Raw genomic sequence first — 111,461 nt, 5'->3', positions numbered from 1 at the left:
GGGCACTGACTGACGTCATCGGCCACATAGATCACCTTTGCCCCTTCACCGCTCAGCAATGGCGGGATGTGGGAGGTTTCGTCAAACGGCGCAAGGATCGGTTCCACAAAGACAAACAGCGTACCGCGTTCAGGGAACTCCGGATATTCCATCGCGCGGGGCACAAAGCGCAGATCAATCTGAAAGATGAAATGCAACGGCACGTCGACCTCTGGAAAGGGGCATTTATAAACGGGCCACTCAATATGTGCGGGCAGTGTCGGCTGACCACCAAACCAACAGCCCGGCATGCCCTCATCCGTCTGCTTTGTTGTGCGCAGCATCATCGTCGCCAGACTGCGCATCCGTGCGAGGTAGCCGTCGATTTCAACGTCGCTCAGTTTTTTGTCAGTCATATCTCTTTGTCCCGTAATAATTTTGCCGCCCCATTCCGTTTTGATCAGGGCGGCTATATGGCGAAAATCATACGCAGAAATATGGCGGCATTAAGTAAGGTGGCGCGGATTTACTCCGCAGCACCTTTGTCTTCCGCACCGCTCATCGCAGCCAGGATCGCAATCGCGCTGTCGCTGTCCCATTCCGCATCACCAATCAGACGGGCGACCTCTTTCCCCTCAGGGTTCAGGATGATCGTCAGGGGCAGGGAGAGGGCGCCGAAATCAGCGGCCAGCGCGCGGCTGGGGTCCAGAAGAATCGGCAGGTTTTCAATCTCGGCCTCTGTCCAGAAACGATCAATCGCAGCCTGGGGGTTGTGGGATGTGGCCACGGGGACGACTGCGAACTGATCGCCGCCCAGACGCGCCTGCAGACGATCCAGCGATGGCATTTCAACCCGACACGGCGTACACCACGTCGCCCAAAAGTTCAGCAGCACATATTTGCCCTGATAATCCGCCAGAGTATGTTCGCCCCCCTGCGGATCGGTGAACACTGTGGCAGACTCGCGCTTTGGTTCCGGATGCAGGATCAGCTTGCGCATAGAGCCTTCGCGCATTTCACGCAGCTCTTCACGGTCAGGCGGCTGATGCGTGACATCCTGTGCCATCGCTGACGTTGCAGAGGCGGCAAGCGCGGTATAAAGGACAAGTGACTTCAGGAAATTCATAGGGGCTCCTGCGAAATGCGGGCGCAGCCGCGGAAGAAAGGCAAGACAATGGCAGATAAATCTAACACCATGTGGGGCGGTCGCTTTGCTGCGGGGCCGGATGCGATTATGGAAGCCATCAATGCCTCTATTGGTTTTGATCAGCGGATGGCCCGTCAGGATATTGAAGGCTCCCGCGCCCATGCCGCCATGCTGGCTGCCACAGGCATCATCACAGATAGCGACGCGGAAGCGATCCGTGAAGGGCTGCTCACGGTTTTGTCAGAGATCGAAAGCGGCACGTTTGAATTTTCAACGGCTCTGGAAGACATCCATATGAATGTCGAAAGCCGCCTGAAAGACCTGATTGGTGAACCCGCAGGCCGTCTGCACACCGCACGAAGCCGGAATGACCAGGTTGCGACCGATTTCAAACTTTGGGTGCGTGATCAGATTGATGCGGCGATTGACGGGATCGAAGCCCTGATGAAAGCTTTCCTGAAACAGGCGGAAGAGGGCGCGTCATGGGTTATGCCTGGCTTCACCCACCTTCAGACCGCCCAGCCCGTGACCTGGGGCCATCATATGATGGCCTATGTGGAAATGCTGGGCCGCGATCTGTCCCGTTTCAAGGACGCCCGCGTGCGTATGAATGAAAGCCCCCTTGGTGGTGCGGCCCTGGCGGGCACGTCCTTCCCAATTGACCGTCACATGACGGCGGAAGCCCTGGGCTTTGACCGCCCGACGGCGAACTCTCTTGATTCCACTGCGGATCGTGATTTTGCGCTGGAATATCTGTCCGCCGCTTCCATCTGCGCCATGCATCTGTCGCGCTTTGCCGAAGAACTGGTGATCTGGTCCTCCGCGCAATTCCGCTTTGTTGTGCTGTCTGACCGTTTCTCTACCGGTTCCTCCATCATGCCGCAGAAGAAAAACCCGGATGCAGCGGAACTGATCCGCGCGAAGATCGGGCGTATTCTGGGGGCGACTGTATCCCTGTTTACCGTGATGAAGGGCCTGCCCCTGACCTATTCCAAGGACATGCAGGAAGATAAAGAACAGGTCTTTGACGCAGCAGACAGCCTGATGCTGTCACTGGCGGCGATGGAAGGCATGGTCTCTGACCTGACCGCGAACATCCCGGCGCTTGAGGCTTCCGCCGGTTCCGGTTTCTCAACCGCAACCGACCTTGCCGACTGGCTGGTGCGTGAACTCAACATGCCATTCCGCGACGCCCATCACGTGACCGGCACGCTTGTGGCGCTGGCGGAAAGCAAGGGCTGTGATCTGCCAGACCTGACACTGGAGGATATGCAGAATGTTGCCGCTGGCATCACCCAGGGCGTATTTGACGTGCTTGGCGTGCATAATTCAGTAAACTCGCGCCAGTCCTATGGTGGCACCGCACCCGATCAGGTGCGCGCCCGTATTTCGGACTGGAAAGAGAGATTGAAATGAAACGTATTGTAATAGCACTTCTTATGACCGCAGGCCTCACCGCCTGCGGCGCCGACGGCGAACCTATCCGCCCCACCGCAGGCGTCGGCGTATCCGTCGGCACCGGCGGGGTGAGTGTTGGCGGCTCCGTTGGCGCGCGCGTTGGCAATGTGACGGTTGGGGTTGGGTTGTAATTAGTTGATTGTTTCCATGAATTTCATAACGGAGACATAATGCAAAATTATTGTTTTAATACAGATAGTTTTCGCGATGCACGGGACAAGGTTGAAGAAAACCCCAATGAGATAGAAGGCTACAACCTCACGACCGCGCTGAAGGGTGCCCTGGAGGCTGAGCATTTTATCTGCGAGGAGGTATTTGCCGAAGACTTCGGCTGGGCTTTCTACGCTTTTCGCGATGAGCAGAAGTATTTCATCACGGCATCCGTTGATCCTGAAGATGATCAGGTGGACTTCGGGTTTTTCGCGAATATTAATGTCGATAAAACACGTAGTTTCTGGGATCGGCTTCGTGGACGCAATAAAATGTTGGATGATGATCCTGCGGGTCAGATTGTGCATCGTGCGCTGAAATCATTCGGAGATGTTCACAATCTGGAATATCACCCGGCGTCCTGACCATTCCTATTAATCGCAGAAGGCTTCCCTTTCCCCGCCCCCCAGGCTAACAGCGTTTTTAACCAACCCCGGGGAGGCGCGTGATGGATTATTTTCTCTATAAAGACGGCGAACTGTTTGCCGAGGATGTCTCTGTGCGTGAAATCACGCGCGCTGTCGGCACGCCGTGTTACATCTATTCCGCCCGCACGCTGGCCCGGCATTACCGTCTGTTTGACGAAGCGCTTGAGGGCACGGAACATCTGGTCTGTTACGCCGTCAAAGCCTGTTCCAACCTTGCGGTTCTGAAACTGTTGGGTGATCTGGGCGCTGGCATGGATGTGGTCTCTGGCGGGGAATATATGCGTGCGAAAGCGGCCGGGGTGCCGGGCGATCGTATCGTGTTTTCCGGCATCGGCAAAACCCGGGAAGAAATGGAACTGGTCCTGAAAGGCGGCATCCGTCAGTTCAACCTCGAATCTGAACCGGAAATGCGTCTGCTGAACCAGGTGGCGCTGGAACTGGGTGTTGTGGCCCCGGTCACTGTCCGCGTGAACCCGGATGTGGACGCAAAAACCCACGCGAAAATCGCGACTGGCAAGTCTGAAAACAAATTCGGCATCCCGATCAGCCGCGCGCGCGAAGTTTACGCTGAAATCGCCAAGCTCCCAGGCCTGAAAGTGGTCGGCATTGATGTGCATATCGGATCACAGCTGACCGACCTTGCGCCCTATAAAGCTGCCTATCAGAAGGTTGCTGAACTGACCGAAGAATTGCGCGCTCAGGGCCATGAGATCACCCGCCTTGATCTGGGTGGCGGCCTTGGCATTCCGTATGAACAAAACAACGACCGCCCGCCACTGCCCGTTGAATATGGTGCGATGGTGAAAGAAACCTTGGGGCATCTGGATTGCGAGATCGAGATCGAACCCGGTCGTCTGATCGCAGGCAATGCCGGTATTCTTGTGTCAGAAACCATCTATGTGAAGGAAGGTGAAGACCGCAAATTCCTGATCCTGGATGCGGCGATGAACGATCTTGTGCGCCCGGCCATGTACGAAGCCCACCATGACATTGTGCCGGTTATGGAACCTGCGCCCGGCGTGGAGCCGGATCGTTATGACATCGTCGGTCCGGTCTGTGAAAGCGGCGATACATTTGCCAAGGGCCGTGATCTGGCAACGATGGAACCTGGTGATCTGGTCGCCTTCCGGTCCGCCGGGGCATATGGCGCGGTGATGGCGTCTGAATATAACTCGCGCCCGCTGATCCCCGAAGTTCTGGTGCAGGGCGATCAATTTGCGGTCATTCGCGCACGTCCCACCTATGAAGAGATGCTGAATCGCGATAGCATCCCTGAGTGGCTGTAATTCCGGCAGGCTTTGATCATCGCCGGAGCATCTGAAAGGGCCCGGCGTGCGCGGCAATAAGCAGGACAGATCCTGGGAAAACTCCCGTCTGAAACGTCAGATTTTCCTGACGCGACTGGGTCTGTTGTGGGAACGTCTGGCGCAATGTTTCTGGCCGCTCTGGACCACGCTTGCCCTCGTGTTTGCTGGGGTTTTCTCGGGCCTTGCCTATGAGCTTCCCAATGCCTGGCTGCGCGCTGTTCTTGTGTTTTCCGGCCTGCTTGCCTTCGTCTTCCTGATCTGTGGATTGCGGCAGTTGCAACTGCCGACCCGGGCGGAAGCACTGGCGAAACTGGATGAAACCCTGCCCGGTGATCCGCTTGCAACGCTTACAGATACCCAGGGCATGGGCGGCGATGATGCTGCCTCACGCGCCATCTGGCGGGCGCATCAGGCGCGGATGGTTGATCAGGCGGCGAAAGCCCGCGTACCACGCCCCGACGCCGCGCTGACAAGGCGCGATCCATTTGCGTTTCGTCTGACAGCACTGCTGGCGGTTTGCATCGCGCTGTTTGCCGGATCCCTTTCCTGGCTTTCTGCCGTGCCGGATGTGATCCGGGGGCAGGATCAGGCGGCGCTGGACACGTCCGCACAATGGGAAGGCTGGATTGAGCCGCCCGCCTATACCGGCCTGCCAGTGCTTTATCTGAATGATCTGACCGGGCAGGATATTACTGCGCCTGTGGGCAGTGACATCAGTCTGCGGTTCTACGGCACGCCAGGGGCGCTGGGCCTGAACCAGACGGTTGCTGATCTTGCGGCAAAGGCCCCGGATGACGCCCCTGATATGGCCCCGGCCTTCACCCTGTCGCGTTCCGGCTTGCTGGAAATCACCGGCACGGAAGACGCCCGTTGGGTGATCGCCGCCATCCCGGATCAGCCGCCTGCCGTTGAAATCACCGGCGAGGTCACAACAGAAGCCTCTGGCATGATGACCCAGGGGTTTACCGCCACAGATGACTACGGCGTGACAGGCGGGCAGGTCACATTCACCCTGGATGAATCCCGCGTCACGCGTCGGTTTGGTCTGGCTATAGATCCTGACCCACGTGATCCCCTGATCTTTGATCTGCCCATTCCCTATTCCGGTGACCGGGCCGAGTTCACAGAAGAAATCATCGAAAACCTGTCTGAACATCCCTGGTCCGGCCTGGCAGTTCAGATGGTTCTGACCGTCACTGATGATCAGGGCCAGCAGGGTGCGTCAGAGCCCGCCTTTATACCGCTGCCAGGGCGACGTTTCTTTGATCCGCTGGCCCGTGCCGTGATTGAAATGCGCCGCGATATCCTCTGGTCCCGGGCAAATGCTGCACAATCTGCGCAGATGATCCGCGCGATCAGTCACCGTCCGGGGGATACTTTTCCCGGCGCGTCGTCTTACCTGATGCTGCGCACGGCCCTGCGCCGCCTTGAAGCTGCACCGCTGACGCCTGAAACCCAGCAAGAGATCGCAGATGCGCTGTGGCAGGTGGCTTTGATCGTGGAAGACGGGTCACTGTCTGATGCGCTGGAACGGATGCGCCGGGCGCAGGAACGTTTAACCCAGGCCATGCGCGACGGGGCGTCTGATGAGGAAATTCAGCAGCTGATGGATGAGCTGCGCGACGCCACACGCGATTACCTGCGTCAGCTGGCCCAGAATCCCGAAGACACCACGGATGAACCGAATTCAGGCGAAACGCAGCAACTGTCCGGCGCGGATATCCAGGAGATGATGGATCGCATCCAGGAACTGATGGAACAGGGCCGCATGGCCGAGGCCCAGGAACTGCTGAACGAACTGGCGCAGATGATGGAAAACATGCGGGTGACCCAGGGCAATGGCGAAGGCGATATCGAAAGCCCGGGTGAGCAGGCCATGGGTGAGCTGGGCGAAAGCATTGAAGAACAGCAGGGATTGTCCGATCAGGCGTTTCGCGATCTTCAGGAACAGTTCAACCCGAATGCACAATCCGGTCAGAGCGGCGAAAATGAAGGCCGCAGCGGATCTTCAGGGCGGGGGCAGCAGCACAGCGATCAGGACGGTGCGAATGAAGGCGAAGGCCGCACCGATGGCGGCGCGGGGCAGGGACAATCCCGTCGCGAACAAAATGGCCGGGCCGGGGACAACAGCGGGCAAAGCCTTGCGGATCGTCAGCAGGCCCTGCGTGATGAAATTGATCGTCAGCGCGGCAATCTGCCGGGGGCTGGCACGCCGGAAGGCGATGCGGCCCGTGACGCACTGGACCGCGCGGGTGAGGCCATGGATCGGGCTGAAGACAGGCTGCGCAGCGGTGATCTGGCCGGCGCGCTTGAAGATCAGGCCGAGGCCATGGAACAGATGCGCGAAAGCATGCGTCAGCTGGAACGTGGTCTGGCCGGGAACCAGGGCCAGGACGGTGAGGAAGGCGAAGATTCGCAACAGGGGCAGAATGCCTCGCGTGATCCGCTGGGGCGCGATCAGGGGCGTTCGGGGGCCAATGGGATAACCGGTGGCGGTGATCTGAATTCCGAACGCGGCACTATGGCGGAACGTGCGCTGGAACTGATGCAGGAACTGCGCGACCGGTCGTCAGATCAGAGCCTCCCGGAAGAAGAACGCGATTATCTTGACCGGCTCCTGCTGGATCGGTTCGGGACAGGCCGTTAAGTCAGGGAATAGAAAAGCCCGCGTTTATGACCCTTCGGTCAGGCTGCTCAGGCTTTCTGTTGCATTGCCCATCAGGGAATCAAGGCTTGTGCGCAGGCTATCCACCCAACCGACATAAGCGGAAATATAAGGTTCGCCCGTTGGCCAGAGCTCAATAATCTTCGGTGCGCTTGTGTAAATCACGGCGGCGAGGATGATCAGCAGCAGCATCATGGTAAAGCCGCGGCCAAACCCACTGGAAGACCTTACCGGAGCTTCCTCTTCCGGGGTGACCTCATCTTCATGGTCCGCATCCGCCTGTAGGGTGGAATTGATCATATCAATATCTGGCAGAAGATCCGCACCATGGGCAGCTTCTTCATGAAGGACGGCTTCTTCCTGAACGGGTGTCACTTCTGCGGCCGTTTCTTCAAAAGCTTCCGCCAGACCGGGAACCTCGCGTTCAGTCTCGCGGGCGATTTCTTCGTGCGCAGCTTCTTCACGCAGAATATCCAGAACAGATTCGTCCAGTTCGCGGCGTTGTGGTTCCACAGCCGGTGTCACGTCTTCAGGCGGCGCGACAGGCGGTTGAATTTCTGCGCGTGTGACCGGGCGTGCCACGCGCCGGGGTTGCGGTGCTGCGGCGGTTTCTTCATCCGAACGGGTCTGAAACCAGGTGTCGCCACAGGCTGAGCATTGCACTTCACGCCCGTTTTCCGGGATCACAGAAGCATCTACTTCATAATTCGCATCGCAGTTAGGACAGATCAGTCGCATATATCAGCGCCCTTGCAAGAGTGGCAGAATTCAGATGGCACGTCCGGAAATTCCGGGCAGCTTAAAGATTACTAGCAATTGAACCGGCTTTTTTAAAGCTATAGTAGTCCGAACAGATTGAAACATTCTTCGTCGTGAGGCAAAACTGTCACCAAACAGCGGCGGAAACAACTAGAAAAACATGCTATATTCGGGGGAAAGCCGTGATTGAGCTGCAAAATGCGGCGTATAACTATGGCGGCGGTGACATGCTGTCAGAGATATCGCTTAAACTCGCCCCAGGGTCGTTTCACTTTCTCACGGGGCCATCCGGTGCGGGAAAGTCGACTTTTCTTAAACTTTGCTACATGGAACTGACCGCAACGGCAGGTCAGGTGCAGATGTTTGGCAAAGACGTGCGTGGCATGAGCCGCGATGACATTGCACGCGCCCGCCGCCGTATTGGCGTTGTGCATCAGGATTGCCGTTTTCTGGATCACCTGTCTGTCCGTAAAAACGTGGCGCTGCCTCTGACGGTGTCCGGTCATGATCCGGCGCAAGAGGCTGACAATCTGCGTGAACTTCTGACCTGGGTCGGGCTGGATCACCGGGCCGATGCCCTGCCGCAGGAATTGTCCGGTGGCGAACGTCAGCGTGCGGCGCTTGCGCGTGCCATTATCATGTCACCGGATGTTATCCTTGCGGATGAACCCACAGGTAACGTCGATTCTGAGATGTCCCAGCGGTTGCTGCAATTGCTGATCGAGCTGAATAAAATGGGGAAAACCGTTGTGATTGCCACCCATGAACTGGCGCTGATCCGCATGGCGAAATCGCAGGTAAACACCCGTGTGTTGCGGATCGCGGATCGCCGTGTGCGTCTTGCAGGGGCGGATTTGTGATGCAGAGCTTGTCGATCATAACGCTTCTGAAAGGTCTGCTGCCTGATTCTGCAGACAATAGCGTGGCGGATGTCGTGCCCGCCACCGGTCACACGGCCTGGCTGACGTTGTTTGCCTCTGCCACGATGGCATTCCTTGCGGTCTTTGCCATGGCCCTCTCTATGGCGACCGGACGTGTTGCGGATCGCTGGTCCGATGAACTGGCGCGCACGGCCACCGTGCGTATCGCGGCCCCTGCCGGTCAGGTCGAAGCACAGACCGTTGCCGCCCTTGTGGTTCTGGACACAACGCCCGGTATTCTCGCCGCCCGTGCTTTGAGCGATGCGGAACAGAAAGATCTGCTTACGCCCTGGTTTGGTGACAGTGACCTTGGCCTTGAAAACCTGCCAATTCCACGCCTCATTGAAATCGTTGAAGATGATCCGGGCTATGACGCCGCCGGTCTGCGCCTGCGTCTGGCGGGTGAAGCCCCGGGTGCTGTGCTGGATGATCACAGCCGCTGGCGTCAGCCCCTTGTACGCGCGGCAAACCGTCTGCGCAGCCTGGGTCTCTTTGCGCTGATCCTGATCGGATCGACCATGGCGGCCATGGTGACCCTTGCCGCCGGATCTTCCTTGGCAGCGAACCGCCAGGTGATCCAGGTTTTGCGTCTTGTGGGGGCCGAAGATGGCTACATCGCCCGGGCGTTTGTGCGCCGTTTCACCCTGCGTGCGCTTGCAGGCGGGGCCATGGGCACGCTTGCCGGGCTGATCGCGATTATACTGATGCCGGATCCGGGCGAAGTTGCGCAGAATAACTTTCTGACAGGGCTTGGCTTTGTCGGTACCCAGTGGCTCTGGCCGCTGCTTATCCCCGTGCTTGCAGCAATCGTGGCCTTTCTGGCCACGCGTCTTGCGGCTTTCCGGGCCTTAAAGGAGCTAACATAATGTGGCACGCCATTCAGTGGATCCGTTCCCTTTTCTTCATCGTCCAGATGTATATCGCCCTGCCGATCGTTGGTTTTGGCATGGCGCCCTTCGTCTTCCTGAAGCCGGATCTCGCCTTTGGGGTCATCCGGTTCTATTGTAACTATGTGCGTTGGACCGCGTCCTGGATGGTCGGCATGAAAACGGAAATTCGTGGTGACGTGCCGGAAGGGCCTGTGGTTGTTGCGTCCAAACACCAGAGCTTCCTGGATATCTTGCTGCTGTCTTCTGCCTTGCCGCGTATCAAATTCATTTTCAAAGATGAGCTGCGATTTGTGCCGGTGATCTCGCTGTATGCGCGGTTTACCAATTCGATCCCCGTGAAACGTGGCAAACGGGGTGCTGCGATCAAAAAGATGGTGTCTGACGTGAAATCTGGCGAACAGGCAGGCGGTCAGCTGATCATTTTCCCGCAGGGCACGCGTGTCGCCCCTGGTGTGAAGCAACCGTATAAAGTTGGGACTTACGTGCTGTATGAACAGACGGGGCAGGCGGTTGTGCCTGTGGCGACCAATGTGGGTGTCTTCTGGAAACGCCACGGGATTATGCGTTATCCCGGGATCGCAGTTCTTGAATTCCTGGATCCGATTGAACAGGGCCAGGACCAGCACGGCTTTATGGCGAAGATGGAAGAGGCGGTGGAAACCCATTCCAACCGCCTGATGCGTGAGGCCGGCCTGGCGGAGATCGAAGAATGAACTTCGTTGAGGATCTGCCCGCACTTGAAGCGCTTTATGGCACGCCATCCGAGGCCGCCACACGCAAAGTCACCCCGGGCCTGACCCCGGCTTACAAAATCTGGATTGAACGCAGTCGCTTTTGTGTTTTGTCCACTGTTGGCACCAGTGGCACCGATGGATCACCCCGCGGTGACATTGATCCGGTGGTGAAAGTGGTCGATGCAAAGACCCTGCTGCTGCCCGACTGGCGCGGCAACAACCGTATAGATACCCTGCGCAATATCGTGGAAGACGGGCGGATTTCCCTGATGTTCATGGTGCCGGGTTCACGCGAAGTCATGCGGGTGAATGGCACAGCAAAAATCACAGCGGATGATGCCGCGTGCCAGCAGTTTGAACAACGCGGCCAGCATCCGCGCAGCGTGATCGTGATCGCGATTTCCGAGGTCTATCCCCAATGCGCAAAATCCATCATGCGATCCGAAATCTGGACATCCGGTGATCAGTCTGACGGCCTGCCCACCCTTGGCGCGATGCTGAAAGAAATTACCGAAGGCGGCATTGATGGCGAGGCCTTTGACGCGGCCTGGCCGGAACGTTCAAAGGCAACCCTATGGTAGAAGTTACAATCATCCGTCACGGTCAGGCGAACACCGGTGCGCGGGATGAGAAATCTTATGACAAACTGTCAGATCTTGGCCATCAACAGGCGCGCTGGCTGGGCGAGGTTCTGCGCGAACAGAAGCCGTTTGATCACCTGATCGCAGGCGGTATGCGCCGTCAGCAGGAAACAGCGCAGGGGCTGGCCCTGCCGGATCTGGATATGCAGATTGATCCCCGCCTGAATGAGCTGAATTACTTTGGCCTGGCCGAAAGCATGAAGCAGCGCAATGGCGTTGAGATCCCCGATGATCTGGCCAGCTTCGTGGCCCATGTGCCCCAGCTTCTGACACGCTGGCAGGCGGGGGATATGTGTGATCACCTTGAAACCTATGAAGATTTTCGCACACGTTGCCTGGATGCTGTTCGTGATGCCGCCCGGGGGCATAGCCGCCCGGTTCTGGTCAGCTCTACCGGTGTGATTGCCACCCTGACGGCAGAGGCCCTGGGGCTGGATATGATGATGAAAACCAAGGTCTTCCTGAAGGTGATGAACACGTCAGTACATCGTTTCATCTGGGAAAACGACAGCCTGCACCTTGCCCAATATGGCGCTGTTCCCCATCTGGACGTGCCCGGCCGCGAACACGCCCGCACCTACGGCTGATGCCGGAACAGTCAGCGGTGCTTACGGTGCGCTTTCATGTATATCGAAAAGCGCTGCACCCATTTCTTTGTGCAGCGCGACCAGCTGTTTCTGCATGCGACCTGATAGAATGGCACGTGCAGGCACCGGCGTATAATCCTTTTCTTTAAGCTCTGGAAATGTCTGCAGTATTTCTTCGCGGGCCTGCGGGTTAACCGCACGAAGGGCTTCGGTCCCGGTATAGAGGCTTTCGGTTGGGATGCCCTCAGCATAGACAATTTCATGGGCATCGCAGAGGAAGTGGAAATACTCCATGGATTCACAGGCGTCATCTATAAAAATGCCAGGCTATTCAGTCAGTTTAATCGCAGAGATCAGTGCCGCGTTGTGACTGATCAGTCTTGAGGTGGTTTCAGAGGATACAAGCAGCCGGTGCTGGCGGGATACAACCAGATCCCGTTGGGGTCAATTATGCCCCAAAGCGCCTGCGGTAATGCGGATGGGTCTGAGTTTGTGATTGCTTTCAAGACGCGTGCGACTGATCTTATTGGATCCGATCCAGCGCACGGGTTTCAGGCCGTTATCAGCGGTGATGATCAGATCACCTACCTGAATGTTCTGAATGGATTTGGCACCGTCAGATGTCAGAATACAGGTGTCGGCAGTAAAGCAAATGGGAACGGTATCATCCAGATAAATGTCGAGCAGAAGAACGTTGCCTGAACCACCATTGCCAACAATATTGAGCGTCGTAATCGGAATATTGAAGGAGATGACCAGCTGATCCAGCGGAGAAGACGACGACATGCCGCGTGCATTGCCATCGCTGTCAATTATACCGTCATTTGCGCCACTAATGTAATTTATTTGCCCATGGGGCAGCAAGCTTGAACTGACGATCAGGGCGTCGCCATTGTCGATCAGGGTCTGCAGATTCACATCCAGGCCGTTGATGGTCACATCCCCGGTTTCAGAAGAGTTGGACAGGCCGCCGATCTGAACGGCCACGCCTAATGCGCCCCACCATTGCCGTCCGTAGACGTATAAGTGGCATTGTTGGACAGTGCCGCAGTATTTGTCCCGGTTGATCCATGATTGGTAAATGCGTGATTTACATTTGAAGTCCATGCAATTGAACTTCCGGTGACATCTGTAAACGTGCCGCCACTACCATTTCCTACATCGGCTAACGCCATACTACTAACCCTCTACCCGTAACACAGTTTACCGCCAGCTTATACAAAGACCAGTGTTCCGTTACTCACAACGCGTTCGGCACATACTGACCTTACAAGACGGTTTCCTGCCGGTTTCAGGTACATGTGAACTTGCGAACAGTTTAAGCATTTAGGTGGCAATTGTCAGCGGTGCTATTGTAAGGGCGCAAGCGAACACACCTGACGCAGGGCCGGGGGGGTGTTCTGGTAATCGTCATGTGAAACAGGTCTCGATTTCACCTGTCTGGCGTGTGTTCTCACTCTCCGGTGTCTACCCCCCAGATTACGGAGGCGAGATCAGCGTCGCCGCTGAAAAGTCTGCCCAGTTCCCGGATGCCGATCTCTTCGCTTAGGGTTGGTGCCTGGGCGAGCAGAGATCGCCCAAGGCCCGCGCCGGATCCGTCTGGCAGAACGCCCATCCAGTCCAGCATCGTCGGGTAAATATCCAGCATGCTGCCGTATTTACCGATGTGCCGGGGTTCTGTGTCATCTGACAGGAAGATTGCCGTGTTCCGGCGTTCGAACCGGTCCAGACGTTCGGTGGCATTGTTCTGATGCGAAAGATGATCGCTCAGCAAGACAATGCGCAGATCCCGGCCCGGGGTTTCACTGCGGATGGTTTCAATGAATTCTTGTGTCAGCCCGGCTGTGCATCTGACGGTGGGTTCAATACGGGCAGAGGACAGCGGGGCCCCGGGTTCGACACAAGAGGGTGCCAGATAGCCCCCATTGCCTGAGCCATGCGGGCCAATGGTTTCAACAATCAGCACAAAGGGCGCGGTATCGGCGGCCAGTTCCTGAAATTGCAGCAGGGCCTGATCAAAGACGACTTCATCCGAGAAACCCCATTTGATGCGGTTGGCTTCGGCAATATCTGCAGGAAGGCGGGTTTCAAGACTCTTCAGCCCGATCAGCTCGTCGATGCCATGTCGACTGTAAAATTTGTCTATTCCGACAAAGGAAAGACTGGCCCCGACGATAAACCGGGAGGCATATCCGGCCCGGCCAAGGTGATCCGACAGACAGTCGATGCCGGAAAGATAATCATCGACATCTTCCAGACCTTTTCTGGCGCGAATACCCCTTGGCAACAGAGGGACCCCACATTGCGATGCGATCATGCCGGAAACGCTACTGCCTGTGCCATCGACCTGATCAACGTTTGTAAACACAAGGCCCTGGTCTTCATAGATACGGACAGGATCATAGATATCGTTGAAAACGGGTTCGCCAAAAGTGCGTTCGGTCCCTTCCAGATAGATGATTACAAGGTCCGGTTTCTGTTGTGTGAGTGCGATCTGCGGGGCTTCAAGTCTTTCTGCGAGGGAGGTGTCATGCGCGCCATATCCCCCCACCAGATATGCGATTTCTGAAGGGAGGGAGTTGGAATAAAGCAGAGGGATCGCAATAAGAAGGCCAACCACTTTGATCCGGTGCAGATAGCGATAGAGGAAACGATAACACCAGAAAATCACGCAGGAATATGTTACGGCGGTGAAAATCGTCGGCAGAAATTCGACAATCGGAATGCCTTCTACCCCTTGCGTCCAATGGGCAAAGAAGACGATCATATCCAGCCGCCCGAACAGCAGACCGATAGCAAGAACAGGCAGCAACAACAGCAGTGTTCCGCCCAACAGCAGCTGATCCCAGATCGGCGGAAGTGGACGGTTTTTATAGCCGCAAAGGCAGGCGGCTACAAAGAGAAGCAGCACGACCGCTGCATAGCGCCAGTCACTGATATTGCCTTCAAACAGCAGGCGGAGCACAAGAAATATAGCGATCAGAAAGGGGAGGAAAATGGCAATAAAACAGAGGGTTGGGAGTAATATTTTGCGCATATCCAAAAGCCGTTCTCTCAAAACATGAAGTGTACAAAGTCATAAGCGTTTCACGCCTGAGGGGCAATTTTTACTTGCGACAGAGCGCGGCGGAATACGGCTATCTTTACCCATTGGGAATGAAAACACCCGGCCACTGATCGGGTGTTTCGTTCAATTCCAGGCATCGTTTTTCCCGGGGAAATCAGGACCTGCACCTCGCCCAATACGGCGCCGTGCCGCACGTGGATATCCCCGACCGCGACCACGCCCGCACCTACGGCGGAAGGCCTGAAAACCCGATGCACAATGTATGCACATCTGATGCACAATCTATGCATATCGGGCGGGAGTTAGGGTGAGGTTTCGTTTGCGAAATTGATGCGCTTAGGGCGATGCTTGATCGGCCGATGTTGCGGATTGAGCCCCCTGGAACGTCTGCCCGGAATTTCATTGCGCCGTTCAGGTGACTGTCCGGACTGCCGGTCTAAGCGGGCATATCCGACCATCTGCTCAGGTGCCCGTGCATGCCTGCTATGGGCAGTTAGTGAACTTTGCAAAGTCGTTAGAAGGCTTCATAGTCTGACTCAGAATGGGATCTCGTCACTATCTAAACTATTCTTTTTCTCTGCCGCAAGTTTCGCAATTTTGTCGCATCTACTATAAAAGTCGTCCGGCAAATCCATAAGCTCATCTTGCATTTCCTTAGAAAGCATTACTTGCCTTGGGTTACCGTAAGAGGTTGTCTCTGACACTTCGGTGAGATTTCGTATCTCTAACCTAGAGATTACTGTTTCGTAATCTTTTGACAATGTATCGCCTAGATCATTTAACTCTTCCCATTTTCGAATTCTGCCTACCTCTTCGTTGGTTCTCCATCCAACCCCGAGTTTATATTGTGCAGTTTCAGCCGCATAATAAATTACCATAACCTCCCCATCTTTTAACTTGTCGTCAGCCAAGTCTTGAAAGTATCTTTCGACGGGAGTTTTCTTCACTTTTCGTGCCTGGTTATCAGGCTCAGTGCTTGCAGGGCTGACAGTGGGAGGTATCGCATCTTCTTTATGTGAGGTGCCCGCAGTGATGGTTTCGGTCGTTTTTTTTCTTGGGTTGTTGACGCTGGACACACTAAAAAGGCGAGCGATGTCCTGCATGAATTCTCGGCGCTTATTTCCTATAAGAACCTGATTATCGGTCACTTTAAAAGGCCCTCTCAAAGACTCTATGAACTGTGTCACTCGATCCTCGTCATTCAAAAAAAATCCAATTTCCCTCGGGTCTATGGCTCCATTTAGAAAATAGTCGCTCTTCAGGTCAAAACCAGGTGTAAAGATCATAGCATGTTGATTTTCGACGATCCATGCCGCTCCCATCTCGTTAAGGCAGGCGACGCTCGAATAGTACTGAGGCGATAAAAGGTAGATAACAAATGGCTTTTCGGTAATACGCTCCTTCAACCAATCAAATATGTTCTCACCAACAGGAATTCCGTATGAGGTATCACTCGTAAATATTATGCTATCGTGATCAATGCCTATGCCGGTCAACAGTTTGACGAGCGCGCCTCCATAATCGGCATTTTGGGAAGAGTGAGAGATCAATATTTTCATGTTCACAATGCTTTGTTTTTTTAACTGGAAACCATAGATGATTTGTCTGGGACTATTTTGGACGTTGATTGATCCAGCCCTAAAGCACAACCCTTGAGGTGCTTCGAACGGTCAATTTCTGGTAAGCATCCACACCATGTGAGTTTTTGATGGAACGGCACCTAGCCAATTATTTTTACATTATGCTTTAAATCTACAATGACCGCTTCGGGCTGGCGGCTGACATGGCGTCTGGAAAATAACTGACTTTGCAAAGGTCTGCTTTCAGCGCAGTCATGATCTGGGGCTATGCCTCAACTATTTTAATCGCCCGAGATTGCTTTAGGTCGAAAAGCGTCAAACAAAAACACCCGGCCAGTGACCGGGTGTTTTTGTTTCTTGAAATGATCTTTCGGATCAGGCGGCGAGGCCTTTGTTGCCGAGGTCCAGGTATTTCTGGCGGCGGGATTTGACGAGGGCGGCGGGCTTTTGCTTGCCAAGCGCTTTCAGCTGCTCTGCAATCGCGCGGCCGACAGATTCCATGGTGCCTTCGCGGTCACGTTGTGCGCCGCCGACGGGTTCGGGGATCACAACATCTGCGACGCCCAGTTTTTCCAGATCCTGGGCGGTCAGGCGCAGGGCTTCGGCCGCATCGCGCATTTTGCCGGCGTCTTTCCAGAGGATAGAGGCACAGCCTTCCGGCGAAATCACGGAATAGACGGAATGTTCCAGCATCAGGATCTTGTCGCCGGTGGCAAAGGCCACAGCACCGCCGGATCCGCCTTCGCCAATGATCACGGAAATCAGCGGCACTTTGATCTGCAGGCATTTTTCGGTGGAACGGGCGATGGCCTCAGACTGGCCGCGTTCTTCCGCGCCTTTGCCGGGATATGCGCCCTGCGTGTCCACAAGCGCGATCACCGGAATGCCGAATTTATCCGCCATTTCCATCAGACGGATCGCTTTGCGATAGCCTTCAGGACGGGCCATGCCAAAGTTGCGTTCAATGCGGGATTTGGTGTCATTGCCTTTTTCATGGCCAATGATCATCACGGGTTGGCCGTCAAAACGGGCAAGACCGCCAATAACCGCGTGGTCATCGGCAAAGTTCCGGTCACCGGCGAGCGGGGTGAATTCGGTAAACAGTGCATCCACATAATCAATGCAATGCGGGCGATCCGGGTGACGGGCCACCTGACATTTGCGCCATGCGGTCAGATCAGAATAAAGCGATTTCAGCATCTCTGACGCTTTCTGATCAAGCGCGGCTGCTTCAGATTCGACATCGACCTCATCTTCGCTGGCCCGCGCCATTGCGCGCAATTCGTTGGCTTTGGCTTCGATTTCAGCCAGAGGTTTTTCGAATTCAAGATAGTTGGCCATGGATGTTCCTGTATCAACTCTAGTGCTGTTCTGGCGCAGATGCGCGGTCTCAGACACCTATATGACGTGAGGGCAGGGAATTTGCAACGGGCTGGGCGGGATCTCGCGTTTGATGTGGTGCTATTCCGCCCGGATGGCGGAGGCAGCGAATTTTCAGAGACGGGCTTATGTCGGGGGGCTAGTGTGTCTTTCAATGATGGAGGTTTGAAATGCGGTATGTTCTGATGCTGGTCCTTATGTTGTTTCAGGCAGGGCAGGTTTTTGCCCTGAGCTGCGCTGAACCTGACATTGCTGACAGTTTCTTGCGATCAGGTTACCCGGAGCGCGATGTCAGATTTGTGCGCGGGCGAGCTGAGTTTCCGGCGCAGATCTGGCAACTTGCGCCTACTAATCCAGAGACAGGTCAAATCCCCTATCAATATGTCACTGGAACAATAGAGGGTTTTTCAGGTGATCGCCGGGGCTTCCGGGAACCGGTTGCTGTTTCCGTGACGCGCAGTATCGCCTGCGCTGATTTCCTGGGTGCTTTTGGAGAGTTGTGTAAACAGAACGAACCGTATTCGGGATATATGGATCAGGAAGATCTGATTTACTTTCTGTATCCTGACCCGGATGGGGAGACGTATCATTTGAGTTCCAATCCCTGCTCGCAGGATGTTTTTCCCGCAATAAGACGCAATGAACGTCGCCTGCGCCGCTGCATGCGCGGGGGGCAGTGTGAGCAGGACAATCGGTAGTTTTGTGGAAATGGGGAAAGGCTTTCCCCTTCTCCCCCTTTTTTCCGACGGGATGAGTGCCAAAATCTGTAGCAGAGCCACGTGAAGGATTTTGTTATGCGTATCGGGTTTATGTTTGCGGCGTTGTTTGCCGGTGTTGTCACGGTGTCAGCTGCGCCTTTGTTTGCGCTGTCCTGTATGCCGATGGATGTTGCGAGTAACTTTCGCGTGGCGGATGAGGCGGACGAATCTTATGTGATCGTGCGCGGGCGGGTGACGGTTGAAGAACAGCCCTGGGAACTCGGACGTGAGGACAGGGGCAGTCATCGGTTTGAATACAAATCCTATATCGCCCGCATTGACGGGCAGGTCGCCGGCCGGCGCGGGTTTAATGCGGCTTTTTCGGAAGCGATTGAGTTCCGTCAGGCCTGTCGTCTCTGGCCGGATCTGAATGTCTGTGAAGATACAGGCGCACGTGCCGCAGAGCAGGATGATGAAGATATGATCTATTTCCTGCGCAAAACAGAGCAGGGTTATGACTTCACCACTGGGGATTGTCCCGGAGGCGTCTATCCCGCAACGCGTTCCAATGTGCGCCAGGTGCGCCGCTGCATGGCGGGGCAGGATTGCCGGGCTGCCTGGGAAAACTGATAGCAAGCTCTGTTAGATAATGAGCAAGATTTGTCGCATGATGCTGTGGCAGATGTCAGGTGAAACTGAGGAGTTTTCGTATGAACCAGGTTGCACCACACGGCGCTTATGAAAAACGCATTCTGCGTGTGCTGGATTATATCCATGACAACCCGGCAGGCGATCTGTCACTGGATAAGCTGGCGGATGTTGCCGCCATGAGCCGCTTTCACTGGCACCGGGTGTTTCATGCGATGACCGGTGAAACCTGCCACGAAGCCGTTCTGCGCCTGCGTATGTATCGCGCGGCCTGCTGGCTGATCCAGAAAGACTGGCCCGTGGCGAAGATCGCCGTTGAGGTTGGCTATCAGAACAGCCAGAGCTTTTCGCGGGTGTTTCGCAAGACCTTTGGATCGACACCTCTTCAGTTTCGTAAAAGGGGCCTGCCGGTGGGGCGGCCCCGTCCTGAACTGAAAGGATCTGAGATCGTGCATATTGTGGAAATTGATAAGTCTGAGGACATGCGCCTTGCAGGGCTGGAACATCGCGGGCCCTATATGGAAATCGGCCATGCGTTTGAGAAAATCGGTGCGATTGCCGAAAGCCGGGGATTCTGGCCGAATGTGCGTGGGGTGCTGGGGGTCTATCACGATGATCCCGGTGCTGTGGCTGAGAAAGACCTGCGCGCGCATGCGGCCTTTATTCTGACGCCGGGTGCGGATGTGCCGGACGGAATGGAAGAAATGTTTATTCAGGGCGGCGAGATCGCACGCCTGCGGTTCAAGGGGCCTTATGCGGGTCTGGAAGGCGCTTATAAATACGTCTTTGGCGAATGGCTGCCTCAGTCAGGTCGCGAACCGGCGGATCAGGCCTGTTATGAGATTTACCTCAACTCACCCATGGAAGTTGCACCAGAAGATCTGCTGACAGATATCTGTGTGCCGTTAAAGTAAGATGGGCAAACGCCATGCATGAATTTCCGTCGCAAGATGTCGAAAATGCCTTCATGGCGTTTCCTGATCCGGTCCGTTCCGGGCTTGTGACGTTGCGCGGGGTAATTCTTGATGTGGCCGCAGGCTTGCCGCAGGTCGGTCAGGTGGAAGAATGCCTGAAAGGGGGGCGGCCCACTTATCAGGTGCCAGACAATATGGCCGCAACCATGTTGCAGCTTGGCATGGTGAAGCCGGGCCAGTTTGCCTTGTTTGGGCCTTCCCGTGTGGTCTCTGTCTTCCGCACGGAGCATGAGGATGATTTCCGCTTTGACGGGAGCCAGGCGATTGTGTTCGCCAGTGAAAATGAAATCAGGCCAGAAGCTTTGTCCGGCCTGATTGATCACGCATTAACCTATCATCTGAGAAAGCTGATCAGCTGTTGGCGATAAGTTCGGATTGGGCGACGATGACTTCGGCCTGTTTGATGGATGCGATATCCACCAGGCGGCCTTTGTAAACGGTTGCGCCTTCGCCGTTGGCTTTGGCGGTTTCCATCGCGGCCAGGATTTCGCGGGCTTCGGTCACGGCTTCCTCAGATGGGGTGAAAACCTCATTCGCCAGCGCGATCTGTTTCGGGTGGATCGCCCATTTGCCAACCATACCCAGCGTGGCAGAGCGTTTCGCCTGGGCGATATAGCCTTCGTCATCAGAGAAATCACCAAACGGGCCATCCACCGGCAGCACGCCATGTGTACGACAGGCCGCAACAATCGCTGCCTGGGCCCAGTGCCACGGATCGGACCAGTGCTTTTCGCCGCCCCGCAGCATATAGTAATTTTCCTGCGTGCCGCCGATGCCCGTGGTCTGCATGCCCATGCTGGCTGCGAAATCCGCAGCGCCCAGGCTCATGGCTTCCATACGCGGGGATGAGGCCGCGATTTCTTCCACATGGGCGATGCCCGCGGCGGATTCGATGATGACTTCAAAGCTGATGCGTTTGCTGCGGCCCTTGGCGGCTTCAATCGCGGTGACAAGCGCGTCGACGGCGTAAACATCTGCGGCACAGCCAACCTTTGGGATCATGATCTGATCCAGGCGATCCCCGGCCTGTTCCAGCAGGTCCACAACATCGCGGTACCACCAGGGGGTATCCAGGCCGTTGATGCGCACGGTCAGGGTTTTGTTGCCCCAATCTACAGTGTTGATCGCCTCAATCACATTTGCTCGCGCACTGTCCTTATCAGATGGCGCGACGCTGTCTTCGAGATCAAGGTTAATCACATCCGCCGCAGAGGCCGCCATTTTGGGGAACAGCTTGGTGTTGGAACCGGGTCCGAAAAGCTGACAACGGTTTGGGCGGGCCGGGGCTGCGGGTTGCAGGCGGAAGGACATAGTGTTTCTCCTGGTAACGATATTTCGCATTGCGTTGCGCTATCGGTAGAATATTGCGCGCGCAGCATCAAGAGGATTTTGCAGGTGCAGCATTCTGATTGAATTGCGCTACTGTGATCTTGACTGACCTGACCCCGCCGATTACTTTTTTCAAAAGAGGAGCGCCCTGCCAGTGATCAAGTAATTTCATCCGACTTTGAGCCAGACAGGCTTATTTGAAATTACAGCAGGAGCATCTGATGCAACCTATTATCTATGACGTGGCCGTTTCTCTGGACGGCTTTATCTCCGGCCCCGGCGGAGATGTTTCAAAATTTGTCCACGACGGGCCTGTGGCGGAAGACTATGCCGCGCGCCTTTGTGGCTATTCAGTCGCGCTGATGGGGCGTAAGACTTACGAGTTTGGCTATGACTTTGGACTGATACCCGGGCAGAACCCCTATCCAGGAATGGAAAGTTATGTGTTTTCGCAAAGCCTTCAGGTGCCGGATGCGTGCCAGATTTCAGTTGTTTCCGACGATTGGGATCTCAAAATCCGTGAGCTGAAGGCCAGTTCACCAGGGCCAGTTTACCTTTGTGGGGGTGGCGCATTTGCCGGGCGCCTTCTTAAAGCGGGCCTGATTGATCAACTGATCCTCAAGCGCGCGCCCTGTGTTTATGGGGGCGGCGTTTCCTTGTTCGGAGAGCAATCCGTGTCAGGTGCGTTCACAAGACGTGCGTTGGAACATTACGACAATGGGTATATCCTGGAGCGTTTTGACGTTTCCTAAGCTGGTGTTCCCCGCCGCCCTCCCGGTCGCAGTGTCGGGAGGGTGGTTCCGGCTTTTTGACTATATCGTCTCAAAACCGCCACGCCCCATGTCGGAAACAGAGGCGATCTGTCAGTTAGCCCCTGCGAGAACCGGATAAAACTTCACGATATCCGGGACATTCATGAAACGCGCACTGCTGGAAAACTGGGCCCTTTTTGCAGCCATGATGATGCTGATGGTGGCCAATGGGTTGCTGGCGACATTGCTGACGATCCGGGGCGCGGGGCTTGGGTTTAGTGATCTGACGATCTCTCTGATGCAGGGGGCGTATCCGCTGGGCGCGTTGATCGGCACCATTGTTGCCCCGCGTCTGATTGAGAAAGTTGGGCATATCCGGGCGTTTTCGGCGCTGGCATCATTAGTGTCTATTGCGGCGATTATTCACCTTCTGACCGGTGATCCCTTCAGCTGGTCTGCGATGCGTTTTTTGGGCGGTTTCTGCTACCCCGGGCTTTATGTGATCACGGAAAGCTGGCTGAACGCCAAATCCGACAATAAGATCCGGGGCCAGGTGCTGTCGGTTTATCTGGTGATCCAGCTGGCTGGTCCGGCGGTGGGCACGGCGATGGTTGGCTTGCCGGATCCGTCGGGGAACTTGTTGTTTGCGCTCGTGTCGATCCTGATTTCTCTGTCGATCGTGCCTTTGCTGCTCTCAAATATCCGCGCGCCGGAATATGAGGCACCAGAACGTATGCCGGTGCCAAAGCTGATGAAGGTCTCGCCCATGGCGGTGATCGGGATCGTCTTGATGAGTTTCGCAGTCGCGGCCTGGTATATCTCCCTGCCGCTATACGCCCTGCGCCAGGGGTTCACCAATGCCCAGGCCGGGGGCGCATTGGTGGTCGCGCTGATCGCGGGGGCTGTGTTGCAATACCCGATGGGCTGGCTGTCAGACCGGATGGACCGGCGCCTGGTGGTGATTGGATTGGCGCTGGCAGGGATCGCAGGCGCGGTCTGGCTGGCGGTGGATATGCGGCCGATCGTGGTGACCTGGGGGTTTGCCCTGGTGGCGGCGGCGACTTTGCCGGCCTATGGCATCCTGGTGGCGCATGCGAATGACCAGTTGAAATCGGCGCAGATTGTACCGGCCAGCGGCACCATGGTGTTTCTGCTGAACCTTGGCCTGCTGGGCGGCACACTGATCGGGCCGAACATGATTTCACTGCTGGACGGGCGTGGTTTGCAGGTGCTGCTGGCGGTGACCTGTGGGGCGGTTGTCCTGTGGGGCGTGACCCGCCGCATTCAGGAAGACGCGCCCGAAGACACGGTCGATATGCAGGCGATGGGTGTAATCGGCGCAGCCCATGGCGGCGTCATGCAGGCCGAGGCCTGGGCGGAAGCTGCGGAAGAAGCTGAGGAGCAGGCAGCAGATTAACCCGCGCCGGGGCTGCCCCCGGGCGGTTGTATTATCTACTATGTTTCAGGATCGTCATTGCCGTTTCTTAAAAAAGGCGGCGCCGCCATCCGGAACCCCACGATTCAGGGCTTTCGCCCCTGTGTGAGAAAGCTTTTTCACGGTCCCTGGAGTGTTTTAAGTTCCAATCAGGACGTTTCCGTTGGTGCAGGTCTGGTGGCCTGCTGATGTCATGACGGGGATAAAGATGCCTGCGAGAGATTGAGAATGGGTAAGCGCTGCGCGCGCTATATTCTGCGCAAGAACTTTCCCTATCAATTGTGCCGAGGCAGATTTTTGATAGTATCCGACAACATTGAAGCAAGTATTTTGGATAGACAATGGATAGCTGGCGCGAAATTATTCTTGCGAAACTGGGTCAGTATGCCGGGTTTGATCTGGATGTGCAGGATACTCAGCTCACTGTGACTTGCCGGAACTCTGATAGCTTTTCGGTCTCTTTCTTCGTGGTCGGCGGCTACTATCAAGTGGCTTTCGATGGATGGCATGAAGACTTTGATGATGTTGAGGATGCTCTGAACTGTTTTGCATTTGGCCTGTCAGAAGAGTGCCGTCTGAAGGTTGTGCTGCGTGGGACGACAGAATGTAACTGGACTGTGGAAAGCTGGAAAGGCGATGAATGGGAGGAAGATTCTGTTACTGGACTGATCTTCGCCCCGTTCTGGCGGCCTTCAACTGTCAGATATTATCAAAACAAACTTGAGAAGAAGCTATAACGAGCTGGGCGCTTTCAAAGTGCCACGCAAGAATGCGTCGTTATTGCTGTTAGATTCGTAAAATCCGAACCTGAGGTTCGATTTTGTGAAAGAATCTTCGGTGATTTTGCGGAAATCTTCGGAAATTCCACCGCTGATCCTGAAAAAGCAGCACATCTTGCGAAGAAATTCGCGTCAGGCGGGAGGATACTGCATCAGCTACACAACCGGGGAACCGGTCTCTTACACTCTTTGGGGGCTCTCATGATCAAAACGCCTTATCTCCTTTTCCTCGGTGACGCACCGGATCAGCTTGCTGCGAAAGTGGCCCAGGGCATCAAAGACTGGCGCCCGGATAATGCCGTTGGCCAGTTCCGTCTGGAAGGCTGCGGTGCCGATGTTGGCCTGACCGACATGACCCTGGAAGAAGCCAAAGCCGCTGGCGCGAAAACCCTGGTGATTGGCGTGGCCAACCGTGGTGGCGTGATTTCCAAAGCCTGGAAAAAGGTTCTGGTACAGGCGCTTGAAGAAGGTTTTGACCTGGCGTCCGGGTTGCACAACCTGCTGCGCGACGAAGAAGATCTGGTGGCGGTTGCCAAAGCCTGCGGTCAGGAACTGCATGACGTGCGCGTGCCAGAAGTCGACTACCCAATCGCAAATGGTGTGACCCGTAAAGGCAAGCGCTGCCTGGCCGTTGGCACCGATTGTTCTGTTGGTAAGATGTATACCGCCCTGGCTGTGGATAAGGAAATGAAGGCACGCGGGATGAATTCTTCCTTCCGTGCCACCGGCCAGACTGGCATTCTGATCACGGGGAATGGTGTGCCTCTGGATGCGGTGATTGCAGATTTCATGGCGGGTTCTGTGGAATATCTCACCCCTGACAATGACGATGATCACTGGGATCACATCGAGGGCCAGGGCTCCCTCTTCCACATCTCTTATTCCGGTGTGACCATGGCGCTGATCCACGGTGGTCAGCCGGATGCGCTGATCCTGTGTCACGAACCAACCCGCGATCACATGCGTGGTCTGCCGGGCCGTGATGTGCCAACGCTGGAAGCACTGCGTGAAATCGCCCTGCCTATGGCGAAAATGTCCAACCCGAACTGTCAGGTTGTCGGCATTTCCGTGAACACCCAGCATCTGTCTGAAGACGATGCAGTGGCTTATCTGGCGGAAGTCGAAAGCAAAATGGGCCTGCCTGCGGTGGATCCGTTCCGTCAGGGCGCGGCACGTCTGGTCGACGCTTTGAATGCACTGTAAGACAGTCGCATGAAACGTCTTGTCACTGCCGATACCTTCCGTCTTGCGGAAGTGTTCACAATCTCACGGGGCTCGCGCACAGAAGCGCGGGTTCTGACCTGTCATCTTGATGATGGCACTCACAAAGGCTGGGGCGAATGTGTGCCCTATGCGCGTTATGATGAAACGCTGGACTCTGTGACCGCTGAAATCACCGGTCTGCCGGACAGCTTTTCACGCCAGGACCTTTACGATCTTCTGCCTGCGGGTGCCGCCCGCAATGCGGTTGACTGTGCGCTGTGGGATCTGGAATGCAAACGTGCGGGCAAACGGGCCTGGGACCTTGCCGGTCTTGCGGCGCCAACGCCCGAGATCACAGCCTATACCCTGTCCCTGGCAGAGCCTGAGCAAATGCGGGCGTCAGCGGCGAAACATGCGCATCGTCCATTGCTTAAGATCAAGCTTGGCACGGAAGACGACATGAAACGGCTTGAGGCCGTGCGTGCTGGTGCGCCGAAATCCAACATCATTGTCGATGCGAATGAAGGCTGGTCTGCTGAGGTGTACTCAGAACTTGCCCCGCATCTTGTGCGCCTTGGTGTGCAACTGGTCGAACAGCCGATGCCTGCTGGTGCTGACGATATGCTTGGTGAAATCGCACGGCCTTTGCCGGTCTGTGCCGATGAAAGCTGTCATGACCGCAGCAGTCTGGCTGGGCTGAAGGGCAAATATGATGTGGTGAACATCAAGCTGGATAAAACCGGTGGCCTGACCGAAGCCCTTGCCTTGCGCGAAGCCGCGCTTGCGGATGGTTATAAGGTGATGGTCGGCTGTATGGTTGGATCAAGCCTTGCCATGGCCCCGGCGCAGATTGTTGCGCAGGGTGCGATGGTGACGGATCTTGACGGGCCGCTTCTTCTGGCGGAAGACCGGGATCACGCATTGAAATTTGACGAGGCCGGGGTTCACGCACCCGAGGCCGCACTATGGGGGTAATCACATGAGCCGCACAGTCTATGTTAACGGGCAGTATCTGCCGGAAGAAGACGCCAATGTTTCGATCTTTGATCGCGGGTTTCTGTTTGCGGATGCCGTTTATGAAGTGACCAGCGTGCTGGATGGCAAGCTGATTGCTTATGACGGGCATGTGGAGCGTCTGTGGCGGTCTCTGAAAGAACTCGACATGGCGGCGCCTTGCACCCCGGATGAGTTGCTTGAGATTCACCGCGAATTGGTGTCACGCAACGGGATTGATGAAGGTCTGGTGTATCTCCAGGTGTCCCGTGGGTCCGATGGGGACCGTGATTTTGTTTTCCCGGGTGCGGAGACAAAACCAACGCTGGTTCTGTTCACCCAGAACAAGCCGGGTCTTGCGGATAATCCTGCGGCGAAAAAGGGCGCAAAGATCATTTCAGTGGATGACATCCGTTGGGGCCGTCGTGACATTAAAACCGTGCAACTGCTGTACCCGTCCATGGCGAAGATGATGGCGAAAGCGGCCGGTTGTGATGATGCCTGGCTGATTGAAGACGGGCATGTGACCGAAGGCACATCCAACAACGCCTATATCGTGAAGGGTGGCAAGATCATAACTCGTCCGCTGTCCAACGACATTCTGCATGGGATCACGCGCGAGGCGGTTCTGCGTTTCGCAGCCGAAGCCCAGATGGAAGTGGAAGAACGTCTGTTCACCATTGACGAAGCGAAGGAAGCGGATGAGGCGTTTACAACGTCAGCATCAGCCTTTGTCATGCCTGTGGTCGAGATCGACGGCGTGGCGCTGGGCGATGGTGCGCCAGGTTCCGTGGCCCCACGCCTGCGTGAAATCTATATTGATGAGATGCGCAAGTCAGCGATCTGATCGCAGCCTGCACTGTGATTGGAAAAGCCCGCGCCAATAACGCGGGCTTTTTGTTATGGATTGTAATCGAAGATAAAGCAGCCGCTGTCCTGATCATAACTGCGGTTGTTCCCGTAGACGAGGTAGTTTCTCCGCTGGTCTTCTGGCAACTCAAGCGTGGTGCAGATCCGGAAGTTTCGTGAATCTGTGACCTGATATGTGAAACTTCCGCCGGAAAACGGATCGGTGAACAGATCGCGGTCGGGGCAGTTGCTGTGTGGGGCGACTGTTTCTGGTAACTGGTTTTCGTTTTGTCTGGCCAGGCATCTGATATGGTGGGCTGCATCTGAAATCTGACGTACCCGGGTTGTGTCCCGCATTTCGGCCCGTCCCCTGGCGGGGCCACCGGAGACTATCAGGCCGGTGACAATCGCGATGGCGGACAGGCTGGTGATGGCTGCTGGCATCAGAAAATCACGCATCATCGTCTCTCCCGATCTGGTTGCGGAAGTAACCGATGATGGCTGTTGCGACGATTGCAAGAATGGCGGATTTGGTTGCAAAGGGCATGGAGAGCGCGCCCTGAAGCAGTCGGTAGATCAGGCTGACCAGATCGCCCAGAATGATGCATGCGGCGGTGAACATCGCCAGATAGCCCAGCCATTTGCGCACGGGCGAGCGTCGTTTGCCAGGGGCTGCGGCGACATCACGTGACAGGCGCAGATGGAGCCACAGGAACACGGGGGTGGTTACAATCAGCGAGGCGATGGAAAACCGCATACTGCTTCGTGACCAGGCGCGCAGCGCCTCATCGCTGAATATGGCATCCACTGCCTGAAACAGCAGTGTGGTCATATGCCAGGCGCTCCAGCCAAGGGTGCCAAACAGAAGCAGATAAAAAAATGCCTCACGTGCGGAAAGCTGTGGGCGGGGGCGCGGGATGGGCGGTGAAAACGGGCTGTCGACCCAGGCGGCAAGCGTCTGTCTGATTTCCTGTTCATCCCAACCTGCATCACGCAGTGCCTGTTGAATATCTGCCCGGCTGTGCCCGGCCTTTAAGGCGTCGCGGGTAAATTCCGCAAGTTGATCTGAGTGTCGCATAAATAGTCCTTACAGTTGTAGATACACCTACTAAGTCGGTTGTTTACGGTCAACATGGTGACATGCGCTCTGTCGCGAACTTTGCCGTAAACAGGACAGATCACGCGGGGAAATGCGCGGAGCTTTGCTGTGAAATGCAGCACTGGGAGGATGTGGCATGCGGTTTCTTGAGGGTGTGCGTGTTCTGGATCTGACACATGTGTATGCGGGACCGTTTTGCGCCCACCAGATGGGGGCGATGGGGGCTGAGGTCATCAAGATCGAAGCACCGGACAAGCCTGATATGACCCGGGCGGAAGGTGCGGATGCGGAGGCCAATGCGCAGGGCTATGGTCTGGGGTATCAGGCGCATGCGGGGGGCAAGAAATCCCTTCTGCTGGATCTGAAAGCACCGGAGGGACAGGCGGTGTTCGCCAGGCTTGTCGCCAGTGCTGATGTCATTGTGCAGAATTACACGAGTCATTGTCTGGAAGATCTGGGGCTTTTGCCGGAACAGCTGGCGCAGCATAACCCCAAGCTGATTTATTGCATGTTGTCGGGGTTCGGGCGCACCGGCCCTAAGGCCAATGACCCGGCCTATGACAATGTCATTCAGGCGTTTTCCGGCATGATGGCCAGCAATGGCACGCCAGACACAGGCCCCGTGCGCATCGGCCCGCCGGTGGTGGATTACGGCACCGGGTTACAGGCAGCCATGGCGATTTCATCGGCTTTGTTTGCGCGGGAACGCACGGGACAGGGCGCGGTGATTGATGTGTCGATGCTGGATGCGGCCTTGATGTTGATGTCCGCGAATGTGGTGGCGACACAGGTCACGGGCCAGGCTCCGCGCCCGAACGGGAACCGGGATAAGGAATATGCCTGCTACGGAGCTTATGCGACGGCGGACGGCACGCTGATGGTTGGGGCCTACACCAATGCGCAGGCAGCGGATCTGATGGCGGCCCTGGGGGATGAAGCACGGGCTGAGGCGATCGCCGCAACGCCCCGTGCCGCTTTGGGCGAACGTGTGGCTGAGGATGAAGCCTGGCTTGAGGCGCGCCTGATGGAAAAGACCGCGGCGGAATGGGAAGGGCTTCTGAATGCGCAACATGTGCCGGCGGCGCGCGTGCGGCGGATAGAGGAAACCTTGCAGGAAGCACAGCTGGAGGGGCGTGCGGTTCTTCAGGATGTGGGGAATGATCTGCGCCTGCCGGGGGCCGGGTTCATCGCCGGGGGTGCGACGCCTGTGGTGGGCCAGGCCGCGCCCGAAGCCGGGGCGGACAGCCGGGCGGTTCTGGATGGTTTGGGGCTTGAAGCGGCAGAGATTGACGCATTGTTCCGCGCGGGTATCAGCGCATAAAAAAAACGGGGGCAGATTGCCCCCGGATTGGTGTAGCGGATCAGCTTTTCTCTTTCAGAACATTTTCTGCAAAAGCGACTTCAAACTCGGCCTGTTTGGCCGGGCTTGCGTCAGACTGGTATTTCTCTTTCCACTCTGCTGTCGACATGCCGTAGAACGCGACGCGGCCTTCTTCTTTGTCCATCTCGATGCCGCGTTCAACGGCGGCTTCCTGATACCAGCGGGACAGGCAGTTGCGGCAGAAACCAGCAAGGTTCATCATGTCGATGTTCTGCACATCCAGGCGGTCTTCCATCAGGTGTTTTTGTAGGCGGCGGAAGGCGGCGGCTTCGATTTCAATACGGGTCTGGTCGTCCATGGTCATGGCTCCTTAAAGGTCGCTGTTGATCAGCGCCTGTTGCAGGATGGGGGCCAGGCGGGTTGCCCAGGCCTTTTGCTGTGTTTCAGTTTCGATCAGATCGTTGCGGACCTCAATCAGAATGTTCGGATGGCCGGGCTGCATGGCGTGACGATCCAGCGCATCGCCGGGCAGGTGGCCGCCGTAGGGCTCATTCTCGCCGGTGCAGATGTCCTCTTCCTGATAGATCAGATCCAGGAAAGGCCGGGCCAGGCGGTCATCTTCCGCAAACAGCACGCCCACATGCCAGGGGCGCATGTCGCCGCCTTTCAGTTGCGGGGTAAAGCTGTGAATGGCGCAGATCAGGGGTTGTTCCCGGCGTGCAATCACCTCAGACACAGCGTCATGATAGGGTTTATGCAGGGTTTCGCGGCGGCGCTGAACCTCATCCGCATCCACATTGCGGTTCGCCGGGATGATGGACCCATCATAAAGTTTCATCACCAGTGTCGGATCATTGTCACCCCGGTTCGGGTCAATCACCAGGCGGGAAAATTCGCTGCGCACGTAAGGCGCGTCCAGCAGGTCTGCCAGATGTGTGCTGACCCCATCCGCGCCGACATCATAGGCGATGTGGCGGTTCATATCTGCCGCAGGCAGGCCAAGATCGCCGCCGTTGATGTCGGCGGGCACTTTGTTTGTCGCATGATCACAGGTGATCACCCAGCGGGAGGGACGGTCTGCGCCGATGGTGGTGAACGCAGCGGCGGTGATGGCAGATTGGTTTGTCATGAATCAGTCATTGCTTTGGGTTAGGCACCTTCTAAGCAATCTGTCGCGGATGCGCCAGTTGCAGCCGGGGCGTGTTTGGTTTTATAACGCCGTTAGCGATATCAAAAGGCGGTGAACGCCCATGTTTAAGGAGCAGGTTATGAAACGGATGCGCAATGTGAAAATCGTGGCGACCCTTGGGCCTGCGTCCAATGATTATGAGATGATCCGGTCTCTGTTTGAAGCGGGCGCAGATGTATTTCGCCTGAACATGAGCCACGGCACCCAGGATGAAATCGGAGAACGCCACGCGATTATCCGTCAGGTGGAAAAAGACTGTGGCCGCCCGATTGCGATCCTTGCGGACCTTCAGGGACCGAAGCTGCGCTGTGGGGTTTTTTCTGAGGATTCTTATGAGCTGGAAGAGGGGGCGAAATTCCGTTTCGATCTTGACGAGGCAGAGGGTGACATCACCCGTGTGCGTTTGCCACATCCTGAGATTTTTCAGGCGCTGGAAGCCGGCTCTTCGCTGCTGGTGAATGACGGCAAGATCCGCCTGACTGTGGATGATTGTGGCGCGGATTACGCCAATTGCACCGTGGTTGTGGGCGGCGAGATTTCCAACCGCAAAGGTGTGAATGTGCCGGATGTGGTTCTGCCGCTGGCGGCGCTGTCTGACAAGGACCGTTCTGATCTGGAATATGTCTGCGAGCTGGGCGTCGACTGGCTGGCCCTGTCTTTTGTGCAGCGCCCGGAAGATGTGCAGGAAGCGCGCGAACTGGCCAAAGGCCGCGCGGCGGTTCTGTCCAAGATCGAAAAACCTGCGGCTGTTGATGCGTTTGAAGATATCCTTGCGGTGTCTGATGGGATCATGGTGGCGCGTGGCGATCTGGGGGTTGAACTGCCGGTGCATGCGGTGCCGCCAATTCAAAAACGTCTGATCCGGGCCTGCCGTGCAGCGGCGAAACCGGTGATTGTGGCGACCCAGATGCTGGAAAGCATGATCGAAAGCCCTGTGCCGACCCGCGCGGAAGTTTCCGACGTGGCGACTGCGATTTATGAAGGCACCGATGCGATCATGCTGTCAGCGGAATCAGCAGCGGGCAGCTATCCGGTTGAGGCCGTGACCACGATGAACAACGTTGCGATTGAGGTTGAGAACGACCCGACCTATCGCAAGGTGATTGATGCGTCGCGCAAAGTCGAACGGACTTCAGTTGCGGATGGCATTGTTGTGGCAGCGCGTGAGATTGCGGAAACCACCGATATCAAAGCGATCTGCTGTTTTACCCAATCCGGCACCACGGCCCTGCTGGTGGCACGTGAACGGCCAAGCGTGCCGATTATCGCATTGACGCCGCTTGTCGAAACCTCCCGTCGTCTGTGCCTGTCCTGGGGGACAAACTGTATGATCACTGAAGGCGTTGAGCGCTTTAAGTTCGCGGTTATTGCTGCGGCGCGTGCGGCCTGCGAAAGTGGAATCGCGACCAAAGAAGACCAGATTGTTGTGACCGCAGGTGTGCCGTTTAACATTCCCGGCACGACCAATATTCTGCGGGTTGCCCCTTGCGAAGAAAGCCTTATTTACAGCGCCCAGCCCGAATAAATCTGCGGGCCGGGAACGTGCTTTTTCGGCTTGCTAAATTCGTGAATGCGTCCTATACGGCGCCTTCTACTGTGTGACCGGCCTTGTATGGCATGCCGAGTCGCGCTTAACCACCGCCCGAAAGAGGAGACGGAAATGCCAAAGATGAAGACAAAGTCGAGCTGCAAAAAGCGGTTCAAAGTGACTGCAAAAGGTCGCGTTGTCGCTGCCCAGGCTGGTAAACAGCACGGCATGATCAAACGTACCAACAAATTCCTCCGCAATGCCCGCGGCACCACCACGCTTTCTGCTCCTGATGAGAAGATCATCAAGAGCATGATGCCATACGCCCGCTAATTAGGAGGTTCTGATATGTCCCGTGTAAAAGGTGGAACCACCACTCACGCCCGTCACAAAAAAGTCATCAAGGCCGCCAAAGGTTACTACGGCGCCCGTAAAAACCTGTTTCGCACCGCGACTCAGGCTGTTGATAAGGCCAACCAGTACGCAACCCGTGACCGTAAGGCACGCAAGCGTAACTTCCGCGCACTGTGGATCCAGCGTATCAACGCTGCTGTACGTTCCCACGACGAGGCGCTGACATATTCCCGTTTCATCAACGGTCTGTCCCTGGCTGGTATCGAAGTTGACCGTAAAGTTCTGGCTGATCTGGCTGTGAACGAACCGGAAGCATTCGGCACAATCGTTGCTCAGGTTCAGAAAGCTCTGGAAGCAGCATAAGCTGACTGACATTTGAATTATGAAAGGCCCTGCGATTTTCGCGGGGCTTTTTGTTTTTGGAGTATGTGGCTGCAGCGTGACTGTATGGGGCGCGTCCGGGATTATTTCCGGGGTTAATTTCTGAGGTTAATATAGTATCTAAAATTGTCCACACACACTGTGAGAATTCAGAAGATCATGGCATAAAGGGCGGGCAGTACCCGTGGTTCGGAAAATGCGGGTTCCGGAATATGCCAGAACCCGCGCTGCCTTAGTTTTTCGATTTTGTGAACAGGACCGGTGCGTAAAGCACGGCAAACCCGGCAAAGGCCAGGAACCAGGCTGTGGCCGCGATATGCAGCAGGAAATCTGGTGTCGGGAAGGTTGCAATCACGCGAATGACCGAAGCCAGCAGAACCACGCCGTAGATAAAGACTTCACGCCAGGTGGTGCGCAATTCGCGCCCGGTATGGCCAAGGCTGGCCCGGGTCATTACCGCCAGCATCATGCCACCCATGGCCCCTGACAGCCAGGCGTGTTGTCCGGCCATTGCTGGAACCGATACCGGGAACAGCATGGAAAGCCCCAGCAGAATAAATCCAACCGGCACAAAGAGATAAGCGATGTGCAGCATGGCGACGATCAGGGCGGAGGTGGTTTTTTCGCCCTTCCAGCGGCTCTGGCGGATCAGTTGCAATACGCCCGCAATCAGCATAAGGACGCCGGTGATCAGGTTCGCCTGGGTCATCACCCAGCTGAGCAATGTGACACCGGACAGGCCAACGACAACCTTATCAAATCCGCCAAACATCACGGGCAGATCATCGGCCCCCTGTTTCTTCAGCCAGTTGCGGGTGAATGCGGGAACAATGCGCCCGCCGATCAGGCTGATCAGCAGGATAATCGCGGCCATCGACAGTTTGGCACCAGGGGTGACAGAGGCATAGCCACCGGCCAGTGAGATTACATCAAAGAAGATCTGCCCCATGAGAAACAGCAGGATAAACCCGAGAACCGGCATGTTGCGCACATTGCCCGATTTGATCAGAACCCGGGCAGACACCACCAGAAGGGTTAACAGGAAGGACACATCCAGCAGGATCACGGCGATCACGGGCAGGCTGCCGGACAGCCAGACTGCGACCCGTCCCAGCGCCCAGAGCACCGCCATCAGCGCCAGCGGCGTGCCGGTGATCATCCTGGTGCCGGTCCAGTTCGGGATCGCGGTTAACAGGAAGCCGCCCAGCACCGCGGGGGCAAATCCGTACAGCAATGAGTGCACATGCCAGTCCTGGGGCAGCATCGCGCCTGAAGGCAGGTCAGCGCCCGTTGTCCAGAAACCGATCCAGGCCATCATCGCATAAGCGGCCCAGAGGGCAGCGAGGAAAAACAGGATGCGAAAGCCGCCTTGCAGGATCGCGGGTGTCTTGGGGGTGGCTTTTGTGTTGCTCATCTTGGTTGTCCCTTGATTTTTGCCTATCTGGCCCGGCCCGCGCCCCGGATGCAATGTGATATTGCGCCGCGCGCCTTGCATTTCGCCCTTCATATGATAGCAGGACTGCAACGAATTGCAGGAGCCGCCCGATGGATGATCTGAGAGACAAATACCTGACCGCAATTTCCGCCGCCTCTGACGAGTCTGGCCTGGAAGAACTGCGCCTGCAGGCTGTTGGTAAAAAGGGCGAAGTCAGCCTGAAAATGCGCGAGCTGGGCAAGATGACCCCTGACGAGCGCCAGGTGGCCGGACCAAAGCTGAACGCCCTGAAGGATGAGATCAACTCGGCGCTTGCCGCCAAGAAAGAAGCCCTGGCCGATGCCGCCCTTGATGCGCGTCTGGCTGAGGAATGGCTTGATGTGACCCTGCCGGGCCGCACCCGTGGCAAAGGCACAGTTCACCCGATCAGCCAGGTGACCGAAGAGATTTCTGCGATCTTTGCCGATCTGGGGTTCTCTGTGGCTGAAGGCCCGCAGATCGAAAACGACTGGTATAACTTTGACGCCCTGAATATCCCGCCGCATCACCCGGCACGTCAGGAATTTGATACGTTCTACATGCACCGCGATGCGGATGACGAACGCGCGCCGCATGTTTTGCGCACCCATACGTCGCCTGTGCAGATCCGTGCGATGGAAAAAACCGGTGCCCCGATCCGTGTGATTGCGCCGGGTCGTGTGTATCGTTCTGATTATGATCAGACCCACACGCCGATGTTCCACCAGATTGAAGGCATGGCGATTGGCAAGGATATTTCCATGGCGAACCTGAAATGGGTGCTGGAAGAATTCTTTGCGGCCTTCTTCGGGATTGAGGGCATTAAAACCCGTTTCCGCGCGTCGCATTTCCCGTTCACAGAACCTTCTGCTGAGGTCGATATTCAGTGTTCCTGGGTCGACGGGCAGCTGCGGATTGGCGAAGGTGACGGCTGGATGGAAGTGCTGGGTTCCGGCATGATGCACCCGAAAGTTCTGCAGGCCGGTGGTGTTGATCCTGAGGAATATCAGGGCTTTGCCTTTGGTATGGGGATCGACCGTCTGGCGATGCTGAAATACGGCATCCCCGATCTGCGCGCCTTCTTTGACAGCGACCTGCGCTGGCTGCGTCACTATGGGTTTAACCCAATGGTGCAACCAAACCTGCATGGCGGTGTGAGCGGGTAGTGGCGTTGTTTGACCCTAGCATTCTGAAGGTAGCTTTACCTTCTATTGCTACGGTTTTGGTAGCGCTGGTTGTTGCCCTCACTGCGTCCCAAAGGGAGCGGAGACAGCTACATACAAGTAGGCATTTTGAGTTCGCGGATGAACGCGCGCAGTTATATGCTAACTTTGTTCGGCAAGTTGGACGCACGTGGGATGCATGGTTCACAGCGTCGAATTTTTCTTCGGATTTCAAAGAACTGCCACAGGTACGTTTGGCGAGTGAAATGGCTCTGGAGCTGGATACGCAAATGAACATCCTTCGGGTTCGATTGCCTTCGACGGTTGTCAGCGCCTGCTCGCAAGTAAACGGGATGTTGCAAACATATGTTGCGGAACTTGAGTTGCACGATGAGTTGTATTCTGTGAAGTCTGATCAGTTTGAGGATGCTAAGGAGCGTATGCTTGAACTGATGCGTAAAGATGTGCAATTGATTGAATCTTGCCGTGACCGACGTAGCTATCTTAGAAAGCAAGATTCGCTGTAGTTTTGATTGATTGACAGGAATAAAATAGTGACCAACTCTGACGACTTTGAAGATCTCCAGCAAACCTACCCAGGTGCGGGTTCTTACCGGTTTGGCGGGAACCAGGCGCAATGTGAAAAGCTGCTGAAGCTTGTGCGCGCGGGCAAGAAAACTGCGAATTGTGAAGCCTTGCGCGAATTTGCCCAGGAACCCGATGCCCTGCCTAAACCCGGCCGTTGCGACATCGCGACCCTCTGGGATGGCACGCCGACCCTGATCACCCGCACGGTTTCTGTGCAGAACATCCGGTTCTGCGATGTGACGGCGGAACAGGCGCGGATGGAAAGCGATCTGCCGCTGGATGACTGGCGCATGATGCAGCAGAAACATTTCAGCAAATCCGGCGGCTTTGATCCGGAAATGCTGCTGGTGTTTGAAACTTTCGAGGTGGTCGAAGACCTGCGCGAGCGTCTCTGACACCGCGATCCCCCCTTTTCCGCAGGCGGTCAATGTTATAAGCACATTGCGACCGCGAGATAATGAAAGACGAGACCCGTGAAATTCACTCTGTCCTGGCTGAAAACGCACCTTGATACCGAGGCTTCTGTTGATGAAATCCTTTACGCTCTGACCGATTTGGGTCTTGAGGTGGAAGAGGTGGCAAACCCTGTGGACCGTCTGGCGGATTTTACCCTGGGCTATGTGGAAACCGCTGAAAAGCATCCCGATGCGGATCGTCTGAATGTCTGTCAGGTGAAGACCGACGAAGGCATGAAGCAGATCATCTGTGGCGCGCCAAACGCGCGTGCGGGCATCACCGTTGTTGTGGCGAAACCGGGCGTCTATGTGCCGGGCATCGACACTACGATTCAGATCGGCAAAATCCGTGGGATCGAAAGCCACGGCATGATGGCGTCTGAACGTGAGATGGAACTGTCTGACGAACATGATGGCATTATCGAGTTGCCTTCTGGTGCGGTTGGCGATCGGTTCGTGGACTGGCTGGCGGAAAATGACCCGGCTAAGGTGGATGTGATGATCGAGATCGCGATCACGCCGAACCGCCCGGATGCGCTTGGCGTGCGCGGCATTGCCCGTGATCTGGCTGCGCGTGGCGTTGGCACGTTGAAACCTGCGCCAGAGGCGAAGGTTGAAGGCAGCTATAAAGCGCCGTTCAACATCACAATTGATGCGGATACTGCTGAGGATTGCCCTGTGTTTATGGGCCGTCTGATCAAAGGCGTGAAAAACGGCCCGTCGCCGCAATGGCTGCAGGATCAGCTGAAAGCGATTGGCCTGCGCCCGATTTCAGCACTTGTGGATGTGACCAACTTCTTCACCTATGATCAGAACCGCCCGCTGCACGTTTTTGATGCGGATAAGGTGCAGGGTGATCTGCGCATTCATCGCGCGAAAGGCGGCGAGACCCTGATCGCGCTGGATGAAAAAGAATACACCATGCGCGAAGGTATGGTCGTGATTTCCGATGATGCCGGTGTGGAAAGCATCGCGGGTATCATGGGTGGCCTGCATACGGGCTGCACTGAGGAAACCACCAATGTGATCCTGGAAGCGGCCTTCTGGGAAACCATCCAGATCGCGAAAACCGGCCGTGCGCTGAAGATCAATTCCGACGCCCGTTACCGCAATGAACGTGGCATTGATCCGGCGTTCAACGCGCCTGCGATGGAACTGGCGACACAGATGATCCTGGATCTCTGTGGTGGTGAAGCCTCTGAGGTTGTCGTTGCCGGCAAAGTGCCCGATGTCTCCCGCGCCTATAAGCTTGATACTGATCGTGTACAGAGCCTCGTGGGTATGGAAATTGCCCCGGACACCCAGCGTCAGACCCTGACCGACCTGGGGTTTGTCATGGAAGGCGATATGGCCCATGTGCCAAGCTGGCGCCCCGATGTTCAGGGCTCTGCTGATCTGGTGGAAGAGGTTGCGCGCGTTGCGTCTCTGACGAAACTGGAAGGCAAGCCTTTGCTGCGGGAAACCGTGGGCGTGCCCAAGCCAATCCTGACACCGATGCAGAAACGCGAAGGCATGGCGCGACGCACGATCGCAGCGCTGGGATACAATGAATGCGTGACCTACAGCTTCATTGATCAGACGTCGGCCGAAGTGTTTGAGGGCGGGGCAGACGCCACAAAACTCGACAACCCGATTTCCTCTGAAATGAGCCACATGCGCCCGGATCTGCTGCCAGGGCTCTTGCAGGCAGCGGCGCGCAACCAGGCCCGCGGTTTTGCCGATATGGCGCTGTTTGAAGTTGGTCCTGCCTTCCACGGTGGCGAACCAGAGGAACAGCATATTCAGGCGACCGGCATTCTGATCGGCCACACCGGCCCAAAGGATGTGCATGGCGAACGCCGCGCGGTGGATGTCTATGACGCCAAAGCTGATGCCGAAGCGGTTCTGTCTGCGATTGGCGCCCCTGCGAAAGCCCAGATCATGCGTGGTGCGCAAAGCTGGTGGCATCCGGGCCGTCACGGCAAAATCTGCCTTGGTCCGAAAAAAGTGCTGGCCACCTTTGGTGAACTGCACCCGAAAACCCTGAACAAAATGGGCGTCAAAGGCCCGGCGGTTGCTTTCACGGTGCTGCTGGAACAGCCGCCGTTTGCGAAGAAGAAAACATCAACCCGTGATGCGCTGAAGATCTCTGATCTGCAGGCTGTTGAACGCGATTTCGCCTTTGTGGTGGATGCGGATGTTGAGGCGCTGAACCTTGTGAACGCCGCTGGCGGTGCTGACAAAGCCCTGATCGAAAATGTGCGTGTCTTTGATGAATTCATTGGCGGGTCTCTGGGCGAGGATAAAAAATCCATAGCGATCACCGTGCGCCTGCAGCCGGGTGACAAAACCCTGACGGAAAAAGACATTGAGGCGGTTTCAGAAAAGATCGTCGCCAAAGTGTCTAAGGCCACGGGCGGCACCCTGCGCGGCTGATCCCGGTTCTGAATTCAAACAAAGGCCTGCCCTTGCGGCGGGCCTTTTTTGTGGCGTATGGGGCGGAAACCCCTATGCTGCGGGCAAATGAACAGGAGGCATCTTATGACACTGAAGGTCTATCTTTCCGGCGAAATTCACACCGGCTGGCGCGAGGAAATCATTGACGGGGCGGCGGGGCTGGATGTCAGCTTTTCGGCACCTGTCACCGATCACGATGCGTCAGATGATTGCGGCGTTGCGATCCTGGGCGCGGAAGACAAGAAGTTCTGGCACGACAATCTGGGCGCTAAGATTAATGCGATCCGCACCCGCAAGGGCATTGAGGATGCGGATGTTGTCGTCGTGCGCTTTGGTGAGAAATACAAACAGTGGAACGCAGCTTTTGATGCGGGCTATGCGGCGGCGCTTGGCAAAAGCCTGATCGTGCTGCATGGCGATGATCATCAGCACGCGCTGAAAGAAGTCGACGCGGCGGCGCTGGCGGTCTGTCAGGAACCACGCAAGGTGGCGCAGATCCTGCAATATGTTCTGACGGGTAACCTGCCAGGCTGATCAGGCCAACAGGCGGGCGGTTTTGCCTTCGGCCACCGGGCGCGCAACGCGTGTTGCGGCCGCAATATCAGACAGGAGTTCCGGGAAGAGTTTCCGGAACTCTTCATGTCCTGCATCGGAAAGCCCGCGCAGGGATGTTTCGGTCGGCAGAAAACTTTCAGCCCAGCAACCATTGGCCATGACGACTTCGTGTACGTCACACATGAAGTGGTAATAGGTCACATCTTCGGCGGGTCGCAGGAAGATTGTGTCATTGTTCACAAGGTTTACGGCGGCGGTCAGAACTTCGTCTTCATGGAACAGCAGTTGCGCACGCCAGTCTGCCACCAGCATCCGATGCTGGCGTGAGACCAGCAGATCAGTGATTGGCATGTTTTCCCCAAGGCTTCCGGCGCGGAAAACCACAGGGCGCATCTTGTGATCTGCCTGCTGCTGACGGGCTGTGATCGTGCGGGACCCAATCCAGCGCACCGGGGAGAAACCATTGTCGCGTGTCAGGACAAGATCGCCTTCTTTCAGGTCTTCTACTGCGACTTCGCCGGTTTTGGTGACGATTTTTGTCCCTTGTACAAAACAGACCAGGGGCACGTCGACTTGCAGGGAAATATTGTCAACAATCGCACCAAGACTGTCATTGTCGCCCAGTTCTGTGAAGCGCAGATTGTAATTCCCGGCTGTCGGCAGTGTGACATTCATGGATGCCGGTGTCAGGCTTCTGCTGGTCGGGAAAAAATCCTGCGTGGCGATGACAACACCATTGTCGTCGCGGATCTCGACGCGAAATCCATCACCTGCGAAGGTGCTTTCTGCGTTGCGCAGGGCGGTATCAAACGTCAGGGTGGTCGATGCGGGCAGGGTGGTGCCGGCAGGCACAGTAAAATTCTGCTGCAGCACCGTGATCTGGGAGTCCGTCCCGTCAATTTCAGAAACAAGGTTTCCTGAGCCACCGCTGATATAGGAGGATTGCGGGTTGATTTCGAGATCAGTACCAGACCAGCCGGAACTACCGGAGCTGAAGCTGCCATTTGTAATCAGTTCAGTGAGAGGCATTGTGTTTTCTCAGTGCAGTTTTAAGTGAAAAACGGAGCACTGGAGAAGCGGAAAATTACTGTTGACGAATTACTAATGTACGGGGAACATTTCTGCTATACGCCTGAAAAACGCATATGCCGAGTCACAATTCACTGAATTCACCGTGACCCGGCGTCTTTTCTTAATATTTGGTTAACGACCTGGCTAAAGGTTAGTTAACGTTTGGAATTTTAAGACCGTTCTGAACCGCAGGGCGTGCCAGGAAGCGATCAAGCCAGGCATTTACATGGGTAAAGGAATCAAATTCCAATACGTCTTTCGCACCGTAGAAATCCAACGCACGCAACCAGGGTACAATTGCGATGTCAGCGATGGAATAATCTCCGGCAATCCATTCGCGCCCTTCCATCTGTTTATCCAGAACGGAAAGCAGGCGCTTTGCTTCATTGATATAGCGTTCGCGCGGGCGGGGATCTTCGATCTCGGCCCCTGCGAATTTATAGAAGAAACCAAGCTGCCCCAGCATCGGGCCCACGCCGCCCATCTGGAACATCAGCCATTTGATCACTTCGTATTTGCCTGCACCTTCAGGCATCAGCTTGCCGGTTTTTTCGGCCAGGTAGATCAGGATCGCACCGCTTTCAAACAGACCAATCGGATTTCCATCCGGGCCGTTTGGATCAATGATCGCAGGGATTTTATTGTTCGGGTTCAGGGACAGGAATGCGTCGCTTTTCACGTCACTGTCGGACAGGGTCACCAGATGTGGTTCATAGGCCAGCCCCAGTTCTTCCAGCGCGATGGAAACTTTCACACCATTTGGGGTCGGGTAAGAATAAAGCTGGATCAGATCCGGGTTTTCTGCGGGCCAGCGGGAGGTGATCTGGAATTGAGAAAGATCAGACATTGTGTTTCCTTTATTAGTACAGGGCGGGGCAGAAAAACCTGCCTGGATTATGTGGGGAAATGTAGGTACGATTTCCCCGGTGAACAGGTTTGGCTATGTGCGGTAGCTGCACTATACACCTGCGCAAGCGAACAGCCGCTGGGGCTTTTGAAAAGGAAACGTGAAATGTTACAGGAATTCAAGGATTTCATCGCAAAGGGCAACGTCATGGATATGGCGGTTGGTCTGATTATCGGTGCTGCATTTACAGCAATTGTGAAATCTATGGTCGCTGACCTGATCAATCCGATCATTGGTCTGTTCACCGGTGGTGTTGATTTCACCAACAAATTTATCATTCTGGGCGGTGACGGCACTGTCTATGAAACGCTGGAAGCTGCGCGTGAAGCAGGGGCGGCTGCCTTTGCCTGGGGTGCCTTCACAATGGCTGTTATCAACTTCCTGATCATCGCCTGGGTGGTCTTCATGATGGTGCGTTACCTGAACAAGGTGAAGGACGCAGCGGCGAAGAAAGAGGAAGAAGTTGCGGCGGAAACCCCCGCCGGACCAAGCGAATTGGATGTTTTGCTTGAGATCCGCGATTCTCTTGCTAATAAGTAAGACATATCGTGCAGACGGGGGGCGCAGGTAAATTACTCCGGTAACCCTCCGCATACAGGTTTGGGCTCGTCAGCAATGACGGGCCCGTTCTGTTTTCAGGGCTCACATCAGAAAGATTGTGATCTCCCCGCTGGCGCGACGCAATTCATGCACGGCGGCAAATTCCGGATCACTGTGCCAGGCCACAAAGGCATCACGGCTGTCAGCTGTAAGAAGCACAATCATCTGTGGCGCTTCCTGCGTGCCTTCCAGACGCGTTGGTTCTTTTGAAAGCTGTACGGCTGTGATCCCGTGTTTCTGCATCGCCTCCCCTGCGCGGGCGCGATAGTCGGCGAATGTGTCGGGGTTGCTTATGTTCAGTGTGACAATTGCATGGGTGGTCATCATGTATCCTTTCGTTGATACAAAACAGATCGGGATTGTCTGGCATGTGTGAAAGTAATCATTGATGCGCACCTGTTGATCATTAATAATCAGGCCATGCTGAACTGGAATGATCTGCGTTATGTTCTTGAAACCGCCCGTCGGGGTGGGATCAGCGGGGCAGCGCGTGTTCTGAAGGTGAACCATGGCACAGTGTCCCGCCGGATCACTGCCGCGGAAGAGGCGCTTGGCGCGCGGCTGTTTGATCGTCTGGCGTCAGGATATGTCCTGACAGAGGCCGGGCGGGAAGCGATCCTGATTGCCGAAAATATGGAAGCACAGGGGCATCAGCTGGAACGACAGATGGACGCCCGTGACACACGTATTGCCGGACCTCTGACGGTCACCGCACCGCAAATGATGGTGGATCGTGTTTTGGGGCCGGTGCTGAAATCCTTCATCACGACATACCCGGATGTGGATCTGAAGCTGCGGGCCGGGAATGACGCGTTGAATCTTGCGGCGCGCCAGGCCGATGTTGCCCTGCGGGTGTCGCCTGATCCGCCGGACAGCCTGATTGGCCGCCGGGTGGCGGAACAACGCTATGGCATCTATGCCGCGCCTGATCTGATTGCGGCTGATCGGGGTGGGCGGCTTGACTGGATCAGTTTCCAGAGCTGGCCTGGTCCGCCGAAGGAATTCCTGGCCCTGCGCCCGGATTTGACCACGCGTCTTGTAGTGGATGACATCCACGCGGCGCTGAGTGCTGCCCGCGCAGGCATCGGCGCAACCCGGCTGGCCTGTATTATTGGCGACGACGAACCTGGTCTTGAACGCCTGCCCGATGTGCCGCTGTTCCCCTATATGCCTGTGTGGCTTTTGACCCATGCGGATCTGCGCAACCAACCCCGCGTTCGCGCCATTATGGATCACGTTGGTGCCGCCATTAAAACCGCACGTCCGAGGTTTCTGGGAGAGACTTGACTTCACCCGGTTTGAGGCGTTTTCTGCGGGTATTCTGCGAAAGGCCCCTCCGATGTCATTTGAAACCTGGTTGCTCTTCCTTGCTGTCTCTGTCGCCCCGGTGATCAGCCCCGGTCCCGGGGTGCTGTTCGCGATCACCAATGCGTTGCGCTATGGGGTGAAGGTGACGATCCTGATTGGTTTGATCAACGGGGCGGGGATTGCGGCACTGGGCATCTTTGTCGGTCTGGGGCTGGGGGCGGTTATGAAAGCGTCGGCCCTGGCGTTTCTTATCCTGAAAGTTGTGGGGGCCACTTACCTGATCTGGCTGGGCGTGAAGATCTGGCGGGATCGCAGTGCGTTCCTGATTGAGGCCAACAGCCGGTCTGGCCCCGTGCCCTGGTCCAAACTGTCGGCCCAGGCTGTGGCGATTTCCCTGACTAATCCGAAAGCGATGGTGGCAATCGCAGCCCTCTTCCCACCCTTCCTGAACGCCAATGCCCCCGCCATGTCCCAGGTGGTGATCCTCGCGCTCAGCTATGGCGCGCTCTGTGCCCTGAACCACGCGATTATCGCCGTCTCCGGCAACTGGCTGCGCCGCTTTCTCAGCACGCCAAAGCGCGCCCAACAGGTCCGCCGCGTCACCGGCGGGGCTTTTGTAGGTTTCGGATCGCTTCTGGCGCTGAGCAGTAAGCAGTGAGGATAGAAATGTCTGCGCGTCCATTGTCTCGCGATAATCTGAATACTGTTGTGACCTTGCTGAAAGACGCGGGGGGGTACATTCCGCACAAACGATGCGTTGCTTATGTCTACCCAGATCAGTCGGCTGCGAATGTCGCGGCGTGCTTTGATCAGTTTCCTCAGGGCGCATTTGCGTCTGAAGAGCCAGGCCGCATGATCGGATATCTGAATGCCATCCGTCTCCCATCTCGTATTGCTTTGTCTGTACAGGGCTGGGATGCGGCCACCGGGAATGGAGCAGGTAGTGCACATGACCCTGCAGGGTCATGGCTTTACGTTTGTCGGATGCTTTTGACTGCGGACGCGGGCCACCAGTCTCTTTCGCCCGAGTTGTCTCCTTTACTCAGGGCGCTGAAGGCTCTGGCCATACAAGAAAATCTGGAGGGAGTCGCAATCGCCTTGCCATTTCCTGGAAAACGGGAACGCTCCGGGACGACAGAATTCCAGAAACAATGCCTGTTGGAAGGTCGCGGTGTGGATGGGCAGCCCTATTTGTCGGGAATAATGGGGCCAAGCGAAACAATCAATGTCGCATTGCGAGAAGGCTTTGAACATCTGATCGCTCTTCCTGATTTTCTAGAGAGAGCGAGCCATTTTGCCCTTTTGGTCTGGCATAACCCGGGGAACAAAAATGTTGTTGAGTAGTGTCTGCAGCTCCCCTGGGAATGTAATCTTCAGGCGCAACCAATAAAAAAGGCCGGAAGTTTCCTTCCGGCCCAGGTGTTGATCCTCAGGAGAGAGATCAGATTTCGAGCGCAGCTTCGGGCGTGATGTGATCCATGCCAAGGGCCTCGCCCACTGCGGCGTAGGTCAGCTTGCCTGCGTGCACGTTCAGGCCGTTCAGCAGGTGTGCGTTGTCTTTACAGGCCTGCTTCCAGCCTTTGTTCGCCAGCGCCAGCATGAACGGCATGGTCGCGTTGCCAAGGGCGATGGTGGATGTGCGGGCAACCGCGCCTGGCATGTTGGCCACGCAATAGTGCATTACACCGTCAACTTCGTAGATCGGATCCTGGTGGGTGGTGGCTTTGGAGGTTTCAAAGCAGCCGCCCTGGTCGATCGCAACGTCCACAAGAACTGCGCCTGGTTTCAGGGACTTCAGCTGTTCACGGGAAATCAGCTTAGGTGCTGCTGCGCCCGGGATCAGAACCGCGCCGATGATCATGTCAGCGTCTGCTGCCAGCTCTGCAGTCGCTTCTGCGGTGGAATACTGGTTCTTGAAGGTGCCGCCGAATACGTCATCCAGATACTTCAGACGTGTGAGCGAGCGATCCAGAACAGTTACGTCCGCGCCCATGCCTGCTGCGATTTTCGCAGCGTGGGTGCCAACAACACCGCCGCCGATGACCAGAACTTTCGCAGGGGCTACACCAGGAACGCCGCCCATCAGAACGCCGCGGCCACCGTTGGCTTTTTGCAGGGTGTAAGAACCCACCTGTGGCGCCAGACGACCAGCAACCTCAGACATTGGTGCCAGCAGAGGCAGGCCGCCGTTGTTGTCGGTTACGGTTTCGTAAGCAATTGCGGTACAGCCGCTGTCGATCAGGTCTTTGGTCTGTGCGGGATCGGGTGCCAAGTGCAGGTATGTGAACAGCAGCTGACCTTCGCGCAGCATCTTGCGCTCGCCCGGCTGAGGTTCTTTTACTTTTACGATCATATCTGCTGTCGCAAAAATTTCCTCAGGGGTCGCGAGCATGGTCGCGCCAGCGGCTGTATAATCATCATCTGAAAATCCAGCGCCCAGACCGCCGCCAGCTTCGATAAAGACGTCATGGCCGGCGTTTACAGCTTCGCGCGCAGCAGCAGGTGTCATGCCGATGCGGAATTCCTGGGGTTTGATTTCCTTGGGGCAACCGATTTTCATTGGGATATCCTCTCTCAATTCTCCTGAGACAGACTGTCGCAAGGATGCCAAGCAATTGTCTGGGAATTTATGGGGTGTAATCTCACTTAATATGAAGTATCTTCGAAGTCTGATGAAAATATTAGAAGAATCCACGAAGATATGAGCATCGACAGCGTAGATCGACGAATACTGATTCAGCTTCAGAAGAGCGGCCGGATGTCCAATGCCGAACTGGCAGAGCGGATTAACCTGTCGGCCTCAGCCTGTCACCGACGGGTGCAGCGGCTTGAAGCTGAAGGTTATATCAAAGATTACGTGGCGCTTCTGAACCCGCGTAAACTGGGCCGTCCGACGACTGTGTTTGTGGAAATCACCCTTGCGGCCCAGGCGGATGAGGTTCTGGACGCGTTTGAACGTGCCGTCGCCAAAATCCCGGATGTGCTTGAATGTCACCTGATGGCGGGCAAGTCAGATTATGTGCTGAAAGTCGTGGCGCTTGATACCGAAGATTTCGCCCGGATCCACCGTCAACATCTGTCGCGCCTGCCCGGGGTGACGCAGATGCAAAGCTCCTTCGCCCTGCGCACGGTGTTTAAGACAACTGCCCTGCCGGTTTAACGCGGCAAGGCGGGACATGGTTTAACCCTGGTAATCACCACGGATCGGGTAGTTGTTTTCGCGGATATATTTCACGCCACCGGCAATCGCGCCCATATCGGGACGGGAAAACGGTGCGTTGGAAATATCGGCAAGATGCAGGATGCCTTCGTCATTCACAACAAACAGGCCTGGTTCCGCATAGGGGCGGTCGGTTTCTGCTGCGCTGCGGGGCTCTGAGATATAAAGACCCAGTTCCTTCATCTGCGCGATCGACAGGCCATAGGCAACTTCGGCATCCAGCTTGATGTCGGAATGGAAGTTGCGGGCTTTTTCTTCCGGATCACCGGACACAACAGTGATCTCAACACCGGCTTCGGTAAAGGCGGCCACATGTTTCTGCATGGCTTTCAGCTGCAGGCGGCACAGTGGGCAATGCGCGCCGCGATAGACCAGAACAAGCGCCCAGTTGTCGCCGGATGCTTTGCCAAGGGTGACGTCCTTGCCGGACAGGGTCGGCAGGGTGATGGCGGGGAAGGATTTTCCGGTTTGCGGTTTCATGGGGTGCCCTTTCATGCGTTTCAGCGGACAACCTGACCTTTCCCGCACTACAGTGCAAATCGCGATTTCGTGATGCGTCAGTTTTTCGGGCGCAGGGTCAGGGTGGCGAAACCGGATGTCAGAAGCAGTGCGATCCCGGCCAGTGCCCAGGCGTCAGGCCAGGTGTTGAACACAAGCACGCCAAAGACGGTGGCTGAGATCAGTTGCAGATAGATGAATGGGGCCAGGCGTGATGCTTCTGCCCGGCGGTAGGCCAGCACAAGGCAATAGTTGCCGATGGCGGATCCGAAAGCGCTGATCAGGACCGGGATCACCAGTGCGGGTGAATAGGCTGGCAGGGCTGTTATCCCCATGGGCGTCAGCAGTGTGGTTCCTATCATGAGTTGCGACAACAGCATTTCCAGCGGCCTTGCCCGCGTTGCAAGCCAACGGCTGGCGGTCAGATAGCTGCCGTAAAATATGCCTGCAATCAGGGCAAACAGCGCACCAATCCCCATATCCGGCCCGGGGCGTACGACAAGCAGAACCCCGGCAAAGCCAACCAGCAGTAATACCGTCCGCCGGTGATCCAGTTTTTCTTTCAACAGCAGCCCTGACGCAAAATAGCTGAGGATCGGGCCGACAAAGAAGATCGCAAAAACACTGGCGATGTCTTCTGTGCGCAGAGCCGTCAGGATGGAGGCAATGCCGCCGGTGATAAACGCCCCGCGCAGCCAGATCCGCCAGTCGAGATACAGGCGCAGATCAAAGCGACCGACAATCGGCAGAAACACCAGCATCCCGATCAGAAAGCGGCTCCAGGCGACGAAGAAGGGTGAAACACCGATCTCAGCCGTCAGGATTTTACCTGCCGCGTCCCCACCGGGGATAAGAACCATGGCACCGCAGATAAATGCGACGGCGAGTGTGAAATTCCTGTCCATGGACAAGCTGTCACAGGTTTTCCGGTTCCGTGCAAGCGGAAGCCGGGGCGTGCTTTGGGAAGCTGTTTTTCAAATGGGTTCTGAACGCAAAAAGAAAGCCCCGGTGAAGCAAATCACCGGGGCTTTTAATTTACAGAAATCCGTCAGGTCAGGCGGGTGCTTCCACATACTCGAGGGACAAAATCAGAGAAGCATCTGCACCGGGGACCAGCGCAACAACATCACCGTTAATTTCAAGTTGAGGGGTTCCGCCGCCAATGCTGCGCAGTGTGATAGTCGGAATGCCATCTGCGGGATCATACATGATCTGAATACGATCTTTACCGTTTTCAAAATCGTTGATGATTGCAGTATTGCCGTCTTCCAGCCAGGAACCCAGAACAAATGTATCTGTACCGTCACCACCGCTGGCTTCGTCATCATTGCCGACATAAAGCGTATCATCGCCGCTGTTGCCTGCCAGAACATCAGCAGCCGCATTGGTTTCGCTGCCGGTGAAGCCGCTCAGGGCAATCTGATTGCCATCGTTACCGACTGTATCAAAGACACCTTCCAGGCCGTAGATGGTATCCCCGCCAGAGCCGCCTTCAATTTTGTCTTCGCCTTCACCGCCTACAAGCACATCCTGACCAAGACCACCCTTCAGCGTGTCGTTACCGGCATCCCCGAAGAGGGCGTCAGCACCGCCACCGCCACTGAGAAGGTCATCACCTTCCCCGCCGTGCAGCGTGTCAACATGTTCACCGCCAAACAGATCATCGTTACCGGCGCCGCCCATCAGCGTATCAAGGCCATCGCCACCAAACAGATCGTCGTCACCAGCGCCACCGTTCAGTTCATCAGCACCCTTGCCGCCATCCAGAAGATCGTCACCGTCGTTACCGGACAGGGTATCCTTGCCGTCGCCACCGAAAAGACGGTCGTCGCCTTCACCACCATTCAGCGTGTCATTGCCACCGCCACCAAGCAGCGTGTCATTGCCGGCATCGCCGTTCAGCGTGTCAGATCCAACGCCTGCAAACAGGTCGTCATCGCCGTCCCCGCCGTTCAGGGTATCGGATCCGTTTTTCCCGTGCAGGGTATCATCGCCGTCCATACCATTCAGAATATCGCTGCCACTGGTTCCTTCCAGTGCGTCATTCCCGTCGGTACCGTCCTGAGTTTCGTTCGCGTTACCGCCAGAATTAGAATCTGAATCAAAAATTTCACTGATGGCCCAGCCGCCCAGCAGCAGGCCAATCACGCCCATCACACCCATCATAATAAACTATCCTTCCATACCCATCGCGCAGAAATTCTTCGCGTACTCATTACAACCGAAAACCGGCACTGATCTGGCCAAAGATAGCACCGCTGATTTCGTTATGCGATACTAATTCACCAGAATTCAGGCTGTGGTCGCATTTTAGACAAGATTTGTGCTTTCAATGCGCACCGGAGGCTTCACCTGCCTCACTGTTTCTCTCGGGATACACCTTTAAGGGGTTTGTTTTTATGGGTCTCGCCCATAGGGGGATTAAATGTTAACCGTCAGTGAACACGGCCGATTCCCGGCTGAATGGATGATGAGTGCGCCTGGATTTTCAGCGCGAAATTTTGTGAAAGGACAATTGGTATGATTGGAATTCTGGGACTTCTGCTTGGTGTAGGGGCGCTTGGTGCGCTTTTGGGATCCTCATCCGACGCGCCCTCTGGCGAAACGCTGGAAGGTACCAGTGGTGCCGATACGCTGGAAGGCACCGGCGGTGGCGATACTCTGAATGGTCTGGGGGGGGATGACCTTCTGCGCGGCTTAAATGGTTCCGATACGCTGAACGGTGGAGAAGGCAATGACCGTCTGAACGGTGGCGTTGGCTCTGACACGCTGAACGGCGATGATGGCAATGACGTGCTGATGGGCGGCGGTGGCAATGACACGCTGAACGGCAGCATTGGCGAAGACCGTCTGTTTGGCGGTGATGACGATGATACCCTGTCTGGCGGCGATGATGCCGATCTTCTGGATGGTGGTACAGGTTCCGATGAACTTGATGGCGGCGATGGCGACGACAAACTGTTCGGTGGCGATGGTCTTGATACGCTGATGGGCGGCGACGGGAATGATGAACTCTTCGGCAATGAAGGCGTTGACACCCTTGACGGCGGCGAAGGCGATGACCTTCTCAATGGCGGAACCGGCGCAGATGTTCTCTTTGGCGGGGCCGGTGGTGACACGCTGAAGGGCGATGTTGGTAAAGATGTGCTTGTGGGTGGCGAAGGTGAAGACACGCTTGAGGGCGGTTCTGGCAATGACACAATCTATGGTCTTGAAGGTGTCTTCAATTCAGTTGGCAACGATGGCAATCAGATTGCCCTGAGCGGCTTTACCGGCAGCGAAACCAATGCGGCTGCTGATGAGCTGTTTGGCAACGCCAACGATGACACGCTTTACATTGGCAATGACGATGTTGCCACAGGTGGTGCCGGCAGTGACACATTTGTCGTGGGGACCTGGCTGCAAGACGGCAATGACGCACGTATCGCTGATTTCAACGACACAGATGATTCCGTACAGATCATGTATGCCGCGGCGGATGGCGCACCGACTGTAACGTATAATGACCTTGGTTCCGGCGTTGAAATCCTCGTGAATGGTGACACGGTTGCGCTGGTGACTGGCGCAACAGCAGCGGCACTGGCGGCGAAGGTTTCTCTGGTCGAAGCACCCGCCTGATCCGATCAACAGTGACAAAACAAAAGCCCCGGTGAATTGCTTCACCGGGGCTTTCTATTTTTGCGTTCAGAACGATCTGAAAACGGTTGCTTAAAGCATACCCTCGCGCTGTGCTTTTTTACGAGCCAGCTTGCGGGAACGGCGAATTGCCTCAGCCTTACAACGCGCTTTCTTCTCAGACGGCTTCTCATAGGACTGACGAAGTTTCATCTCGCGGAAGACACCTTCACGCTGAAGTTTCTTCTTCAGAGCACGGAGCGCCTGATCGACGTTGTTATCACGAACACTAACCTGCATGTGGTTTACACCACCTTTCTAAGTTGGATTTGCAAAATTGCAGGAACACGGCCCTATACCAACGAATCTGTGCTTTGTCCAGTTTTGTGCATCTGCGGCATTGCGGGGCTTTCCATTTCGCCTGCACGCGCGATAAGGTGGCATCAGTTATGCAGGAGCACGCCATGACCGAACCTCTCAGAACCCGTCTGCTTCACGCGATTACACCCCATGTTATCTTTGACGGCTGGGGACCGGAAAGCTTTGCTATGGCGGCCTCCGACTGTGACGTGACCCTTGCCGATGCCCAGGCAACATGCCCGCGCGGGGCGCTCGATCTGGCGGTGGATTTCCACAAGGCGGGCGATGCACAGATGCTGGCGGCGGTAGATGAGATGCCTCTGTCCGATATGCGCATCCGCGATCGTGTGGCGGCACTTGTTATGGCCCGGCTTGAGGCTGCGGAAGATAAGGAACTCGTGCGTCGCGGGTCTTCGCTGTTTGCGCTGCCGGGGAATGCATCAGAAGGCGCGGCTCTGATCTGGGGCACGGCGGATGCGATCTGGACGGCGCTGGGCGATACATCAGAGGACGGCAACTGGTATTCCAAACGCGCGGTTTTGTCCGGTGTTTATGGATCCACTGTACTGTACTGGCTGGGTGATGACAGCCCGGATCACCAGGCCACGCTTGAGTTCCTCGACCGTCGCATTGAAAACGTCATGCAGTTTGAAAAGGCCAAAGCCCAGGCGCAGAAACTGCCCTTTGTCGGCGGGCTGATCAGTTCCGTCATGAGTAATATCAAAGCCCCGGGCACCACCACGCGTGATGATCTGCCGGGCACAATTAACAGGACTTAATATGACACTGCCAACAGACATGCGCGCCGTTGAAATCACTGAACCCGGCGCGCCAGAGGTGTTGAAACCCTGCACGCGCCCCGTGCCGCAGCCCCGCGCGGGTGAGATTCTGTTGCGCCTGGAATATGCCGGTGTGAACCGCCCCGACGCCCTGCAACGTGCAGGCAAATATGCCCCGCCCCCCACAGCATCCGACCTTCCGGGGCTGGAAGGCGCGGGCGAAGTTGTGGCCCTGGGCGATGGCGTCACAGGCCTGTCCATCGGCGATGAAGTCTGCGCCCTGCTGCCCGGTGGTGGTTATGCGGAATATGTTGCAACCCCCGCCGCCCACTGCCTGCCCGTGCCCGAAGGCATGTCCATGGCAGAGGCCGCCTGCATCCCGGAAAACTACTTCACCGTCTGGTCGAATGTCTTCATGCGTGGTGGGCTGAAAGCGGGCGAACGTTTCCTTGTGCATGGCGGATCTTCCGGCATTGGCACAACCGCGATCCAGCTGGCCCATGCTTTTGGCGCGCGGGTTTTCACCACTGCGGGCAATGACACGAAATGCGCGGTCTGTTCCGATCTGGGCGCGGAACGTGCGATCAACTACCGCGAGGAAGATTTTGTGTCCGTGCTGAAGGGCGAGGGCGGCGCTGATCTGATCCTTGATATGGTCGGTGGCAGCTATATCGCCCGCAATATCAAAACCCTCGTGCCGGAAGGCCGCATGGTGCATATCGCTTTTCTTGAAGGCCCGATGGCTGAGATCAACTTCGCCCAGATCATGGCGAAACGCCTGACCGTGACCGGTTCCACCCTGCGCCCGCAAAGCGACCTCGCCAAGGCCCGTATCGCGGATGAGCTGCGTGAACATGTCTGGCCGCTGCTGAGCGCAGGCAAACTGCAAGTGGTGATGGATTCCACCTTCGCGCTGGACGACGCCGCCAAAGCCCACGCCTGGATGGAGACCTCAAACCACATCGGAAAGATTGTGCTGAAGGTGTAATTCACAAACCATCCGGCCGTCAGGTCGGACAGCCCCCGACCCTCCCCACGGGAGGGGGCTTCACCCCCACCCAGGGTCAGGGGCTGTCCTTAGTGGCTTACTTCGGAGGCTCGTTCTTCTTAGCTTGAACTTCCATCCAGCTCAGACTTTCCGCCATAAAACGGACTTCCTCTGCTGTTGCTGGCCTGCCGCGAGCTACGTCGTTGTAGATACGGCGGAGATCATCACTCCAGGTGACGCAGGTAAAATTTGATCGGTTCATGTTATAAGTTTCCTATGGCCACTTTACAATGAGCGCGACCAAAGGGTAACCTCAACTCAGGCTTGAGAGGATGCGTCCCTTTGTGATTCAGTGAATTGCCGGGCCTGGACGCTCCACTTAATTAGATGCAAGGTTCTGTAGGAGGAACCTTGCATCGTCGCTAACAGCATTTTTTGATACCGCTGGCAGTAAAATACTGATGGTAACCTTCGGGCGTCAACGAATTTATCTTTGCGAAACGTAAAATATAGTGGTTGCACGACATTTGCCCACAAGATACGGGCGATCATGGTGAATATTCATGTGTCGAACCCATTGTTGGAATCGACTCACGTTCACCGCAATACCTCAAACAAAGCCCGTTCCGCCGGGCAATCGCGGATCACGTCTTCGCCGCAGATACGTGGCTCCATATCCGGGGTCAGGCAGATGCGAACCTCCTGAATGTGATCTCCCCGACAGGTGACGGTCAGCATATCAGGCTCTAACGCGGGGTTTTCTTTCAAAAACGCCTCTTCCACCACACGGGCGGGCAGGCGGACGGTGTCATCGAGGCGGCGAAAGACCGAAGGGCGCGTGACCTCACCATAAGCTTCGCGCGACAGGGCATAGTAATCATCCGACGACAGCCCCGTGCAGCGCCCATGTTTGTTCCACTGATGCCAGGCCAGCCCGGAGGTGCCCATAATATCCGCCATCTCTGCGGTATCCCCACGGGTTGGGTTGCGATGCGTGGTCGGGCAATAAGACGGCCAGCCCTGTTCATACTGCGGCCACAGCCCGTGCAGGATCCAGCCATGACCAGACCCGTTCTCACATTGCGGCGAATTGCGTGCATCGCCTTCAAGCGCGCACCAGTTCGGTGACCAGGACAGGGCCAGCACATAGTAATCAAATTCCCCCGCGCGTTCGCCATCCGCCTGCGCGGCCCCGGCCAAACCCGCAAATGCCAGCACGAAAAATCCCAAAACCTTACAAATCTGCATTTGCTCTTTCCTCTTTGACGCCTGGGTATTATATAGGGATCAAGTTCCCCGACAATGTGAACCCGCCTGGCTGGCAAAACTGCCACAGGCCGCCCTTTCCGGGGCATGGGAAAGCTTTGTCCTGATGCATTAAGGAGAGGGCCCATGGCCAAACCAATTATGGCGAAAGCTACAGCTGTATGGCTGGTTGATAACACCACGCTCAGCTTCAAACAGATCGCTGATTTCTGCCAGCTGCACGAGCTGGAAGTTCAGGGCATTGCGGATGGTGATGTTGCAACCGGCGTGAAAGGTTTTGACCCGATCGCAAACAATCAGCTGACCCAGGAAGAAATCACCGCTGCGGAGGAAAGCCCGCTGCACAAGCTGAAGCTGAAGTTCAACGCTGCCGCTGTTGGCGAAGAGAAACGCCGTGGCCCGCGTTATACGCCGCTGTCTAAGCGCCAGGACCGTCCGGCGTCTATCCTGTGGCTGGTGAAATTCCACCCGGAACTGTCTGACGCGCAGGTGTCTAAACTTGTTGGCACCACCAAGCCAACCATTCAGGCGATCCGCGAACGCACCCACTGGAACATCGCCAACATTCAGCCGATTGATCCGGTTGCTCTGGGCCTGTGTAAGCAGTCTGAGCTGGATAAAGCCGTTCAGAAAGCGAACGAAAAGAAAGCCCGTGAAGGCGCTGTGATGTCCGATGAGGAACGTCGCAAGCTTGTGTCCACAGAACAAAGTCTGGGTCTGGAAGAAGAGCCGAAAATGCCGGCGGCGATTGAAGGCCTTGAAGCCTTTAGCCTGGGTGGCGCAGACATCATCGAACAGGATGAAGATGATCGCAAAGACAGCGATTTCGCGGATGCGGACAGCTTCTTCAACCTGCCCGAAGGCGACGGCGAAGAGCAGCCATAAGCCTTACGACATTCCAAAGAAAAACCCGGGCAGGCCCCGGGTTTTTTTATTGCGCATGTTGGGTATTAAGCCAATTTTTATCTGGCCAGGCGGGTTCTTAAGACCGGGACAATGATCAGACCGGCTGCAATGATCAGCAAGCCAAGTGTCATGGGCCGTTCAAGGATGAACGACACGCCACCGTAAAGCTGCATCGAGCGCGAGAAATTGTCTTCCATCATGCCGCCCAGGATAAACCCAATCAACAGGGGGGGCAGCGGATAGTTGGCAAATTTCAACGCAATACCGCAGATACCGAACCCGACCAGCATAAGCAGTTCTGTCGCATTGTTCTGACCGATGTAGGCCCCCATCAAAGTGAAAAACAGGATGAACGGGATCAGGAAGTTGCGCGGAATGGCCAGCAGTTTCGCGATATAGGGGATCAACGGCAGGTTTAAGATCAGCAGCACCAGGTTGCCGATGAACATGGACATGATAACGGCCCAGAAAATCTGCGGATCGTCGATCATCAGGCGTGGGCCCGGTGTAACGTTCAAAGCGATCAATGCGCCAAGAAGAATAGCCGTGGTGCCAGACCCGGGTATGCCCAGCGTCAACAGTGGCACGAAGGACCCCGTGCAAGCCGCGTTGTTGGCGGATTCCGGGGCGGCAAGCCCTTTGATGGATCCTTTTCCGAACTCGTCCTGTTCATGTTTCGGGGCGATGTTGCGTTCCACCGCATAGCCAAGGAAGGATGCGATTGTTGCACCAGCCCCCGGCAAGACACCAATAAAGAAGCCCTGAATAGACTGGCGGCCAATGACGGGCGTGATTGCCCGTGCTTCGGCGCGTGTGATGCGCAGATCTTTGATTTCGCCGCCATCATCGCCAAGGTTCTTTGGCTTCAGGATAAGGAAGACTGCTTCGGGCAGGGCAAACATTGCCATGGCCAGTGTGATGAAGCCAAAGCCTGACTGCAGGTCCATGATGCCGCCTGTAAAGCGTGGCAGGTTGAACAATGCGCCTTCGCCCACGGTTGCCATGATCAGTCCAAGGGTCGTCATCAACAATGCTTTGCTCACCTGGCCGGGCCCCGCGAAAGCTGCGATGGCGGACAGGCCAACAACCATCAGTGCGAAATATTCCGGTGAATGGAACAGCAAGGCGACGGTCGACAGCATTGGTGCGAAGATCATCAACAGAATTGCGCCTATCGTGCCGCCTGCAAAACTGGCAATGGCAGCGATTGTCAGGGCCTTGCCGGCCTTCCCCTGGCGCGCCATGGGATAGCCATCAAATGATGAGGCAACGGTTCCGGCCACTCCGGGTGCATTAAGCAGGATTGAAGACGTCGACCCACCAAATATCGCGCCGTAGTAGACGCCCGCCAGCAGGATCAATGCGGCGGATGGATCACCCATGGTAATCGCGACAGGGATCATGATTGCGATAATCGACATCGGGCCAAGTCCGGGCAACATGCCGATGAATGTGCCGATCAGACAACCGCCGATAACGACCAGTAAGTTTTGCAGAGACAGGGCCGTTTGCAGGCCAATTAAGATACCTTCAAGCATATTAAACTCCCATAAACATTGGCAGGGGGCGCAGGAAAATGCCAAGCACTTCCTGGACCAGATACCAGACGGATCCGGTGGCGATGAAAGCAATAGGGATCATCAGATGCCATTTGCGTTCGCCCAGAATGAACGAGCCGAGTATCAGGAATGCTGATGTTGAAAACAGAAACCCAAGCGAACGCAGGCAAAGCGCATAGATGACCATCAGGGCCAGCAGAAACACAGCCTGCCCGATGAAATAGTCCCCCAAACGGCGGTGGTCGATCTCGCCTGTCTTTTCCTCGCCCTTCTCAAACCCAAGCAGAATGATAAAGGATGCACCGATGCCAAGGACGGAAAGAACTTTGGGAAATGTGCTGGGCCAGATGGGGTTTCGGCGCATGAATGGTGCTAAATCAGCGTCCATCGTGAACCAGGCGGTGTATCCATAGATGATACAGATTACCAATAGAACAAGTGCGATCCAACGATCCAAAGCCATGAAGCAATCTCCCAATTTTTCTGAATATTTCAGGTAGACGTGACGAAGCGCCTGAACGCTTCGCCATGTTTGTGTTGTGATGTTTGGGTTCAGAGGAAGCCAAGCTTCTTCATCAGATCGCCGATCACGGTTTCCTGTTCTTCAAGGAAGCTGCGGAATTCGTCACCAGAGTTGTGGATGTTAACCCAACCGTTGCGTGCGCGCACGGTTTCCCATTCGGGGGTGTCATACATGGCTGTGATCGCAGACTGGTATTGCGTCAGCTTTTCCTCAGACATGCCCGGTGCACCAAAAAAGCCGCGCCAGTTGACGAATGTGGTGTCGATACCCTGTTCCATCATCGTCATGGCGTCCGGGGCCGCGTCAACACGTTCGGAGGCTGTGACGCCGATGATTTTGACTTCGCCTGCGTTGGACAGGTCAACCGCCTCAGAGAAACCAGTTGAAAGAGCAGCGATTTCACCGGACAGCAATGCCGCCATTGCTGTGCCGCCTGCGTCATATGGAATGTAGTTCACGCCAAGCGCATCACGACCCGATGCTTCCATAACCATGGCAGCAACAAGGTGGTCCATACCGCCCGGAACTGAACCGCCACCAAAGGGCGTGCCAGAAGGGTCTGCGTCATAGGCTGCCAGCAGATCTTCCATGTTGTTGAGCGGGCTGTCTTTGCCCACAACGATTGCCGCATAGTCACCAATTGTGCCGGATACCAGTGTCAGATCACGGAAGTTATGCGGAAACACACCCGTCAGGGAACGGATCACGATCGGGGTTGAATTGACCATCAACGCGCCTTCAAGGCTTTCGGCGTTTTCGATCATGTAACCGATCGCAACACCGCCGCCACCGCCGGACATGTTTTCATAAGACGCGGTGCCAACAAGGCCCGATTCCGTCAGCGCTTCGCCCGTGCCGCGCGCGGTGCCATCCCAGCCACCACCGGCACCACCGGGGATGATGAAATGGATTTCGTCAAGGATCTTGTGGCCGTCTGCAAAAGCAGGTGCGCCAAAGGCAAATGTTGCCGCAGTTGCAGCGATCAGGGCACGACGGCCCATTTTAAAAGTTGTCATTTTACTCTCCCATTTGATAACCGTTCTCCTCACGGCCCTGAGCATTAAGACAATCACGGCAACCTGACATAAACCTGTCACGCGCCTAAATAGTGAGATGCCTGCGATGAAATATCTTCTTGTCGAAGACAATCTTGAGCTTGCTGAGGCGGTCGCCTCGCGTATCCGTCTGGATGGGCATACAGTTGATCACGCTGCAAAAATTGCGGATGCAATCGCTTTTGTGGACACAAGCGAATACGATCTGATCCTGCTGGATATCATGTTGCCGGATGGCGATGGACGTCACTTTCTGAAACAGCATCGCGCGCGTAAAAACTTCACGCCAGTGATTGTTCTGACAGCGCGCAGCCAGGTGTCAGACCGAATCGGATTGCTGGATTTGGGGGCAGACGATTACCTGACCAAGCCATTCGATCATGCCGAATTACAGGCGCGCTGCCGCGCTGTTTTGCGACGAAATGCAGGATCTGCACAATCGCTTCAGACCATCGGAGACGTCGAATTCGATGCCGTATCCGGCCATCTGCGTGTCAACGGAAACACCATCAATCTGCGCAATCGCGAACTGCGCCTGCTTGAACTGCTCATCGCCAACAAGGGGAAAATCTTTTCAAAACAGAAGCTGGTGGATCGGCTTTTTTCATATGATGACGACGTGTCCGAGAACGCGATTGAGGTCTACATCGGACGTTTGCGCAAGCACCTGGAAGGGTCAGAAGTGCGGATCGTGACGCTGCGCGGATTGGGTTACAGGTTGGATCATGACAGCTAATGTGATCGTCTCAGGATCGTTGCGAAACCGGTTGGCGATTATCCTGACTGGTGGCGCGGCCTTGCTGGCGCTGGTCTTATATCTGGTGGTTCGCGCGCTTGCCGCGCAAGTGGCGCAACAAGGCCAGGACAACATCCTGAGCGCGTCGATGTCATCCGTGCTGGATACTGCCGTGATCCGCGATGGGCGTGTGATGCTGGACTTCCCGTATTCGTCTTTTTCGATGCTCAACACGCAAGCGGATGACCGCGTTTTTTACGCCATTTACGAAGGCGAAACGCTGCTTTCGGGGTACGATTGGCTTGTTGTGCCGGATGATCTTGCGCCGGAAAATACGCTTTTTGAGACCACAACAATCAACGGTGACCACTTGCGCGTCGCCACAGGCAGCAGGGTTCTGATCGGGTCTGATGGTCCCCGGAACGTGTCGGTGTCCATCGCCCAGACCCAGGACGCTTTGTCCAACACGTTGAACGGGATTTCCCGGAATGTTGCGTTTCTTGGCCTGGGGTTCTTTCTGATGTCATCTGCGCTGGCGATCTGGGCCGCGTCCACCACCAGCGGCCAGATGCGCCGCCTGACAACATCCGTTACCCGAAGAGGCCCGCAGGATCTGAGCCCTGTGACCAAAGCTGTACCGTCTGAGATGGCACCGCTGGTCGGGTCGCTGAATACGTTCATGTCGCGGCTGGATCACACGCTGACCCAATCTGAGGACTTCATCGCAGAGGCGGCCCATCGTATCCGAACGCCCCTTGCAACGGTGCGCTCTCATGCTGAAGCGACGCTGCAACGCGTTGATCGCGAAGACAATCGCAAATCATTGCAGGCCATGGTGCGCGCGATTGACGAAAGCAGCCGCACAGCGGGGCAATTGCTGGATCATGCGATGGTGACGTTTCGCGCTGAAAACCTTGAAATGTCACAAGTCGATCTGGTCGAGCTGTTACAAGAACTGGTTCTTGGCATGACACCCGTTGCCGAGATGAAAGACATCACGATTACAATGAAGGTTGAAGGCCCTGCAACGTTGCTGGGCGATGCGATCCTGCTTCAGAACGCTTTGCGCAATTTAATTGATAATGCGCTTAAATATGCCCCGGCAGAAACCCGTCTTCTTGTGGAAGTATCCAGGTCGCCGACTTTGTCCGTCAGTGTTTATGACGAAGGCCAGGGCTTTGCACCGGATGAGATTGAAACGCTTTCCGGGCGTTTCGTACGTGGCAAAAATATGGGCAACAAAGTTGGGTCAGGGCTGGGGCTGACAATCGCACAGGAAGTTGCGGTCGCACATGGCGGCAAGCTGATCCTGAGCAACAGACCGGAGGGCGGCGCATGCGTTACCTTGTTCTTTTAATTCTGCTTCTGGCACCCTTTGGCATCCTCGCCCGGGAATGGGAGGATCTGCAGGTTTTTGGTTCATCTGACCGGCCTCCCCTGCGTATCCTTTCCAGCACGGACACGTCGTTTTTTGCACCAATCATTGAAGACTTCATTGCGATGTCGCCAAACACTTCGGTTGAATATTTTGTCACCGGCACTGTCGAGCTGGATCAGATGTTTCGCGCCGCACCCGATCAGTTTGATATCGTGATCTCCAGCGCAATGGACCTGCAGCTTAAGCTGGCAAACGATGGGTTTTCGTCGACCGTCATGAATGTTGATCATCCGGACTGGGCGCAGTGGCACAACAGCCTGTTTGCATTCACCTCTGAACCTGCGGCCATTGTCATCAACCGCAAAGCCTTTGACGGCCTTAACATCCCAGGCCGCAGGCAGGATCTGATCCAGCTGATGCGGGACCACCCGGACCGGTTTCAGGGACGGGTTGGGACTTATGATGTAAGGCAATCCGGTTTGGGCTATCTTTTCGCCACCCAGGATGCGCGCGCGACCGAAACCTATTGGCGTCTGACAGAAGTTATGGGGCGCGTTGGCGCAAAACTATACTGTTGCTCCGGCCAGATGATTGATGATCTGCGGTCGGGTGATCTGATCATGGCCTATAACGTCCTGGGAAGCTACGCACAGGCGCAGGCCGCAATATCTGATGATCTGATGGTCATCCTGCCGTCTGAGTTTCCAACAACGATGATGCGGACGATCTTAGCATCCGCCGCCGCCCCAGACCCGCAGCGCGCCGATCGCTTTGTGCGCCACCTCCTGAAACTTCAGTCGGTTGGCGACCCGGCCATTTTCCCCCTGCCACCGCTGGCAGTGTCGGAAGATTTTCAGACACAACGGACGATCAATCTGGATCCTGCCCTGATGACTTACCTGGATCAAATGAAACGCGAAGCATTCATCCGCGAATGGGAAGACGCAATTGTACAGGTGGATTAGGGCCAGCCTGCCATCCTGTTTTCAACACGGCCCACAAGCAATGGCTATTGGAAAGCAGATACTGGCCGCTCAGAGAGATTTCCGCGCCCGCAGTGCTGCTGAAATTGTGCCGTCATCCAGATAATCCAGCTCGCCGCCCACAGGTACGCCCTGGGCAAGGGATGTCACTTTGATGCCACGACCTTCCAATTCATCCGCGATGTAATGGGCGGTGGTCTGGCCGTCGATGGTGGCGTTCAGTGCAAGGATCACTTCTGTTACGCTTTCGTCTTTCAGGCGGTTGACCAGTTTCGGAATGCCCAGGTCTTCCGGCCCGATGGCATCCAGCGCCGAGAGCGTGCCGCCCAGCACATGGTAGCGCCCGCGAAACACCCGGGCACGTTCCATCGCCCAGAGATCGGCCACATCTTCGACCACGCAGATTTCACCGATGGCACGCTTTTCCGATGTGCAGATGTCACAGCGTTCGGTTGTGCCGATGTTGCCGCAGCTCACACATTCCCGCGCGGTTTCCGCGACCTTCTGCATGGCCCCGGATAAAGGCGTCAGCAACAGCGCGCGCTTTTTCACCAGATGCAACACCGCGCGCCGGGCCGACCGCGGCCCAAGCCCGGGCAGCTTCGCCATCAGGCTGATCAGTTCCTCAATCTCGCGCGGTGCTTCTGACATCAGGGGCGCTCTCCCGGCAATGTGATACGTTCAACGGTGAAACCTTCGCTGCGCAGCAATTCGATCATCCCGGTGTCTCCCGGCAAATGCAGAAAGCCCGCGTAGGCGAAAACATTGCCATCCTGCAGTTCCGGAATAAGTGTCTCTATAAACCTGTAGTTCCGATCTCTGACCAGATAGTCATTTGTCAGGGTCAGAATGCGGCTCGCATGTTCTGATCCATAAGTGTTCGCAAGAAAATCCTCCTCCCAAAGGGGAAACATGCCCCCTTCACCCGCCAGATAGAGAGCCGTCAGCGTCTGCGCTATAATGGGGCTGTCCTGCGGCTGCACTGCTGCGCCGTAAGTTTCGAGGATCGCGAGTGCAGTGGGCTCATTCAGTGGGTTGTTCAGATGATGTCGGACGGCATTACGTGTTTCAAGTCCACGGATTTGCGCACCGGCAAGTACGCCCCGCATTTCGATATGTGCATCCTGAACGGGAAGCACAGCGGAATAGAAATCCTGACAGGGATCGCTCAGCCCTGTGAAAATAAGAGTGTGATAATCGAAATAGTTCACAGAATCAGGTTCATAACCAAGTGCGGTCATCCGCGTACGCATGCGTGAAATTACATTCCGGTCCAAATTTGTGTGATAAATATTGAACAGCCCGACGTCCGGACGGGTGTAATTTTCGAAGCTGAAATCCTGGGTGATTTCCTGGCGTGTCAGATTAAACCAGCTGCGTTCAGGCATGACAATTCTGGCAGAACTGATTGCACTTGTGACAGGTTCTGGCAAATCCAGGATCAGCGGATGGGTCGAATGCATGCTGCCCCAGAGATGGGAAATCATACCCTCTGGCGATGTGACTTTCCAGAAACGGCCAAGATCATTTGGGATGGCCGCGGCTGCCTCGCGCAGTTCCGCTTCTGAACGTCCGACAAAAGCCGCTTCATGGATTTCGGCTGTGTCAAACGTGCAGACTTCGCGTGTGGCCCAGTCCTGCGCTGAGACGGTCAGGGGAGTGACGAAAGACAGCAGGATCAGGCACAGCCGAAACAACATCTGTTTACATGCCCGGCATGTTCATGCCCGCAGGCAGGCCAAGTTCGCTGGTCAGTTCCTGCATTTCACGTTCAGACCGGTCACTTGCTTTGGCCTGGGCGTCTTTGATGGCCGCGAGGATCAGGTCCTCAACCACTTCTTTTTCGTCCGGGTTAAAGATGGATGGGTCGATGTCCAGGTTGGTCAACTCACCCTTGGCGGTTGCGGTCGCCTTCACAAGGCCTGCGCCGCTTTCGCCAATCACAGTCAGGGTTGCCAGGCGTTCCTGCAATTCACCCATTTTGGTTTGCATTTCCTGGGCTTTTTTCATCATTCCGGCCATATCACCAAGACCGCCAAGACCTTTGAACATCGTATTTTCCTTTTGATTTCTGCCCGTCAGGGGCGTTGGCGCGGTGTTATCGCGCCGGGATCATATGGGCAAGGGATCAGTCGTTTTCAAACGGATCCCATTCGTCTTCCACCTCTGGCAGGGCTTCGGCGGCGACGGATTGTTCCAGCTCTTTTGCCGTGCGGATTTCTGTGATCTTCGCGCCGGGGAACGTGGCGATCACAGCCTGAAACAGCGGATGTTCCTTTGCTTCGGCTTCGCGCGCGTATTTTTCGGCGTTTTTGACTTCATCGATGGTTTCGCCGCCGCCCTCAGATACAATCGACACGGCCCAGCGGGCCCCGGTGAATTGCTGCAGTTTCTGGCCAAGACGTTGGGCAAGGTCACCTGGCGCATCATCTGTCGGCTGGAATTCGATCCGGCCGGGGGCATAGCTGACAAGGCGCACGTAACGTTCAATTTCCATCTTCAGCATGGCATCGCGGTTGGACCGGATCAATTCAATCACATGGCGAAATTCAGCAAAACGGGCGAGCGGGTTTTCCTGCTGCGGGGCAAAGGCTGTGACAGTGCTACCGCCGCCGCCCATCGGGGCTGCGCCGCCATAGGCCGTTGCGCCGCTCGCAGGCATGCCACCACCGCCGCCGCCACCTGTTGGCGCGGGGCCGGAGGGGGCCGGGGTGTTTTGCAGTTTCTTAATCAGATCATCTGGTGTTGGCAGATCGGCTACATGGGTCATGCGGATCACGGCCATTTCCGCTGCCATCATGGAATTCGGTGCCATGGCGACTTCTTCCAGGGATTTCAGCAGCATTTGCCACATGCGCGTCATCACCCGCATGGGCAGGGCTTCGGCCATGGTCTGGCCGCGCATACGTTCATCCGGGCCGACGGTGGGATCCTCGGCGGCTTCGGGGGTGATTTTAATCACAGAAACCCAATGGGTGATTTCCGCCAGATCGCGCAGGACAGCAATGGGATCCGCCCCATCGGCATATTGTGACGACAGTTCCGTCAGCGCACTGGCGGCATCGCCCTTCATGATCATATCAAACAGATCAAGCACTCGGCCCCGGTCCGCAAGACCCAGCATCGCGCGCACCTGATCAGCGGTGGTTTCACCGGCCCCATGCGACAGCGCCTGATCCAGCAGAGACATGGCGTCACGTGCCGATCCTTCTGCAGCACGTGTGATCAGCGCCAGCGCATCATCGTTGATCTGGCCGTTTTCCTTGCCCGCGATTTCGCGCAGGTGATCAATCATCACTTCGGGTTCAATGCGGCGCAGATCGAAACGCTGACAGCGCGATAGAACGGTGACAGGTACTTTGCGGATCTCAGTAGTCGCGAAGATGAATTTCACATGGGCAGGCGGTTCTTCCAGCGTCTTCAGCAGCGCGTTAAACGCACTGTTCGACAGCATGTGAACCTCATCGATGATGTAGATCTTATAGCGCGCTGAGGCGGGCGCATAATGCACGCTGTCCAGCACGTTGGACCGGATGTCATCAATCTTGGTCTGGCTCGCGCCATCCATCTCGATCACGTCAACATGGCGGCCTTCCATGATGGATGTGCAATGCTCACACTGCCCGCAGGGTTCCGTCGTAGGCCCGCCATTTCCATCGACACCAATGCAGTTCATGCCTTTGGCAATGATCCGCGCGGTGGTGGTTTTGCCTGTTCCGCGAATCCCTGTCATCATGAAGGCTTGCGCAATGCGATCGGCCTCAAAGGCGTTCTTCAGGGTGCGCACCATGGCATCCTGGCCTTTCAGGTCAGCAAAACTTGCCGGGCGGTACTTGCGCGCCAGCACCTGATAGCCGGTGTCTGTGGTCTCGGACATATGCATTCCCTGGGTCAAAATGATCAGCCTGCACAGACTACGGTGCCTCTTGCCTGGCGTCCAGTGATCTGGCATGTTTTTGTCAGGCGGATCAGAGACCGCCCCCCGGTCCGCGGAAAGCTTGTTGCGCATCTCTTTCAGACTGACATGACCATATTGGTTTGTCCTGACCCCGGGTAGCGGACCGGCGGGGATATGAAGGAGAACCTGATGACCTCTGAAACTTCTGTAAGTTCGGCAGATATGCTGGATCGTTTTCGCCGCCAGGCCAAACAGCTGGGCAAAGCCTTTGCTTTGGGCGATTCCCATGCACAGCTGCGTGTGTCTATGCACCCGCCCGGTCCCGCCGGGAAACTGTTGCGCCATGCGGATTTTCTGCATGTGGTGGCGCAGGAACAAAGCTTTCCGACATGGCCCTCGCTGAAACTGGCGGTGGAAACCGAAGGCATGGATCGTGCGGCGAAAGTGCAGCGCCTGAAGCTGGCCCTGGCGCACGGGCAAGTGCATGTGGTGAAGCACCTGATGTGGGACAGTCCCGATCTGGCGCGTGGGCAGTTCGGGTTGCAGGTGGCACTGTATGATCTGGCGGCGGTCGAACATGCTTTGAAACGTGAACCTGCGCTTGCAGTAAAACACGCCGGGCCGCGCTCCCCCATGGCGCATCTCTGTTTTTCACCCGCGTTACAGATCTGGCCGGAACGGGAAGGTGAGATGTTACAGATCGCCGCCCTGCTGAAAGCCCATGGTGCAGATGTGAATGACAGTATCGCCCAGCCCGGAACGGATCACCGCCTTTCGGTGCTTTATGGCGCGTCAGGGCATGCGGGTAACCTGCCGCTGACCGGCTGGCTGCTTGAGGCCGGCGCAGACCCGAATGATGGGGAATCGCTGTACCACTGCACAGAACCCGGCCGGGGGGAGGCATTGCGCCTGATTCTGAAACACGGGGCCAACCCCACTGGCACAAATGCGCTGCTGCGGGCGATGGATTTTAATGACCATACCGCTGTGCGCCTGTTGCTGGAACATGGCGCCGATCCGAATGAGTTTAACGATGACGAGGTGGGCGGGGAAACGCCCTGGGTGATCCCGGCCCTGCATCAGATCGCGCGGCGTGATTGCGATGGGGAAATGGCGCAGATCCTGGTGGATGCCGGGGCGGATCTGACGCGACGCTGGCAGGGCGTCACACCTTACGCCATGGCGCGGGTTTACGGAAATGTCGCGGTGGCAGAGGTCTTTGCAAGGGCCGGGGCAGAAGTCGCGCTGACACCGTTGGAGCAGGCTCTGGCAGATGCTAAAACAGAGTCTGATACAGGGAAAATCCTGCCTGAGGTCCCTGAGATTTATAAACATCTTCTGCATGAGCTCATCCCATTAGATCGGGTGACTGTTCCCTGGATGAAATCGCTTATTTCAGCCGGAATAGACACTGATATGCCCGGCGGCATGGGGCTGACGCCTGCGATGATTGCGGCCTGGGAAGGACAGGTAGATGTGCTGGAATATTTCCTGTCGCTGGGTGTGAACCTGAAACATGTGAACGCCTATGGCGGCGGTTACCTGGGCACCTGTATTCACGGGGCAGAAAATTGCCCGAACCGGGACAGGCGTGACCATCTGCGCTGTCTGGAACTGCTGCTGCAGGCGGGCGTGCCGCTGCCAAAACGGGCGGCGGATCTCTGTGGCGTGCCGGAGTTGTCGGAATTTATGCGGGCTTACGGGGAAGAACATCCAGAGCAGCTTGTGGAAGGCGCAGCGTAAGAGGGATTGCGCTGGCTTCGCCATCGCCGAGGGGCGCGCCGGACCTTGCGGTCCGGCGCGCCCGCATACTGAAAGGTCAGCGTTTCTTCTTATGTTTGCCTTTGCGCGAGGCCGCTTCTTCCTGGGTGCGACGCTGATAGCGTGTCGTGGCTTTGCCGCGTGAGCGGGCTTCGTGCACGGTTTCCGTGTTCAGCGCGTCTTCCTCGCTCAGCTTTTGCCAGCGGGACAGGCGATCTGCATCAAGTTCCCCCGAAGCAATCGCCGCACCAATTGCACAGCCCGGTTCCCCTGCATGAGAGCAGTTGCGGAATTTGCATTGGGTGGCCAGTTCTTCCAGATCGGAAAACACCGCACCTATCCCGTCCTGGGCATCCAGCAGCTGCAATTCCCGCATCCCCGGCGTGTCGATAATCCAGCGCCCGTGCAGGGCCGGATAGAGATTGCGCGTGGTGGTCGTGTGCCGGCCTTTGGCGTCGTCTTCCCGGATCGCAGCGGTCAGCGGGCCGCCATCATCCGCACCGGTCAGCGCGTTGGTCAGGGTGGATTTCCCGACACCGGAAGACCCCAGAAGCGCCGCCGTCTGGCCTTCCTGCCAGTGATCAAACAGCGCAGTTGCTGCGTCACTTTCATGCGCATTCAGGGCAATCACCGCAAGGCCGGGCTGCAGGGCCTGTGCTTGCGCGATATAGGGCGCGGGATCTTCCAGATCTGCTTTGGTCAAGACCAGCACCGGGGTACACCCCGCACTGGCGGCCATCACCAGATAACGTTCCAGACGGGCGGCGTTGAAATCGGCGTTGCAGGAGGTGGTGATAAACAGCACGTCCACATTCGCGGCAATCAGCTGAGACCGCGCATCATGGCCCGCAGCACGGCGGTTGATCCGCGAGCGTCGTTCCAACACCCGTTCCACCCGGTTTTCAGATCGTGCCAGCACCCAGTCGCCCACTGCCAGTTCGGCAACCGACATATCGGGCGGGGTGATCAGTTCAAGCGGGCCTTGTGCGGAAAGGGCCAGCACCACATCGCGGCGCACTTCGGATATGCGCGCGGGCACAAGGACTGCGTCATCGTCCGTCAGTTGGTCTGCAAAGAAATCGGTCCAGCCGTAGCGGGTCAGGTCATTTGTATTCAAAGACATTGTTCTGCCTGTTCATAGTAAAATACGCCGCAACATGCACCGCGATACGCAGGGGCAGGCGACAGATTTGCCGGCAGTGTTGTTATTTCTGAAAACTCAGACACACCCTGCCGGGAGCAAACGCAGTACAATCATCAGATGCCCTCCTGTGCGGGTGTTTCAGGGTGAGAGGCTGGACAACGACCCAAGCGGGACTCGTTACGGCTGCTTCCTTCCGGATCTGACCGGGTTGGCGAGGCACCTGCCCGCGCCAACCTCTCAGGACTTCATTTAGTGGGATTTTCGGGCCCTGACAAGAGGGACGGGGGCAGTATCTGTAAATCAGATATGTGGATGGCACCCACCATAGCGGAACTCTGCGTCCTCCAGTGGGTAATACCATGCAGGAGGTGTGACTTCGGGAAGTGAAATGAGGTGCAGCATGATTATCTCCATTACCAGTGTGCTTATGAATGGATTACCTTGGGGAGAGTAAGTTGATCTATGCTTTCTTTTGAAGAAGTTGAGATTGTTTTGGGTGCTATCTGGTGCCAATCAGATTGGAATGACGCAGTATAGAGTCACAAGTGCGCGAAACTGTGTTAATTTACCCATGATTGAGCCTCAAGGACTTGAGATTGAGTCAAAATCCGCACATATAATGTAAATAATTCCGGCTAACGACGGCCGGTTGCTGCAATGGCCTGTGTGTCTGGGCTGATGATCGTGAGTGCTGAGTATGAATAAAGTCCTGAATGCTGGCCGTCCTGCCAGCGCTATTCGTTCCGTTTTTTCTGAAAATCTTAAGCAGCTTTGTGACAGGGATGGTACTGTCACTGATATCGCCCGTCAGCTTGGAATCAATCGTGCGCAGTTCGTGCGTTACCTGAACGGGGAATCAAGCCCGCGGCCCGAAATTCTGGACACTATCTGCCGTTACTTCGGGTATGATGCCCGCATTCTGCTGGAGCCGCTCAGCAATCTCGGACAGGCGCAACCTTCTGTTTCTGAGGCATTCTCGGTCGCCGGGATGGATGAAGATGTGCTGATCCATGACACCACAGGCCTGCCGGACGGATTCTATAAATACTGGAAAGTGCCGTTCACGTTCAAAGGGTCTGTCTATGTTACCCTGTCACACGTCAAAACCATTGAAGGGGTGCGATATATCAAGACAATTGATCACCGCAGTTTCTATCGGGACAAAGTGGTCGGGCAATATGCATATCGTTTGCGGCGCTGTGATGGCTGGCTCTTTTCGCAGCGCCATGGTCACAGCTTCCTTCTGACCTATGGCAGGAATCGCACGACAATTTACGGCTACCTTGAACATGCACATGGGTTTAACAGCCATCTTTATGCAGGGTTTACCGCGATCAGTAACCCGCAGAAACACGGTGTGCGTCGGGTCAGCAATATCGTTTTCGAAAAGCTCGACATCACCTGGCAGCAGGCGCTGGCTTTTGCACGACAGGATCCGAACTGGAAGTTTGAGGATGTTCACCCAAGCATCCGGGAACATCTTGAGGCAGACTGACCCCAAAGGCCGGATCATCGGAATGTGATTTCCGGTGTGATCACATGACAGCTTATGCTGACGGGATACCAGAATATCCCGGAGGCCACGATGTTCAGTTTGATCCGCCCGTTTTTTGCGGCCCTGCTTCTTACAGGTGCCATGACCACAGCACAGGCCCAGGGGGTGAATTACCATGGGCAGGCATTTGGGGAACCGCCGGTGGTGCCGACGGGTGAACTTAGTGCTGAGATGTCTCAGGCCGTGGATGTGGTTTTTGTGCAGGCGATCACACAGGGGGGCTGGGGGCCTGTGCAAAGCGAAGCCCTGCGGCTGGTCGCGGCATCAGATGATCCGCGCCTGACCTGGCTGATCGCCGATCTTATGCGCTTTGTCTCAGGCGGCAATCTGAACCAGGAACTGGCAGATGCCGCGTCTGACCTGCTTGAAACACCCCTGCGCGGCCGGAACAACTGGGGTGAAATCACCGATTACCTGATCGCCTGGGATATTCCTGCGCCACCGGATTATCTGCAGGTAAAACGCGCGATCTTTATCGCTGTTGTGCCCGCCTGGGACCGGCTTTTTTCTGAGGGCACAATTGACTGGCGCATGGTGTCCTGGGGTGGGGTCTGGATTGATGACCGCGGCTTTGAAGACTCTATTCCAGCGGATTGTGGCTGTATTCCCGCCGCAGACAATCCCGATATCACCAGCGCGGGTGAGGCCACATGGCTTGACGATGATGACATCATCTTCGGCATCGGTGTGAATGGTGAATATCGTGCCTATCCGCGTCAGATCATGGAAGTGCGGGAAATGGTGAATGATACCCTGGGCGGGCGCGATCTGGGCATACCTTATTGCACGCTGTGCGGTGCGGCCCAGGCCTGGTTCACCGATGATGTGCCCACAGGCGTTGCCCGCCCGATCCTGCGCACATCCGGCCTGCTGATCCGGTCAAACAAAGTCATGTATGATCTGAACACCTATTCCGTCTTTGACACTTTCCTGGGCCATGCGGTCACAGGGCCGCTTGCCGAACGTGGCGTGCAGCTGAACCAGGCCACTGTTGTCACCAGCACCTGGGGCGCATGGAAAGCCGCGCACCCCGACACCACTGTTCTGGTCGAAAGCCTGGCCCTGGGCCGCGATCCCGATTTCCGCAACGGACGGGATGCCAACGGGCCGATCTTCCCTGTGGGCGATGTTGATCCGCGTCTGCCGGTGCATGAAGACGTGATCGGCGTGATCACCGCCGCAGGGCAGCCCGTTGCCTTTCAGCGCAGCCAGGCCGTGGCCGCCCTGCGGCGCGGCGAAGAGATCACCTATGGTGATATTCAGCTGCAACTGGACGGGGGCGGCGTGCGGGCCGTTGGTTTGGGTGGGGCGGATATGGGCAGTCACGAAGCCTTCTGGTTCGCCTGGTCACAGTTCCACCCCGACACCGTGCTATGGCCGCAATAACCCTGAAACAGAGTCTGTTTTACAGATCCCCGCGCAGGCTTTTGCCCAGATCTGCCAGGCGTGGCAGGTCGTCCAGATCTTTCACGATGCCCTGGCGACGCAGGGTGATGCCATCCTGATTGCGGATCACCACAGGCACATCCGCCGCATTGCGCCCCATGCGAAACCCCGCAAGATCCGTGTTGCGCCGGAAGGCATCCATCGCCTTTTCCTGCCCGGGCGTTGACATCACAACGCCGCTCGGATCCCCGGCGCTGGCTTCGTCGATTGTCAGGGTAAACCGGGTTTCTCCGATGGCGTAAAATGTGCCTTTCAGCGCGGCTTTCAGGATCTGTTTGCCCATATCCCCGCCCATCCGCATCATGTTGACGGATTTCTCAGGCAGGGGCATGCCCAGGGCGGCTTCGCCCTCGATCGCGCCGGTAGGGCAATGCCATTCCATCCGCCGTCGGGTGGAACCGCTGAAGCTGCCAACCGTGTTGGGCCCGCCGCCGATAAACACAAGATCCAGCCTCCAGTTATCCGCGGGATCACGGAACCGGTCGATCGTTGTCCGCGTGGTGTCACTGATCTGTTCGTACTGCCAGCCCTGCTTGTCTGCGAAAGCCTGGTAATCCTGTTTCTTATGCCCGCCCTTGCGCATGGCCAGATACATCAGCCCATAGCCAGCCGCGCTGGCGGCAATAAGGGCGGTAATGACTATTGCATTCATAATCTCTCTCCGAATGATGTCTTGAAAATAAAATGTGACCGGGGGAAATTCCGGCCTGAAAGTTATGGTTCTACTGTGCCGGAAATCTTACCCGTTCGTAAATCCCCGGCACGCCGGATATGCATAAAAAGTGCATAACATGTGCATAGATTGTGTATGCGATATTCAGCCCGGAAATCAGGCGGAAATTTCGGCGGTGGCTTCGATTTCAAGCAGGGCTTCGTCTTCAATAAGACCGGCCACAACAACCATAGTCATCGCCGGAAAATTGCGCCCCAGAACCTTGCGATAGGTTTCCCCCACCTCGCGTTGATGGGAAAGATAGTCTTGTTTATCAGTGACATACCAGGTCAATCGGGTGATATCTGCCGCTGTGCCACCTGCGGTTTCGACGACCGCCAGGATGTTTTCCAGCGCCTGTTGCATCTGCCCGATAAAGTCATGTTTTTCAAAGACCTGCTGGGCCGTCCAGCCAATTTGCCCGCCCACATAAAGCGTGCCCTTCTCATTCAGAATCCCATTGGCATATCCCTTCGCAGGCGCCCATCCATCTGGCTGTATCACTTTGTTTTTCATTGATTTTTCTCCATATCACTCAGGATGCGCGCACGCAGGGCGTCGGGCCAGGGTTCTGATTTTCCCTGTGCATCCACATAAACCAGGGTCAGCGATGTCATAAACCGTGCCTCCCCTTCACATTCGGCCTCAAGGTGCAGGCCCAGGCTGGCAGTGCCAATACGCTGAATTTCAAGGGAAATATTCAGAACATCCCCCAATCTGGAAGGCGCCGTAAACCGTGTCTGGATCTCACCCGTTGGCACGCCATGATCCGGGTGGATCGTGGCGAAAGAAAGTTCCAGGGCTTCGTCAAACCAGGCCTCCACCGTGTCATTGATCATCTCAAAATAACGCGGATAAAACACGATCCCTGCCGGGTCGCAGTGTTTGAATTTTATCTTTTGTTTCCGGGTGTATAGCACGTTACACCCCCAGATACTGATCAGTCAGATCATGGGTCAGATCGCCCATTTTCCCATCCCAGACCGTGCGCCCTTTTTCCAGGATCGCAGCGCGATCCGCCACCTGACGCAGTTCTTTCAAGGTCTTGTCTACCACGAGGATTGCCATGCCGGTTTCCGACTTAAGTTTATGAATCGCTTGCCAGATTTCCTGGCGTACAACAGGTGCCAGGCCCTCAGTCGCCTCATCCAGGATCAGAAGTTTCGGATTGGTCATCAGCGCCCGTCCGATCGCCAGCATCTGCTGTTCGCCGCCGGACAATGTGCTGGCCATCTGGCCGTGACGTTCCGCAAGGCGCGGGAAGAATTTTCCAACAGTTTCAAGGGTCCAATCGCCGGGGCGCGCGGTGGCGATCAGGTTTTCACCGACGGTCAGATTGGGAAAACAACGCCGCCCTTCCGGCACAAGCCCGATGCCCAGACGTGCGGCTTTGTGCGATGGCAGTTGGTCCAGGTTCTGGCCCGCAAATTCCAGCGTGCCTTCACGATGTTTCAGCATCCGGCAGATGGTCGCAATGGTGGTGGTTTTGCCCATGCCGTTACGGCCCATCAGGGCAACGACTTCGCCTTCCGAAATCGTCAGATCAACGCCGAACAAGGCCTGGGATGCGCCATAGAAAGTGGTCAGGTTTTTAGCTTGCAGGAGGGTCATGCGTGTTCCTCCTCATCGCCCAGATAAGCTTCGCGCACCAGTGGGTTAGTACGAATTTCATCGGCCGTACCTGTCGCGATAATACGCCCGTAGACCAGAACGGAAACCCGGTCGGCAAGGGCGAAAACCGCATCCATGTCATGTTCCACCAGCAGGATCGGGGCCTCTTGTTTCAGCTCGCGCAGGAAGCCTGTCAGACGTTCCGATCCGCCATGCCCAAGCCCTGCCATCGGTTCATCCATCAGGAAGGCTTTTGGTTTCTGCGTCAGGGCGACGGCGACCTCAAGCTGGCGGCGTTCGCCATGAGAAATCTCACTTACACGTTCGCCGGCACGGTGGTTCAGACCAACCCGCTCAAGGGCGGATCGGGCGACCTCCAGCAGGGATCTGTCCTTCATCACCGGACGCCAGAACCGGGACACGCGCCCGTCTGCGCCAAGTGCGCCAAAGACAGCATTCTGCAAAACGGTCATTTCCGGGGCGAGCTGTGAAATCTGGAACGTCCGCCCCAGACCGAGCCGCGCCCGCGCGGGAGCTGCGAGGGACGTGATGTCCTGACCAGAAAAATGCACAGATCCGCTGTCAGGCTTTAACCCGCCTGCAATCTGATTGATCAGCGTGGATTTCCCCGCCCCATTCGGCCCGATCAGCGCGTGGATTTCACCGGACTTCAACGTCAGGGAAATATCATCCGACGCCTTCAGCGCACCAAAGCTTTTCGAGATGCCGCGAATGTCGAGAATATCAGTCATGGGCGGCCTCCCGCTTTGTCAGAAGGCCAATCACACCGCCCGGTGCGAACAGCACAACCATCAGCAAAAGCAGGCCCAGGAAGATCTGCCAGTAATCAGAAACGCCGCCCAGGAAATGTTCCAGCATGATGTAAATCGCGGCCCCCACAAGCGGGGCAAACAGGCGTCCGGTGCCGCCGAGAATGACGAAGATCATGATTTCACCAGATGTGTGCCAGGACAGCATAACCGGGCTGACGAAACGGTTCAGATCCGCGGATAATGCCCCGGCCAGACCACAGATCATGCCAGAGATCACAAAGGCGATCAGGCGAATTTTATAGGGTGTCAGACCAACGGTGCGTGTGCGGGTTTCGTTCTGGCGGGTGGCCTGCAGGGCCAAGCCAAAACGGGAATTTTCCAGGCGGGACGACAGGAAGATCACGGCAGTCAGGATCAGAAAGCACAATGCGAAGAATTGGATCGGGACCAGCGTGTTCAGCCCAGGGAATTCATTGCGCACATAGATCGCAAGCCCGTCTTCGCCGCCATAAGCGGGCCAGGAAATTGCGAAGAAATACAGCATCTGACCAAAGGCGAGCGTGATCATAATGAAATACGCCCCGTTTGTGCGCAGGCTGAGCGCGCCGATTGCAAGGGCGGCAAGGCCCGACATGACAATCGCCAGAAGCCAGATCACCGGCATGTATTTTGTGCCTTCAATCAGGAAGGGGTGTTCCATGATCGGGATATAGCTTTGGGCGTGGTTGGCGAGGATACCCATGGCATAACCGCCGATCCCGAAAAACGCCGCATGGCCCAGGGAAATCATCCCGCCAAGGCCAAGGGCGATGTTCAGCCCGACACCGGCGAGGGCCAGGACGCAGATTTTGGTGGCAAGGGTGATTGTGTAAATCTCACCCATCTGCCAGGCAGCAAGGGGAATGATCAGCAGAAGCAGCCAGATCAAAGCGTTCAGATGTGTTTCGCGGATCATGATGTGCCTCCGAACAAACCCTGAGGTTTGAAGATCAGAACCCCGGCCATGAGGATGTAAATCAGCATGGAGGCAAGCGCCGATCCGATGGTGGTGGCGCTGGCGTTTTCCATGAAGGTTGCGAAGAACTGGGGCAGGAGGAAGCGACCCATCGTATCGGTCAGCCCAACCAAAAGAGCGCCGATCAGGGCCCCTTTGACGGAACCAATGCCGCCGATCACGATGACCACAAAGGCGAGGATCAGAACGGGTTCGCCCATGCCGATCTGCACAGACTGGATTGCGCCGACAAGCGCGCCAGCAAACCCGGCCAGAGCAGCGCCAAGGGCAAAGACCACAGTGTAAAGCCAGGCAATATCGACACCCAGGGCCGCGATCATTTCACGGTCGCTTTCTCCGGCGCGGATGCGGATGCCAAGGCGGGTGCGGGTGATCAGAAGATACAGGCCCAGGGCTACTGCGAGGCCCGCGACAATAATCATCAGGCGATAGGCCGGGTATTGAATGCCCAGCGGCAGTGAGACTGGGCCGGACAGGATTTCGGGCACATCGAGGAACAGCGGGAAGGATCCGAATATCCAGCGCGTTCCCTCGGAGAAGATCAGGATCAGTGCAAATGTTGCCAGGACCTGATCAAGGTGATCACGGTGATACAACCGCCGGATCACAAGCATTTCCACCAGCACCCCTGCCGCTGCCGCGCCTGTAAGTGCTGCCATCAGGCCCAGGACGAAAGAGCCCGTATAAGCCGCAACCGCCGCACAGAGAAACCCGCCCACCATATAGAGCGATCCATGGGCGAGATTGATCAGCCCCATGACCCCGAAGACCAGCGTGAGGCCCGCAGACATGAGAAAAAGCATCACCCCGAACTGCACACCATTCAGCAGCTGTTCGGCAAAAAGTGCCAGTGACATAGAGAAATCCTGTTCGCGTTTATTCGCATGGCCGGGCAACCTATGCCGCCCGGCCGGGTTTGCTTAGTTCAGGGAACAATCCGCTGCATAGGCATCGCCACGGTCTTCAAGGCCGGTGCCGATGATGCGGTTTGTGTAAATGTCACCTTCTTTGATGACTTCGCGCACATAGATGTCCTGGATCGGGTGGTGGTTTGATCCGAACTCAAAGTTGCCACGCACAGATGCGAAATCAGCGGCTTCAAGGGCTGCACGGAAGGCATCTTGATCATCCACATCGGCAACATCCATCGCAGAGAGGATCAGGTTTGCCGTGTCATAACCCTGGGACGCGTAAAGTGACGGCAGGCGGCCATATTCAGTCTCGAACGCCTCAACAAAAGCAGCATTTGCGGCGTTGTCGATGTCTTTGTTCCACTGGCTGGTGTTCACGACGCCAAGGGCTGCGTCCCCCACTGCCTGCAGAATGCCCTGATCAAAGGAAAACGCAGGGCCAACCACGGGCAGATCCACGCCAGAGGCCGCATATTGTTTCAGGAAAGCAATGCCCATGCCACCGGGCAGAAAGAAATAGACGCTATCCGCGCCAGACGCACGAATTTGTGCGATTTCGGCGGCGTAATCTGTCTGGCCAAGTTGTGTGTAAAGCTCACCCGCCAGTTCGCCTTCATACATGCGTTTGTAACCGGTCAGCGCATCCTGTCCCGCCGGATAGTTCGGCGCAAGAATGAAGGAATTCGCATATTCGGCAGAATTCGCATAAGCGCCCGCAGCTTCGTGCAGGTTGTCATTCTGCCAGGCCACATTGAAGTAGTTTTCATGACAGCCGCGACCGGCCAGCGCAGAAGGGCCAGCGTTTGGCGAGAGGTAGAATTTACCCTGCGCGGTGGCAGAAGGCACAACCGCCATGGCGAGGTTGGACCAGATGATGCCGGTCAGAATGTCCACACCTTCCGACTGGATCATTTTATCGGCCAGTTGCACAGCGATGTCAGGCTTGCGCTGATCGTCTTCAATCACGACCTCAAGGTCATCGCGTCCGGCCATCTCAACCGCCAGCATGAAACCATCGCGCACATCAATCCCCAGACCGGCCCCCCCGCCGGACAGCGTGGTGATCATGCCAACTTTGACTTCGGCGGTTGCCTGGGTCGCCAGCAGCATCGCAGCGGATGCCATCAGTGTTTTCATAATTTTCATGTATTCCTCCCTGAATTATGCCCGCAGTCTGGGCTTTCGCGTTCCTGTTGTCATCCGCTTTCTTTAAGCCTGAAGCGTTGTATTTTTCCGGTTTCTGTTTTTGGCAAGGCTTTGGTGAACACCACCGAACGCGGGTATTTAAACGGCGCGATGGTGGCTTTCACATGGTCCTGCAATGCTTTGATCAATGGATCCCCCGGCACTGCGCCCGCATTCAGAACCACATGGGCCTGCACGATGGATCCGCGTGCGTCATCCGGGGCGCCGATCACAGCGCATTCCGCAATATCGGGGTGGGACAGAAGCGCGGCTTCGACCTCTGGTCCGGCGATGTTGTAGCCGGATGAGATGATCATATCGTCGTTGCGCGCGGCAAAATGCAGATAGCCGTCCTGATCTTTCATGAAACTGTCGCCGGTGACGTTCCAGCCGTCCAGCACATAACCCGCCTGGCGGTCATCTGCCATGTAGCGGCAACCAGTGGGGCCACGTACAGCAAGGCGTCCGACCTCTCCGGCAGGCAATTCCTGGCCTGTGTCATCAATCACTTTCACCTCATAACCCGTGACAGGCTTACCGGTGCAGGCCGGGCGGTGGTCATCAAAGCGGTTGGAGATAAAGATATGCAGCATTTCAGTCGCGCCGATACCATCGAGCATCGGCTTACCGGTCTTGCGCATCCAGTCGTCATAGACAGGTTTGGGCAGGGTCTCACCCGCCGAAACAGCTGCGCGCAGGCTGGACAGATCCGCGCCTTCTGCCATCGCGGCCAGCATGGCGCGGTAAGCGGTGGGGGCGGTGAAGCAGACGGTGGCTTTGTATTTCTCAATGATCTCAATCATATTCGGCGGGCTGGCGTTTTCCAGCAATGTCGCCGCAGCACCAAACCGCAAAGGGAAAATCGCAAGGCCGCCAAGGCCGAAGGTGAAGGCAAGCGGGGGGGAACCAATGAAGACATCTTCCGGCGTGACGCCCAGAACTTCTTTTGCGTAACCATCCGCAATGATCAGCAGATCGCGGTGAAAATGCATGGTTGCTTTGGGGTCGCCCGTAGTGCCGGAGGTAAACCCAAGCAGCGCCACATCATCCCGGGACGTGGGGCAGGGGGTGAATTGCACGGGCTTTTCCAGCGCCAGGCGGTCGAGTTCCGCATCATGGTTTGAAGTGCCGTCAAAGCCGGTCACAACTTTCAGAAATGTGCTGTCTTTTGTGCAGGCCTCCATTTCATCCATCAACCGCGTGTCGCACAGCGCATGGGTGATTTCGGCTTTATCCACGATCTTTGTCAGCTCCGCCGCGCGCAGCATGGGCATGGTGTTCACAACCACGGCCCCGGCCTTGGTCGCGGCCAGCCAGCAGGCGACCATGGCGGGGTTGTTCGCGGACCGGATTAAGACTCTATTCCCGGGCTTTACGCCCAAATCATCGACAAGCGCATGGGCCAGGCGGTTGGTCCAGTCCACAAGTTCCTTATAAGTGCGTCGCCGCCCGTTGCCGATCAGGGCCGTATGATCCCCAAGGCCGCGTTCAACCATGGCATCGCATAATTCATAACCGGCATTCAGCTGGTTGGGGTAATCAAACCCGTCCAGCAGAAATTCAGGCCACTGATCAACGGGCGGCAGATTATCACGCGTGAATGTGTCGACATGCGCGCTTTTTCCTAAAGTGTTCATCGCGTTTCCTCCCTTTCTGATCTGTCTCCCCACAGATCGTTCAGTCTTTCAGCGCCTCCCGCGCGATGACGACCCGCTGCACGTCGCTTGCGCCTTCATAGATGCGCAAAGCCCTGATTTCGCGGTACAGCTTTTCAACCATCATGCCGGAACGCACACCGTCGCCACCAAACAATTGCACGGCTGTATCAATGACCTTCTGCGCCTCGTCCGTTGAAAACAACTTGGCCATGGCAGCTTCGCGGGTGACGCGTGGCGCGCCCATATCCTTGGCCCAGGCGGCGCGGTAAACCAGCAAGGCGGAGGCGTCGATCTTCAGCGCCATATCGGCGATATGCCCCTGCACCATCTGCAAATCCGCCAGCGGCGCGCCCTGCACGTGGCGTGCTTTGACGCGGGCGGTGGCCTCATCCAATGCGCGGCGTGCAAAGCCAAGAGCGGCGGCAGCGACTGTGGAACGGAAGACATCCAGCACCGACATGGCGATTTTAAAGCCCTGGCCAGGATCGCCGATCATGGCGCTGGCCGGAATACGGCAATTGGTGAACCGCAGGGTCGCCAGCGGGTGGGGTGCGATGGTTTCCTGGCGTTCCGCAATCTCAAACCCCGGCAGGCCTGCGGGCAGGATAAAGGCCGACAGACCACGGGCGCCGGGTGCTTCGCCGGTGCGGGCAAACAGGGTGTAAACATCTGCAATTCCACCATTGGAAATCCAGGTTTTCTCACCGTTCAGCACATATTCATCCCCGTCGCGCTGGGCAGTCATGGTGGAATTGGCCACGTCAGATCCGGATTGCGGTTCGGTCAGGGCAAAGGCGGAAATTGCTGTGCCACTGCGGGTTTTGGGCAGCCATTCGGCTTTTTGTGTGTCTGTACCAAACAGCGAAATCGCGCCCGTGCCCAAGCCCTGCATGGCAAAGGAAAAATCCGCCAGCCCGTCGTGATACGCAAGCGTTTCCCGGATCAGGCAAAGCGTGCGTACATCCAGTTTTGCGCCTGCATCCGCAGGGTCCACCCCGGAATGCACCGCCCAGCCATCCCGGCTCAGGCGTGCGACCAGATCCTGGCAGAGAGCGTCTGTATCGGAATGATCAAGGCCCGCAAGTTCCTGCGCGGCCCAAGCCTGCAATTCAACGGCCAGATCGCCATGCCGATCCTCAAAAAACGGCCAGGTGAGATATGATGTATCCGCCATCGTTTAGTCCCCCTCAAACACCGGTTTTTCTTTGGCAACAAACGCATCGTATGCGCGTTTGAAATCTTCGGTCTGCATGCAGATCGCCTGGGCCTGGGCTTCGGCTTCAATCGCCTGATCAATCGACATAGACCATTCCTGGTTCAACATGGTTTTGGTCATCATATGGGCGAAATTGGGACCGGCTTTGATGCGGTCTGCCATCGCCTGCGCTTGGGCCGTCAGACCTTCCGCAGCCACAAGTCTGGAATAAAACCCCCAGTTTTCGCCTTCCTGCGCAGACATAGACCGCCCGGTGTAAAGCAGCTCTGCCGCGCGCGATTGCCCGATGATCCGGGGCAGGATCGCGCAGGCACCCATGTCACAGCCAGCAAGCCCGACGCGTGTGAACAGGAAAGCAGTCTTTGCCTCGGGCGTTGCGATGCGCATGTCGGACGCCATGGCAATGATCGCGCCCGCGCCAACGCAAATGCCATCGACCGCCGCAATCACCGGCTTGCCGCAATGCATGATCGCTTTGACGAGATCACCGGTCATGCGGGTGAAGCGCATGAGGTCCTTCATATTCATCCGTGTCAGCGGCCCGATGATGTCATGTACGTCGCCGCCGGATGAAAAATTACCGCCGTTCGAGGCAAAGATCACCACATCCACATCGTCCGCGTAATGCAGATCGCGGAACCAGTCGCGCAACTCGGCATAGCTTTCAAAGGTCAGCGGGTTTTTACGATCTGGCCGGTCCAGACGCACGGTTGCCACGCGGTCAGTGATCTCAAGTTTAAAATGGGCCACTTCGGTACGCGCGTTAGTCATGTGTCTGATCCTCCACCGATTGCAATTGCGCGGACAGGTAATCTGCATCTTCGGGGGCAAAGGCGCTTAGCAATTCGTCAATCCAGGCTTCATGGGCTTCAGCAAGTTTTTCAAAGTGGACTTTGCCGCCGCGTGTCAGGCGCACTTTGGTTGCGCGGCGATCGCCTTTCACCGCAACCCGTTCCACCATATCGTCCTCCACCAGACGTTCAATGATGCCCGTGACATTGCCGTTGGATACTTTCAGCCCGCCCGCCAGTTCGCTCATCCGTAAGCCGTCTTCATGGCGCATCAGCGCGGCCATGACGTCAAAACGCGGCAGGGTGGAGTTAAATTCCACACGCAGGCGTTCGCGCAATGTGGCCTCAATCCCCCGGCTGGTTTTCAGCAGGCGCAGCCACAGACGCAGGCGGGATTTTGAATCGGGTTCCGGGTTTACCATGTCTTCACCTTTATATTTCACCGCCGGAGATCGGCAGGGCTGCGCCATTCACGCCACGTGCACTGTCGGAACACAGCCAAAGCACCATATCCGCGACCTCTTGTGGGGTGACAAAACGATCCTGCGGGTTGGGGGCACGCAGGGCGCGTTCCGCTTTGGCGCGCTCCATGCCGGTTTTTTCCATGATGTTTGTGATGGAACGCTCCAGCATCGGGGTGTCGATGAAGCCGGGGCAGATCGCATTTACGGTCACGCCGCTTTGCGCCAGTTCAAGCGCCAACGCACGGGTTAGACCCACAACGCCGTGTTTTGCCGCCACATAACCCGCGACATAGGGATAGCCTTTCAGCCCGGCGGTGGAGGCGATGGAAATCATGCGCCCTTCGCCCGCCAGTTCCATGTCGCTTAGTCCGGCCTGGAAACAGTTGAACACGCCTGACAAGTTCACATCCAACATGGCCTGGAATTCAGCCGCAGTGGTTTTCGCAAAAGGCTTGCTTTCCGCCGCGCCCGCATTGGCCACGATCATATCCACCGCGCCATTCACGCCGCGTGCCTCGCGGAAGGCGGATTTCACGGCCTGCGCGTCAGTCACATCACAACAGGTATAACCAATCGCCTTATGCTGTTTCGCCACTTGTTTCAGCGGCGCCTCAGAGCGACCCATCACCGTCACCCGCGCGCCTGCATGGGCCAGGGTTTCCGCAATCGCCGCGCCGACACCTGTGCCGCCGCCTGTCACTACCGCATGTTTGCCTGTCAGGTTGGTCATCACACTTTCCCCAGTATTTCTGCGTTGCGATCCGCCAGACGCCAGGCCTGTTCACGCCCCGCATCATAGGGCAGGGGCCAGATGGCGGAACGATCCCCGATTGCCGCGCCATTGTGCAGGGTCCAGTAGGGATCTGCCAGATGTGGGCGACCAATAGCCACCAGATCTGCGCGTCCGGCCATCAGGATGGAGTTGGCGTGATCGGGTTCAAAAATATTGCCCACCGCCATGGTTGCGATGCCTGTGTCATTGCGGATGCGATCCGAAAACGGTGTCTGGAACATGCGGCCATAGACAGGTTTGGCGTCGGTGGTGGTTTGCCCAGCGGATACGTCGATGATGTCGGCCCCCGCCGCATGGAACATATCCGCAATGTCAACAGCCTCTTCCGGGGTGACACCGGCCTCGCCCACCCAGTCATTCGCAGAAATACGTACTGACATAGGTTTATCTTCCGGCCAGACAGCGCGCATGGCCTGAAAAACTTCCAGTGGATAGCGCATGCGGTTTTCCAGACTGCCGCCGTAGCCATCGCTGCGCTGGTTGCTGACGGGGGAGATGAAGGAACTGATCAGATAGCCGTGGGCGGCGTGCAGTTCCACCATGTCAAACCCCGCGCGCTGGGCCATTTCTGTTGCCGCGACAAACTGATCCCGGACCTCATCCATATCCGCACGCGTCATTTCGCGTGGGGTTGCGTTGTTGTCAGACCATGGAATGGGTGAGGCCGAGATCAGGTCCCAGTTCCCGCGCTCAAGCGGTTGATCCATGCCTTCCCAGCCCACGCGCGTAGAGCCCTTGCGCCCGGAATGGCCGATCTGACAGCAGATTTTCGCGTCACTTTCCGCATGGACAAAATCCGTCAGGCGTTTCCAGCCCGTTTCATGTTCTGGCGCGTAAAGCCCTGGGCAACCAGGGGTGATACGCCCTGGGTCAGAGACGCATGTCATCTCTGTATAAACCAGCCCGGCCCCGCCTTTGGCGCGTTCGCCGTAATGCACCAGATGCCAGTCACCCGGCGTGCCATCCACGGCCTTATATTGCGCCATGGGGGACACCACGATGCGGTTCTTCAGATCCATATCGCGCAATTTATAGGGCGCAAACATCGGGGCGCGTACAGGTGCTTCCAGCCCGCCTGCCTGGGTCTGAAACCATTTTTCGGCGCTCTCTAACCATTTCGCATCCCGTTCCCGCAGGTTTTCGTGGCTGATACGCTGGCTGCGGGTCAGCAGGGAATAATTGAATTGGACGGGGTCGAGATCCAGGTAACGTTCCACCTGTTCAAACCATTCCAGTGAATTGCGCGCCGCGGATTGCAGGCGCAGCACATCCAGGCGGCGTTCCTCTTGATAACGGGTGAAAGCGCCTTCCAGCGTGTCTTCGGTGTGGATGAATTCGGCCAGGGCAATCGCACTGTCAAAGGCCAGGCGTGACCCTGATCCGATCGAAAAATGCGCAGTGGCAGAGGCATCGCCCAGCAAGACGACATTCTCATAATGCCATTTTTCGCACAGCACACGGGGGAAGTTCATCCAAACGGCGGAACCGCGCAGGTGATCAGCGTTGGACATCAACCTGTGCCCACCTAGGTGATCGGCAAAGATTTCTTCACATTTCGCGATGATTTCTTCTTTGCTCATCGCTTCAAAGCCGAACTTATCCCAGGTCTCCTGCTGGCATTCGACAATCACGGTCGCGGTCTCATCGTCAAACTGATAGGCATGCACCCAGACCCAGCCGTGTTCGGTTTTCTCAAAGATAAAGGTGAAGGCGTCGTCAAATTTCTGATGGGTGCCCAGCCAGATGAATTTGCATTCGCGCACATCAATTTCGGGTTTGAAATGTTCGGCATGGGTTTCGCGTACTTTGGACCCCAGGCCGTCACAGCCAACCACCACGTCATATTCGGCCTGATAGTCCTGCACGGGTTTTGCTTCGGTCTCGAACGCCAGGTTCACACCCAGCTCCCGCGCGCGTTTCTGCAGGATCAGCAGCATCCGCATCCGCCCAATGCCCGCAAAGCCGTGCCCGCCGGACACAGTACGGACGCCGTCATGCACAACGGCGATGTCATCCCACCAGGAAAAGCTATCGCGGATCATTTGCGCTGAAACAGGATCGTTTTCCGAAAGGTTGCCCATCGCATCATCAGACAGAACCACACCCCAGCCGAAGGTATCATCGGCTTTGTTGCGCTCGATCACGGTGATCTGTGCCTCGGGTTGGCGCAGTTTCATTGAGATGGCAAAGTAAAGCCCGGCAGGGCCGCCGCCCAGACATGCGATTTTCATATGTTCCTCCCAGTGGGTGGCGTTTTTGCGCCTTTCCCCTGAATGACTGTGCCACAGGTGAAATATATTTCAAGTATAAAATATATAAGTGCAAAATAAGCAAAGGCAGACCACAGGGTTTTCTTATGAAAACAACGGGGCATATTCACATTGACAGGCAGCGCCGCCCCCCATAAAAGCCCCCTGTTCCCGGGCAGAATTTGTCCTGGGGATTCTTTGGTGTTGGTGGCCCTCGCAAGAGGATGCCTGTCACCCGGGCTTCCGGGAGAAGGACAACGCCCTTCGAAACTTAGAAGGAGAACAGTCGTGACTAAACGTACGTCTGCCAAATACAAAATTGACCGCCGCATGGGCGAAAACATCTGGGGTCGTCCTAAATCTCCAGTAAATCGTCGTGAATATGGCCCAGGCCAGCACGGCCAGCGTCGTAAGGGCAAACTGTCTGACTTCGGTCTGCAGCTGCGCGCCAAGCAGAAGCTGAAAGGCTACTACGGCGACCTGACCGAGAAACAGTTCCGTCGCATCTATGGCGAAGCTGAGCGTGTTAAAGGCGATACTGGTGAAAACCTCATCGGTCTGCTGGAACGCCGTCTCGACGCTGTTGTTTACCGCGCGAAATTCGTTGCAACTGTTTTTGCTGCACGTCAGTTCGTGAACCACGGCCACGTGACCGTAAACGGCAAAAAAGTGAACATCCCTTCTTACCGTGTTAAAGAAGGTGACGTGATCGAAGTTCGTGAAAAGTCCCGCCAGCTGGCAGTTCTGATCGAAGCAACCCAACTGGCAGAGCGCGATGTGCCTGACTATGTTGATGCAGATCACTCCAAGATGTCCGCAACCTTTGTTCGCACCCCTGGTCTTGGCGATGTGCCATACCCGGTGATGATGGAACCAAACCTGGTTGTAGAATTCTACGCGAAGAACTGATCTTCGCCACAGTCCTATACGGAAGGCCAGCTGTTTCAGCTGGCCTTTTTGTTTGTCGGATCGCTTTTACCTGTGCCACAATCCTGAAAATGGAGGGTGAAATGAAAGTTTTATCAGTATTCGGGGGAGTTGCCGCTATGGCCATCAGTTCAATTGCACAAGCGGATGAAGCGCAGATCAATAGTGCGACGCTATCCTACACAGTCGTCGGCGAAGGACCGGCTGTGATGGTGATGCATGGCGGGCTTGGGCTGGATCACACCTACCTGCGCCCTTATTTCGACCAGCTCTCTGATACGCACAGCGTGATTTATTATGATCACTACGGAAATGGCCAGTCTGCCTATCCCGAAGATTTCTCTGATCTGACGATGGAACGTCTGGTGTCGGATGCAGATGCGTTGCGCGCACATCTTGGCCACGATGATATGACCCTGATCGGCCATTCCTATGGTGGCTTTATCGCTCAGGCCTATGCTGCTGCCCATCAGGACAGGTTGCGCGGTCTGGCATTGATCGACACAGCCCCTGCGCTGGACTATGAGCCCGCGCTGTCCGGGAATGAGGATCAGATGGGGGCGCTTGATGCATTGTTCAGCGGGCCGATGCCGGACAATGAGACCTTCCGTGCGACCTGGAATCTTGTCATTCAGATGTATTTTAAGGATTTCGATCCCGCGGTTGGTGTACGGCTGGATGAAGCAACCACCTATTCTTACCAGGCCTGGAATGCGGCTGCCGGTCTGCTTGGGACGTTCAATATGACGGGCATTCTGCCGGATGTGAAAACGCCGGTCTGGGCGGTCGCCGGGCGGGTTGATGGTATTACGCCGCCGGATCACGGGGCGGGTCGCATCGCTGATCTTGCGCCCAACGCAACACTGACAATCTATGAAAATTCGGCGCACTATCCGTTTATTGAGGAAGAAGAAGCCTTCTTCACTGATCTGCGCGCCTGGATGTCCGGGCTTTGAATGTCACCTCTTCGGGATAACTGTACGCCGCGTCGTTTTCCCCATGGCCTTGCCTGAAAGCTGCCGTTACAACCACCCTTGTATCTTTTAGCAAGGGTGGGCTTTCCCATGACCAACATCCGGCCAAAAAGCAGTATTCGCGCGATTTCACCGTATAAAGGTGGTGAAGCGAAGGTTGCCGGTGTGCGTGACGTGATCAAACTCTCGTCCAATGAGAACCCTTTTGGTCCGTCTGAAAAGGCGGAAGAGGCCTGGCGCAAGTCCGGTCACGAACTGCATCGCTATCCGCCCTCTGATCATAAAAGCCTGATCAAAGCCCTGGCTGGTCAGTTCGATCTGGAAGAAGAAGGCATCATCTGCGGCAATGGATCTGATGAAGTGATTTCGCTGCTCTGTCAGGCCTATGTCGGTGAAGGTGACGAAGTCATTCACACCGAACACGGGTTTTCCATGTACCGCATTTCCACCCTCGCCGCCGGGGGTACGCCGGTTGAGGTGAAGGAACGTGGTCGCCTGACCGATGTGGATGCCATCCTCGAAGCCTGCACAGAACGTACAAAACTGGTCTTTATCGCCAACCCGAACAATCCCACCGGCACTATGATTGGCGGCAATGAAGTGGGCCGTCTTGCGGCGGGCCTGCCACCGCAATGTCTGCTGGTTCTGGACGGGGCCTATGCGGATTACATCGAGAATTTCGACGGTGGCGCGGGCCTTGTGGAAAGTCGCGATAACGTCGTGATGACCCGCACATTTTCCAAGCTTTATGGTCTTGGTGGTTTGCGTGTGGGCTGGGGCTATGCGCCGAAACAGGTGGTGGATGTGCTGATGAAAATCCGCCCGCCGTTCAACCTGTCACGCCCACAGCTGGAAACCGCCGAAGCCGCCCTGAAAGATCAGGATCACATCACTAAATGTCGTAATGAAAACGCCCGGCTGCGTGCCTGGCTGGCCGAAGCTCTGGCCGAACATGGCGTTATGTCTGACACGTCCTGTGCGAACTTTATTCTTGCGCGTTTCGGTTCTGAAGCCGAGGCAAACGCCTGCGATCTTGAATTGCGCAAAGAAGGTCTGATCGTGCGCAAAGTCGCCAGCTATAACCTGCCGAACTGCTTGCGCATCACCATCGGGGATGAACCGTCCTGCCGCCGCGTTGCCCATGTCATCGGACGCTTTAAGGAAGGCAGCGCAGAAGATCCGACAGTGAAAGCGGATGTCACGCCATGACGCAGATCTATAACCGTGTTGCCCTGATCGGCCTTGGCCTGATCGCATCTTCCATGTTCTGGGGGATGAAGCGCGCGGGCCTTGCCGGGGAAGTCACCGGTTTCGCCCGCTCGGAAGACACCCGCAAACGTGCCCGTGAAATCGGCCTGTGTGATGTGGTCTGTGACAGCGCGACGGATGCCGTGAAAGACGCGGATCTTGTGGTGCTTTGTGTGCCCGTTGGTGTCATGGGTGCGGTTGCTGCGGAAATCGCCCCACATCTGAAACAGGGCGCAGTGATCACCGATGTGGGGTCTGTGAAAGCCGCTGTCATTCGTGATGTTATGCCACATCTGCCGGATCACGCCTGTTTCATCCCGGGCCACCCGCTGGCCGGCACAGAACATTCCGGCCCGGATGCGGGCTTTGCCGAACTATACGACAACCGCTGGTGTCTGTTGATTTCCGATTGCTGTGAAAACCCGGCAGAGATCGACCGTCTGACAAAGTTCTGGGAAGGTCTGGGCGCCAATGTTGAGCAGATGGATGCGGAACACCATGACCTTGTGTTGGGTGTGACAAGCCACGCACCGCACCTGATCGCCTATACGATGGTGGGTGTGGCGGATGATCTGCGTCGCGTCACCGACAGCGAAGTCATCAAGTATTCTGCTGCGGGTTTCCGGGATTTTACCCGGATTGCGGCGTCTGACCCGACCATGTGGCGCGATGTATTTCTGAACAACAAAGAAGCCACGCTGGAAATTCTTGGCCGCTTCACCGAAGAACTTTTTGCGCTGCAACGTGCCATCCGCACGGGGGATGGTGATATGCTACATGATTATTTCACCCGCACCCGTGCGATCCGTCGTGGTATTATTGAAGCGGGTCAGGACACGGATGCACCAGACTTTGGCCGAGGTGGGAAGCCGGTGGAAAAAGACTGATGTTGCGGGCAGGTACATATGCGTTTCTGGCGGTGATCACGCTGGTGCAGGGGGGGCAAGCGAATGCGCCTGCAACGTCGTTGATCCCACAGCTGCGTCCCGGGTCATCTTCCCTTGATGCGGTGCGTACAACCACTGTGCCGGTCTTTTACAATGCATCCATCCGCCCGCAACTGCGCCCGGGCACTGCCCCTGCTGCTGCCCCTGCCACACAGGCAGCTGCGCCTGCGCCGGTGGCTTCAACGGCAGGTTTTGTTTCGGCTTCTGTGCCTGGTGTCAGCCGGTCGCTGATCCCACAGTTGCGCCCCGCCAACCTGTCGACGCGTGTTGCGCAGGCCAGCCCTGCCGCCGCCCCGGAAGGCGAAACCCGGGCCGAGCGCCGTCGCCGTGAACGGGCAGAACGTCAGGCAGAGCGTGCGCGCAGCAATCAGCCGCGCCGGGGTTCCGTTTGTGGCGATCGCGCAATCCGGGGGGAACAGGTTGCATCCATTGCCGGAACGCAGCGTGGATGCGGCGTGTCTTCCCCGGTACGCATCACCGAAGTCGACGGTGTGACGCTGTCAAGTCCGGCGACGATCAATTGTGATACCGCCCAGGCCCTGAAAACCTGGATCAATGAAGGCGTGCGCCCTGCCGTCGGCCGGCTTGGCGGCGGTGTCGAAAGCCTGCGGGTTGTGGCCAGTTATTCCTGCCGGACCCGTAACAATCAACCGGGCGCCCGGATCAGTGAACACGGGAAGGGCAACGCAATTGATATTGCCGGGATCCGTTTGCAGAACGGGGTAGAGATTTCCGTTCTGAACGGCTGGCGTGAAAACCCGCAGCGCCAGATGCTGCGCAATATGCACCGTGCGGCCTGTGGTCCTTTTGGCACTGTGCTTGGCCCGGATTCCGACCGCTACCATCAGGATCATTTCCACTTTGATGTCGCACGTCACCGCAGCGGTGCTTATTGTCGCTAAGGGCTGCCGCCAGGCAGGCGGCTGTCTGCTGGGGGTATGAAATCTCTCATCCCGTTGCGGAATAAGTTTCCAGCAGCGTTCTCAGGTAGATGTCACGCAGCTGCGGATTCGCAAAAAGCCGCGTTGTCCGGATCGCGGCCGCAATCATTTCCCTGCACTCAGCGGGGTGGTCCCTGGCCCATTCCAGTTTCTCAGCCAGGTCAGAGCCACCCGGCGCAACCGGCACATAATGTTCCCAGGGGCGGAATGAGGCTGTGTAGAACAGCTCCCAGCCATCGGTTTCCTTAAACACCAGCGCACCAGACTGAATGGCATCAAAGAAGTTCGAACCCGTATCATAACCGGAAATCGAAAGCACATATTTGTAGCTTTGCAACCATCTCTCGGCACGTCTCTGGTCGCAAAACCCCTGCAATAGGGAAGTATTTGCAGCAGCTTCGTGCTTTGGGGTCAGGGAAAACCTGAAATCGCAGTCGGGATTGTTGATGTTCTCGGTCACAAAGCGATACCGGTTCACACCCAGCAGTTCATCTTTCAGCTTTGCCAGTGTGTCGGGATCCTTGGGGGTGGCGATCAGATCCGCCAGAATGCGGTGGGTCGCGCGGCCTGTCTCGCCGCGTTCCGGAAACAGAAAGTTTGAAACCCCGGTCAGATTGCCCCGCCAGACGATCTGATCGATCCGCGCGTCATAGTTTTCATCAGGTACGCAGTCGGGATACGCAAAATGTCCTGTGTTCAACCCGTGATACCCGGCAAGGGGCCACAGCATGATGTTTTTCCCCTGATCCCGTCTGTTATAGCAAATGCGCGATCTGTCCGGTTGTGGCCAGCCTCGGCTGCCGAATTTCCGGCAATCCGCCATATCCACACACAAAGGTGCATTAAACCCGAGCCGGAGGACTTCGTTCAGAAATCTGGCAAGCCGTCTGAGCTTGGGTTGTGTGTTTTGGTTCTTCGCCCGGAACGCCCCCGTGCTGTCATCAAAGTGCAGAGGCCAGGACGTGCCATCGCTTCGAAGTATTTCCAATCCACCATCCCAGGCCGCATATTGCCCGCTGAATGCCTTCGGGGAAAGCACGTCGTCAGGGCCTGTCTGTCGGGGCAGGCAATGATCAATGACTTCACTGACAAAAGCGGTTTCTTCCGGGTTCAGTTGCGCCATGTGCGTTCTTTCATAGTTTCCAGACAGGCCGGGAATAATACCCTGCATTCTGGCGCATCGCTTCCCGGCTGGAAAGGGGCGTTAAGACCGGGAAAAAACCAATGGTGCAGTCCCCAAAGGAAACGGCCCGAGGAAGATCTGACCATTCTGCAGATTAAGCGGGGCTTCCAGCGTGTCAGGATTGCCATCAGACAGGGTCAGCGCTGTCAGGGCGCCTTCCCAGCCGGGTTGAACAAGCCCTGTTGTGACAAAGACCTGAAACGCTTCGCGCCAGTTCTCAACTTTCAGGGCCAGTTGTCCCTGGGCCTGACCGGCGGAGTCCGGGGTCAGGCGTCCGTTCAGGGTGATGTTAATCGCGCCCCAGGTAAGCTTTGCTTCCCGGAGATCCAGTGCACGCAGGGGGGGGACGCCCTCACGATTGACAGGGCCAGCCAGTTCCAGATTTGAATCAATGCGGATCTCATTCAGGCGCACAGGCAGGGTCTGATCCGGGTTGATCTGATCGGTGATCTCCTGCGGCAGCAGGATCTGTTTCAGGCTGATCAGCAGGTCATGGGTGTTGTTTGCTTCCTCTGCCTGCCGTGTGGCGATGAACACCTCTGACGCCGCAAGCAACAGATCAGATGTGCCCGCAGGCGTCAGGCGCAGATCTTTCGCCACAAGCTGACTACGATCAAGGGGCAGGCTGACGTCTGGTTCAAACACCACGCTGGCCTGCATTTCCTCTGTCAGAATATCTGCACTGAAATCACCGATGCGCAGGCTTTGTTCCTGCGGCCAGGTGGCGATCAGATGCCAGGGTTTATAACTCAGCGCAGCGGTCACAAACAAAGGGGCCTGCCATTCAACACCTTCCGCCGGGATCTTCAGATCCACATCGCGCATGACGGTGTCAAAGCGGTTCGGAAATCCCTGCACACCAAATTCAGAATACTGCAGATCAATGCCCTGATCCCCGGCCTCTTCAAATGCGGCCTTCAGCTGGCTTTCAAGTGTCATGGAACCCACAACCCAATAACCACCCCAGCCAATGAAGACACATAGTATAAAGATAATCAGCGCGCGCATGGTTGCTCTTTCCCTTTGCTCTTTCCTGGTGTTTACAGGGGCGCAGAAAAAAGAACCAGCAATGATGGTGGTATGTATGGTCGACATTGATATTTCAGACGGGTTCTGGGTGTTTGGTTACGGATCCCTTCTGTGGAATCCCGGGTTCCCGGTGGCAGAACAAAAGCAGGCGCGCCTGACAGGCTGGCACCGGTCGTTCTGTATGCGGTCCATCCATCACCGCGGCACAGAGGAAAAGCCAGGCCTTGTTCTGGCGCTGGATCATCAGGAAGATGCGTTCTGTGATGGCGTGGCTTTCTTTGTCGCCCCGGAACATGCAGAGAAAACTCTGGCAGAGTTGCGGGAACGTGAACTTGTGTCCTCGGCCTATCTGGAAACGATACAGGCGCTGGAAACCCCCGAAGGGTCGCTGCAAGCGGTGACTTATGTGATTGATCCTGTGCATGAACAATATTGCGGCGAGCTTGCACTGGAAGAACAGGCACAGATTATGTCGACAGCCGTGGGCGGGCGCGGTCCGAACACAGAATACCTGTGGAACACGGCAGCGCATCTGGAAGAAACAGGCCTGCGCGATGCGGATTTGTCCTGGCTTGCGGAACGTGTAAAGGTGCTTGTAGCGGATCAGTAAGATCCTGTGTGAAATGTAATGATTTGCAGACCCCTTAAATTTTACTGGCCTTGGGGGCCTGAACGCTTATCCTGTGGTCAAAGAACAACAAAATCGGGATGAGGCCGCAATGGCGGAAACACAGCAGTATGACGCAGGCGTAAGCTTTTCCCATCCGGTGCGTCAGATATTGACGATGCTCGCGGTGATCGGGCTTGTGGGGTTTGGGCTTTGGGTGGCACTTCCCCGGATTGGGCCTGTCTTCCTGGCCAACCCCTGGCTGAACGGATTTATCGTTTTTGTCTTTATTATTGGTGTTCTGGCCTGTTTCTCGCAGGTCGTTCAGCTGTTTTATGCGGTGCGCTGGATCGAAGGATTTGTTGCTGATCCCGATGGCGACACCACGCAGGCGCCAAAACTGCTTGTGCCTCTGGCAACGCTTTTGCGCGGACGTGCCGGGCAACGACTGCAGCTGCAGATTTCATCGTCTTCCGCCAGTTCCATTCAGGATTCTGTGGCGACGCGGATTGATGAAGCCCGGGATATCACCCGTTACATCGTGAATCTTCTGATCTTCCTGGGCCTGCTGGGTACGTTTTATGGCCTTGCGACAACCATTCCGGCGCTTGTGGATACGATCAGTTCTCTGGCACCCAAAGATGGTGAGGAAGCCCTTGGGGTGGATGTGTTCACCCGTCTGATGGGCGGGCTTGAAGAACAGCTGGGCGGTATGGGCACAGCTTTTGCATCTTCTCTGCTTGGTCTTGCCGGATCGCTTGTTGTGGGCTTGCTGGAACTTTTCGCGGGCCATGGCCAGAACCGGTTCTACGGTGAGCTGGAAGAATGGCTGTCCACAATCACCCGTCTGGGCTTTGCTTCCGGCGATGGTGACAGCGAAGGTGGGGCTGACAGCGGTGCCCTTGCTTTTGCGCTGGACCGGATGGCGCAGCAGATGGAAAGCGTGCAGGAGATTTACACAAAAGCGGATGTGTCCCGCGCGATGCTTGAAGAAAAGATTGGGGCGCTGATCGACAATATGCCTGGTGGCGGTGTGTCGGCAGAAGCAGGTGATGCACAAACCGCCGCACTGACGCGGATCGCGGAAGGCCAGGACCGCCTGATCGAAGCGCTAAGCCGTCAAGGCGAAGCCGGTGGCCCCCATGCCGATGCGGAAAGCCGGATGCGCCTGCGGTCAATTGATGTGCAACTTCTGCGGATCCTGGAAGAAATGTCAGCGGGCCGTCAGGAAAGCATCGCTGATCTGCGGGCAGAACTTGCGCAGGTTGCCGAAGGTTTGCAGGCGCTTGCCGCCCCAATGGCACGTGTGGGCAACCGCCGGTCTGAGAGCTGATCATGGCGCTGTCGCGACGCACAGGACAGAAATTCCAGGCCTCCATCTGGCCGGGCTTTGTGGATGCAATGACCGCGCTTTTGCTGGTTCTGATGTTTGTGCTGACGATCTTTATGATCGTGCAGTTCGTGTTGAGGGAAACCATTTCCGGCCAGGACAAAGAACTCGACGAGCTGACCGGGCAGGTGATGGAACTGGCGTCTGCGCTGGGCCTTGAAGAAACCCGTTCGCGGGAACTGTCTGAAAACCTGTCCCAGGCGGAAATAGAAGCACGTGAACAGCAGGCCCTGATCGCCAGCCTGCGGGGGCAGAACAGCAGTCAGGCTGCGGCGCTGAATGCGGCAAACAACCGGCTCACCGGGTTCGAAGCCCAGGTTGCGGCACTTTTGTCTGAACGCAATGATGCGCTTGCCTTGGGCGATGCTTTGTCCGCCAGGATTGACGAGTTGGAAGATGCGCAGACGCAGCTGATTTCTGACACGGAGGCCGCGCAGCTGGCCCTTGCCCGGGCACGTGAAGAAACCGATGCAGCAGAAGAAGCGGCCCGTCTGGCTGCGGCACAACGCGAAGCGCTTGAAACACTGACGGCAGAACTTCAGGCGAAGGCTGACGCCGCGGCTGAAGAGCTGAGCGATGCCGAAGCCGCCCGTCTTGCCGAAGGCCTGGCGGCAGAGGCATTGCGCGAACGTCTGCAAAATGCGGATACGGAATTGACGGCTATGACGCTCGCGCTGGAAGAACAGCGCCGTGAGGCTGAGGAAACCCTGACCTTGCTGGCTGCCGCCCGTCTGGCAGAGCAGGAAGCTTCGGGTGTTGTGTCCGAAGCGGAACGCAAAGCGGCCCTTCTGGCCACGGCGCAACAGGAATTGCGTGAGGCCGAAGCGGCATCCGCTGAAAATCAACGCGAACTGGAACTTCTGAACCGCCAGGTTGCGGAACTTCGCGGGCAGCTGGGCGCGCTTCAGAACCTTCTGGATGAAGCCGCCGCACGCGACACGGCGAATAATGTGCAGCTTGAAGCGCTTGGATCGCAGTTGAATTCGGCCCTTGCACAGGTGGCCGCAGAAGAACGCCGCCGCCGTGCATTGGAAGAAGCAGAACGTCGCCGCCTTGAAGGCGAAAACGCGGATCTTGCACAATACCGGTCTGAATTTTTCGGACGTCTGCGCGATGTTCTGGGCAACCAGGACGGCGTGCGCATTGTCGGGGATCGCTTTGTGTTCAGTTCCGAGGTCCTCTTTCCAAGTGGTTCTGTCGATCTGTTGTCAGAAGGTCGCGGTGAGGTGGCAAAGATTGCCGAAATCCTGCGGGATGTTGCCGATGAAATCCCGCCGGAAATCGATTGGGTCATCCGGGTGGACGGGCATACAGATAATGTGCCCCAGGCCAGCAGTGGCCGTTACCGGGACAATTGGGAATTGTCCCAGGGACGCGCGTTATCGGTTGTTCGTTATATGATTAATGACCTTGGTATTCCTGCGGAACGCCTGATTGCAGCGGGCTTTGGGGAACACCACCCGATCAATCCGGAAAACACGTCAGAGGCCCGGGCGCAAAACCGCAGAATTGAATTGAAGTTTACTGAGAAATAGACGCCGGAAGCGGCGGAGGATTGCAGGATGCCACATAGTTTTGACTGGGTTGATGCCTTTACAAATCACGCATTTGGCGGGAACGGTTGTGTGGTCGTGCATGAAGCCGATGATATGTCAGAGGCCGATCGCATGGCGCTTGTGCGGGAAACATCCTTGTCGGAATGCGCATTTATTGTTGAATCCGATATCGCTGATTTCGGTGCGCGCTATTACCTGGCAGATAAAGAAATTCTGATGGCTGGCCATCCGACGATTGCTACTGTTGCTTCTCTGATTGATCGCGGCGTGATTGATCTGTCGGGGGGGGCTGCGGAATTCACCCTGGAAGTCGGGGCCGGTGTGCTGCCGATCAAAGTGACGGGGCGTGGGCCGGATGCGCTGATTTCCATGACTCAGCCCGCGCCAGAGTTTGGTGCGATACAGGATAAATCTGTGATTGCCGCGATGTATGGGCTGAATGAAGATGATATTATCGCGCCGCCGCAGATTGTCTCAACCGGCACGCCGTTCTGTATCACCCTGTTGCGAGATAAAGAGGCCCTGCGCCGCGCACGCCTTGATGTTGATGCCTGGGCCGCGCTGAATCCGCCCGTTACAGCGCGTGCTGATCTGGTGGAACCTTTCCTTGTGACCCTTGGGGGGGAGACCCAGGCCGGACATACTTTTTCACGCTTACTATTGCCGGCACCTATGCCGCCAGAAGACCCTTTTACAGGGTCTGCGACCGGGTGTATGGCGGCTTATCTCTGGCATCACAATCTTATCGAAACCTCTGACTTCCGGGCCGAACAGGGTCACTGGATGGGGCGTCCTGGTGCGGCGTATGTCAATGTGCTTGGCTCACGTGAAGCGCCGGCTGGTGTCGAAGTAGCCGGGCAGGGGAAGGTTCTGATGTGGGGAATTCTCGAAGTCTGATACCCGTTTTCTTTGAAAGAAAACGTTCCGGAAACTTTGGAAGTTTCCAGTTAGTGCAAATAGAAAGCCCCGGCTCATATCCGGGGCTTTCTTTGTTTCAGGGGGTCAGATCAGGCCCATGCTTTCCAGCTTTAGCAGAACCTGGTGGGCGCAGTTATCAACGTCCACATTCTCCGTTTCCACAGCCAGTTCCGGATCAACCGGTACATCATATGGGTCAGAGATGCCGGTGAACTCTTTGATCTTGCCTTCACGGGCCAGTTTATAGAGGCCCTTACGGTCGCGGCGTTCGCATTCTTCAATGCTGGTTGCCACGTGAACTTCAACAAAGGCACCAAAGCTTTCAATGTCTTCACGAACCGCGCGGCGGGTGGTGGCGTAAGGCGCGATGGGCGCACAGATTGCGATACCACCGTTTTTGGTGATCTCAGATGCCACATAACCGATACGACGGATGTTCAGATCGCGGTGCTCTTTGGAGAAACCCAGTTCTGAAGACAGGTTCTTCCGAACAATATCACCATCAAGCAGTGTTACCGGACGGCCGCCCATTTCCATCAGCTTGACCATCAGAGCATTCGCAATGGTGGATTTGCCTGAGCCAGAGAAACCGGTGAAGAAAACGGTGAAACCCTGCTGGGAACGTGGCGGTTTGGTGCGGCGTAGCTCGGTCACAACTTCGGGGAAAGAGAACCATTCCGGGATCTCAAGACCTTCGGCCAGGCGGCGACGCAGTTCTGTGCCAGAGATGTTGAGGATGGTCACGTCATCCGCATCTTTGATCTCATCCGCAGGTTCGTATTGGGCGCGTTCCTGCACATAAACCATGTGTTTGAAATCGACCATTTCGATGCCCATTTCTTCCTGATGCGCGCGGAACAGATCCTGTGCATCATAGGCGCCGTAGAAATCTTCGCCTGCGGAATTTTTGCCTGGGCCCGCGTGGTCGCGACCAACGATAAAGTGGGTGCAGCCGTGGTTTTTACGGATCAGACCGTGCCAGACAGCTTCGCGTGGGCCAGCCATACGCATCGCAAGGTTCAGCAGGCTCATGGATGTGGTTGCGGATGGATATTGATCCAGCACAGCTTCGTAACAACGCACGCGGGTAAAGTGATCAACGTCGCCAGGTTTGGTCATGCCAACAACCGGGTGGATCAGCAGGTTGGCCTGGGCTTCACGTGCCGCACGGAAGGTCAGTTCCTGGTGGGCGCGGTGCAGTGGGTTGCGGGTCTGGAAGGCCACAACTTTGCGCCAGCCCAGCTTACGGAAGTAAGCGCGCAGCTCGTTCGGTGTGTCACGGCGGCCGCGGAAATCATAGTGCACAGGCTGCTGGATGCCGACAACAGGGCCACCCAGATAGATTTTGCCAGCCTGGTTGTGCAGGTAGTTTACCGCAGGGTGCGCATCATCATCAGCACCGAAAACTTTTTCAGCTTCGCGGGCTTTGTTTGGCTCCCATTTGTCAGTCACGGTCATGGTCGCAAGGATCACGCCTTCCTGGTCACGCAGGGCGATGTCCTGGCCTGCTTCGATGCTGGCGGCAAAGTCTTCAGACACATCCAGGGTGATTGGCATCGGCCAAAGCGTACCGTCCGCCAGACGCATGTTTTCAACAACGCCGTTGTAATCTTCCTCGGACAGGAAGCCTTTCAGCGGGTTAAAGCCGCCGTTCATCAGCAGTTCCAGATCACAGATCTGACGTGGTGTCAGGTCATGGCTGGTCAGATCGCCAGCTTCCACTTTCAGTTTCTGCGCACTTTCGTAAGAAACATAAAGCTCCGGGATCGGGGCGAGGTTGTTTTCCATAATACTGTTCCTGTTTTTAAACGGTACACGCCCGCTGGTGGTACCGGTCAGCTCTGCATGCAGAGCCTCAAATTCGGCCAGCTTGCGGGCAAGAAAGCTGTCCGTGAGGTGTCGCATTTCTGCGCCACCCCGGGAGGTTAATGTATAAGCGAACCGCTGGCGTTTATCCGGGCCGGCGCGTTCACTGATGGTGATAAGACCCGCATCCGCCACGTCACGCAGAAGGGCGTTCAGGCGACCCAGTGAAATCCCAATCGCAGCCGCAGTCGCGCGCTGAGACGCACCCGGCACCGTGTCTAACTGGCGCAGGAGCAGGAAGATCTGGTCTTCCTCTGTCAGATTGGATTTCGTCACGGGGGTTGCCATAACATACGACTCAATAACTGTTCATGCGTGAACACATAGGGTGTGATCCCAATTCTGCAAAGGGTTTTTGTTCTGACAGGGTAAATTTTGTGTTCTTTTTGGTACAGCCAGCAAAGGGGCGTGAAGAACAAAAAAGGGCAGGCCGAAGCCCACCCTTTACGTGATTTTCCGATTGGTCGCCCGGAAGGATTATCCTTCTTCGCCATCCTGTTCAGCCAGAAAACGTTCCGCTTCCAGTGCGGCCATGCAACCCATGCCGGCGGATGTCACGGCCTGGCGATATTTATGGTCTGTCAGGTCACCAGCCGCAAAAATACCGGGCACAGAGGTTTCGGTGCTGTCGGGTTTCGTCACAACATAGCCGCCCATATGGGTTTCCAGCGTGTCTTTTACCAGTTCGTTCGCGGGCGCGTGGCCGATCGCAACGAACACACCCTTACATGGGATTTCGGTGATCTCGCCGGTTTTCACATGTTTCGCGCGCACGCCAGTGACGCCAAGCGGGTTTTCATCGCCAACAACTTCAACAAGTTCGTGGAACCAAAGTGGTTCGATTTTCGCGTTCTTCATCAGGCGATCTTCAAGGATCTTTTCGGAACGCAGTTCATCACGACGGTGGATCAGGGTTACCTTAGAGGCAAAGTTCGTCAGGAACAGGGCCTCTTCCACGGCGGTATTCCCGCCGCCGATCACCACAATTTCCTGGCCGCGATAGAAGAAGCCGTCACAGGTTGCACAGGCGGAAACGCCGAAGCCTTTGAACTTTTCTTCAGATTCCAGGCCCAGCCATTTCGCCCGTGCGCCGGTTGCCAGAATAACCGCGTCCGCTGTGTAAACGGTGCCGCTGTCGCTTTGGGCCGTAAACGGGTGTTTGGACATGTCGATGGATGTGATCAGGTCAGAGATAATCTCGGTCCCCATCGCGCGGGCGTGGGCTTCCATGTTGACCATCAGGTCAGGGCCCTGGATTTCGCTGTGACCTGGCCAGTTCTCGACCTCGGTGGTTGTGGTCAGCTGACCGCCGGGTTCCATGCCCTGAACAAGAATGGGTTCCAGCATGGCACGGCTTGCGTAAACGCCCGCAGTATAGCCCGCAGGGCCGGAACCGATGATAAGAACTTTGGTGTGCCGCGTATCCGCCATGGGAGACTCCGTTAATTTCTGTTTCAACGGATATAAGCCCGCGGGCCTCTGGGGGAAAGGGCGTCTGCGCGGTGGTCACGAAAAATCTATGGGCGCGGCAGGTCAATGGACGCGACGTAAAGTTTTCGACCTGATGTTGAAATATTATTGCGCAGATGGGTCGGGTCGCGTACGATCCGCGAAAACAGCAAGGGCGTTGCACCTGCTGTATTCTCCCGTTATGCGGGTCGCAAAAACAACCTAAACTTCAGGCGGATCTCATGGCTGGCTCTAAACTTGACGAAATCGACCGTAAGATTCTGGCTGAACTGCAGGCCGATGGTCGTATGACCAATGTTGAACTGGCCAAACGTGTTGGCATTTCTGCGCCGCCGTGCCTGCGTCGCGTGCGTACACTTGAGGAAGCCGGTTATATTCGTGGCTATCATGCCGATGTGGATTCCCGCGAACTTGGCTTTGAAGTGCAGGTGTTCGCCATGGTCGGGCTGGTCAGTCAGGCCGAAGCAGACCTGAGCGTGTTTGAAGGCAAATGCCGCGACTGGCCGCTTGTGCGTGAATGCCACATGCTGAATGGCGAAGTGGATTTCCTGTTGAAATGCGTCGCGCCGGACCTGTCTACTTTCCAGAGCTTCCTGACAGAAGAACTTACCTCTGCGGAAAATGTGGCCAGCGTGAAGACGTCACTTGTGATCCGCTGTGCGAAAGATGTGCCCGGCGTTCCGTTTGAAGTATTAGAAGAACGTGTGCGTCAGCTTGAACGTGGTCTCTGAAAACTCAGCGCTTCTTTTGTGCGTGTGTTTTGCAAGGCTGCCCATCAGGGCGGATAAGCTTCAGTTCGCGCGGCGTTCAATCATTTCCTGACGCCGTGCACCACGGGCCCAGGGCATTTCCACTTTGATTGTTTCGGCATCCCGCAGCAGGGCTTCGCGGCTTTCTTCCAGGCGACTGTCCGGCTTCTTTGCATTCTGATCCATCGGGGCACTCCTGTCTTTCACAGGCTTATCCATCGGGAAAGCGGCAGGGATTTGACCGGATCAGGGTTTTCCCTTGCCGGGCGTCACAGTTGCGCCATGTTTGTGATAGTCTAAATCAGGCCCGGATACAGGCAATCAATCGCCCATAATCGCCTTCGTTCCGGTGGCAGGCCCGGCGCCAGGAATAAAAACGTGCGGGATCACTATAGGTACAGTGCCGCACCCAGCGCGCTGATTTAACGCCGGCCGCTTCCAGGCGATGCTGTCCAAACCCTGGCAGGTTAAACCAGAACCGATCCCCTTCGCCGGCTTCAAAGAAACGGGCATACTTGTCATCCCGCGCAAGAAATTCATCGCGGAACTCGGGACCAACTTCATACGCCTCCTGGCTGATGGATGGGCCGATAACGGCGGCGATGTTTTCCCGTGTTGCACCAAGGTCCACCATCGCATCAATTGTGGCTTCCAGCACACCACCCAATGCGCCTTTTGATCCGGCGTGCGCGGCACCGACAATGCGCGCCTGATCGTCAGCAAAAAGCACCGGCTGGCAATCCGCCGACAGTGCCCCGATTGCAAGGCCCGGCGTATCCGTCACCATGGCATCCGCTTTTGGCAAAGGGCGGGGCAGCGGACCTGTTACATGTAGAACATCAGCCGAGTGATATTGATGCAAAGATAAAAGGTGATCTGCGTCTACCTCCATCGCGCCAGCCACGCGGGTACGATTGATCTCCACACAATCCGCCTGATCATCAGAGCCAAACCCGCAGTTCAGTCCTTCGTAAATGCCCGAAGAGGCCCCGCCCTTACGGGTAAAGAACCCATGGCGGAACGGGGCAAGGCTGTCGTCGGTCAGAATTTCAAGGCCCATGGAGGTACTCCGGCAGAGATCGTTATACAGAATTTGCGCCGGGCGGATTGAATCCGGGGGCCGGCGGCGTGCCGGACGCGGAAATCGCAATGGCTTTGAACAGCGTCCCCATTTCTTCCGGATGGGTCAAGCGCCGATGTGCGGCGATGTGGTTTTCAAGCGCGTCACCGGACATGTTCTGCGCCAGTGCCTGTGCGCGTCCGGTGATGCCAAGCCGTTCCATAAGAACGCCCTGTAAGGTCAGCCCGCTGACATTCAGGCCTGCTTGTGTTGCCACCTGGGTCAGGGGTTCAAAATCCACATGGGCTGTCAGGTCAGCATTGCCGGGATCCGCCAGGGGATTTGAAAACGCATGACCTTTCAGGGCCTGAAATGTATCACCTTTTGACTGCCAGCCGCCGTAATCCACCAGAAGGGCCAGCCCGCCTTTTGCCTTGATACGTCGGGCAATCTCGGCGGTGATGGCGCAGGCCGGGGCGTTCAGTTCAACCAGATCGCCGTCTTTTGTATCCGCCAGGCGATGGGCGAGCGCCGGGAAATCTGTGGCGGGGCCGATGCCAAAGCACAGCGCATCCTGTGTGGTGTTCAATGCGATGCATCTTTCGCGCCAGCCCTTTCCATCCCGGATAAATTGGCGGATGGGCAGGGCATCCAGAAATTCATTTGCCACCAGAAACAGCGGGCCTTCGGGCAGATCAGACAGGCTGTCATGCCCGGTGATCTGATGGCCGTTCAGCGCTTCTTTCTGGATCTCACGCAGAGTCGCAGAGGCCTCAATCAGATGCACCTTTGCGGCTGCATGAAACCCCGGCACGGAACCTGTTGCGCGCAGTATATCCGCCATCAGAGTGCCGCGCCCGGGACCAGGTTCCGCGAGGATAAAAGAAGAGGGTGCACCGCGATCAAGCCAGGCCTGGGCAAGACACAGTCCCAGAAGCTCACCGAACATCTGTGAAATCTCGGGTGCGGTCGTAAAATCACCGCCCGCACCAAACGGATCGCGGGTCGCGTAATAACCGTACTTTGGATGTAGCAGACATTCCTGCATATAGTCCGCCACAGTCAGCGGGCCATTGGCCTGAATACGTGAAATCAGCGCGTCCAGCAAAGACATCAGGCGGCGTTCCGTTTCAGTGCCATGATCAGCACCACTATGCCGAAAATGACCATCGGCAGGGACAAAAGCTGGCCCATGGACAGGCCTGTGTCTCCCAGACGGATTACAAGACCCAGCGGATTATCGGATGTGATAAACTGTTCATCCGCCTGACGGAAATATTCCACAAACATCCGTGCAAACCCGTAGCCAATGAAAAACACACCGGTCACAAGCCCTTTGCGTTTCAGCGCCCCAAAGCCAAAGGCCATGATCAGAACAAGCGTGCCAAGTAACAGCCCTTCAAGGCCGGCTTCATAAAGCTGGCTGGGGTAGCGGGCGCAGATGCCATCCGGATGATACATATCAATCGGGCAATCCTGCGCGGCGATGCCGGGGAAGGCCACGCCCCAGGGAGACAACGTCGCACGCCCCCAAAGCTCTGCATTGATGAAATTCGCAATCCGCCCCAGCAAAAGGCCCGGCGCTGTGGCAATCGCCAGCATGTCAGCGGTTTTCCAGAGGTCGAATTTGTATTTGCGGCAGTACAGAATAACCGCCACCAGAACCCCGGCCAGACCACCATGAAAGGCCATGCCGCCTTCCCAGATCTTCAGGGCAGAAATCGGATCTGCCAGATATACATCCGGTTTGTAAAACAGCACATAGCCAAGCCGCCCGCCCAGAACCACGCCCAGCACAATCCAGGTCACCAGATCTTCGATGTTTTCGCGCTGCATCGCGGGGCCGTCTTTATCCCAGAGCTGCACGCGTTTCACGGCCTGCGTCGCAATGAACCAGCCAATGATGATCCCTGTGATATAGGCCATGGCGTACCATTTCGGCGCGATGGTGAAACCAAAAAGCGTGACAGAGAAAATATCCGGGCTGACATTCGGGAAGGTGATGTAATGTTCCATGCGGGTTTCCTGCCTGCGAGGGCGGGGGCTGTCAACCGGGGGCGCCTGTGTTTGGCGCTTATCGGCGGGCCGGGGCCATCACAGTTACCTGCGACGCTTCCTCTCTTGTGCTTTTGCGTGCCGCGCCCCATATAGACAGGAACATAACGCCTTCAGACAATCCGGGGTCAGCCATGCAAAGCCGCAACAAAGTTCTTGATGATATTTCTCAGCTGATGACCAACGCAATGGGCGTGGCCCAAGGCGCAAAGACCGAAGCAGAGACCGCGATGAAAAGCCTGATGGACCGCTGGATGGCCGATCGCGATTTTGTCAGCCGCGAAGAATTCGACGCCGTGCGTGCCATGGCGCAGAAAGCCCGCGAAGAAAACGAAGCCCTGAAAGCCCGCATCGAGGCGCTTGAAGGGAAGTAAACTCTGTCCGGTTGGTTCATTCAGTTCATTGGTAAATGCTGATGACCTTCCCATCAGCGTAGATTTCGCCATCCCGGAGCGAGATGCGAGTACCCGGTTGGATGTGCGATTTCAAATGCTCAAAGGAAATGGGTTCGCAATCAAGTTCTATAGTTGTGTTCTTTTCTAAGATACAGTTTGGGGTCGCAACTAATCTGACTGTGTTCAGGTCTCCATGTAGCCCGTCAATCACCATGGGCACGTTGCGAATCCCACTTTCGGGAAATCCGAATTGTCTGGTTGCAGATCGGTCGTTTCTGTAATGGAAATCCCATTTGGCTCTGAATTGCGGCATAATCAAAATATGTTCTCCGCTGACTATGTTTGGCGTAAGTGTGCCAGAGGCAGATGAAAAATGAAATGGGGTTCACAGGCGCGAACCTCACCGGTTGAGATTACACAGCCCCCGCGTTAACCTTGTATTTGACAGCCGTGTTCGCTTCCGATCCGGCACCTGCAAATGAGGACAGATTTATGTATACGAATATCATCGTCGCTCTTTCCCTGGAACATGGCATCAGTGAGAAAGCTCTGGCGGCTGCGCGGGTTCTGCTGACGGATGGTGGTACGATCACCGCCGTTCACGTGTATGAACCCCCGAACAGTTCCGTGATGGCGTTTCTTGAAGATGATGCTGAAAAGAAAGCCCGTGAAAAAGCGATGGCAGAACTGTCAGAGCGTGTGCAGGGGCACGATGATGTGACGCCGGTTTTGCTGAAAAGCCCGTCCGCAGGGGGCGAAATTACAGAATATGCCCGCACACATGGTACGGATTGCATTGTTATGGCGTCCCATAAACCAGGGATGAAGGATTTCTTTCTGGGATCCACGGCGGCACGTGTTGTGCGCCATGCCGGTTGTGCGGTGCATGTGATGCGCGTCTGATCTGATCCGTAAGAATCTTACTGCTATGCTGCCGGGCAATGTCCCGGCAGTTTTTGTTTGTGATCTGAAAACCGGCTTGTTTTCCTAACAAAACCTTAAGAAATCCACGCTGCCCTGTGGAAAACTACCCTATCCTGGGGGTAATTGGTTCAGAAACACCATCTCCTGGGGATAAGAGCAAATTTATCCTTTACAGTTTTATATACCCGCGCCACCATATTTCGTAGGGTGCCACTGCTGGTCCCCATTTTATAGTGGTCCCGCCAAAAGGGGCTGAACGGAACTCACGTGGGGCGGCTGCCTTTCCCCGCGCAAGCGAAGAGGCCCGGGCATGTCATTCACAGAATCATATCTGGCGGAAGATCCGCATCCGATCGACATCGTTGAAACCCTGGCCGAACATCACCACTGGGATTTTGACCGCGTCGGTGAAGATCAGATTTCCATGGTGGTTGAAGGGCAATGGCGCAGCTATTCCATCACGCTTGCCTGGTCGCATCAGGATGAATGCCTGCGTCTGATTTCCAGCTTTGAAATGGAACCACCCCATGATCGCATGGGCGAACTCTTTGAGGTTCTGAACCATGTGAATGATATGATCTGGGCGGGCAGCTTCACCTGGTGGAGCGCGCAGCAACTGATGGTGTATCGCTATGGCCTGGTGCTGACCGGCGGGCAGGTGGCCTCAATTGAACAGATCAATGCGATGATTGATGCGGCTGTTCTGACAGCAGAACGTTTCTATCCGGCGTTCCAGCTTGTGGCCTGGGCAGATCACACACCGGAAGCTGCCGTAAAAACCGCCATTGCAGAGGCCTGGGGGCGGGCTTAAGCTTTCCCAAAGCGGGCGTGAATCGTCCGGATGAGGGGGCGATATGTTCGATACAATCAAATCACGTGGTCTGGTGCTGCTTGGATGCGGCAAGATGGGGTCTGCCATGCTGGAAGGCTGGCTGAAACAGGGGCTGCCAGCGGCTTCCGTCTGGGTCAAAGATCCGTTTCCGTCTGACTGGCTGAAGGCGCAGGGCGTGCATCTGAATGAAGCCCTGCCGGAAAGCCCCGCACTGGTTCTGGTCGCGGTCAAACCCCAGATGATGGAAGAAGCCCTGCCGGTTCTGAAAACCTATGGCAATGGTGACACGATCTTCCTGTCCGTCGCGGCGGGTACGACCATTGCACATTATGAAAATGTGCTTGGCGCGCAGACACCGGTGATCCGGTCGATCCCTAATACCCCTGCCGCGATTGGCCGGGGCATCACCGGGCTGATCGGAAACAGCCATATTGATGAGGCCGGATTGCAACTGGCGGAAAATCTGTTGTCTGCAATCGGTCAGACAGTTCGCCTGGACAATGAAGGGCAGATGGATGCGGTCACCGCCATGTCTGGGTCCGGCCCTGCTTATGTGTTCCACCTGATCGAGGCTATGGCCGCGGCAGGCGAGGCACAGGGGTTGTCACCTGAACTGTCCATGGCGCTGGCAAAAGCTACCGTCGGCGGGGCAGGGCAGCTGGCCGAGGATTCCGCTGAAACACCAACGCAACTGCGCATCAATGTGACATCACCCAATGGCACAACACAGGCCGCGCTTGAGGTTCTGATGGATGACACACGCGGTTTTCCAGTGCTGATGCGCGACGCGGTTGATGCGGCGACCAAACGATCAAAGGAGCTGGGCGCATGAGGGAGATCACCTATGATGATTTCCTGAAGGTTGATATCCGCGTTGGCACTGTGATCCGCGCCGAACCTTATCCCGAAGCCCGCAAACCTGCGATCAAGCTCTGGGTCGATTTCGGGCCTGAGATTGGCGAAAAGAAAAGCTCTGCCCAGATCACCGCGCATTATGATCCAGAAACGCTGGTGGGGAAACAGGTTATGGGTGTCGTGAACTTCCCACGCCGTCAGATTGGCCGGTTTATGTCGGAATGCCTGATTGTCGGTTTCACCGATGAGGAAGGCGGCGTTGTCCTGGCCGTGCCGGATCAGAATGTGCCCAATGGCGGAAAGCTGCACTGATGGAAAAACTCCTGATTTCCCGCCCGCTGCCCCTGGCAGTTGTTGCAGTCGCGCGTCAACATTTTGACGTGACCCTGCGTGAAAACACCCTGCCGATGGATGAGGCGGAGATGGTTGAGGCGCTGCAAAACTATGATGCTGTCCTGCCAACCCTGGGCGATCTCTTTAGCGCTGATATTTTTGCAAAAGCGGGTGCACCCCGGGCCAGGATCCTCGCGAATTTTGGTGTGGGCTATAACCATATTGATGTGGCGGCTGCGAAGGCAGCGGGCCTGACCGTCACGAATACGCCGGGTGCCGTAACTGATGCCACCGCTGATATTGCTCTGACCCTGATGCTGATGTCTGCACGTCGTGCTGCGGAAGGTGAACGTCTGGTGCGTTCCGGTAACTGGCAGGGCTGGCACCCGACCCAGATGCTGGGGCTTCATATGTCCGGTAAAATCCTGGGCGTCATCGGCATGGGCCGCATCGGCAAAGCGATTGCGAAACGGGCACATTACGGCTTTGGCATGGATGTTGTCTTTTATAACCGCTCACAGGTTGCAGATGCCGAAGTGCCCTCCGGCCAGCTTGTTTCCATCGCCGAAGTCATGGCGGCGGCGGATATCGTTGTTGTTGCGGTGCCCGGCAGCCCGGCCACCCATCACATGATTAATGCAGGGGCGCTGGGCGCAATGCAAAGCCACGCCCATCTGATCAATATCTCACGAGGGGATGTGGTTGATGAAGCGGCCCTGATCGCGGCGCTGCAAACCGGGCAAATCGGCGGCGCAGGGCTGGATGTCTATGAACATGAACCCGAGGTGCCCGAAGCTTTGCGTGCACTCGATAATGTCACTTTGCTCCCCCATCTGGGAACCGCCGCAGAGGAAGTGCGCACCGATATGGGGCTGATGGCGTTGGACAATCTTGCGGCGTTTTTCGATGGAAAAGCCCCGGGCAATATCGTGAGCTGATATGGAAAGGCCGGGCGTTCTCCCGGCCTTTCCCGTCCGTCGCGGTTAGAAAGTGTAAGCGACAAATGCGCCGACAGAGAACTGGTCGTCGTCTTTCACAATCGGGCTGTCGGCGGCATCTCCGATAATTTTTGTATAAGATGCCAGGCCATTCAGTGACCAGTGGTCGCCCAGGGGCACAATAACGCCAAGCTCAAGGTCAACAGTGTTCACACCTGCGCCCGCAGAATATTGCGACAAGCCCGAAGCGCTGGCTTGCGCTGCACTGACCCCAAAGTAGCCCTGGTTGTAATCATCATTCGCCCAGGTGGCAGAAAGGTCAGCCAGCAGTGCAACGCCCGGCCTGTCGTTCTCTTCCATATCGCCGGGTCGCGCGTTTCCTGTCAGAACGGCCAGCGGCAGCATGCCCTGGACACCAACCTGAACAGTGACACCTTCGGTCCCGGACTGGTATTTGTTGAGTTCAAGATAGGGTGCAATCGGCCCGACTTCATACTCCAGGCCAAACCCCAGAACTGCGCCGTTGTCGATATCGCCAAGCCCTGTCAGATAGGTGCTGTCACTTTCTTTGCGCCCGCCATCATAACCCAGAGAGGCGCTGAAGCTCAGATCGCCCCGATTCAGGAACTTGTATTCAAGCCCGCCCGGTCCAAAGAAGAAAGTGTCATTCCACTCAATTGCCAGCATGGGGACAGCCTGGGTTTCTGTTTCATCTGACCCGAGGTATTCCGGGGAAACAAAACCTCCTGCACCAATAGTGATGTCCCAGCCGCTGTTGTCTTCAGCGTTGGCGGAGGTGAATACCATGCCGGTAACGATTATAGCGGCTGCTGAACCGTTGCGTAGATTTTCTGTGATGCCCACGTTCGGAATTCCTTTTATTGCCTGTAAATAACGCCTGCCTGAGATCAGGCTGTCCGTGGCAGGGAGTGTTATCCGGCTATAAAAGGTCTGCGGGTTAACTTGTGTTAAAACAAAGTTAAGAAGAGTAAAGAAGTCTTAAGGTGTTTTTTCTGCCCCGGACAAAGCGGTCATTACCTCTCAACAGCCTCACGCCAGTGGCGGCGGCAGACAGACACATAGGTCTCATTGCCGCCGATTTGCACCTGGGCGCCGTCTTTCAGGGCTTTGCCATCCGGACCCATGCGCATCACCATGCTGGCCTTCTTACCGCAGTGACAGATCGTGCGCACTTCGCGCATCTCATCGGCCAGGGCAAGCAGCGCGGCAGATCCCGGAAACAGTTCCCCCCGGAAATCAACACGCAGCCCGTAACACATGACAGGCACTTTCAGATCATCCACGACTTGCGCCAGCTGCCAGACCTGATCTTTGGTCAGGAACTGGGCTTCATCAATAAACACACAGGCGCAGGGGGCATCTTTCAGGCGGGCTTCGATCTTTGCAAACATGTCATCGCCAGGGGCAAAGACATCGGCATCCGCACCAATCCCGATTCGGGATGCGATTCGCGCATCACCCGCGCGGTTGTCCAGTTGTGCGGTGATCAGATAGGTCTGCATCCCGCGTTCAATATAGTTGTGGGACGCCTGCAGAAGTACAGTCGACTTACCTGCATTCATGGTGGAGTATTGAAAGTAAAGCTTGGCCATGGCCGTTTTATCCGTTTCAACGACGGGGAATGCAACCCGCTTGCGTCAGATAGGGCGGTGAGGATCTGTTGCTGTGACAAACAGAAAAGAAAGTGAACGCTGCCCTGAAAATACAGGCAACGTTCACCGGAAAACAGGAACCCGAAAGACGTCTGAAAATTGACGTCTGGGGATGATCGACCTCCCTACACCTTCTTCCTTTTTGGATCCGTTGCACCGGAGCCGGCGAACCGGCTTCGCTCCCGCAGGCGAAAGCACATCAGATCCTCACCAAACCGGCGCTGGGGACACCGGATACTTGTTAACTTCAGGTATGCGCCTGAACGCTTTATGAATGACAAATGGCGGGCTATGAATTAATGGGAAAGAACACGGGCAATTCCCCTCTGTGATTTTCTGAGGGCGGATCGGTTATTGAAGGGTCATACAAATGGGCGGCATGGGCAGCTATCTTAAGAAACATACCGAAGCTCTGGTAAAGGACGTCGGGATCGAAGCCGCCTGCACGCTGACAGGTAAATCCAAAGCAACACTTGGCCGCTATTATTCTGACAGCGAAGAGCACGCAGATCGCTTTATGCCGATTGATGCAGTTGCCTCGCTTGAGGAAGCCTCCCGATACCCACATGTGACCGGCGCCCTCGCAGAGCTGCGTGGCATTACCATGTCTTATGATCAGGAACGCAAGAATTCCCGTGAAGGTGGGGTGAATGCAGATGTGGTTGCTCTGGCGCAGCGTTTTGCCATGCTGATGAGCGAATATAACCAGTCTATTGAAGACGGCATTATCACCGTGAACGAAGCCAAGCGCCTGTTGCGTGAAACCCTCGCGCTGCAACATGTGCTGATGGATATGAAACTGCACCTGGAAGAAGAAAGCCACAACAGCTGAGCCTTCCCCGGTTTATCAGATCAAAAAAACCCGCCAGTTAATCTGGCGGGTTTTTTGTTGAAAGATGCAAGTCTTGCGGGCGTTGAAGTAGAGCGCATGCATATAGGTGTCTTAGTGATGCTGCACAGATCAGAAGGCTCGTGCGAGTCTATATAATGACTGAATAGAGTGACGTCATTTGTGGCGGCAAGCTGTGCGGTGGTCAGTGAAGGGGCCAGTTTGCCTTGCAGGGTGTGGATGTGAACGTCTCTTATATAGAGCATCAAGCGTAATCCTCCTCCTCTCTTTCATCGCCTCCATCAGCATCGCCCCTGAAAGTGAAATCAGAAAGACTTCGCGGCGCTCTGTGTGGATGTGTAATCATTTGGCCGGCATGTCTGGCGTACTCTTCACAACCTTCACCATTGTTATGGTTGTTTGTGTATCTGGATTCGGGTTGATTCCGGGTTTTCTGGTGATGCCTCCATATCCTGCGGTATTATTCGGTGTTTTCATTTGATTTGAGAGTTTTTGCGATTCACCGGGTGATTCATTTTGTGAATCGGGAGGTTTTTTCGGGGGAATCTTTGCGGGGTGATTTGGATTCTGGTGTGACTCGGGTGATTTGCGGTGTGATGATGTGTGGGGCTTTGGGTGACTCGGATGAGCTGTAGTTTCTGTTAGGTATGAAAGTTGCGCTGCAATGCGGCGAAACATGTGTTTCGTTTCGTCTGGTGTATATAAATAAGGGGTTTTTGGGTTTTTCCAAAAAAGTTTGATGTTTTTGTAAAAAGGGGTTGCGGGTGTTGGCGTATAACCCTAGAACCCACTTCACCGGCAGGGCGACACGGAAACGAGACGCACTACTGGGGCAGCGGATGGGTCGCAAGGCACTGAAGTGAAGATAAGAAT

General features: G+C 56.2%; 114 protein-coding genes, 1 other RNA gene and 1 pseudogene (1 of these 116 running past the window's edge). 60 read left to right on the top strand and 56 right to left on the bottom strand.

Going from position 1 to position 111,461, the window contains the following annotated elements:
* Positions 1 to 395 carry the start of a DUF1963 domain-containing protein gene (locus tag H1D41_RS08410; protein WP_228848481.1) on the bottom strand. It extends 568 nt beyond the left edge of the window, so 395 of the gene's 963 nt are visible here — the first part of the coding sequence; it begins with the start codon at positions 393 to 395; its stop codon lies beyond the left edge, outside the window.
* 110 nt (positions 396 to 505) lie between these two features.
* Complete coding sequence (locus tag H1D41_RS08405; protein ID WP_228848480.1) at positions 506 to 1,105, bottom strand: TlpA disulfide reductase family protein; 600 nt, start codon at positions 1,103 to 1,105, stop codon at positions 506 to 508.
* A 48-nt stretch (positions 1,106 to 1,153) separates the two neighbouring features.
* Between H1D41_RS08405 and argH the strand changes: the two genes are divergently transcribed.
* From argH to H1D41_RS08380, 5 genes are all read left to right on the top strand, one after another.
* Entirely contained in the window at positions 1,154 to 2,542 is a 1,389-nt protein-coding gene (argH, locus tag H1D41_RS08400; RefSeq protein ID WP_228848479.1) for an argininosuccinate lyase, read from the top strand.
* A complete protein-coding gene (locus H1D41_RS08395) occupies positions 2,539 to 2,715 on the top strand; it encodes a hypothetical protein (protein WP_228848478.1) in 177 nt (58 codons plus the stop codon). Before argH ends, H1D41_RS08395 begins: the two co-directional genes overlap by 4 nt.
* Positions 2,716 to 2,754: 39 nt before the next feature.
* Positions 2,755 to 3,159 carry a hypothetical protein gene (locus H1D41_RS08390; protein ID WP_228848477.1) on the top strand — a complete coding sequence of 135 codons (405 nt, stop codon included), beginning with the start codon at positions 2,755 to 2,757 and terminating at the stop codon, positions 3,157 to 3,159.
* 83 nt (positions 3,160 to 3,242) lie between these two features.
* Entirely contained in the window at positions 3,243 to 4,508 is a 1,266-nt protein-coding gene (gene lysA, locus H1D41_RS08385; protein WP_228848476.1) for a diaminopimelate decarboxylase, read from the top strand.
* Between the two features lie 46 nt (positions 4,509 to 4,554).
* The gene (locus tag H1D41_RS08380; RefSeq protein WP_228848475.1) at positions 4,555 to 7,176 is read left to right on the top strand and encodes a TIGR02302 family protein; all 2,622 of its coding nucleotides are present in this window, start codon (positions 4,555 to 4,557) and stop codon (positions 7,174 to 7,176) included.
* Between the two features lie 24 nt (positions 7,177 to 7,200).
* Here the strand turns inward: H1D41_RS08380 and H1D41_RS08375 are convergent, their stop codons facing one another.
* Positions 7,201 to 7,932: a zinc-ribbon domain-containing protein gene (locus H1D41_RS08375; protein WP_228848474.1), complete on the bottom strand. Its 732-nt coding sequence runs from the start codon at positions 7,930 to 7,932 to the stop codon at positions 7,201 to 7,203.
* A 203-nt stretch (positions 7,933 to 8,135) separates the two neighbouring features.
* On the opposite strand from H1D41_RS08375, the gene H1D41_RS08370 reads away from it, so the two are divergent.
* Genes H1D41_RS08370 through H1D41_RS08350 form a run of 5 tightly spaced genes read left to right on the top strand, consistent with a single transcriptional unit; the run spans position 8,136 to position 11,725 of the window.
* Positions 8,136 to 8,813: a cell division ATP-binding protein FtsE gene (locus H1D41_RS08370; RefSeq protein WP_107496774.1), complete on the top strand. Its 678-nt coding sequence runs from the start codon at positions 8,136 to 8,138 to the stop codon at positions 8,811 to 8,813.
* On the top strand, positions 8,813 to 9,739 hold the full coding sequence (locus tag H1D41_RS08365) for a cell division protein FtsX (protein ID WP_228848633.1): 927 nt from the start codon (positions 8,813 to 8,815) through the stop codon (positions 9,737 to 9,739). The genes H1D41_RS08370 and H1D41_RS08365 overlap by 1 nt, the downstream gene beginning before the upstream one ends.
* Positions 9,739 to 10,476 (top strand): lysophospholipid acyltransferase family protein, encoded by a 738-nt coding sequence (locus H1D41_RS08360; RefSeq protein WP_228848473.1) that lies wholly within the window; start codon positions 9,739 to 9,741, stop codon positions 10,474 to 10,476. Before H1D41_RS08365 ends, H1D41_RS08360 begins: the two co-directional genes overlap by 1 nt.
* A complete protein-coding gene (locus H1D41_RS08355; protein ID WP_228848472.1) occupies positions 10,473 to 11,078 on the top strand; it encodes a pyridoxamine 5'-phosphate oxidase family protein in 606 nt (201 codons plus the stop codon). The genes H1D41_RS08360 and H1D41_RS08355 overlap by 4 nt, the downstream gene beginning before the upstream one ends.
* The gene (locus H1D41_RS08350) at positions 11,072 to 11,725 is read left to right on the top strand and encodes a histidine phosphatase family protein (protein ID WP_228848471.1); all 654 of its coding nucleotides are present in this window, start codon (positions 11,072 to 11,074) and stop codon (positions 11,723 to 11,725) included. Before H1D41_RS08355 ends, H1D41_RS08350 begins: the two co-directional genes overlap by 7 nt.
* A gap of 21 nt (positions 11,726 to 11,746) precedes the next feature.
* On the opposite strand, the pseudogene H1D41_RS08345 reads toward H1D41_RS08350, so the two are convergent.
* From H1D41_RS08345 to H1D41_RS08330, 4 genes and pseudogenes are all read right to left on the bottom strand, one after another.
* Positions 11,747 to 12,511 (bottom strand): annotated as a pseudogene (locus H1D41_RS08345) (Hint domain-containing protein).
* A gap of 667 nt (positions 12,512 to 13,178) precedes the next feature.
* A complete protein-coding gene (locus H1D41_RS08340) occupies positions 13,179 to 14,762 on the bottom strand; it encodes a sulfatase-like hydrolase/transferase (RefSeq protein ID WP_228848470.1) in 1,584 nt (527 codons plus the stop codon).
* Between the two features lie 566 nt (positions 14,763 to 15,328).
* Positions 15,329 to 16,351 (bottom strand): toll/interleukin-1 receptor domain-containing protein, encoded by a 1,023-nt coding sequence (locus H1D41_RS08335; RefSeq protein WP_228848469.1) that lies wholly within the window; start codon positions 16,349 to 16,351, stop codon positions 15,329 to 15,331.
* A 396-nt stretch (positions 16,352 to 16,747) separates the two neighbouring features.
* Positions 16,748 to 17,713: an acetyl-CoA carboxylase carboxyltransferase subunit alpha gene (locus tag H1D41_RS08330; RefSeq protein WP_228848468.1), complete on the bottom strand. Its 966-nt coding sequence runs from the start codon at positions 17,711 to 17,713 to the stop codon at positions 16,748 to 16,750.
* An 833-nt stretch (positions 17,714 to 18,546) separates the two neighbouring features.
* On the opposite strand from H1D41_RS08330, the gene H1D41_RS08325 reads away from it, so the two are divergent.
* From H1D41_RS08325 to H1D41_RS08315, 3 genes are all read left to right on the top strand, one after another.
* Positions 18,547 to 19,080: a hypothetical protein gene (locus H1D41_RS08325; RefSeq protein WP_228848467.1), complete on the top strand. Its 534-nt coding sequence runs from the start codon at positions 18,547 to 18,549 to the stop codon at positions 19,078 to 19,080.
* 80 nt (positions 19,081 to 19,160) lie between these two features.
* Positions 19,161 to 20,012, top strand: coding sequence for an AraC family transcriptional regulator (locus H1D41_RS08320; RefSeq protein WP_228848466.1), 852 nt, complete (start codon positions 19,161 to 19,163; stop codon positions 20,010 to 20,012).
* Positions 20,013 to 20,026: 14 nt separating this feature from the next.
* Positions 20,027 to 20,440 carry a DUF1801 domain-containing protein gene (locus H1D41_RS08315; protein ID WP_228848465.1) on the top strand — a complete coding sequence of 138 codons (414 nt, stop codon included), beginning with the start codon at positions 20,027 to 20,029 and terminating at the stop codon, positions 20,438 to 20,440.
* On the opposite strand, the gene H1D41_RS08310 is transcribed toward H1D41_RS08315, so the two are convergent.
* On the bottom strand, positions 20,424 to 21,383 hold the full coding sequence (locus tag H1D41_RS08310) for an L-malyl-CoA/beta-methylmalyl-CoA lyase (protein WP_228848464.1): 960 nt from the start codon (positions 21,381 to 21,383) through the stop codon (positions 20,424 to 20,426). The two genes, H1D41_RS08315 and H1D41_RS08310, sit on opposite strands and share 17 nt — an antisense overlap.
* Before the next feature lie 239 nt (positions 21,384 to 21,622).
* Here H1D41_RS08310 and H1D41_RS08305 point away from each other — a divergent pair, with 239 nt between their 5' ends.
* The 6 genes from H1D41_RS08305 (at position 21,623) to H1D41_RS08280 (ending at position 27,410) form a co-directional block, all read left to right on the top strand.
* Positions 21,623 to 22,153, top strand: coding sequence for a dihydrofolate reductase family protein (locus tag H1D41_RS08305; RefSeq protein WP_228848463.1), 531 nt, complete (start codon positions 21,623 to 21,625; stop codon positions 22,151 to 22,153).
* A gap of 163 nt (positions 22,154 to 22,316) precedes the next feature.
* Positions 22,317 to 23,570, top strand: a complete 1,254-nt coding sequence (locus tag H1D41_RS08300; protein ID WP_228848462.1) for an MFS transporter — start codon at positions 22,317 to 22,319, stop codon at positions 23,568 to 23,570.
* A gap of 359 nt (positions 23,571 to 23,929) precedes the next feature.
* The gene (locus H1D41_RS08295; protein WP_228848461.1) at positions 23,930 to 24,325 is read left to right on the top strand and encodes a hypothetical protein; all 396 of its coding nucleotides are present in this window, start codon (positions 23,930 to 23,932) and stop codon (positions 24,323 to 24,325) included.
* Between the two features lie 243 nt (positions 24,326 to 24,568).
* Positions 24,569 to 25,570 carry an N-acetyltransferase DgcN gene (gene dgcN / locus H1D41_RS08290; RefSeq protein ID WP_228848460.1) on the top strand — a complete coding sequence of 334 codons (1,002 nt, stop codon included), beginning with the start codon at positions 24,569 to 24,571 and terminating at the stop codon, positions 25,568 to 25,570.
* A 9-nt stretch (positions 25,571 to 25,579) separates the two neighbouring features.
* Positions 25,580 to 26,545 carry an N-acetyl-D-Glu racemase DgcA gene (dgcA, locus tag H1D41_RS08285; protein WP_228848459.1) on the top strand — a complete coding sequence of 322 codons (966 nt, stop codon included), beginning with the start codon at positions 25,580 to 25,582 and terminating at the stop codon, positions 26,543 to 26,545.
* A 4-nt stretch (positions 26,546 to 26,549) separates the two neighbouring features.
* A complete protein-coding gene (locus H1D41_RS08280; protein WP_228848458.1) occupies positions 26,550 to 27,410 on the top strand; it encodes a D-amino-acid transaminase in 861 nt (286 codons plus the stop codon).
* A gap of 53 nt (positions 27,411 to 27,463) precedes the next feature.
* On the opposite strand, the gene H1D41_RS08275 is transcribed toward H1D41_RS08280, so the two are convergent.
* Both H1D41_RS08275 and H1D41_RS08270 read right to left on the bottom strand, forming a co-directional pair.
* On the bottom strand, positions 27,464 to 27,874 hold the full coding sequence (locus tag H1D41_RS08275; RefSeq protein WP_228848457.1) for a hypothetical protein: 411 nt from the start codon (positions 27,872 to 27,874) through the stop codon (positions 27,464 to 27,466).
* Positions 27,864 to 28,490 carry a DUF5671 domain-containing protein gene (locus tag H1D41_RS08270; RefSeq protein ID WP_228848456.1) on the bottom strand — a complete coding sequence of 209 codons (627 nt, stop codon included), beginning with the start codon at positions 28,488 to 28,490 and terminating at the stop codon, positions 27,864 to 27,866. Before H1D41_RS08270 ends, H1D41_RS08275 begins: the two co-directional genes overlap by 11 nt.
* A gap of 157 nt (positions 28,491 to 28,647) precedes the next feature.
* Between H1D41_RS08270 and H1D41_RS08265 the strand changes: the two genes are divergently transcribed.
* The gene (locus H1D41_RS08265; RefSeq protein WP_228848455.1) at positions 28,648 to 29,832 is read left to right on the top strand and encodes a CaiB/BaiF CoA transferase family protein; all 1,185 of its coding nucleotides are present in this window, start codon (positions 28,648 to 28,650) and stop codon (positions 29,830 to 29,832) included.
* 40 nt (positions 29,833 to 29,872) lie between these two features.
* Here the strand turns inward: H1D41_RS08265 and H1D41_RS08260 are convergent, their stop codons facing one another.
* Positions 29,873 to 30,190, bottom strand: a complete 318-nt coding sequence (locus H1D41_RS08260; protein WP_228848454.1) for a DUF1244 domain-containing protein — start codon at positions 30,188 to 30,190, stop codon at positions 29,873 to 29,875.
* A 12-nt stretch (positions 30,191 to 30,202) separates the two neighbouring features.
* On the bottom strand, positions 30,203 to 30,961 hold the full coding sequence (locus H1D41_RS08255; protein ID WP_228848453.1) for an N-formylglutamate amidohydrolase: 759 nt from the start codon (positions 30,959 to 30,961) through the stop codon (positions 30,203 to 30,205).
* Positions 30,962 to 31,100: 139 nt separating this feature from the next.
* Between H1D41_RS08255 and pyk the strand changes: the two genes are divergently transcribed.
* The 3 genes from pyk (at position 31,101) to rplT (ending at position 33,266) form a co-directional block, all read left to right on the top strand.
* The gene (gene pyk / locus H1D41_RS08250) at positions 31,101 to 32,546 is read left to right on the top strand and encodes a pyruvate kinase (protein ID WP_228848452.1); all 1,446 of its coding nucleotides are present in this window, start codon (positions 31,101 to 31,103) and stop codon (positions 32,544 to 32,546) included.
* Between the two features lie 135 nt (positions 32,547 to 32,681).
* A complete protein-coding gene (gene rpmI / locus H1D41_RS08245) occupies positions 32,682 to 32,882 on the top strand; it encodes a 50S ribosomal protein L35 (protein WP_107496800.1) in 201 nt (66 codons plus the stop codon).
* 15 nt (positions 32,883 to 32,897) lie between these two features.
* Entirely contained in the window at positions 32,898 to 33,266 is a 369-nt protein-coding gene (gene rplT, locus H1D41_RS08240; protein WP_107496801.1) for a 50S ribosomal protein L20, read from the top strand.
* Positions 33,267 to 33,516: 250 nt separating this feature from the next.
* On the opposite strand, the gene H1D41_RS08235 is transcribed toward rplT, so the two are convergent.
* Positions 33,517 to 34,698: an NnrS family protein gene (locus tag H1D41_RS08235; RefSeq protein ID WP_228848451.1), complete on the bottom strand. Its 1,182-nt coding sequence runs from the start codon at positions 34,696 to 34,698 to the stop codon at positions 33,517 to 33,519.
* A gap of 131 nt (positions 34,699 to 34,829) precedes the next feature.
* Between H1D41_RS08235 and pheS the strand changes: the two genes are divergently transcribed.
* From pheS to H1D41_RS08210, 5 genes are all read left to right on the top strand, one after another.
* Complete coding sequence (pheS, locus tag H1D41_RS08230) at positions 34,830 to 35,903, top strand: phenylalanine--tRNA ligase subunit alpha (RefSeq protein WP_228848450.1); 1,074 nt, start codon at positions 34,830 to 34,832, stop codon at positions 35,901 to 35,903.
* Entirely contained in the window at positions 35,903 to 36,427 is a 525-nt protein-coding gene (locus H1D41_RS08225; protein ID WP_228848449.1) for a hypothetical protein, read from the top strand. Before pheS ends, H1D41_RS08225 begins: the two co-directional genes overlap by 1 nt.
* 27 nt (positions 36,428 to 36,454) lie before the next feature.
* A complete protein-coding gene (locus H1D41_RS08220; RefSeq protein ID WP_228848448.1) occupies positions 36,455 to 36,883 on the top strand; it encodes an ASCH domain-containing protein in 429 nt (142 codons plus the stop codon).
* A 78-nt stretch (positions 36,884 to 36,961) separates the two neighbouring features.
* A complete protein-coding gene (pheT, locus tag H1D41_RS08215; RefSeq protein WP_228848447.1) occupies positions 36,962 to 39,358 on the top strand; it encodes a phenylalanine--tRNA ligase subunit beta in 2,397 nt (798 codons plus the stop codon).
* A 105-nt stretch (positions 39,359 to 39,463) separates the two neighbouring features.
* Positions 39,464 to 39,913 (top strand): YtoQ family protein, encoded by a 450-nt coding sequence (locus tag H1D41_RS08210; protein WP_228848446.1) that lies wholly within the window; start codon positions 39,464 to 39,466, stop codon positions 39,911 to 39,913.
* Here H1D41_RS08210 and H1D41_RS08205 read toward each other — a convergent pair whose 3' ends face one another.
* Positions 39,914 to 40,963 carry a Hint domain-containing protein gene (locus H1D41_RS08205; RefSeq protein ID WP_228848445.1) on the bottom strand — a complete coding sequence of 350 codons (1,050 nt, stop codon included), beginning with the start codon at positions 40,961 to 40,963 and terminating at the stop codon, positions 39,914 to 39,916. It lies immediately after the preceding gene.
* Positions 40,964 to 41,156: 193 nt separating this feature from the next.
* Positions 41,157 to 41,852 (bottom strand): glutathione S-transferase N-terminal domain-containing protein, encoded by a 696-nt coding sequence (locus H1D41_RS08200; RefSeq protein WP_228848444.1) that lies wholly within the window; start codon positions 41,850 to 41,852, stop codon positions 41,157 to 41,159.
* Positions 41,853 to 42,017: 165 nt separating this feature from the next.
* Here H1D41_RS08200 and mscL point away from each other — a divergent pair, with 165 nt between their 5' ends.
* Complete coding sequence (gene mscL / locus H1D41_RS08195) at positions 42,018 to 42,452, top strand: large conductance mechanosensitive channel protein MscL (protein ID WP_228848443.1); 435 nt, start codon at positions 42,018 to 42,020, stop codon at positions 42,450 to 42,452.
* A 102-nt stretch (positions 42,453 to 42,554) separates the two neighbouring features.
* Here the strand turns inward: mscL and H1D41_RS08190 are convergent, their stop codons facing one another.
* Entirely contained in the window at positions 42,555 to 42,836 is a 282-nt protein-coding gene (locus H1D41_RS08190) for a DUF1330 domain-containing protein (RefSeq protein ID WP_228848442.1), read from the bottom strand.
* A 48-nt stretch (positions 42,837 to 42,884) separates the two neighbouring features.
* Between H1D41_RS08190 and H1D41_RS08185 the strand changes: the two genes are divergently transcribed.
* The 3 genes from H1D41_RS08185 to H1D41_RS08175 are packed head-to-tail and all read left to right on the top strand — an operon-like array spanning position 42,885 to position 45,164.
* Positions 42,885 to 43,799 (top strand): LysR family transcriptional regulator, encoded by a 915-nt coding sequence (locus H1D41_RS08185; RefSeq protein ID WP_228848441.1) that lies wholly within the window; start codon positions 42,885 to 42,887, stop codon positions 43,797 to 43,799.
* Positions 43,800 to 43,851: 52 nt separating this feature from the next.
* On the top strand, positions 43,852 to 44,478 hold the full coding sequence (locus H1D41_RS08180; protein WP_228848440.1) for a LysE family translocator: 627 nt from the start codon (positions 43,852 to 43,854) through the stop codon (positions 44,476 to 44,478).
* 8 nt (positions 44,479 to 44,486) lie between these two features.
* Complete coding sequence (locus H1D41_RS08175) at positions 44,487 to 45,164, top strand: hypothetical protein (protein ID WP_228848439.1); 678 nt, start codon at positions 44,487 to 44,489, stop codon at positions 45,162 to 45,164.
* Between the two features lie 97 nt (positions 45,165 to 45,261).
* Here H1D41_RS08175 and ald read toward each other — a convergent pair whose 3' ends face one another.
* Complete coding sequence (gene ald, locus H1D41_RS08170; RefSeq protein WP_228848438.1) at positions 45,262 to 46,380, bottom strand: alanine dehydrogenase; 1,119 nt, start codon at positions 46,378 to 46,380, stop codon at positions 45,262 to 45,264.
* A gap of 141 nt (positions 46,381 to 46,521) precedes the next feature.
* Between ald and H1D41_RS08165 the strand changes: the two genes are divergently transcribed.
* Entirely contained in the window at positions 46,522 to 46,980 is a 459-nt protein-coding gene (locus H1D41_RS08165) for an Lrp/AsnC family transcriptional regulator (protein ID WP_107496816.1), read from the top strand.
* Positions 46,981 to 47,001: 21 nt separating this feature from the next.
* Here the strand turns inward: H1D41_RS08165 and H1D41_RS08160 are convergent, their stop codons facing one another.
* From H1D41_RS08160 to H1D41_RS08150, 3 genes are all read right to left on the bottom strand, one after another.
* Positions 47,002 to 47,520: a peroxiredoxin-like family protein gene (locus H1D41_RS08160; RefSeq protein WP_228848437.1), complete on the bottom strand. Its 519-nt coding sequence runs from the start codon at positions 47,518 to 47,520 to the stop codon at positions 47,002 to 47,004.
* Between the two features lie 77 nt (positions 47,521 to 47,597).
* Positions 47,598 to 48,443 carry a DMT family transporter gene (locus H1D41_RS08155; RefSeq protein WP_228848436.1) on the bottom strand — a complete coding sequence of 282 codons (846 nt, stop codon included), beginning with the start codon at positions 48,441 to 48,443 and terminating at the stop codon, positions 47,598 to 47,600.
* Between the two features lie 148 nt (positions 48,444 to 48,591).
* Positions 48,592 to 49,704: a calcium-binding protein gene (locus tag H1D41_RS08150; protein ID WP_267473637.1), complete on the bottom strand. Its 1,113-nt coding sequence runs from the start codon at positions 49,702 to 49,704 to the stop codon at positions 48,592 to 48,594.
* Positions 49,705 to 50,058: 354 nt separating this feature from the next.
* Here H1D41_RS08150 and H1D41_RS08140 point away from each other — a divergent pair, with 354 nt between their 5' ends.
* Entirely contained in the window at positions 50,059 to 51,156 is a 1,098-nt protein-coding gene (locus H1D41_RS08140) for a calcium-binding protein (RefSeq protein ID WP_228848435.1), read from the top strand.
* A 90-nt stretch (positions 51,157 to 51,246) separates the two neighbouring features.
* Here the strand turns inward: H1D41_RS08140 and rpsU are convergent, their stop codons facing one another.
* Positions 51,247 to 51,453 (bottom strand): 30S ribosomal protein S21, encoded by a 207-nt coding sequence (gene rpsU, locus H1D41_RS08135; protein ID WP_107496821.1) that lies wholly within the window; start codon positions 51,451 to 51,453, stop codon positions 51,247 to 51,249.
* A 164-nt stretch (positions 51,454 to 51,617) separates the two neighbouring features.
* Between rpsU and H1D41_RS08130 the strand changes: the two genes are divergently transcribed.
* Both H1D41_RS08130 and H1D41_RS08125 read left to right on the top strand, forming a co-directional pair.
* On the top strand, positions 51,618 to 52,292 hold the full coding sequence (locus H1D41_RS08130; RefSeq protein WP_228848434.1) for a COQ9 family protein: 675 nt from the start codon (positions 51,618 to 51,620) through the stop codon (positions 52,290 to 52,292).
* A gap of 1 nt (position 52,293) precedes the next feature.
* Positions 52,294 to 53,280 carry an NAD(P)H-quinone oxidoreductase gene (locus H1D41_RS08125; protein WP_394355400.1) on the top strand — a complete coding sequence of 329 codons (987 nt, stop codon included), beginning with the start codon at positions 52,294 to 52,296 and terminating at the stop codon, positions 53,278 to 53,280.
* Positions 53,281 to 53,877: 597 nt separating this feature from the next.
* Here H1D41_RS08125 and H1D41_RS08120 read toward each other — a convergent pair.
* The gene (locus H1D41_RS08120; RefSeq protein WP_228848433.1) at positions 53,878 to 54,528 is read right to left on the bottom strand and encodes a ribonuclease T2; all 651 of its coding nucleotides are present in this window, start codon (positions 54,526 to 54,528) and stop codon (positions 53,878 to 53,880) included.
* A 144-nt stretch (positions 54,529 to 54,672) separates the two neighbouring features.
* On the opposite strand from H1D41_RS08120, the gene H1D41_RS08115 reads away from it, so the two are divergent.
* Complete coding sequence (locus H1D41_RS08115) at positions 54,673 to 55,431, top strand: DUF1013 domain-containing protein (RefSeq protein WP_228848432.1); 759 nt, start codon at positions 54,673 to 54,675, stop codon at positions 55,429 to 55,431.
* Positions 55,432 to 55,508: 77 nt separating this feature from the next.
* Here the strand turns inward: H1D41_RS08115 and H1D41_RS08110 are convergent, their stop codons facing one another.
* From H1D41_RS08110 to H1D41_RS08100, 3 genes are all read right to left on the bottom strand, one after another.
* Positions 55,509 to 56,990 carry a tripartite tricarboxylate transporter permease gene (locus tag H1D41_RS08110; protein WP_228848431.1) on the bottom strand — a complete coding sequence of 494 codons (1,482 nt, stop codon included), beginning with the start codon at positions 56,988 to 56,990 and terminating at the stop codon, positions 55,509 to 55,511.
* A 1-nt stretch (position 56,991) separates the two neighbouring features.
* Complete coding sequence (locus H1D41_RS08105; RefSeq protein ID WP_228848430.1) at positions 56,992 to 57,474, bottom strand: tripartite tricarboxylate transporter TctB family protein; 483 nt, start codon at positions 57,472 to 57,474, stop codon at positions 56,992 to 56,994.
* An 89-nt stretch (positions 57,475 to 57,563) separates the two neighbouring features.
* On the bottom strand, positions 57,564 to 58,550 hold the full coding sequence (locus tag H1D41_RS08100; RefSeq protein ID WP_228848429.1) for a Bug family tripartite tricarboxylate transporter substrate binding protein: 987 nt from the start codon (positions 58,548 to 58,550) through the stop codon (positions 57,564 to 57,566).
* A gap of 106 nt (positions 58,551 to 58,656) precedes the next feature.
* On the opposite strand from H1D41_RS08100, the gene H1D41_RS08095 reads away from it, so the two are divergent.
* The 3 genes from H1D41_RS08095 to H1D41_RS08085 are packed head-to-tail and all read left to right on the top strand — an operon-like array spanning position 58,657 to position 61,668.
* Positions 58,657 to 59,325: a response regulator transcription factor gene (locus H1D41_RS08095; protein WP_228848428.1), complete on the top strand. Its 669-nt coding sequence runs from the start codon at positions 58,657 to 58,659 to the stop codon at positions 59,323 to 59,325.
* Positions 59,315 to 60,682 carry a sensor histidine kinase gene (locus H1D41_RS08090; protein ID WP_228848427.1) on the top strand — a complete coding sequence of 456 codons (1,368 nt, stop codon included), beginning with the start codon at positions 59,315 to 59,317 and terminating at the stop codon, positions 60,680 to 60,682. The genes H1D41_RS08095 and H1D41_RS08090 overlap by 11 nt, the downstream gene beginning before the upstream one ends.
* On the top strand, positions 60,661 to 61,668 hold the full coding sequence (locus tag H1D41_RS08085; protein WP_228848426.1) for an ABC transporter substrate-binding protein: 1,008 nt from the start codon (positions 60,661 to 60,663) through the stop codon (positions 61,666 to 61,668). The genes H1D41_RS08090 and H1D41_RS08085 overlap by 22 nt, the downstream gene beginning before the upstream one ends.
* A 69-nt stretch (positions 61,669 to 61,737) precedes the next feature.
* Here the strand turns inward: H1D41_RS08085 and recR are convergent, their stop codons facing one another.
* The 4 genes from recR to H1D41_RS08065 all read right to left on the bottom strand — a co-directional run bounded on the left by recR (position 61,738) and on the right by H1D41_RS08065 (position 65,563).
* Positions 61,738 to 62,337: a recombination mediator RecR gene (recR, locus tag H1D41_RS08080; RefSeq protein ID WP_228848425.1), complete on the bottom strand. Its 600-nt coding sequence runs from the start codon at positions 62,335 to 62,337 to the stop codon at positions 61,738 to 61,740.
* Complete coding sequence (locus H1D41_RS08075) at positions 62,337 to 63,386, bottom strand: TraB/GumN family protein (RefSeq protein WP_228848424.1); 1,050 nt, start codon at positions 63,384 to 63,386, stop codon at positions 62,337 to 62,339. Before H1D41_RS08075 ends, recR begins: the two co-directional genes overlap by 1 nt.
* A 4-nt stretch (positions 63,387 to 63,390) precedes the next feature.
* Positions 63,391 to 63,738: a YbaB/EbfC family nucleoid-associated protein gene (locus H1D41_RS08070; RefSeq protein WP_228848423.1), complete on the bottom strand. Its 348-nt coding sequence runs from the start codon at positions 63,736 to 63,738 to the stop codon at positions 63,391 to 63,393.
* 76 nt (positions 63,739 to 63,814) lie between these two features.
* Positions 63,815 to 65,563: a DNA polymerase III subunit gamma/tau gene (locus tag H1D41_RS08065; RefSeq protein WP_228848422.1), complete on the bottom strand. Its 1,749-nt coding sequence runs from the start codon at positions 65,561 to 65,563 to the stop codon at positions 63,815 to 63,817.
* 210 nt (positions 65,564 to 65,773) lie between these two features.
* Between H1D41_RS08065 and H1D41_RS08060 the strand changes: the two genes are divergently transcribed.
* On the top strand, positions 65,774 to 67,327 hold the full coding sequence (locus H1D41_RS08060) for an ankyrin repeat domain-containing protein (protein WP_228848421.1): 1,554 nt from the start codon (positions 65,774 to 65,776) through the stop codon (positions 67,325 to 67,327).
* Positions 67,328 to 67,403: 76 nt separating this feature from the next.
* Here the strand turns inward: H1D41_RS08060 and rsgA are convergent, their stop codons facing one another.
* Together rsgA and ffs are read right to left on the bottom strand one after the other, a co-directional pair.
* Positions 67,404 to 68,468, bottom strand: a complete 1,065-nt coding sequence (rsgA, locus tag H1D41_RS08055; protein ID WP_228848420.1) for a ribosome small subunit-dependent GTPase A — start codon at positions 68,466 to 68,468, stop codon at positions 67,404 to 67,406.
* Between the two features lie 163 nt (positions 68,469 to 68,631).
* An RNA gene (gene ffs / locus H1D41_RS08050) (signal recognition particle sRNA small type) lies at positions 68,632 to 68,728 on the bottom strand.
* Between the two features lie 458 nt (positions 68,729 to 69,186).
* Between ffs and H1D41_RS08045 the strand changes: the two genes are divergently transcribed.
* Entirely contained in the window at positions 69,187 to 69,984 is a 798-nt protein-coding gene (locus H1D41_RS08045) for a helix-turn-helix domain-containing protein (protein WP_228848419.1), read from the top strand.
* Positions 69,985 to 70,074: 90 nt separating this feature from the next.
* Positions 70,075 to 71,430 (top strand): DUF3179 domain-containing (seleno)protein, encoded by a 1,356-nt coding sequence (locus tag H1D41_RS08040; RefSeq protein ID WP_228848418.1) that lies wholly within the window; start codon positions 70,075 to 70,077, stop codon positions 71,428 to 71,430.
* Positions 71,431 to 71,449: 19 nt separating this feature from the next.
* Here H1D41_RS08040 and H1D41_RS08035 read toward each other — a convergent pair whose 3' ends face one another.
* The 14 genes from H1D41_RS08035 to H1D41_RS07970 all read right to left on the bottom strand — a co-directional run bounded on the left by H1D41_RS08035 (position 71,450) and on the right by H1D41_RS07970 (position 84,850).
* The gene (locus tag H1D41_RS08035; RefSeq protein WP_228848417.1) at positions 71,450 to 72,142 is read right to left on the bottom strand and encodes a hypothetical protein; all 693 of its coding nucleotides are present in this window, start codon (positions 72,140 to 72,142) and stop codon (positions 71,450 to 71,452) included.
* Between the two features lie 177 nt (positions 72,143 to 72,319).
* The gene (locus H1D41_RS08030; protein ID WP_228848416.1) at positions 72,320 to 72,718 is read right to left on the bottom strand and encodes a RidA family protein; all 399 of its coding nucleotides are present in this window, start codon (positions 72,716 to 72,718) and stop codon (positions 72,320 to 72,322) included.
* Entirely contained in the window at positions 72,715 to 73,122 is a 408-nt protein-coding gene (locus H1D41_RS08025) for an acyl-CoA thioesterase (protein WP_324250270.1), read from the bottom strand. Before H1D41_RS08025 ends, H1D41_RS08030 begins: the two co-directional genes overlap by 4 nt.
* Position 73,123: 1 nt before the next feature.
* Positions 73,124 to 73,813: an ABC transporter ATP-binding protein gene (locus tag H1D41_RS08020; RefSeq protein WP_228848414.1), complete on the bottom strand. Its 690-nt coding sequence runs from the start codon at positions 73,811 to 73,813 to the stop codon at positions 73,124 to 73,126.
* Positions 73,810 to 74,565 carry an ABC transporter ATP-binding protein gene (locus tag H1D41_RS08015; protein WP_228848413.1) on the bottom strand — a complete coding sequence of 252 codons (756 nt, stop codon included), beginning with the start codon at positions 74,563 to 74,565 and terminating at the stop codon, positions 73,810 to 73,812. Before H1D41_RS08015 ends, H1D41_RS08020 begins: the two co-directional genes overlap by 4 nt.
* Entirely contained in the window at positions 74,558 to 75,541 is a 984-nt protein-coding gene (locus H1D41_RS08010; RefSeq protein ID WP_228848412.1) for a branched-chain amino acid ABC transporter permease, read from the bottom strand. The genes H1D41_RS08015 and H1D41_RS08010 overlap by 8 nt, the downstream gene beginning before the upstream one ends.
* On the bottom strand, positions 75,538 to 76,458 hold the full coding sequence (locus tag H1D41_RS08005) for a branched-chain amino acid ABC transporter permease (protein ID WP_228848411.1): 921 nt from the start codon (positions 76,456 to 76,458) through the stop codon (positions 75,538 to 75,540). Before H1D41_RS08005 ends, H1D41_RS08010 begins: the two co-directional genes overlap by 4 nt.
* A gap of 63 nt (positions 76,459 to 76,521) precedes the next feature.
* A complete protein-coding gene (locus tag H1D41_RS08000; protein ID WP_228848410.1) occupies positions 76,522 to 77,658 on the bottom strand; it encodes an ABC transporter substrate-binding protein in 1,137 nt (378 codons plus the stop codon).
* A 50-nt stretch (positions 77,659 to 77,708) separates the two neighbouring features.
* On the bottom strand, positions 77,709 to 79,334 hold the full coding sequence (locus H1D41_RS07995; RefSeq protein WP_228848409.1) for an AMP-binding protein: 1,626 nt from the start codon (positions 79,332 to 79,334) through the stop codon (positions 77,709 to 77,711).
* A 40-nt stretch (positions 79,335 to 79,374) separates the two neighbouring features.
* A complete protein-coding gene (locus H1D41_RS07990) occupies positions 79,375 to 80,529 on the bottom strand; it encodes an acyl-CoA dehydrogenase family protein (RefSeq protein ID WP_228848408.1) in 1,155 nt (384 codons plus the stop codon).
* A 3-nt stretch (positions 80,530 to 80,532) separates the two neighbouring features.
* Positions 80,533 to 81,342: an enoyl-CoA hydratase family protein gene (locus H1D41_RS07985; protein WP_228848407.1), complete on the bottom strand. Its 810-nt coding sequence runs from the start codon at positions 81,340 to 81,342 to the stop codon at positions 80,533 to 80,535.
* On the bottom strand, positions 81,335 to 81,784 hold the full coding sequence (locus H1D41_RS07980; protein WP_228848406.1) for a MarR family winged helix-turn-helix transcriptional regulator: 450 nt from the start codon (positions 81,782 to 81,784) through the stop codon (positions 81,335 to 81,337). The genes H1D41_RS07985 and H1D41_RS07980 overlap by 8 nt, the downstream gene beginning before the upstream one ends.
* Before the next feature lie 10 nt (positions 81,785 to 81,794).
* Positions 81,795 to 82,556 (bottom strand): SDR family NAD(P)-dependent oxidoreductase, encoded by a 762-nt coding sequence (locus H1D41_RS07975; RefSeq protein ID WP_228848405.1) that lies wholly within the window; start codon positions 82,554 to 82,556, stop codon positions 81,795 to 81,797.
* Entirely contained in the window at positions 82,556 to 84,850 is a 2,295-nt protein-coding gene (locus H1D41_RS07970; RefSeq protein ID WP_228848404.1) for a bifunctional salicylyl-CoA 5-hydroxylase/oxidoreductase, read from the bottom strand. The genes H1D41_RS07975 and H1D41_RS07970 overlap by 1 nt, the downstream gene beginning before the upstream one ends.
* A gap of 306 nt (positions 84,851 to 85,156) precedes the next feature.
* Between H1D41_RS07970 and rpsD the strand changes: the two genes are divergently transcribed.
* From rpsD to H1D41_RS07945, 5 genes are all read left to right on the top strand, one after another.
* Positions 85,157 to 85,777 (top strand): 30S ribosomal protein S4, encoded by a 621-nt coding sequence (gene rpsD / locus H1D41_RS07965; protein ID WP_107496854.1) that lies wholly within the window; start codon positions 85,157 to 85,159, stop codon positions 85,775 to 85,777.
* Positions 85,778 to 85,914: 137 nt separating this feature from the next.
* Complete coding sequence (locus H1D41_RS07960) at positions 85,915 to 86,751, top strand: alpha/beta fold hydrolase (RefSeq protein ID WP_228848403.1); 837 nt, start codon at positions 85,915 to 85,917, stop codon at positions 86,749 to 86,751.
* A 108-nt stretch (positions 86,752 to 86,859) separates the two neighbouring features.
* A complete protein-coding gene (gene hisC / locus H1D41_RS07955; RefSeq protein ID WP_228848402.1) occupies positions 86,860 to 87,978 on the top strand; it encodes a histidinol-phosphate transaminase in 1,119 nt (372 codons plus the stop codon).
* A complete protein-coding gene (locus tag H1D41_RS07950; RefSeq protein ID WP_228848401.1) occupies positions 87,975 to 88,904 on the top strand; it encodes a prephenate/arogenate dehydrogenase family protein in 930 nt (309 codons plus the stop codon). Before hisC ends, H1D41_RS07950 begins: the two co-directional genes overlap by 4 nt.
* On the top strand, positions 88,904 to 89,866 hold the full coding sequence (locus H1D41_RS07945) for an extensin-like domain-containing protein (protein ID WP_228848400.1): 963 nt from the start codon (positions 88,904 to 88,906) through the stop codon (positions 89,864 to 89,866). Before H1D41_RS07950 ends, H1D41_RS07945 begins: the two co-directional genes overlap by 1 nt.
* Before the next feature lie 46 nt (positions 89,867 to 89,912).
* Here the strand turns inward: H1D41_RS07945 and H1D41_RS07940 are convergent, their stop codons facing one another.
* Both H1D41_RS07940 and H1D41_RS07935 read right to left on the bottom strand, forming a co-directional pair.
* Positions 89,913 to 91,028, bottom strand: a complete 1,116-nt coding sequence (locus H1D41_RS07940) for a glycosyl transferase family 90 (protein WP_228848399.1) — start codon at positions 91,026 to 91,028, stop codon at positions 89,913 to 89,915.
* An 81-nt stretch (positions 91,029 to 91,109) separates the two neighbouring features.
* Positions 91,110 to 92,096: a DUF2125 domain-containing protein gene (locus H1D41_RS07935; RefSeq protein WP_228848398.1), complete on the bottom strand. Its 987-nt coding sequence runs from the start codon at positions 92,094 to 92,096 to the stop codon at positions 91,110 to 91,112.
* Positions 92,097 to 92,157: 61 nt separating this feature from the next.
* On the opposite strand from H1D41_RS07935, the gene H1D41_RS07930 reads away from it, so the two are divergent.
* The 4 genes from H1D41_RS07930 (at position 92,158) to H1D41_RS07915 (ending at position 96,567) form a co-directional block, all read left to right on the top strand.
* Positions 92,158 to 92,727: a gamma-glutamylcyclotransferase gene (locus H1D41_RS07930; RefSeq protein WP_228848397.1), complete on the top strand. Its 570-nt coding sequence runs from the start codon at positions 92,158 to 92,160 to the stop codon at positions 92,725 to 92,727.
* Between the two features lie 109 nt (positions 92,728 to 92,836).
* Complete coding sequence (locus tag H1D41_RS07925) at positions 92,837 to 94,057, top strand: biopolymer transporter ExbB (RefSeq protein ID WP_228848396.1); 1,221 nt, start codon at positions 92,837 to 92,839, stop codon at positions 94,055 to 94,057.
* 2 nt (positions 94,058 to 94,059) lie between these two features.
* Positions 94,060 to 95,649 carry a peptidoglycan -binding protein gene (locus H1D41_RS07920; protein ID WP_228848395.1) on the top strand — a complete coding sequence of 530 codons (1,590 nt, stop codon included), beginning with the start codon at positions 94,060 to 94,062 and terminating at the stop codon, positions 95,647 to 95,649.
* Positions 95,650 to 95,676: 27 nt separating this feature from the next.
* A complete protein-coding gene (locus H1D41_RS07915) occupies positions 95,677 to 96,567 on the top strand; it encodes a PhzF family phenazine biosynthesis protein (RefSeq protein ID WP_228848394.1) in 891 nt (296 codons plus the stop codon).
* A gap of 105 nt (positions 96,568 to 96,672) precedes the next feature.
* Here H1D41_RS07915 and H1D41_RS07910 read toward each other — a convergent pair whose 3' ends face one another.
* The gene (locus tag H1D41_RS07910; RefSeq protein ID WP_228848393.1) at positions 96,673 to 98,742 is read right to left on the bottom strand and encodes a bifunctional sulfate adenylyltransferase/adenylylsulfate kinase; all 2,070 of its coding nucleotides are present in this window, start codon (positions 98,740 to 98,742) and stop codon (positions 96,673 to 96,675) included.
* Between the two features lie 189 nt (positions 98,743 to 98,931).
* The gene (gene trxB / locus H1D41_RS07905) at positions 98,932 to 99,885 is read right to left on the bottom strand and encodes a thioredoxin-disulfide reductase (protein ID WP_228848392.1); all 954 of its coding nucleotides are present in this window, start codon (positions 99,883 to 99,885) and stop codon (positions 98,932 to 98,934) included.
* A 260-nt stretch (positions 99,886 to 100,145) separates the two neighbouring features.
* Here trxB and H1D41_RS07900 point away from each other — a divergent pair, with 260 nt between their 5' ends.
* Positions 100,146 to 100,655: an Lrp/AsnC family transcriptional regulator gene (locus H1D41_RS07900; protein ID WP_228848391.1), complete on the top strand. Its 510-nt coding sequence runs from the start codon at positions 100,146 to 100,148 to the stop codon at positions 100,653 to 100,655.
* A gap of 60 nt (positions 100,656 to 100,715) precedes the next feature.
* On the opposite strand, the gene H1D41_RS07895 is transcribed toward H1D41_RS07900, so the two are convergent.
* The 4 genes from H1D41_RS07895 to lgt form a co-directional block, all read right to left on the bottom strand.
* Complete coding sequence (locus H1D41_RS07895) at positions 100,716 to 100,859, bottom strand: hypothetical protein (RefSeq protein ID WP_228848390.1); 144 nt, start codon at positions 100,857 to 100,859, stop codon at positions 100,716 to 100,718.
* A gap of 115 nt (positions 100,860 to 100,974) precedes the next feature.
* Complete coding sequence (gene pgeF, locus H1D41_RS07890) at positions 100,975 to 101,733, bottom strand: peptidoglycan editing factor PgeF (RefSeq protein WP_228848389.1); 759 nt, start codon at positions 101,731 to 101,733, stop codon at positions 100,975 to 100,977.
* A 22-nt stretch (positions 101,734 to 101,755) separates the two neighbouring features.
* Positions 101,756 to 102,847 carry a class I SAM-dependent methyltransferase gene (locus H1D41_RS07885; protein ID WP_228848388.1) on the bottom strand — a complete coding sequence of 364 codons (1,092 nt, stop codon included), beginning with the start codon at positions 102,845 to 102,847 and terminating at the stop codon, positions 101,756 to 101,758.
* On the bottom strand, positions 102,847 to 103,749 hold the full coding sequence (lgt, locus tag H1D41_RS07880) for a prolipoprotein diacylglyceryl transferase (protein ID WP_228848387.1): 903 nt from the start codon (positions 103,747 to 103,749) through the stop codon (positions 102,847 to 102,849). The genes H1D41_RS07885 and lgt overlap by 1 nt, the downstream gene beginning before the upstream one ends.
* A gap of 173 nt (positions 103,750 to 103,922) precedes the next feature.
* Between lgt and H1D41_RS07875 the strand changes: the two genes are divergently transcribed.
* From H1D41_RS07875 to H1D41_RS07850, 6 genes are all read left to right on the top strand, one after another.
* Positions 103,923 to 104,162, top strand: a complete 240-nt coding sequence (locus tag H1D41_RS07875; RefSeq protein ID WP_228848386.1) for an accessory factor UbiK family protein — start codon at positions 103,923 to 103,925, stop codon at positions 104,160 to 104,162.
* Positions 104,163 to 104,675: 513 nt separating this feature from the next.
* Entirely contained in the window at positions 104,676 to 105,086 is a 411-nt protein-coding gene (locus tag H1D41_RS07870) for a universal stress protein (RefSeq protein WP_107496873.1), read from the top strand.
* Positions 105,087 to 105,417: 331 nt separating this feature from the next.
* The gene (locus H1D41_RS07865; protein WP_228848385.1) at positions 105,418 to 105,918 is read left to right on the top strand and encodes a type III secretion system chaperone family protein; all 501 of its coding nucleotides are present in this window, start codon (positions 105,418 to 105,420) and stop codon (positions 105,916 to 105,918) included.
* A 43-nt stretch (positions 105,919 to 105,961) separates the two neighbouring features.
* Entirely contained in the window at positions 105,962 to 106,771 is an 810-nt protein-coding gene (proC, locus tag H1D41_RS07860) for a pyrroline-5-carboxylate reductase (protein WP_228848384.1), read from the top strand.
* Positions 106,768 to 107,106, top strand: coding sequence for a tRNA-binding protein (locus H1D41_RS07855; RefSeq protein ID WP_228848383.1), 339 nt, complete (start codon positions 106,768 to 106,770; stop codon positions 107,104 to 107,106). Before proC ends, H1D41_RS07855 begins: the two co-directional genes overlap by 4 nt.
* On the top strand, positions 107,106 to 108,065 hold the full coding sequence (locus H1D41_RS07850) for a 2-hydroxyacid dehydrogenase (RefSeq protein ID WP_228848382.1): 960 nt from the start codon (positions 107,106 to 107,108) through the stop codon (positions 108,063 to 108,065). Before H1D41_RS07855 ends, H1D41_RS07850 begins: the two co-directional genes overlap by 1 nt.
* 45 nt (positions 108,066 to 108,110) lie before the next feature.
* Here the strand turns inward: H1D41_RS07850 and H1D41_RS07845 are convergent, their stop codons facing one another.
* Both H1D41_RS07845 and H1D41_RS07840 read right to left on the bottom strand, forming a co-directional pair.
* Positions 108,111 to 108,929, bottom strand: a complete 819-nt coding sequence (locus tag H1D41_RS07845) for a MipA/OmpV family protein (protein WP_228848381.1) — start codon at positions 108,927 to 108,929, stop codon at positions 108,111 to 108,113.
* A 170-nt stretch (positions 108,930 to 109,099) separates the two neighbouring features.
* Positions 109,100 to 109,678, bottom strand: coding sequence for a thymidine kinase (locus tag H1D41_RS07840; protein ID WP_228848380.1), 579 nt, complete (start codon positions 109,676 to 109,678; stop codon positions 109,100 to 109,102).
* Positions 109,679 to 110,108: 430 nt separating this feature from the next.
* Here H1D41_RS07840 and H1D41_RS07835 point away from each other — a divergent pair, with 430 nt between their 5' ends.
* The gene (locus tag H1D41_RS07835; RefSeq protein ID WP_228848379.1) at positions 110,109 to 110,570 is read left to right on the top strand and encodes a hypothetical protein; all 462 of its coding nucleotides are present in this window, start codon (positions 110,109 to 110,111) and stop codon (positions 110,568 to 110,570) included.
* 529 nt (positions 110,571 to 111,099) lie between these two features.
* On the opposite strand, the gene H1D41_RS07830 is transcribed toward H1D41_RS07835, so the two are convergent.
* Positions 111,100 to 111,461 (bottom strand): hypothetical protein (locus H1D41_RS07830; protein ID WP_228848378.1); only part of this gene is annotated, 362 nt, incomplete at its 5' end.

Origin of the sequence: Halocynthiibacter styelae, from assembly GCF_016123485.1 — a bacterium.
Taxonomy (GTDB): Bacteria; Pseudomonadota; Alphaproteobacteria; order Rhodobacterales; family Rhodobacteraceae; genus Halocynthiibacter; species Halocynthiibacter styelae.
This window is presented reverse-complemented; position numbering and strand designations above follow the sequence as displayed.

Bases quoted from the DNA above. Each gene is read 5' to 3' on its own strand.
- H1D41_RS08405 (WP_228848480.1), bottom strand. From the start codon at position 1,105: ATGAATTTCCTGAAGTCACTTGTCCTTTATACCGCGCTTGCCGCCTCT.
- argH (WP_228848479.1), top strand. From the start codon at position 1,154: ATGGCAGATAAATCTAACACCATGTGGGGCGGTCGCTTTGCTGCGGGG.
- H1D41_RS08395 (WP_228848478.1), top strand. From the start codon at position 2,539: ATGAAACGTATTGTAATAGCACTTCTTATGACCGCAGGCCTCACCGCC.
- H1D41_RS08390 (WP_228848477.1), top strand. From the start codon at position 2,755: ATGCAAAATTATTGTTTTAATACAGATAGTTTTCGCGATGCACGGGAC.
- lysA (WP_228848476.1), top strand. From the start codon at position 3,243: ATGGATTATTTTCTCTATAAAGACGGCGAACTGTTTGCCGAGGATGTC.
- H1D41_RS08375 (WP_228848474.1), bottom strand. From the start codon at position 7,932: ATGCGACTGATCTGTCCTAACTGCGATGCGAATTATGAAGTAGATGCT.
- H1D41_RS08365 (WP_228848633.1), top strand. From the start codon at position 8,813: ATGCAGAGCTTGTCGATCATAACGCTTCTGAAAGGTCTGCTGCCTGAT.
- H1D41_RS08360 (WP_228848473.1), top strand. From the start codon at position 9,739: ATGTGGCACGCCATTCAGTGGATCCGTTCCCTTTTCTTCATCGTCCAG.
- H1D41_RS08355 (WP_228848472.1), top strand. From the start codon at position 10,473: ATGAACTTCGTTGAGGATCTGCCCGCACTTGAAGCGCTTTATGGCACG.
- H1D41_RS08350 (WP_228848471.1), top strand. From the start codon at position 11,072: ATGGTAGAAGTTACAATCATCCGTCACGGTCAGGCGAACACCGGTGCG.
- H1D41_RS08340 (WP_228848470.1), bottom strand. From the start codon at position 14,762: ATGCGCAAAATATTACTCCCAACCCTCTGTTTTATTGCCATTTTCCTC.
- H1D41_RS08335 (WP_228848469.1), bottom strand. From the start codon at position 16,351: ATGAAAATATTGATCTCTCACTCTTCCCAAAATGCCGATTATGGAGGC.
- H1D41_RS08330 (WP_228848468.1), bottom strand. From the start codon at position 17,713: ATGGCCAACTATCTTGAATTCGAAAAACCTCTGGCTGAAATCGAAGCC.
- H1D41_RS08325 (WP_228848467.1), top strand. From the start codon at position 18,547: ATGCGTATCGGGTTTATGTTTGCGGCGTTGTTTGCCGGTGTTGTCACG.
- H1D41_RS08320 (WP_228848466.1), top strand. From the start codon at position 19,161: ATGAACCAGGTTGCACCACACGGCGCTTATGAAAAACGCATTCTGCGT.
- H1D41_RS08315 (WP_228848465.1), top strand. From the start codon at position 20,027: ATGCATGAATTTCCGTCGCAAGATGTCGAAAATGCCTTCATGGCGTTT.
- H1D41_RS08310 (WP_228848464.1), bottom strand. From the start codon at position 21,383: ATGTCCTTCCGCCTGCAACCCGCAGCCCCGGCCCGCCCAAACCGTTGT.
- H1D41_RS08305 (WP_228848463.1), top strand. From the start codon at position 21,623: ATGCAACCTATTATCTATGACGTGGCCGTTTCTCTGGACGGCTTTATC.
- H1D41_RS08300 (WP_228848462.1), top strand. From the start codon at position 22,317: ATGAAACGCGCACTGCTGGAAAACTGGGCCCTTTTTGCAGCCATGATG.
- H1D41_RS08295 (WP_228848461.1), top strand. From the start codon at position 23,930: ATGGATAGCTGGCGCGAAATTATTCTTGCGAAACTGGGTCAGTATGCC.
- dgcN (WP_228848460.1), top strand. From the start codon at position 24,569: ATGATCAAAACGCCTTATCTCCTTTTCCTCGGTGACGCACCGGATCAG.
- dgcA (WP_228848459.1), top strand. From the start codon at position 25,580: ATGAAACGTCTTGTCACTGCCGATACCTTCCGTCTTGCGGAAGTGTTC.
- H1D41_RS08280 (WP_228848458.1), top strand. From the start codon at position 26,550: ATGAGCCGCACAGTCTATGTTAACGGGCAGTATCTGCCGGAAGAAGAC.
- H1D41_RS08275 (WP_228848457.1), bottom strand. From the start codon at position 27,874: ATGATGCGTGATTTTCTGATGCCAGCAGCCATCACCAGCCTGTCCGCC.
- H1D41_RS08270 (WP_228848456.1), bottom strand. From the start codon at position 28,490: ATGCGACACTCAGATCAACTTGCGGAATTTACCCGCGACGCCTTAAAG.
- H1D41_RS08265 (WP_228848455.1), top strand. From the start codon at position 28,648: ATGCGGTTTCTTGAGGGTGTGCGTGTTCTGGATCTGACACATGTGTAT.
- H1D41_RS08260 (WP_228848454.1), bottom strand. From the start codon at position 30,190: ATGGACGACCAGACCCGTATTGAAATCGAAGCCGCCGCCTTCCGCCGC.
- H1D41_RS08255 (WP_228848453.1), bottom strand. From the start codon at position 30,961: ATGACAAACCAATCTGCCATCACCGCCGCTGCGTTCACCACCATCGGC.
- pyk (WP_228848452.1), top strand. From the start codon at position 31,101: ATGAAACGGATGCGCAATGTGAAAATCGTGGCGACCCTTGGGCCTGCG.
- rpmI (WP_107496800.1), top strand. From the start codon at position 32,682: ATGCCAAAGATGAAGACAAAGTCGAGCTGCAAAAAGCGGTTCAAAGTG.
- rplT (WP_107496801.1), top strand. From the start codon at position 32,898: ATGTCCCGTGTAAAAGGTGGAACCACCACTCACGCCCGTCACAAAAAA.
- H1D41_RS08235 (WP_228848451.1), bottom strand. From the start codon at position 34,698: ATGAGCAACACAAAAGCCACCCCCAAGACACCCGCGATCCTGCAAGGC.
- pheS (WP_228848450.1), top strand. From the start codon at position 34,830: ATGGATGATCTGAGAGACAAATACCTGACCGCAATTTCCGCCGCCTCT.
- H1D41_RS08210 (WP_228848446.1), top strand. From the start codon at position 39,464: ATGACACTGAAGGTCTATCTTTCCGGCGAAATTCACACCGGCTGGCGC.
- H1D41_RS08205 (WP_228848445.1), bottom strand. From the start codon at position 40,963: ATGCCTCTCACTGAACTGATTACAAATGGCAGCTTCAGCTCCGGTAGT.
- H1D41_RS08200 (WP_228848444.1), bottom strand. From the start codon at position 41,852: ATGTCTGATCTTTCTCAATTCCAGATCACCTCCCGCTGGCCCGCAGAA.
- mscL (WP_228848443.1), top strand. From the start codon at position 42,018: ATGTTACAGGAATTCAAGGATTTCATCGCAAAGGGCAACGTCATGGAT.
- H1D41_RS08190 (WP_228848442.1), bottom strand. From the start codon at position 42,836: ATGACCACCCATGCAATTGTCACACTGAACATAAGCAACCCCGACACA.
- H1D41_RS08180 (WP_228848440.1), top strand. From the start codon at position 43,852: ATGTCATTTGAAACCTGGTTGCTCTTCCTTGCTGTCTCTGTCGCCCCG.
- H1D41_RS08175 (WP_228848439.1), top strand. From the start codon at position 44,487: ATGTCTGCGCGTCCATTGTCTCGCGATAATCTGAATACTGTTGTGACC.
- ald (WP_228848438.1), bottom strand. From the start codon at position 46,380: ATGAAAATCGGTTGCCCCAAGGAAATCAAACCCCAGGAATTCCGCATC.
- H1D41_RS08165 (WP_107496816.1), top strand. From the start codon at position 46,522: ATGAGCATCGACAGCGTAGATCGACGAATACTGATTCAGCTTCAGAAG.
- H1D41_RS08160 (WP_228848437.1), bottom strand. From the start codon at position 47,520: ATGAAACCGCAAACCGGAAAATCCTTCCCCGCCATCACCCTGCCGACC.
- H1D41_RS08155 (WP_228848436.1), bottom strand. From the start codon at position 48,443: ATGGACAGGAATTTCACACTCGCCGTCGCATTTATCTGCGGTGCCATG.
- H1D41_RS08150 (WP_267473637.1), bottom strand. From the start codon at position 49,704: ATGATGGGTGTGATGGGCGTGATTGGCCTGCTGCTGGGCGGCTGGGCC.
- H1D41_RS08140 (WP_228848435.1), top strand. From the start codon at position 50,059: ATGATTGGAATTCTGGGACTTCTGCTTGGTGTAGGGGCGCTTGGTGCG.
- rpsU (WP_107496821.1), bottom strand. From the start codon at position 51,453: ATGCAGGTTAGTGTTCGTGATAACAACGTCGATCAGGCGCTCCGTGCT.
- H1D41_RS08130 (WP_228848434.1), top strand. From the start codon at position 51,618: ATGACCGAACCTCTCAGAACCCGTCTGCTTCACGCGATTACACCCCAT.
- H1D41_RS08125 (WP_394355400.1), top strand. From the start codon at position 52,294: ATGACACTGCCAACAGACATGCGCGCCGTTGAAATCACTGAACCCGGC.
- H1D41_RS08120 (WP_228848433.1), bottom strand. From the start codon at position 54,528: ATGCAGATTTGTAAGGTTTTGGGATTTTTCGTGCTGGCATTTGCGGGT.
- H1D41_RS08115 (WP_228848432.1), top strand. From the start codon at position 54,673: ATGGCCAAACCAATTATGGCGAAAGCTACAGCTGTATGGCTGGTTGAT.
- H1D41_RS08110 (WP_228848431.1), bottom strand. From the start codon at position 56,990: ATGCTTGAAGGTATCTTAATTGGCCTGCAAACGGCCCTGTCTCTGCAA.
- H1D41_RS08105 (WP_228848430.1), bottom strand. From the start codon at position 57,474: ATGGCTTTGGATCGTTGGATCGCACTTGTTCTATTGGTAATCTGTATC.
- H1D41_RS08100 (WP_228848429.1), bottom strand. From the start codon at position 58,550: ATGACAACTTTTAAAATGGGCCGTCGTGCCCTGATCGCTGCAACTGCG.
- H1D41_RS08095 (WP_228848428.1), top strand. From the start codon at position 58,657: ATGAAATATCTTCTTGTCGAAGACAATCTTGAGCTTGCTGAGGCGGTC.
- H1D41_RS08090 (WP_228848427.1), top strand. From the start codon at position 59,315: ATGACAGCTAATGTGATCGTCTCAGGATCGTTGCGAAACCGGTTGGCG.
- H1D41_RS08085 (WP_228848426.1), top strand. From the start codon at position 60,661: ATGCGTTACCTTGTTCTTTTAATTCTGCTTCTGGCACCCTTTGGCATC.
- recR (WP_228848425.1), bottom strand. From the start codon at position 62,337: ATGTCAGAAGCACCGCGCGAGATTGAGGAACTGATCAGCCTGATGGCG.
- H1D41_RS08075 (WP_228848424.1), bottom strand. From the start codon at position 63,386: ATGTTGTTTCGGCTGTGCCTGATCCTGCTGTCTTTCGTCACTCCCCTG.
- H1D41_RS08070 (WP_228848423.1), bottom strand. From the start codon at position 63,738: ATGTTCAAAGGTCTTGGCGGTCTTGGTGATATGGCCGGAATGATGAAA.
- H1D41_RS08065 (WP_228848422.1), bottom strand. From the start codon at position 65,563: ATGTCCGAGACCACAGACACCGGCTATCAGGTGCTGGCGCGCAAGTAC.
- H1D41_RS08060 (WP_228848421.1), top strand. From the start codon at position 65,774: ATGACCTCTGAAACTTCTGTAAGTTCGGCAGATATGCTGGATCGTTTT.
- rsgA (WP_228848420.1), bottom strand. From the start codon at position 68,468: ATGTCTTTGAATACAAATGACCTGACCCGCTACGGCTGGACCGATTTC.
- H1D41_RS08045 (WP_228848419.1), top strand. From the start codon at position 69,187: ATGAATAAAGTCCTGAATGCTGGCCGTCCTGCCAGCGCTATTCGTTCC.
- H1D41_RS08040 (WP_228848418.1), top strand. From the start codon at position 70,075: ATGTTCAGTTTGATCCGCCCGTTTTTTGCGGCCCTGCTTCTTACAGGT.
- H1D41_RS08035 (WP_228848417.1), bottom strand. From the start codon at position 72,142: ATGAATGCAATAGTCATTACCGCCCTTATTGCCGCCAGCGCGGCTGGC.
- H1D41_RS08030 (WP_228848416.1), bottom strand. From the start codon at position 72,718: ATGAAAAACAAAGTGATACAGCCAGATGGATGGGCGCCTGCGAAGGGA.
- H1D41_RS08020 (WP_228848414.1), bottom strand. From the start codon at position 73,813: ATGACCCTCCTGCAAGCTAAAAACCTGACCACTTTCTATGGCGCATCC.
- H1D41_RS08015 (WP_228848413.1), bottom strand. From the start codon at position 74,565: ATGACTGATATTCTCGACATTCGCGGCATCTCGAAAAGCTTTGGTGCG.
- H1D41_RS08010 (WP_228848412.1), bottom strand. From the start codon at position 75,541: ATGATCCGCGAAACACATCTGAACGCTTTGATCTGGCTGCTTCTGCTG.
- H1D41_RS08005 (WP_228848411.1), bottom strand. From the start codon at position 76,458: ATGTCACTGGCACTTTTTGCCGAACAGCTGCTGAATGGTGTGCAGTTC.
- H1D41_RS08000 (WP_228848410.1), bottom strand. From the start codon at position 77,658: ATGAAAATTATGAAAACACTGATGGCATCCGCTGCGATGCTGCTGGCG.
- H1D41_RS07995 (WP_228848409.1), bottom strand. From the start codon at position 79,334: ATGAACACTTTAGGAAAAAGCGCGCATGTCGACACATTCACGCGTGAT.
- H1D41_RS07990 (WP_228848408.1), bottom strand. From the start codon at position 80,529: ATGGCGGATACATCATATCTCACCTGGCCGTTTTTTGAGGATCGGCAT.
- H1D41_RS07985 (WP_228848407.1), bottom strand. From the start codon at position 81,342: ATGACTAACGCGCGTACCGAAGTGGCCCATTTTAAACTTGAGATCACT.
- H1D41_RS07980 (WP_228848406.1), bottom strand. From the start codon at position 81,784: ATGGTAAACCCGGAACCCGATTCAAAATCCCGCCTGCGTCTGTGGCTG.
- H1D41_RS07975 (WP_228848405.1), bottom strand. From the start codon at position 82,556: ATGACCAACCTGACAGGCAAACATGCGGTAGTGACAGGCGGCGGCACA.
- H1D41_RS07970 (WP_228848404.1), bottom strand. From the start codon at position 84,850: ATGAAAATCGCATGTCTGGGCGGCGGCCCTGCCGGGCTTTACTTTGCC.
- H1D41_RS07960 (WP_228848403.1), top strand. From the start codon at position 85,915: ATGGCCATCAGTTCAATTGCACAAGCGGATGAAGCGCAGATCAATAGT.
- hisC (WP_228848402.1), top strand. From the start codon at position 86,860: ATGACCAACATCCGGCCAAAAAGCAGTATTCGCGCGATTTCACCGTAT.
- H1D41_RS07950 (WP_228848401.1), top strand. From the start codon at position 87,975: ATGACGCAGATCTATAACCGTGTTGCCCTGATCGGCCTTGGCCTGATC.
- H1D41_RS07945 (WP_228848400.1), top strand. From the start codon at position 88,904: ATGTTGCGGGCAGGTACATATGCGTTTCTGGCGGTGATCACGCTGGTG.
- H1D41_RS07940 (WP_228848399.1), bottom strand. From the start codon at position 91,028: ATGGCGCAACTGAACCCGGAAGAAACCGCTTTTGTCAGTGAAGTCATT.
- H1D41_RS07935 (WP_228848398.1), bottom strand. From the start codon at position 92,096: ATGCGCGCGCTGATTATCTTTATACTATGTGTCTTCATTGGCTGGGGT.
- H1D41_RS07930 (WP_228848397.1), top strand. From the start codon at position 92,158: ATGATGGTGGTATGTATGGTCGACATTGATATTTCAGACGGGTTCTGG.
- H1D41_RS07925 (WP_228848396.1), top strand. From the start codon at position 92,837: ATGGCGGAAACACAGCAGTATGACGCAGGCGTAAGCTTTTCCCATCCG.
- H1D41_RS07920 (WP_228848395.1), top strand. From the start codon at position 94,060: ATGGCGCTGTCGCGACGCACAGGACAGAAATTCCAGGCCTCCATCTGG.
- H1D41_RS07915 (WP_228848394.1), top strand. From the start codon at position 95,677: ATGCCACATAGTTTTGACTGGGTTGATGCCTTTACAAATCACGCATTT.
- H1D41_RS07910 (WP_228848393.1), bottom strand. From the start codon at position 98,742: ATGGCAACCCCCGTGACGAAATCCAATCTGACAGAGGAAGACCAGATC.
- trxB (WP_228848392.1), bottom strand. From the start codon at position 99,885: ATGGCGGATACGCGGCACACCAAAGTTCTTATCATCGGTTCCGGCCCT.
- H1D41_RS07900 (WP_228848391.1), top strand. From the start codon at position 100,146: ATGGCTGGCTCTAAACTTGACGAAATCGACCGTAAGATTCTGGCTGAA.
- H1D41_RS07895 (WP_228848390.1), bottom strand. From the start codon at position 100,859: ATGGATCAGAATGCAAAGAAGCCGGACAGTCGCCTGGAAGAAAGCCGC.
- pgeF (WP_228848389.1), bottom strand. From the start codon at position 101,733: ATGGGCCTTGAAATTCTGACCGACGACAGCCTTGCCCCGTTCCGCCAT.
- H1D41_RS07885 (WP_228848388.1), bottom strand. From the start codon at position 102,847: ATGTCTTTGCTGGACGCGCTGATTTCACGTATTCAGGCCAATGGCCCG.
- lgt (WP_228848387.1), bottom strand. From the start codon at position 103,749: ATGGAACATTACATCACCTTCCCGAATGTCAGCCCGGATATTTTCTCT.
- H1D41_RS07875 (WP_228848386.1), top strand. From the start codon at position 103,923: ATGCAAAGCCGCAACAAAGTTCTTGATGATATTTCTCAGCTGATGACC.
- H1D41_RS07870 (WP_107496873.1), top strand. From the start codon at position 104,676: ATGTATACGAATATCATCGTCGCTCTTTCCCTGGAACATGGCATCAGT.
- H1D41_RS07865 (WP_228848385.1), top strand. From the start codon at position 105,418: ATGTCATTCACAGAATCATATCTGGCGGAAGATCCGCATCCGATCGAC.
- proC (WP_228848384.1), top strand. From the start codon at position 105,962: ATGTTCGATACAATCAAATCACGTGGTCTGGTGCTGCTTGGATGCGGC.
- H1D41_RS07855 (WP_228848383.1), top strand. From the start codon at position 106,768: ATGAGGGAGATCACCTATGATGATTTCCTGAAGGTTGATATCCGCGTT.
- H1D41_RS07850 (WP_228848382.1), top strand. From the start codon at position 107,106: ATGGAAAAACTCCTGATTTCCCGCCCGCTGCCCCTGGCAGTTGTTGCA.
- H1D41_RS07840 (WP_228848380.1), bottom strand. From the start codon at position 109,678: ATGGCCAAGCTTTACTTTCAATACTCCACCATGAATGCAGGTAAGTCG.
- H1D41_RS07835 (WP_228848379.1), top strand. From the start codon at position 110,109: ATGGGCGGCATGGGCAGCTATCTTAAGAAACATACCGAAGCTCTGGTA.